Annotated in this window: 103 protein-coding genes (2 of these 103 cut by a window edge); 52 read left to right on the top strand and 51 right to left on the bottom strand. The window is 60.3% G+C overall.

All coding sequences use genetic code 11. The features are described 5' to 3' along the window. On the bottom strand, nt 1-415 hold the 5' portion of the coding sequence (locus CLU80_RS09980) for a cysteine hydrolase family protein (protein WP_099757304.1). 140 nt of this gene lie to the left of the window's left edge; the window shows 415 of its 555 coding nt (coding positions 1-415); it begins with the start codon at nt 413-415; its stop codon lies off the left edge, out of view. 101 nt (nt 416-516) lie between these two features. Here CLU80_RS09980 and CLU80_RS09975 point away from each other — a divergent pair, with 101 nt between their 5' ends. The 3 genes from CLU80_RS09975 to CLU80_RS09965 all read left to right on the top strand — a co-directional run bounded on the left by CLU80_RS09975 (nt 517) and on the right by CLU80_RS09965 (nt 3,656). Further along, the gene (locus CLU80_RS09975; RefSeq protein ID WP_099757303.1) at nt 517-1,518 is read left to right on the top strand and encodes a GlxA family transcriptional regulator; all 1,002 of its coding nucleotides are present in this window, start codon (nt 517-519) and stop codon (nt 1,516-1,518) included. A gap of 280 nt (nt 1,519-1,798) precedes the next feature. Further along, nucleotides 1,799-2,908 (top strand): DUF3182 family protein, encoded by a 1,110-nt coding sequence (locus CLU80_RS09970; RefSeq protein WP_099757302.1) that lies wholly within the window; start codon nt 1,799-1,801, stop codon nt 2,906-2,908. Next, nucleotides 2,898-3,656 carry an alpha/beta hydrolase family protein gene (locus CLU80_RS09965; protein ID WP_093434434.1) on the top strand — a complete coding sequence of 253 codons (759 nt, stop codon included), beginning with the start codon at nt 2,898-2,900 and terminating at the stop codon, nt 3,654-3,656. The genes CLU80_RS09970 and CLU80_RS09965 overlap by 11 nt, the downstream gene beginning before the upstream one ends. A gap of 115 nt (nt 3,657-3,771) precedes the next feature. On the opposite strand, the gene CLU80_RS09960 is transcribed toward CLU80_RS09965, so the two are convergent. The 4 genes from CLU80_RS09960 to CLU80_RS09945 are packed head-to-tail and all read right to left on the bottom strand — an operon-like array spanning nt 3,772 to nt 7,746. Then, on the bottom strand, nt 3,772-4,758 hold the full coding sequence (locus tag CLU80_RS09960) for a lysylphosphatidylglycerol synthase domain-containing protein (protein ID WP_093434437.1): 987 nt from the start codon (nt 4,756-4,758) through the stop codon (nt 3,772-3,774). Further along, complete coding sequence (gene clsB, locus CLU80_RS09955) at nt 4,755-6,029, bottom strand: cardiolipin synthase ClsB (protein WP_099757301.1); 1,275 nt, start codon at nt 6,027-6,029, stop codon at nt 4,755-4,757. The genes CLU80_RS09960 and clsB overlap by 4 nt, the downstream gene beginning before the upstream one ends. Beyond that, nucleotides 6,026-6,823 carry an endonuclease/exonuclease/phosphatase family protein gene (locus CLU80_RS09950; RefSeq protein WP_095048826.1) on the bottom strand — a complete coding sequence of 266 codons (798 nt, stop codon included), beginning with the start codon at nt 6,821-6,823 and terminating at the stop codon, nt 6,026-6,028. The genes clsB and CLU80_RS09950 overlap by 4 nt, the downstream gene beginning before the upstream one ends. After that, a complete protein-coding gene (locus CLU80_RS09945; RefSeq protein WP_099757300.1) occupies nt 6,820-7,746 on the bottom strand; it encodes a DUF72 domain-containing protein in 927 nt (308 codons plus the stop codon). The genes CLU80_RS09950 and CLU80_RS09945 overlap by 4 nt, the downstream gene beginning before the upstream one ends. A 413-nt stretch (nt 7,747-8,159) precedes the next feature. Between CLU80_RS09945 and CLU80_RS09940 the strand changes: the two genes are divergently transcribed. Then, a complete protein-coding gene (locus tag CLU80_RS09940; RefSeq protein ID WP_099757299.1) occupies nt 8,160-10,253 on the top strand; it encodes a mechanosensitive ion channel family protein in 2,094 nt (697 codons plus the stop codon). A 114-nt stretch (nt 10,254-10,367) separates the two neighbouring features. On the opposite strand, the gene CLU80_RS09935 is transcribed toward CLU80_RS09940, so the two are convergent. Continuing rightward, the gene (locus tag CLU80_RS09935; protein ID WP_099757298.1) at nt 10,368-14,654 is read right to left on the bottom strand and encodes a DEAD/DEAH box helicase; all 4,287 of its coding nucleotides are present in this window, start codon (nt 14,652-14,654) and stop codon (nt 10,368-10,370) included. A 307-nt stretch (nt 14,655-14,961) separates the two neighbouring features. On the opposite strand from CLU80_RS09935, the gene CLU80_RS09930 reads away from it, so the two are divergent. Both CLU80_RS09930 and pgnE read left to right on the top strand, forming a co-directional pair. Then, the gene (locus CLU80_RS09930; protein WP_049802170.1) at nt 14,962-15,846 is read left to right on the top strand and encodes a sugar nucleotide-binding protein; all 885 of its coding nucleotides are present in this window, start codon (nt 14,962-14,964) and stop codon (nt 15,844-15,846) included. Further along, nucleotides 15,839-16,771, top strand: coding sequence for a UDP-N-acetylglucosamine epimerase PgnE (gene pgnE, locus CLU80_RS09925; protein WP_095048821.1), 933 nt, complete (start codon nt 15,839-15,841; stop codon nt 16,769-16,771). The genes CLU80_RS09930 and pgnE overlap by 8 nt, the downstream gene beginning before the upstream one ends. Before the next feature lie 379 nt (nt 16,772-17,150). Here the strand turns inward: pgnE and CLU80_RS09920 are convergent, their stop codons facing one another. From CLU80_RS09920 to CLU80_RS09900, 5 genes are all read right to left on the bottom strand, one after another. After that, entirely contained in the window at nt 17,151-17,849 is a 699-nt protein-coding gene (locus tag CLU80_RS09920; RefSeq protein ID WP_007910962.1) for an OmpW/AlkL family protein, read from the bottom strand. Between the two features lie 248 nt (nt 17,850-18,097). After that, nucleotides 18,098-18,616, bottom strand: a complete 519-nt coding sequence (locus CLU80_RS09915; protein ID WP_093434953.1) for a DUF3299 domain-containing protein — start codon at nt 18,614-18,616, stop codon at nt 18,098-18,100. Nucleotides 18,617-18,627: 11 nt separating this feature from the next. Then, nucleotides 18,628-19,893, bottom strand: a complete 1,266-nt coding sequence (locus CLU80_RS09910; RefSeq protein ID WP_093434459.1) for an ABC transporter permease — start codon at nt 19,891-19,893, stop codon at nt 18,628-18,630. A gap of 1 nt (nt 19,894) precedes the next feature. Next, complete coding sequence (locus CLU80_RS09905; RefSeq protein ID WP_016984101.1) at nt 19,895-20,605, bottom strand: ABC transporter ATP-binding protein; 711 nt, start codon at nt 20,603-20,605, stop codon at nt 19,895-19,897. A gap of 138 nt (nt 20,606-20,743) precedes the next feature. Further along, a complete protein-coding gene (locus CLU80_RS09900) occupies nt 20,744-21,337 on the bottom strand; it encodes a DUF2796 domain-containing protein (RefSeq protein ID WP_093434462.1) in 594 nt (197 codons plus the stop codon). A 135-nt stretch (nt 21,338-21,472) separates the two neighbouring features. Here CLU80_RS09900 and CLU80_RS09895 point away from each other — a divergent pair, with 135 nt between their 5' ends. Further along, complete coding sequence (locus CLU80_RS09895; protein ID WP_099757297.1) at nt 21,473-21,832, top strand: hypothetical protein; 360 nt, start codon at nt 21,473-21,475, stop codon at nt 21,830-21,832. Nucleotides 21,833-21,920: 88 nt separating this feature from the next. On the opposite strand, the gene trxA is transcribed toward CLU80_RS09895, so the two are convergent. The 3 genes from trxA to CLU80_RS09880 form a co-directional block, all read right to left on the bottom strand. Further along, nucleotides 21,921-22,793: a thioredoxin gene (gene trxA / locus CLU80_RS09890; protein WP_093434468.1), complete on the bottom strand. Its 873-nt coding sequence runs from the start codon at nt 22,791-22,793 to the stop codon at nt 21,921-21,923. Between the two features lie 162 nt (nt 22,794-22,955). Continuing rightward, nucleotides 22,956-23,609, bottom strand: coding sequence for a class I SAM-dependent methyltransferase (locus CLU80_RS09885; protein ID WP_099757296.1), 654 nt, complete (start codon nt 23,607-23,609; stop codon nt 22,956-22,958). After that, nucleotides 23,606-24,070: a YbaY family lipoprotein gene (locus tag CLU80_RS09880; protein ID WP_053124259.1), complete on the bottom strand. Its 465-nt coding sequence runs from the start codon at nt 24,068-24,070 to the stop codon at nt 23,606-23,608. The genes CLU80_RS09885 and CLU80_RS09880 overlap by 4 nt, the downstream gene beginning before the upstream one ends. 128 nt (nt 24,071-24,198) lie before the next feature. Here CLU80_RS09880 and nrdR point away from each other — a divergent pair, with 128 nt between their 5' ends. The 12 genes from nrdR (at nt 24,199) to CLU80_RS09820 (ending at nt 33,013) form a co-directional block, all read left to right on the top strand. Continuing rightward, nucleotides 24,199-24,663, top strand: a complete 465-nt coding sequence (gene nrdR / locus CLU80_RS09875) for a transcriptional regulator NrdR (RefSeq protein WP_007910946.1) — start codon at nt 24,199-24,201, stop codon at nt 24,661-24,663. Beyond that, nucleotides 24,660-25,793 carry a bifunctional diaminohydroxyphosphoribosylaminopyrimidine deaminase/5-amino-6-(5-phosphoribosylamino)uracil reductase RibD gene (gene ribD, locus CLU80_RS09870; protein WP_099757295.1) on the top strand — a complete coding sequence of 378 codons (1,134 nt, stop codon included), beginning with the start codon at nt 24,660-24,662 and terminating at the stop codon, nt 25,791-25,793. Before nrdR ends, ribD begins: the two co-directional genes overlap by 4 nt. A 47-nt stretch (nt 25,794-25,840) precedes the next feature. After that, on the top strand, nt 25,841-26,503 hold the full coding sequence (locus tag CLU80_RS09865) for a riboflavin synthase (protein ID WP_093434480.1): 663 nt from the start codon (nt 25,841-25,843) through the stop codon (nt 26,501-26,503). 16 nt (nt 26,504-26,519) lie between these two features. Next, nucleotides 26,520-27,611, top strand: a complete 1,092-nt coding sequence (gene ribBA, locus CLU80_RS09860; protein ID WP_039761895.1) for a bifunctional 3,4-dihydroxy-2-butanone-4-phosphate synthase/GTP cyclohydrolase II — start codon at nt 26,520-26,522, stop codon at nt 27,609-27,611. Nucleotides 27,612-27,702: 91 nt separating this feature from the next. Beyond that, nucleotides 27,703-28,179, top strand: a complete 477-nt coding sequence (ribH, locus tag CLU80_RS09855; protein ID WP_003228649.1) for a 6,7-dimethyl-8-ribityllumazine synthase — start codon at nt 27,703-27,705, stop codon at nt 28,177-28,179. Continuing rightward, on the top strand, nt 28,176-28,676 hold the full coding sequence (gene nusB / locus CLU80_RS09850; protein ID WP_034153728.1) for a transcription antitermination factor NusB: 501 nt from the start codon (nt 28,176-28,178) through the stop codon (nt 28,674-28,676). The genes ribH and nusB overlap by 4 nt, the downstream gene beginning before the upstream one ends. Before the next feature lie 27 nt (nt 28,677-28,703). After that, nucleotides 28,704-29,669, top strand: a complete 966-nt coding sequence (thiL, locus tag CLU80_RS09845; RefSeq protein WP_099757294.1) for a thiamine-phosphate kinase — start codon at nt 28,704-28,706, stop codon at nt 29,667-29,669. Then, nucleotides 29,666-30,169 (top strand): phosphatidylglycerophosphatase A family protein, encoded by a 504-nt coding sequence (locus tag CLU80_RS09840; RefSeq protein WP_007910933.1) that lies wholly within the window; start codon nt 29,666-29,668, stop codon nt 30,167-30,169. The genes thiL and CLU80_RS09840 overlap by 4 nt, the downstream gene beginning before the upstream one ends. A gap of 37 nt (nt 30,170-30,206) precedes the next feature. Next, on the top strand, nt 30,207-30,944 hold the full coding sequence (locus tag CLU80_RS09835) for a substrate-binding periplasmic protein (RefSeq protein WP_099757293.1): 738 nt from the start codon (nt 30,207-30,209) through the stop codon (nt 30,942-30,944). Between the two features lie 235 nt (nt 30,945-31,179). Continuing rightward, a complete protein-coding gene (gene ribA, locus CLU80_RS09830; protein WP_016984117.1) occupies nt 31,180-31,797 on the top strand; it encodes a GTP cyclohydrolase II in 618 nt (205 codons plus the stop codon). Then, nucleotides 31,794-32,213, top strand: a complete 420-nt coding sequence (locus tag CLU80_RS09825; RefSeq protein WP_016984118.1) for a hypothetical protein — start codon at nt 31,794-31,796, stop codon at nt 32,211-32,213. The genes ribA and CLU80_RS09825 overlap by 4 nt, the downstream gene beginning before the upstream one ends. Next, nucleotides 32,213-33,013 (top strand): cobalamin-binding protein, encoded by an 801-nt coding sequence (locus tag CLU80_RS09820; protein ID WP_099757292.1) that lies wholly within the window; start codon nt 32,213-32,215, stop codon nt 33,011-33,013. Before CLU80_RS09825 ends, CLU80_RS09820 begins: the two co-directional genes overlap by 1 nt. Before the next feature lie 110 nt (nt 33,014-33,123). Here the strand turns inward: CLU80_RS09820 and CLU80_RS09815 are convergent, their stop codons facing one another. From CLU80_RS09815 to CLU80_RS09800, 4 genes are all read right to left on the bottom strand, one after another. Beyond that, entirely contained in the window at nt 33,124-35,007 is a 1,884-nt protein-coding gene (locus CLU80_RS09815; protein WP_099757291.1) for a TonB-dependent receptor domain-containing protein, read from the bottom strand. Between the two features lie 163 nt (nt 35,008-35,170). After that, nucleotides 35,171-37,069 (bottom strand): 1-deoxy-D-xylulose-5-phosphate synthase, encoded by a 1,899-nt coding sequence (gene dxs / locus CLU80_RS09810; RefSeq protein ID WP_099757290.1) that lies wholly within the window; start codon nt 37,067-37,069, stop codon nt 35,171-35,173. Between the two features lie 91 nt (nt 37,070-37,160). After that, entirely contained in the window at nt 37,161-38,048 is an 888-nt protein-coding gene (ispA, locus tag CLU80_RS09805) for a (2E,6E)-farnesyl diphosphate synthase (protein ID WP_099757289.1), read from the bottom strand. Continuing rightward, nucleotides 38,045-38,287 carry an exodeoxyribonuclease VII small subunit gene (locus CLU80_RS09800; RefSeq protein WP_003228627.1) on the bottom strand — a complete coding sequence of 81 codons (243 nt, stop codon included), beginning with the start codon at nt 38,285-38,287 and terminating at the stop codon, nt 38,045-38,047. The genes ispA and CLU80_RS09800 overlap by 4 nt, the downstream gene beginning before the upstream one ends. Before the next feature lie 355 nt (nt 38,288-38,642). Between CLU80_RS09800 and CLU80_RS09795 the strand changes: the two genes are divergently transcribed. The 6 genes from CLU80_RS09795 to CLU80_RS09770 are packed head-to-tail and all read left to right on the top strand — an operon-like array spanning nt 38,643 to nt 48,838. Then, entirely contained in the window at nt 38,643-39,434 is a 792-nt protein-coding gene (locus CLU80_RS09795) for a YfaP family protein (protein WP_093434504.1), read from the top strand. Nucleotides 39,435-39,482: 48 nt separating this feature from the next. Further along, on the top strand, nt 39,483-41,195 hold the full coding sequence (locus CLU80_RS09790) for a DUF2138 domain-containing protein (protein ID WP_099757288.1): 1,713 nt from the start codon (nt 39,483-39,485) through the stop codon (nt 41,193-41,195). Continuing rightward, nucleotides 41,180-41,830 (top strand): DUF1175 domain-containing protein, encoded by a 651-nt coding sequence (locus CLU80_RS09785; protein ID WP_095122135.1) that lies wholly within the window; start codon nt 41,180-41,182, stop codon nt 41,828-41,830. The genes CLU80_RS09790 and CLU80_RS09785 overlap by 16 nt, the downstream gene beginning before the upstream one ends. Beyond that, nucleotides 41,827-46,401, top strand: a complete 4,575-nt coding sequence (locus tag CLU80_RS09780) for an alpha-2-macroglobulin family protein (protein WP_099757287.1) — start codon at nt 41,827-41,829, stop codon at nt 46,399-46,401. Before CLU80_RS09785 ends, CLU80_RS09780 begins: the two co-directional genes overlap by 4 nt. Nucleotide 46,402: 1 nt before the next feature. Next, complete coding sequence (locus tag CLU80_RS09775) at nt 46,403-48,022, top strand: DUF2300 domain-containing protein (protein WP_099757286.1); 1,620 nt, start codon at nt 46,403-46,405, stop codon at nt 48,020-48,022. Between the two features lie 3 nt (nt 48,023-48,025). Next, nucleotides 48,026-48,838, top strand: a complete 813-nt coding sequence (locus tag CLU80_RS09770) for a YfaP family protein (protein WP_099757285.1) — start codon at nt 48,026-48,028, stop codon at nt 48,836-48,838. Between the two features lie 54 nt (nt 48,839-48,892). Here the strand turns inward: CLU80_RS09770 and CLU80_RS09765 are convergent, their stop codons facing one another. The 11 genes from CLU80_RS09765 to exaC all read right to left on the bottom strand — a co-directional run bounded on the left by CLU80_RS09765 (nt 48,893) and on the right by exaC (nt 59,320). Next, entirely contained in the window at nt 48,893-49,189 is a 297-nt protein-coding gene (locus CLU80_RS09765) for a type II toxin-antitoxin system RelE family toxin (RefSeq protein ID WP_016984129.1), read from the bottom strand. Next, nucleotides 49,179-49,418 carry a type II toxin-antitoxin system RelB/DinJ family antitoxin gene (locus CLU80_RS09760; RefSeq protein WP_016984130.1) on the bottom strand — a complete coding sequence of 80 codons (240 nt, stop codon included), beginning with the start codon at nt 49,416-49,418 and terminating at the stop codon, nt 49,179-49,181. Before CLU80_RS09760 ends, CLU80_RS09765 begins: the two co-directional genes overlap by 11 nt. Before the next feature lie 430 nt (nt 49,419-49,848). Beyond that, nucleotides 49,849-50,595: a S24 family peptidase gene (locus tag CLU80_RS09755; protein WP_093434520.1), complete on the bottom strand. Its 747-nt coding sequence runs from the start codon at nt 50,593-50,595 to the stop codon at nt 49,849-49,851. Between the two features lie 223 nt (nt 50,596-50,818). Continuing rightward, the gene (gene ppa, locus CLU80_RS09750) at nt 50,819-51,346 is read right to left on the bottom strand and encodes an inorganic diphosphatase (protein WP_003205933.1); all 528 of its coding nucleotides are present in this window, start codon (nt 51,344-51,346) and stop codon (nt 50,819-50,821) included. A 112-nt stretch (nt 51,347-51,458) separates the two neighbouring features. Beyond that, nucleotides 51,459-52,271, bottom strand: coding sequence for a M90 family metallopeptidase (locus tag CLU80_RS09745; RefSeq protein WP_099757284.1), 813 nt, complete (start codon nt 52,269-52,271; stop codon nt 51,459-51,461). A 4-nt stretch (nt 52,272-52,275) separates the two neighbouring features. Next, the gene (locus CLU80_RS09740) at nt 52,276-52,926 is read right to left on the bottom strand and encodes a DedA family protein (RefSeq protein WP_064118832.1); all 651 of its coding nucleotides are present in this window, start codon (nt 52,924-52,926) and stop codon (nt 52,276-52,278) included. Between the two features lie 230 nt (nt 52,927-53,156). Then, the gene (locus tag CLU80_RS09735; RefSeq protein ID WP_007910890.1) at nt 53,157-53,618 is read right to left on the bottom strand and encodes a GNAT family N-acetyltransferase; all 462 of its coding nucleotides are present in this window, start codon (nt 53,616-53,618) and stop codon (nt 53,157-53,159) included. Nucleotides 53,619-53,733: 115 nt separating this feature from the next. Then, on the bottom strand, nt 53,734-54,567 hold the full coding sequence (gene eutC, locus CLU80_RS09730; protein WP_414925485.1) for an ethanolamine ammonia-lyase subunit EutC: 834 nt from the start codon (nt 54,565-54,567) through the stop codon (nt 53,734-53,736). Then, nucleotides 54,564-55,958: an ethanolamine ammonia-lyase subunit EutB gene (locus CLU80_RS09725; RefSeq protein ID WP_099757283.1), complete on the bottom strand. Its 1,395-nt coding sequence runs from the start codon at nt 55,956-55,958 to the stop codon at nt 54,564-54,566. Before CLU80_RS09725 ends, eutC begins: the two co-directional genes overlap by 4 nt. A 190-nt stretch (nt 55,959-56,148) precedes the next feature. Continuing rightward, on the bottom strand, nt 56,149-57,519 hold the full coding sequence (gene eat / locus CLU80_RS09715; RefSeq protein WP_099757281.1) for an ethanolamine permease: 1,371 nt from the start codon (nt 57,517-57,519) through the stop codon (nt 56,149-56,151). A 280-nt stretch (nt 57,520-57,799) separates the two neighbouring features. Beyond that, the gene (exaC, locus tag CLU80_RS09710) at nt 57,800-59,320 is read right to left on the bottom strand and encodes an acetaldehyde dehydrogenase ExaC (protein ID WP_016984137.1); all 1,521 of its coding nucleotides are present in this window, start codon (nt 59,318-59,320) and stop codon (nt 57,800-57,802) included. Nucleotides 59,321-59,621: 301 nt separating this feature from the next. Here exaC and CLU80_RS09705 point away from each other — a divergent pair, with 301 nt between their 5' ends. The 4 genes from CLU80_RS09705 (at nt 59,622) to CLU80_RS09690 (ending at nt 64,586) form a co-directional block, all read left to right on the top strand. Beyond that, nucleotides 59,622-61,535 carry a sigma-54-dependent Fis family transcriptional regulator gene (locus CLU80_RS09705; protein ID WP_099757280.1) on the top strand — a complete coding sequence of 638 codons (1,914 nt, stop codon included), beginning with the start codon at nt 59,622-59,624 and terminating at the stop codon, nt 61,533-61,535. A gap of 780 nt (nt 61,536-62,315) precedes the next feature. Next, entirely contained in the window at nt 62,316-63,665 is a 1,350-nt protein-coding gene (gene mpl, locus CLU80_RS09700; RefSeq protein ID WP_099757279.1) for a UDP-N-acetylmuramate:L-alanyl-gamma-D-glutamyl-meso-diaminopimelate ligase, read from the top strand. Then, entirely contained in the window at nt 63,662-64,309 is a 648-nt protein-coding gene (ubiX, locus tag CLU80_RS09695) for a flavin prenyltransferase UbiX (protein ID WP_007909567.1), read from the top strand. The genes mpl and ubiX overlap by 4 nt, the downstream gene beginning before the upstream one ends. Continuing rightward, complete coding sequence (locus CLU80_RS09690) at nt 64,302-64,586, top strand: YceK/YidQ family lipoprotein (RefSeq protein ID WP_099757278.1); 285 nt, start codon at nt 64,302-64,304, stop codon at nt 64,584-64,586. The genes ubiX and CLU80_RS09690 overlap by 8 nt, the downstream gene beginning before the upstream one ends. Before the next feature lie 107 nt (nt 64,587-64,693). Here CLU80_RS09690 and CLU80_RS09685 read toward each other — a convergent pair whose 3' ends face one another. The 3 genes from CLU80_RS09685 to CLU80_RS09675 all read right to left on the bottom strand — a co-directional run bounded on the left by CLU80_RS09685 (nt 64,694) and on the right by CLU80_RS09675 (nt 67,658). After that, nucleotides 64,694-65,335 (bottom strand): oxidoreductase, encoded by a 642-nt coding sequence (locus CLU80_RS09685; protein ID WP_093434538.1) that lies wholly within the window; start codon nt 65,333-65,335, stop codon nt 64,694-64,696. Between the two features lie 27 nt (nt 65,336-65,362). Next, nucleotides 65,363-67,090, bottom strand: coding sequence for a C13 family peptidase (locus tag CLU80_RS09680; protein WP_099757277.1), 1,728 nt, complete (start codon nt 67,088-67,090; stop codon nt 65,363-65,365). A gap of 112 nt (nt 67,091-67,202) precedes the next feature. Further along, nucleotides 67,203-67,658 carry a MaoC family dehydratase gene (locus CLU80_RS09675; protein WP_007909575.1) on the bottom strand — a complete coding sequence of 152 codons (456 nt, stop codon included), beginning with the start codon at nt 67,656-67,658 and terminating at the stop codon, nt 67,203-67,205. Between the two features lie 193 nt (nt 67,659-67,851). Here CLU80_RS09675 and CLU80_RS09670 point away from each other — a divergent pair, with 193 nt between their 5' ends. From CLU80_RS09670 to CLU80_RS09650, 5 genes are all read left to right on the top strand, one after another. Then, the gene (locus tag CLU80_RS09670) at nt 67,852-68,214 is read left to right on the top strand and encodes a CidA/LrgA family protein (protein WP_093434544.1); all 363 of its coding nucleotides are present in this window, start codon (nt 67,852-67,854) and stop codon (nt 68,212-68,214) included. Beyond that, a complete protein-coding gene (locus CLU80_RS09665; protein WP_099757276.1) occupies nt 68,214-68,930 on the top strand; it encodes an LrgB family protein in 717 nt (238 codons plus the stop codon). The genes CLU80_RS09670 and CLU80_RS09665 overlap by 1 nt, the downstream gene beginning before the upstream one ends. Nucleotides 68,931-68,940: 10 nt before the next feature. After that, a complete protein-coding gene (locus CLU80_RS09660) occupies nt 68,941-69,531 on the top strand; it encodes an LON peptidase substrate-binding domain-containing protein (RefSeq protein WP_093434547.1) in 591 nt (196 codons plus the stop codon). A gap of 114 nt (nt 69,532-69,645) precedes the next feature. Further along, a complete protein-coding gene (locus tag CLU80_RS09655; protein ID WP_093434550.1) occupies nt 69,646-69,876 on the top strand; it encodes a hypothetical protein in 231 nt (76 codons plus the stop codon). 71 nt (nt 69,877-69,947) lie between these two features. Further along, on the top strand, nt 69,948-70,508 hold the full coding sequence (locus CLU80_RS09650; protein WP_099757275.1) for a hypothetical protein: 561 nt from the start codon (nt 69,948-69,950) through the stop codon (nt 70,506-70,508). Between the two features lie 59 nt (nt 70,509-70,567). Here CLU80_RS09650 and CLU80_RS09645 read toward each other — a convergent pair whose 3' ends face one another. From CLU80_RS09645 to CLU80_RS09625, 5 genes are all read right to left on the bottom strand, one after another. After that, nucleotides 70,568-72,295 (bottom strand): hypothetical protein, encoded by a 1,728-nt coding sequence (locus CLU80_RS09645; RefSeq protein ID WP_286079720.1) that lies wholly within the window; start codon nt 72,293-72,295, stop codon nt 70,568-70,570. Nucleotides 72,296-72,648: 353 nt separating this feature from the next. Further along, nucleotides 72,649-76,122, bottom strand: a complete 3,474-nt coding sequence (locus tag CLU80_RS09640) for a calcium-binding protein (protein WP_099757273.1) — start codon at nt 76,120-76,122, stop codon at nt 72,649-72,651. Nucleotides 76,123-76,171: 49 nt separating this feature from the next. Then, nucleotides 76,172-78,004 (bottom strand): hypothetical protein, encoded by a 1,833-nt coding sequence (locus CLU80_RS09635; protein WP_286079719.1) that lies wholly within the window; start codon nt 78,002-78,004, stop codon nt 76,172-76,174. Between the two features lie 549 nt (nt 78,005-78,553). Then, nucleotides 78,554-79,870 (bottom strand): bifunctional DedA family/phosphatase PAP2 family protein, encoded by a 1,317-nt coding sequence (locus CLU80_RS09630; RefSeq protein ID WP_093434568.1) that lies wholly within the window; start codon nt 79,868-79,870, stop codon nt 78,554-78,556. A gap of 71 nt (nt 79,871-79,941) precedes the next feature. Next, nucleotides 79,942-80,637: a DNA-3-methyladenine glycosylase gene (locus CLU80_RS09625; protein ID WP_099757271.1), complete on the bottom strand. Its 696-nt coding sequence runs from the start codon at nt 80,635-80,637 to the stop codon at nt 79,942-79,944. Nucleotides 80,638-80,814: 177 nt separating this feature from the next. On the opposite strand from CLU80_RS09625, the gene CLU80_RS09620 reads away from it, so the two are divergent. The 13 genes from CLU80_RS09620 to CLU80_RS09560 all read left to right on the top strand — a co-directional run bounded on the left by CLU80_RS09620 (nt 80,815) and on the right by CLU80_RS09560 (nt 93,403). Then, nucleotides 80,815-82,086 (top strand): glutamate-5-semialdehyde dehydrogenase, encoded by a 1,272-nt coding sequence (locus CLU80_RS09620; protein ID WP_099759364.1) that lies wholly within the window; start codon nt 80,815-80,817, stop codon nt 82,084-82,086. Beyond that, complete coding sequence (nadD, locus tag CLU80_RS09615; RefSeq protein WP_093434574.1) at nt 82,055-82,777, top strand: nicotinate-nucleotide adenylyltransferase; 723 nt, start codon at nt 82,055-82,057, stop codon at nt 82,775-82,777. Before CLU80_RS09620 ends, nadD begins: the two co-directional genes overlap by 32 nt. A 72-nt stretch (nt 82,778-82,849) precedes the next feature. Continuing rightward, the gene (rsfS, locus tag CLU80_RS09610) at nt 82,850-83,344 is read left to right on the top strand and encodes a ribosome silencing factor (RefSeq protein WP_016986117.1); all 495 of its coding nucleotides are present in this window, start codon (nt 82,850-82,852) and stop codon (nt 83,342-83,344) included. 9 nt (nt 83,345-83,353) lie between these two features. Continuing rightward, a complete protein-coding gene (rlmH, locus tag CLU80_RS09605) occupies nt 83,354-83,821 on the top strand; it encodes a 23S rRNA (pseudouridine(1915)-N(3))-methyltransferase RlmH (protein ID WP_003185785.1) in 468 nt (155 codons plus the stop codon). A gap of 10 nt (nt 83,822-83,831) precedes the next feature. Next, complete coding sequence (gene mrdA, locus CLU80_RS09600) at nt 83,832-85,727, top strand: penicillin-binding protein 2 (RefSeq protein WP_099757270.1); 1,896 nt, start codon at nt 83,832-83,834, stop codon at nt 85,725-85,727. A gap of 31 nt (nt 85,728-85,758) precedes the next feature. After that, nucleotides 85,759-86,862 (top strand): rod shape-determining protein RodA, encoded by a 1,104-nt coding sequence (gene rodA, locus CLU80_RS09595; protein WP_175559619.1) that lies wholly within the window; start codon nt 85,759-85,761, stop codon nt 86,860-86,862. Nucleotides 86,863-86,879: 17 nt separating this feature from the next. Beyond that, entirely contained in the window at nt 86,880-87,890 is a 1,011-nt protein-coding gene (gene mltB, locus CLU80_RS09590; RefSeq protein WP_093434581.1) for a lytic murein transglycosylase B, read from the top strand. Next, complete coding sequence (locus tag CLU80_RS09585; protein ID WP_093434584.1) at nt 87,890-88,900, top strand: septal ring lytic transglycosylase RlpA family protein; 1,011 nt, start codon at nt 87,890-87,892, stop codon at nt 88,898-88,900. Before mltB ends, CLU80_RS09585 begins: the two co-directional genes overlap by 1 nt. A 187-nt stretch (nt 88,901-89,087) precedes the next feature. Next, nucleotides 89,088-90,245, top strand: coding sequence for a D-alanyl-D-alanine carboxypeptidase family protein (locus CLU80_RS09580; RefSeq protein WP_038361911.1), 1,158 nt, complete (start codon nt 89,088-89,090; stop codon nt 90,243-90,245). A gap of 85 nt (nt 90,246-90,330) precedes the next feature. Beyond that, nucleotides 90,331-90,606 (top strand): DUF493 domain-containing protein, encoded by a 276-nt coding sequence (locus CLU80_RS09575; RefSeq protein ID WP_099757269.1) that lies wholly within the window; start codon nt 90,331-90,333, stop codon nt 90,604-90,606. After that, complete coding sequence (gene lipB, locus CLU80_RS09570) at nt 90,606-91,253, top strand: lipoyl(octanoyl) transferase LipB (protein ID WP_008087909.1); 648 nt, start codon at nt 90,606-90,608, stop codon at nt 91,251-91,253. The genes CLU80_RS09575 and lipB overlap by 1 nt, the downstream gene beginning before the upstream one ends. A gap of 25 nt (nt 91,254-91,278) precedes the next feature. Beyond that, on the top strand, nt 91,279-92,277 hold the full coding sequence (gene lipA / locus CLU80_RS09565; protein ID WP_167394918.1) for a lipoyl synthase: 999 nt from the start codon (nt 91,279-91,281) through the stop codon (nt 92,275-92,277). 175 nt (nt 92,278-92,452) lie between these two features. Next, nucleotides 92,453-93,403 (top strand): S66 peptidase family protein, encoded by a 951-nt coding sequence (locus CLU80_RS09560; protein WP_099757268.1) that lies wholly within the window; start codon nt 92,453-92,455, stop codon nt 93,401-93,403. A 126-nt stretch (nt 93,404-93,529) separates the two neighbouring features. Here CLU80_RS09560 and CLU80_RS09555 read toward each other — a convergent pair whose 3' ends face one another. Next, a complete protein-coding gene (locus CLU80_RS09555) occupies nt 93,530-94,852 on the bottom strand; it encodes a lytic murein transglycosylase (RefSeq protein WP_099757267.1) in 1,323 nt (440 codons plus the stop codon). Between the two features lie 256 nt (nt 94,853-95,108). On the opposite strand from CLU80_RS09555, the gene CLU80_RS09550 reads away from it, so the two are divergent. Then, nucleotides 95,109-96,041, top strand: a complete 933-nt coding sequence (locus CLU80_RS09550; protein WP_286079718.1) for a halovibrin HvnA — start codon at nt 95,109-95,111, stop codon at nt 96,039-96,041. A gap of 9 nt (nt 96,042-96,050) precedes the next feature. Here CLU80_RS09550 and arfA read toward each other — a convergent pair whose 3' ends face one another. The 4 genes from arfA to leuS all read right to left on the bottom strand — a co-directional run bounded on the left by arfA (nt 96,051) and on the right by leuS (nt 100,775). Continuing rightward, nucleotides 96,051-96,215, bottom strand: a complete 165-nt coding sequence (arfA, locus tag CLU80_RS09545; protein WP_016986126.1) for an alternative ribosome rescue factor ArfA — start codon at nt 96,213-96,215, stop codon at nt 96,051-96,053. 183 nt (nt 96,216-96,398) lie between these two features. Further along, the gene (gene holA, locus CLU80_RS09540) at nt 96,399-97,436 is read right to left on the bottom strand and encodes a DNA polymerase III subunit delta (protein WP_099757265.1); all 1,038 of its coding nucleotides are present in this window, start codon (nt 97,434-97,436) and stop codon (nt 96,399-96,401) included. 39 nt (nt 97,437-97,475) lie between these two features. After that, nucleotides 97,476-98,081 (bottom strand): LPS-assembly lipoprotein LptE, encoded by a 606-nt coding sequence (locus tag CLU80_RS09535; RefSeq protein WP_093434604.1) that lies wholly within the window; start codon nt 98,079-98,081, stop codon nt 97,476-97,478. Between the two features lie 87 nt (nt 98,082-98,168). Next, nucleotides 98,169-100,775, bottom strand: coding sequence for a leucine--tRNA ligase (gene leuS, locus CLU80_RS09530; RefSeq protein WP_099757264.1), 2,607 nt, complete (start codon nt 100,773-100,775; stop codon nt 98,169-98,171). A 255-nt stretch (nt 100,776-101,030) separates the two neighbouring features. On the opposite strand from leuS, the gene CLU80_RS09525 reads away from it, so the two are divergent. Together CLU80_RS09525 and CLU80_RS09520 are read left to right on the top strand one after the other, a co-directional pair. After that, a complete protein-coding gene (locus CLU80_RS09525) occupies nt 101,031-101,354 on the top strand; it encodes a hypothetical protein (protein ID WP_095048767.1) in 324 nt (107 codons plus the stop codon). Between the two features lie 104 nt (nt 101,355-101,458). Then, on the top strand, nt 101,459-102,220 hold the full coding sequence (locus CLU80_RS09520; RefSeq protein WP_095125492.1) for a YdcF family protein: 762 nt from the start codon (nt 101,459-101,461) through the stop codon (nt 102,218-102,220). An 83-nt stretch (nt 102,221-102,303) separates the two neighbouring features. On the opposite strand, the gene lnt is transcribed toward CLU80_RS09520, so the two are convergent. From lnt to miaB, 5 genes are all read right to left on the bottom strand, one after another. Then, nucleotides 102,304-103,827 (bottom strand): apolipoprotein N-acyltransferase, encoded by a 1,524-nt coding sequence (gene lnt, locus CLU80_RS09515; protein WP_099757263.1) that lies wholly within the window; start codon nt 103,825-103,827, stop codon nt 102,304-102,306. A 17-nt stretch (nt 103,828-103,844) separates the two neighbouring features. Beyond that, entirely contained in the window at nt 103,845-104,684 is an 840-nt protein-coding gene (locus tag CLU80_RS09510) for a CorC family transporter (RefSeq protein WP_099757262.1), read from the bottom strand. Between the two features lie 5 nt (nt 104,685-104,689). Next, on the bottom strand, nt 104,690-105,184 hold the full coding sequence (gene ybeY / locus CLU80_RS09505) for an rRNA maturation RNase YbeY (protein ID WP_095122053.1): 495 nt from the start codon (nt 105,182-105,184) through the stop codon (nt 104,690-104,692). After that, nucleotides 105,177-106,175 carry a PhoH family protein gene (locus CLU80_RS09500; protein WP_093434622.1) on the bottom strand — a complete coding sequence of 333 codons (999 nt, stop codon included), beginning with the start codon at nt 106,173-106,175 and terminating at the stop codon, nt 105,177-105,179. The genes ybeY and CLU80_RS09500 overlap by 8 nt, the downstream gene beginning before the upstream one ends. 193 nt (nt 106,176-106,368) lie before the next feature. Next, a complete protein-coding gene (gene miaB, locus CLU80_RS09495; RefSeq protein ID WP_093434625.1) occupies nt 106,369-107,697 on the bottom strand; it encodes a tRNA (N6-isopentenyl adenosine(37)-C2)-methylthiotransferase MiaB in 1,329 nt (442 codons plus the stop codon). A gap of 133 nt (nt 107,698-107,830) precedes the next feature. Between miaB and CLU80_RS09490 the strand changes: the two genes are divergently transcribed. Further along, nucleotides 107,831-108,160: a DUF1820 family protein gene (locus CLU80_RS09490; RefSeq protein WP_003185742.1), complete on the top strand. Its 330-nt coding sequence runs from the start codon at nt 107,831-107,833 to the stop codon at nt 108,158-108,160. Nucleotides 108,161-108,299: 139 nt separating this feature from the next. Here the strand turns inward: CLU80_RS09490 and CLU80_RS09485 are convergent, their stop codons facing one another. The 4 genes from CLU80_RS09485 to CLU80_RS09470 form a co-directional block, all read right to left on the bottom strand. After that, nucleotides 108,300-108,854 (bottom strand): tetratricopeptide repeat protein, encoded by a 555-nt coding sequence (locus CLU80_RS09485; protein ID WP_003228518.1) that lies wholly within the window; start codon nt 108,852-108,854, stop codon nt 108,300-108,302. A 225-nt stretch (nt 108,855-109,079) separates the two neighbouring features. Next, nucleotides 109,080-110,363 (bottom strand): glutamate-1-semialdehyde 2,1-aminomutase, encoded by a 1,284-nt coding sequence (gene hemL / locus CLU80_RS09480; RefSeq protein ID WP_099757261.1) that lies wholly within the window; start codon nt 110,361-110,363, stop codon nt 109,080-109,082. Nucleotides 110,364-110,378: 15 nt separating this feature from the next. Continuing rightward, on the bottom strand, nt 110,379-111,002 hold the full coding sequence (gene thiE, locus CLU80_RS09475; RefSeq protein ID WP_099757260.1) for a thiamine phosphate synthase: 624 nt from the start codon (nt 111,000-111,002) through the stop codon (nt 110,379-110,381). 18 nt (nt 111,003-111,020) lie between these two features. After that, nucleotides 111,021-111,818, bottom strand: coding sequence for a hydroxymethylpyrimidine/phosphomethylpyrimidine kinase (locus CLU80_RS09470; RefSeq protein WP_099759363.1), 798 nt, complete (start codon nt 111,816-111,818; stop codon nt 111,021-111,023). Between the two features lie 304 nt (nt 111,819-112,122). Here CLU80_RS09470 and CLU80_RS09465 point away from each other — a divergent pair, with 304 nt between their 5' ends. Next, nucleotides 112,123-113,961, top strand: the 5' portion of a protein-coding gene (locus tag CLU80_RS09465) for a hybrid sensor histidine kinase/response regulator (protein WP_099757259.1). The gene runs 516 nt beyond the window's last position; the window shows 1,839 of its 2,355 coding nt (coding positions 1-1,839); its start codon is at nt 112,123-112,125; its stop codon lies off the right edge, out of view.

Raw genomic sequence — 113,961 nt, 5'->3', positions numbered from 1 at the left:
CATGAATCACCGTGACGGCGTAACCCAGATCCGCCGCCGCACGGGTAATACCGTCAACGCACATGTGGCTCATGCTGCCGACCACCACCAGTTCCTTGATGCCTTGTTCGTCGAGGATCGCCTGCAGTTCGGTTTCGCGGAACGAGTTGACGAAGTGTTTGAGTACCACCGGCTCATCGGCGCGGTTGAGCACTTTCGGATGCAGCTTGGCGCCGTCCGAGCCCGGGGTGAAAAACGGCGCGTCGGCTGAGGTGAATTCGTGGCGAATGTGTATTACCGAATCGCCGGCCTCGCGGAACGCGGCGATCAGCCGGGCGGCGTTGTCGGCAGCGGCGTCGGCACCGGCCAGCGGCCACTTGCCTTGGGGGAAGTAGTCGTTCTGGATATCGACTACGATGAGCGCTTGCTTGGCCATGGGTGTGTCCTCGATGTGTTGGCTGGAAGTGGCTTCAGTATTGGCCCTGGCCAGCGCTTCGAGGATTGGCCGCACCGACAATAGACAGGGGAAAACTGACAATGGGCGCAGAAAGTGCCGCCATCGCTGAATTGGGTGTGCTGATCTATCCTGGCGCGCAAATGGCGGCGGTGCATGGTCTGACCGATCTGTTTGCGGTGGCCAACCGGATTGCCGCCGAACATCAGGCCGCGCAGTTGCCTGTGCTGCGGGTCAGTCACTGGCAGGTCGAAGGTGATCAGCCGCCAACGCGCACTTACGCCAGTCATGCGGGTGACGACAGCACTTTGCTGGCGGTACTGATTCCGCCATCGATCGGCGGGTTCTCGGCGGCGCAAGCGCCGGCCAGCCTGATGCAATGGTTACGGGATCAACATGCCCACGGTGCGACGCTGGGCGGGGTTTGCGTAGGCTCGGTGATGTTGGCTGAAAGCGGTCTGCTCGACGGCCGCAGCGCCACCACCCATTGGACCTCGGCCAAGGCCTTCGCCGAGCGTTACCCGAAGATCAAGCTCAAGGCTGATACCCCGATTGTCGACGACGGCGACTTGATCACCACGGCCGGATTGATGGCTTGGTCGGAACTGGGATTACGCCTGGTCGACAGGTTGCTCGGGCCGAGCATTGCCACCGGCACCGCGCGATTTCTGGTGATAGAGCACAGTGACAGCGCCAGTGAGTGCGGCAGTAATTTCGCGCCGATTCTCGGGCATGGCGATGCGGCGATTCTCAAGGTTCAGCATTGGCTGCAAAGCACCGGCGCGACGGATGTTTCGCTGACGGCGATGGCCGAGCGGGCAGGCCTGGAGGAGCGCACGTTTCTGCGCCGGTTCCGTGCGGCAACCGGGTTGAAACCGACCGAGTACTGCCAGCATCTGCGGGTGGGCAAGGCACGGGAAATGCTCGAATTCAGTAATGGCACGATTGATCACATTGCGTGGACGGTGGGTTATCAGGATCCGGGGGCGTTTCGCGCGATCTTCAAGAAGATTACCGGGCTGGCGCCGAGTGATTACCGGACGCGGTTTGGTGTGTCCCCAAACCCGAAGCCGACGAATATCTAATGTGGGAGCGAGCCTGCTCGCGAAAGCGGTGGATCTGCGAAACTGTTGTTCGCTGACACTATGCCTTCGCGAGCAGGCTCGCTCCCACATTGAACTCCACCGGGCCATAGATCGTGCAATTTGCCGGGGATCGGCGCGCGGTCGTGCAGATTGAAACAGGCGCGGTGCCAGTACGATTCTGGCAAGTTTCTGATTAGGCTAGGATTTTTGTGGAGCAGCCGTTGGCCTGATCTCTGCACCTCTCACCGCCACAGTCATCGAACCGATGGAAGGGGGACGCATGACCCCGACACCCAGCAGGAAAATCGTGGTTGCCCACTCGGTGCGCCCTGACGCGCCGCAGCACGAAGTGCAAACCAATAAAGCCTTGGCGCGCTGGCTGGCGCAGATTCTCGGATGCAAATTCGGCGGCAGGTACGATCCGGACAAACATCGCGGTCGTGAGCTGTATCTACTGCCGACGCAAACCATTGTCGGCACGGCCAGCGCTCAGCAACTCGGCATCAAAGGTCCGGAAGATCTGTGGGGCGGTTTCGTCGAGCACGACTTCATCTGCACCAAAGCCATCAGCCACGGCCTGCGCAGTCATCTGGCCCACGCGCCGCAGGGCTGGTCGCCATTGTTTTCCGAGCGCGTGCGCAACGTGGTGCTCGACGGCCTCAGCGTGTTTGCCTTGGAAGATGCACGACCCGCCGCCGAACATCTGCTGTACAGCGGCCCGATACGCATGAAGCCGGTTCACGCCTGCGCCGGTCGAGGCCAGGAAGTGATCAAGAGCCTCGATGCCTTCGACGAAATCCTGTCCCGACCCGACATTGCAAAGCAGTTCAGCGAAGGCGTGGTGCTGGAGCAGGACTTGAGCGACGTTGTCACCCACAGCGTCGGTCAGTCGTTCATCGGCGATAAAGTGCTGAGTTACTGCGGTGATCAATACTTGACCAAGGATGCTCACGGCGAAGACGTCTACGGTGGCTCGAACTTGCTGGTGGTGCAGGGTGGTTACGAGGAACTGCTGGCGCTGGAGTTGCCTGACGATGTGCGCCTGGCCATCGAGCAGGCACAGGTATTCGACAGTGCGGCGGATGAAGCCTATCCGCGTTTTTACGCTTCGCGGCGCAACTACGACATCGCCCAAGGTCTGGACAGCAACGGCAAAAACCGCAGCGGTGTGCTCGAACAATCGTGGCGCATGGGCGGTGCCAGCAGTGCTGAAGTTGCCGCGTTGCAAAGCTTCGTCAACGATCCGGGGATGCGCGCGATCCGTGTGTCTTCGGTAGAAACCTACATCGATCAGCCGTTGCCGGCGGATGCCATCGAGGTCTATCGCGGCCCGGCTGAGAACAGCGAATTTCTCCTCAAATACGTTACGGTCAAATCCTATGACGGCTAGAAGCGAAAGCATTCAAATCGACATTGATGATGAACAGATGAGCGGGACCTTTCTCAGTCCCAAATCGAAAGTGCCTGGCGTGTTGTTTGTCCACGGTTGGGGCGGTAGTCAGGAGCGTGATCTGGAGCGGGCCAAAGGCATCGCCGGTCTCGGGTGTGTGTGCCTGACGTTCGACTTGCGCGGACATACCGGCGGTACCGGGATCCCGCTGACCCGCGTGACTCGCGAAGATAACCTGCGTGATTTGCTCGCGGCGTACGATCGTCTGCTCGCGCATCCGGCGCTCGACACTTCGGCTATCGCCGTAGTCGGCACCAGTTATGGTGGGTATCTGGCGGCCATCCTTACCTCATTGCGCCCGGTACGCTGGCTGGCACTGCGCGTACCGGCGCTGTATCGCGACGAGCAATGGCACACACCCAAGCGCGATCTGGACAAGGCGGATTTGCGTGATTATCGAAGCACGCTGGTGCGCGCGGACACTAACCGCGCGCTGCATGCCTGTTCACAATTCACCGGGGATGTGTTGCTGGTGGAGTCGGAAACCGATGATTACGTGCCCCATGCGGCGATCATGAGTTACCGCGCGGCGTGTCAGCAGACCCATTCACTGACGCACAGGATTATCGATGGCGCCGATCATGCGTTGAGCGAACCGGTGTCGCAGCAGGCCTACACCTCGATTCTGGTGGACTGGATTACCGAGATGGTTGTGGGCGAGCGGTTGAGCATTATTCAATCAGCATGATTTTTTAGTGTTCTTTCGAACGCTATCGCGAGCAGGCTCACTCCTACATTTTGGAATGCGTTCACTTGTAGGAGTGAGCCTGCTCGCGATAGCGATTTCGAATTCAAAAACTAACTCAAGAGGGGTTTTTCTCGATCCGAAGCGCCTTGGCCTTGGCCTCAACCACCAGATACATCACCACCGTAATCAACAACGGCAACAGAAAATAAATCGCCCGATACGCCAGCAACCCCGCCACCAGACTGCCGCGCGAAGCCTCGTGTTGCAGCAGCGCCACAAACACCGCCTCCAGCACCCCAAGCCCCGCCGGAATGTGGGTGATGACCCCGGCAATCGCGCTGATCAGCAACACACCCAGCACCAACGGATAATCCAGTTTGCTCGGCAGCAACGTGAAGATCACCGCCGCCATCAGCGACCAGTTCAGCGCGCCCAGCAGCAATTGCAACACCGCCATGCGCAAGGAGGGCAGATTGATTTCCACCCCGCGAATCGACCATTCGCGACGCTTGGAAAACTGGCACGCCGCGAGATAGCCGGCGCTGATCAGTAATAACAAAACACCAATGCCTTGCAACGCATCACTGCTGACTTTCCAGCCCGGCGGCATGCGCACCAGTCCACTGCTGAACACCACGCCGGCAATGGTCATGTAGCCAAACCAGTTGGTCGCCAGGCTCAGCCCGAGAATCTTGGCGATGTTGCCTTTGCTCACCCCCAGTCGCGAATACAGGCGATAACGCATGGCAATGCCGCCGACCCAGGCACTGAGATTGAGGTTGAACGCATAGCTGATGATCCCCACCGGCAGGATCTGTTTCCAGGTCAGGTCCTGACGAATGTAGGTGCGGCCGATCAGGTCAAAACTGGCGTAGACCAGAAAACTCAGCAGGGTCAGGCCGGCGGCGATGATCAGCGTGCGCAGCTTGAAGTCGGCAAGGGTTTGCAGCACTTCGGCCCATTCGATACGCGTGGCGAACAGCGTCAGCAAGACGATCAGTGCGAGGAAAAACAGCAGGCTCAACGGGCGTTTCCAGCGACTCCATTTCGAGTGCGTCGCTGGTGCCGAATGACCGCTCGAATGCGCTTCGGAATGGCTCATGGCGTGTTTCCTCGAAATGGCTTGAGCCGTGGTTTGTGCGCCGGCAGCCAACCGGCCATCGCCGGAAAATGCCGCAAGAAATGGAACACCAGAAAACCCACGGTCATGTGCCAGATCCGACCACGCGGGGACTTGCTCGGGTCCATGGCTTTGCAGTGGTTCTGGCTGAGGTCTTCAAGACGCTCGAACAGATGCTGATTGAACGCGCGGTCGCGGATCAGCACGTTGGCTTCCAGGTTCAGCGACAGACTCAGCGGATCGAGATTGCTCGAGCCGACGGTGCTCCATTCTTCATCGACCAGCGCGACTTTGCCGTGCAGCGGGCGCTGGCAATATTCGTGGATCTGCACCCCGGCCTTGAGCAAGTAGTCGTAGGTCATGCGCGCCGCCAGTTTGGCCACCAGCATGTCCGGTTGCCCCTGCAGAATCAGGCGCACCTCGACTCCACGGCGTGCCGCATTGCGGATTTCCCGCAACAGGCGATAACCGGGGAAGAAGTAGGCGTTGGCGATCACGACCCGGCGTTTGGCGCGGCGCAGCACCTGCAGATACACGTCTTCGATGTCGGAGTTGTGCTGGTCGTTATCGCGGAATACCAGGCGTACTTGACCGTCGTGATCGTTGAACGCCATTTCCGCGCGGCGCTGGCGCCGGCGTTGCCACCAGAAGCGTGCGCGTCCGGGGCGACCGCTTTGCAGCAGGGCAAAGTGGTGGATGTCAGCGACCACCGGCCCCTGGACTTGCACCGAGTAATCCTGCTTGGCTTCGGGGCCAAAATCGGCCAGGTGATCGCCAGAAAAGTTGATCCCGCCAATAAACGCGACCAGGCCGTCGACCACCACGATCTTGCGGTGCAAGCGGCGGAACCAGTTGGTGCGAATGCCCAGGCGTTTCGGTGCTGGATCGAAAATTTGCAGATGCACGCCGGCCTCACTCAGCGCGGTGAGATAACCGGTGCTCAATTCGCCGCAACCGAAGCCGTCGAAGCTCACGGTGGTGCGCACACCGCGCCGGGCGGCGTCGATCAGAATCTCCTGCAACTCGGCGCCGACCTTGTCTTCGAAAACGATAAACGTCTCAAGGAGGATTTCACTCTTCGCCGCGCGCATCGCGTCGAACACTCGCGGGAAATACTCCTCGCCGTTCTCCAGCAACTCAACGCGATTGTTGCCCTGCCAGCTGTACTCGACATCAACATGGCCGGGCTCGCGTATCGGCGGGTTGATGGCGATCGGTTCCACGGCGGATTTCTCCAGCGGCGCACTGCTCATAGTTCGATCTCTACCGATAAAGGGACGTGGTCGGAAAGGTGCGACCAGGGCCGGTTCGCCAGGACTTTCGGCTGGCTGGCCTTGAGGTTGCGCACGTAAATACGATCAAGCCGAAGTGCTGGCAGGCGCGCGGGAAAGCTGCGCGCCGGTTTGCCCTGGTGCTCGGCGAATACTTCGCGCAGGCCGCAGGGTTTGAGCTGCGCATCGGCGCGCTGGCGCCAGTCGTTGAAATCGCCAGCGACGATCACTGGTGCGTCGTCGGGCAACTCCGCCAAGCGTTGCATGAGCAAGTCCAGCTGGGCGTTGCGATGACTCTCGCGCAGGCCCAGATGCACGCAGATCGCATGCACTTCGGTGCCGTCACCGGGCAGGCGCAGCACGCAATGCAGCAGGCCACGGTTCTCATGGCCGCTGATCGATACGTCGAGGTTGTCGTGGCGAATGATCTGGAATTTCGACAGCAGCGCGTTGCCGTGATCGCCCTCCGGGTACACCGCGTTGCGCCCATACGCGAACTGCGGCCAGAGGCTGTCGGCGAGGAATTCGTATTGCGGCATCGTCGGCCAATTGTTGTAGCGCTTGGGGTGCTGTTCGTGGGTGCCATGGACTTCCTGCAGAAACACCACGTCGGCGGCGACGCTGCGCACCGCTTCGCGCAACTCCGGCAGGATGAAACGCCGGTTGAGGGCGGTGAAACCCTTGTGGGTATTGACCGTCAGCACGGTGAACGTGCGTACCGATGGCGCGACTACCGAGCCTTCGTCTGTAAAACCGACCGGTTCCGGAATGCTCATGCCAACACTCCTTCGCCAGCGGGTTCGCCGGGGGTGGTGGCGAGGTCTTTATCCAGTTCGAAACGGTGCAGCAACTCGCGAGCGTCATACGGTGCGCGGACTTTGATGTCGTTATCGAAATAGCAGAATACCTCTCGGGATTTGCGTGCGCGTGGCTTCAAGCGTGGCGCGATCAGATGAGCATCTTTGGGTTGCTCGCCGTGGTGCCAGGCGTCGATGCGCTCGGCCCAGCGCTTGAGTGCCGGTGCGGTGTAGCCACTGGCATAAAGTTCTTCGGCGCCGTGCAGGCGCAGGTAGACAAAGTCGCTGGTGAGGTCTTCGCGGTACGGCCATTTATCGGCAGTGTCGGCGATCACCAGTGCGGTGTTGTGGCGTTTCAACAAGCGCACAAAGTCGGGATCAAGGAAGCTATCGTTGCGGATTTCCACGGCATGGCGCAGTGGCTTTTTGCGCCAGGCTTTCATGCTGGCGTGGCCATGCAGGTGGGAGTCGTGTTGATGGGCGAGGGTGGCGGCGGCTTCGGTATCGTGGGGCAGGAGCGCGAGGAAATGTTCAAAGCGCTCAGGCTCGAATTTGAAGTTCGGCGGGAACTGCCAAAGGATCGGTCCGAGCTTTTCCTTGAGCTCCAGCACCCCCGAGGCGAAGAAATTGGCCAGAGGCTTTTCGATCTCGCGCAAGCGGCGGATGTGGGTGATGAAGCGCGGCGCCTTGACGCTGAAAACGAAGTCGTCCGGCGTTTCGGCGTACCACTGCGAATAGCGTTCGGGCCGTTGCAGGGCGTAGAACGATCCATTGATTTCGATGCTGTTGACCGCCCGCGAAGCGAACTGCAATTCGCGTTTCTGCGCCAGTCCCTTGGGGTAGAAGTCCCCGCGCCACGGTGCGTAGCGCCAGCCGGAAATACCGATGTGGATCGTTGCCATGCCGCCCTCCCGTTGAAAGCCCTCGTGTTGCCGCTGTCTTTTGATGACTGCGGGCGGTTCGGGAAAGTTTCGACGGTGTTACGGACGGTCACGTCCAAGGCGAAGATCAAAAGCGTTCCCCCTCACCCCAACCCTCTCCCCCAGAGGGGGCGAGGGGGAAGGGAGCTGATCTTCAGGGTTCTCAGGATTTGAGTTCGCCTCACAAGGGGTAAGGGAGCTGGTCTTTATGGTTTCCAGAACTTGAATTCGACTCCGGACTTTCAGGTCGATGTAATTCTTGTATTCAACTCGGTCGGCTCCCTCTCCCTATGGGCGGTCCGACGTTTCGGGAGGGCTGGGGTGAGGGTGCTCTTGAACTTGCTGTGCAATTACCGATCAGTTCCTTACAGGTTCAGCCAAGGGAGATCGGAGTTTTGGGCAAGTTCAGGATCGCCATTCTGCTGGGAGCACTGTTGTTTCTCGGCGCCAGTGAAATCGACGCCGCCGCGTTGCCGGGCATCCCGGCCGCCGCCGAAGAGCCGGCCAAACCCGAGCCAATAGTGCAGGGCGGTCTGCTCGGTGCGATCAGTTCGAGCATCGATGATGTGCAGGACAAACTCGATCTCAACGAACACCTGGTCGACGCCTGGCGCCTGCGCGCCGATCGCGCCGCCGATGAAGTCGACAAACTGGTCAACCAACCCTCGAACCGCTCGGGCTGGAGCGTCGCCGGGGACTTCCTCACGCTGTCGGGCGTCTGGCTTGGCAGTTTCGCGTTGTTGACCGTGCTCGGCAGTTTGATGGCCAAGCGTCTGCGCGAGGGCCGCTGGTTGCACACCCGCCAGCGCAGTCAGGATCTGATTGGTTACTTGCTGCCGTACACCGTGCCGGCGCTGATCTGCCTGCCGCTGACGCTGTACGTCAGCCATTTTCTGCAAGCTTCGGTCGGACGCGCGTTGGCGCTGTGTCTGGCCTACGCCACCAGCAGCGGCATCTTTTCCACCTCGATGTTGTTGTGCGTGGTGGTGATGTTCAACGTCGGTCATAAACGTCCGGCGGCGCTGATCATCCGCAACTACTGTCCACGACCGCTGTTCCTGATCGGTTTCCTCGCGGCTCTCAGCGACGCGCTGACCAGCCCGCAGATCGCCCGACAACTGGGCGGCAATATTACCAGCAGCGTCGCGGTGTTCACCGGGCTGATCGCCTCGATCATTTTCGGCTTGCTGGTGATTCGACTGCGCCGCCCGGTGGCGCATTTGATCCGCAATCGTTCGCTGAGCCAGCGCCTGAAACAACCGTCGTTGCAGGAGTCGCTGCGGATTTTCTCGGGGCTGTGGTACTGGCCAATCGTGCTGATGGTGCTGGTCTCGGCGGTCAATCTGATCGGCATCGGCGAGGACAATCAGAAAGCCCTGCGTTGCGCGTTGTTCACCACGGTTTTGTTAATCGGCACGGTATTCCTCAGCACGATCCTGCAGCACTTGTTCAAGTCACGAAAAGCCGAAGCGATCCAGCGCAGCAGCGCCTACAAGGAACGTTTTCTCAGCCTCTTGCATGCCTTGCTGCGGATCGTCATCGCTATCGCCTTCATCGATATTCTCGGGCGGATCTGGGGCGTTTCGTTGCTCGATTTCGCTCAGAGCAGCACGGTTGGACGAGCCATCAGTAACGCGCTGAGCAGCATTGGCCTGATCTTCCTGGTCACGTGGTTGCTGTGGGTGGTGCTCGACACAGCTATTCAGGAAGCGCTGAAACCGCCACTCAGCAAACGCGCGGCGCGCCAGCCGAGTACGCGAGTGAAAACCATCCTGCCGCTGCTGCGCAACGCGATCAAAATCATCCTCGTGGTGATCTGCGCAATCACCACTATGGCCAATCTGGGGATCAACGTTGCACCACTGCTGGCCGGTGCCGGAGTGGTCGGTCTGGCCATCGGTTTCGGTTCGCAGCAACTGGTGCAGGACGTGATCACCGGGCTGTTCATCATCATTGAAGACACCCTGTCGATTGGCGATTGGGTGGTGCTCGATTCGGGCCATGCCGGCACCGTCGAAGGGCTGACCATTCGCACCCTGCGTCTGCGTGACGGCAAGGGCTTTGTGCACTCGGTGCCGTTCGGCCAGATCAAAGCGGTGACCAATCAATCGCGGCAGTTTGCCTTTGCGTTTTTCTCGGTGCAGTTCACTTACGACACGGATGTGGATAAAGCCATCGAGCTGATTCGCGAAACCGGCGATTCGATCCGCGAAGACCCGTTCCTCAAGTACAACCTGCAAGGGCCGCTGGATGTGTTTGGTGTCGACAAGATGGATTTGAACGGCGTGGTGCTGACGGCGCAGTTCCGCACGGTATCCGGTGGGCAGTATGCGGTGAGCCGGGCGTTCAATCAGCGCTTGAAGAAGCTTGTGGATAACAGCCCGGTGGTGCATTTCGCGCAGACTTATCCACAGCAGGTTTTGTTGCCGAAGCGGCAGCAGGAAGGGGCGGTGGTGGTGAGCGAGGTGCCGCAGGAATCGCGGACTTAACGCAAGATTATGTGGGGCAGTGCCGGCCTCTTCGCGAGCAAGCTCGCTCCCACAGGGGAATGCGGTCACAATGTGGGAGCGAGCTTGCTCGCGAAGACGTCAGCCCAAACACCCTTAATGCCGGATCAATTTGCCGCGCACCTGCTCCATATCGATCTGATCCAGCTCCAGCCAAAACTGCTGCTTTCCGGCAATCTCCGCCGCCGCTGGAATCCCATCCCGATAGACCAACCGATTACTCACCAGCGCCGGCACTTTCGTCCCTGGCAACAACGTCCCGGCCAGGTTCAATGGATCGACCCCGCACACCGCGACCAGACTGCCGTCATGCGGTCGCCGACGTACTTCGCGCAATAATGGAATCGCCTCGGGCAAGGCAAACTGTTCCCCCGCCAAACCACTGACAAACCGCCCGCCGCGAATCTCGCCGCGCGCTTCCAGCCGATGAAACGTGCGCAGCAATTCGCGCCAGCTCGGCAGCCAGTCCGCCTCACGCTCCAGCAAGCGCCAGAACACCACGCCATAACGGCGCAACAATGTCATCGCGACATGTTCCAGGGTTTCGCTGTTATCCACAGCCGTTCCGCGCCGCAGCAACGCCCAGCGCCCGGCATCATCCATCCCACCGATAAACGCCCCGCGCCCACGCCGACTGCTGCGCTGCTGGCGCTTGCTCGCCGGGGTGATCAGCGCGCGTAGGCCGGCGAAGCTGTCGGCGTTCACCAGGCCGGCGCCGACCAGTTCCTGCAAGGCGATTTCCAGCTCGGTGCGCAACAGGTGCGCTTCATGAATCAGCTCATCGAAAAATAGCGCGCCGTGCTGGCTCAAGGCTTCAAAGACCTTCTGGGTTTTCGGCGAAAGTTCGCTCACCGGCGTCTGTTCGGCCAGCGCACTCCACAGGCCGACCTGACTGCGCGGCAGCAGCACGATAGGCGTGCTGCGCAACGCCGTACCGCTGATTTTTTGCCGGGCACTGAGGCGCGTCCACACCAGTTTGCCGTTGCGGCACAGCTCATCCAGCCAACTTGGCGAATAGTCTTTTAATCGCGCCGGGAGGATATCGCTGTCCCACGCCGAAGCCGCCGCCGCGTAGCCTTCGAACTGGCCGATAATCGCCGGCAACACGGCTCTACCCTGACCGCGAGTAGAAGGCGAGAGATGCTGCCAGTCGAACAGAAACCGCATGAAATCCTGCAGCGCTACCGGTTCGATTTCCCGGCGCAGGCGCTTGACCGTGTAGCGATGAATGCGCGCGAGCAGATGCCGTTCGCACCATTCTTCTACTTCCAATCCCGGCGTGAATTGGCCGCGCAGCACGTAACCTTCGCGCTCCAGTTGGGCGAAGGCTTGATGGACTTCAGTGGCCTGCAACGCGAGCGGTTCGGCAATCGCGGATAATGGCAGCGGTCCGAAGGCACCGAGGCGCGCGCGGATCACTTCGACCAGCGCTTCATCGAACGTCCACGCCTCATCGAATCCCGGCAACGCCTCCAGTTCGGCTTGCAATTTGGCCTGTGGATAAAGCGCTTGCAGACACGTTAGGCGTTCGCGGGCCAGCCACAAGCCATGCTCGGCATCGATCTGTAGACGGCAGGCGCGACCACTGCTGGCCAGATTTTCCAGCCATGCACGCCAGCCTTCGTTCGTTTGCACTTCCTCATCGCTGATGCACGCCAGGCTCATCAGCGCCTCATGCATTTCATCCACAGCGTTCGGCGTCGGCCAGGCTTCTGCGCGCACAGCGTTTATGGCGTCCGCATCCAGCGCGCCGAGATCATCGGTCGATTGCGGATCGCTCCAGCGCCGGTTGATCACTGCTTGGGTGCGACGTTCTTCCAGCGGTGCATCGTCGAGAAAGGTGTACGGCCGCGCACTGAGAATTTCTGCGGCGAGCGGCGAGGGCGCCGGCAAGTCGCGGCTGATCAAGCGCACGTCGCCACGCTCCATGCGCCGTAGCAGATTGAGCCAGCCCTCGCTGTCCATCGCCTCGTGCAGGCAATCGTCGAGGGTTTGCTCAATCAGGGGATGTTCGGGAATCTCGCGCTCGCCAGCAAGGTTTTCCAGGCAGGCGATCTGATCGGGAAACACGCTGGCAATCAGGTCTTCGCTTTTCATCCGCTGCAACTGCGGCGCAACTTTGCGCCCGCCGGTAAAGCGCGGCAATGCCAGTGCCACACCGGCATTCCAGCGCCAGCGCACGCCGAACAGCGGCGCATCGAGTACGGCTTGAATAAGGATGTGCTCGGCGCTGTTGCTGTGCAGGTAACGCCAGACGTCATCGAGTTCAAAGCTGTGGCTGGTGGACAGCGACAGGACGATCGCGTCTTCGCTGGCGGCGGCCTGCAATTCGAAGTTGAAGGTGCGGCAGAAACGCTTGCGCAGGGCCAGGCCCCAGGCGCGGTTGATGCGGCTGCCGAACGGCGAGTGAATGATCAGTTGGGTGCCACCGGATTCGTCGAAAAAGCGCTCCATCAGCAGCGTGTCTTGCGAGGGCAGGGCGCCGAGGGTCTGCCGGGCGCGGGCGAGGTATTCGACCAATTGTTCGGCGCTGGCGCGGTTGAGGCCGAGGGTCTGAGTCAGCCAGTCGAGTGCCGGTTGCAGATTGCCGGGGCTGGCGCTGAGCAGTTCATCGAGCTGTGCTTGCAGACGTGCGACAGCCGATGACAATTCATCGCTGCGCCCCGGCGCTTCGCCGAGCCAGAACGGAATGGTCGGCGGCTGGCCGTGGGCATCCTCAACGCGGACCTTGCCGGTTTCCACGCGCAGGATGCGATAGGAGGTGTTGCCGAGCTGGAACACGTCGCCGGCAATACTTTCCACTGCGAAGTCTTCGTTGACGCTGCCGATGTTCAGGCCTTGCGGCTCGAGCATGACGCTGTAGTCGGCGTTATCGGGAATGGTGCCGCCGCTGGTCACGGCGGTCAGTTGTGAACCGCGACGGCCACGCAAGGTGCGGCTGACGGCGTCGCGGTGCAGGTAGGCGCTGCGGATGCCCTGGCGACCGTTGTAGCCTTCGGCGAGCATGCTCAGCAGGGCCTGATAGTGTCTTTCGTCGAGATCGCGGTAGGGCGAGGCGCGGCGGAACATCGCCAGCAAGGCGTCCTCCGGCCATTCCTGACAACTGACTTCGGCGATGATCTGCTGCGCCAAAACATCCAGCGGCGCGACCGGGATGTGCAGGGTGTCGAGTTCGCCTCGGCGCACGCAGTCGAGCAGGGCGGTGCATTCGATCAAGTCGTCGCGGGTGGTGGCGAACAAACGGCCCTTGGGTGTGCCGCCCACCTGGTGCCCGGAGCGGCCAACACGTTGCAGAAAACCGGCGATAGAGCGCGGTGAGGCAATCTGGCAGACCAGATCGACTTCGCCGATATCGATGCCCAGTTCCAGCGAGGCGGTGGCGATCAACACCTCTAGCTCGCCGCGTTTGAGCCGTTGTTCGGCGTCGAGGCGAAACTCCTTGGCCAGGCTGCCGTGGTGCGCGGCTACGGCGTGTTTGCCCAGGCGTTCGCTGAGGTGCCGGCTCAGGCGTTCGGCCAGGCGCCGGGTGTTGACGAAAATCAGCGTGGTGCGGTGCTCGCGCGCAAGTTCGGCGAGGCGGTCGTAGACCCGTTCCCAGACATCGTTGGCCATCACTCCCGACAACGGCACGGGCGGCACTTCGATGCCCAGATCCCGTGGCCGCGCATGGCCGATGTCGATGATTTCGCAGGGGCGCTCATGGCCGACGAGAAATTGCGCCACGGCTTCCACCGGTTTCTGCGTGGCCGAAAGGCCGATGCGGGTCAGCGGTTCGCCGCACAGCGCCTGCAGTCGCTCAAGACTGAGGGCCAGATGACTGCCGCGTTTGCCTGCGGCTATCGCGTGGATTTCATCGATGATCACCGTGCGCGTGGTGCCGAGCATTTTTCGTCCCGATTCCGAACCGAGCAGCACGTAGAGCGATTCCGGGGTGGTCACCAGAATGTGCGGCGCGGTCTTGCGCATGGCCGCGCGTTCTTTTTGCGGGGTGTCACCAGTGCGCACGGCGGTGGTGATTGCCAGCCCAGGCAGACTCATCTGCCGCAGGTGTTCGGTGATCCCCGCCAATGGGTTTTGCAGGTTGATGCGAATGTCGTTGGAAAGCGCCTTCAGTGGCGAGACGTAGACCACCAGGGTTTCGTCGGGCAGGCCGTCGGGATCTTCAAGGCCTCGGTGGACGAGGTCGTCGAGCACGGCCAGAAACGCAGTGAGGGTTTTGCCGGAGCCGGTGGGCGCAGCGATCAGCGTCGAACGGCGCTGGCGGATCAACGGCCATGCGCGGGCCTGGGCGGCGGTGACCGTCGCGAATGTGTTGCTGAACCAGGCACTGACGGCGGGGTGAAAGCCTGCCAGGGCCGCGTCCGTGGGGATGGGCAGACTCATGGCTTAAGTTATGCGGGCGCGGGTGTGAAGATGCAAGTACCGCTGGGATCTTCAGCGTCTGGCCGGACCTCTTCGCGAGCAAGCTCGCTCCCACAGTGGATTTGTGTGCGCCGTAAATCCCTTGTGGGAGCGAGCTTGCTCGCGAAGGGGCCAGTGGCCACGACACAAATCCCGGCGATCTACACTTTACGGATGACGGTTGCGCACTAAACCCGCAAAATGCAACGATTCCGGCAATTATCGACGACGGTTTCACAAGAGCCGTCGCTAAAGCCATCGTTCCAATCAGACTGGGCCTGCTGACTCTATGCGAATGCGCCTTATGTTACTGGGCGGCGGAAATGCCCTTGGGCAGGCGCTGATTCGCCTCGGTGCAGAGGAAGACATCGGTTTCCTCGCCCCCCGCCCGCCCGAAAACGGCTGGGATGCCGCGAGCCTGACCCAATTGCTCGACGACACCCGTCCCGATGCATTGATCAATCTCGCCTACTATTTCGACTGGTTCCAGGCCGAAACCGTCAGCGAAAGCCGCATGGCCGGGCAGGAACGTGCGATCGAACGTCTGGCCGAACTGTGCCAGCACCACAACATCGTCCTCGTCCAGCCTTCCAGTTATCGGGTGTTCGACGGTTCGCGTGCCACGGCGTACAGCGAAAAAGACGAACCGGTGCCACTGGGTTTGCGCGGTCAGGCGTTGTGGCGAATTGAACAAAGTGTGCGCGCCACTTGCCCGCAACACGTTTTGCTACGATTTGGCTGGTTGCTCGATGACAGCCCGGACGGCACTCTGGGGCGCTTCCTCGCCCGCGCCGAACAACCGGAAGAGTTGCTGCTGGCCGATGACCGCCGTGGCAATCCGACCCCGGTCGACGATGCCGCGCGAGTGATCATTTCGGTGCTCAAACAACTCGATTGCGCCGCGCCGCTGTGGGGCACTTACCACTACGCCGGCCACGAAGCGACCACACCGCTGGCGCTGGGCCAGGCGATTCTGACCGAAGCGCGCAGCCTGCACGCCCTAGCGATCGAAGCACCAACCGCCCAGGCTCACGCCGCGCGACCGGACGCTGCCGAAGAGCCGCAACACGCGGTGCTGGCCTGCAAGAAAATTCTGCACACTTTCGGGATCAAACCGCGCGCCTGGCGCGCCGCACTCCCGGGCTTACTGGATAGGTTCTACCGTCATGGCTGAAGGGACTGTTTTAATCACCGGCGGAGCCGGATTCATTGGCTCGCACCTGACCGACGCCTTGCTTGCCAAGGGGCATTCGGTGCGCATTCTCGACGATCTGTCGACCGGCAAGCGCAGCAACCTGCCGCTGGATAATCCGCAGGTTGAGCTGATTGTCGGCGATGTCGCCGATGCGACGCTGGTGGCCAGAGCCATGCAAGGCTGCAGCGCAGTCGCTCACCTGGCGGCCGTGGCGTCGGTGCAGGCCTCGGTGGACGATCCGGTGAAAACTCACCAGAGCAACTTCATCGGCACGCTGAATGTCTGCGAAGCCATGCGTCTGGCCGGGGTCAAGCGCGTGTTGTACGCCTCCAGCGCGGCGGTGTACGGCAACAATGGCGAGGGCGAGTCGATTGATGAAGAGACGCCCAAAGCCCCATTGACGCCTTACGCTTCGGACAAGCTGGCGGGCGAACATTATTTCGATTTCTATCGCCGCCAGCATGGCCTGGAGCCGGTGATTTTCCGCTTCTTCAATATCTTCGGCCCACGTCAGGATCCGTCCTCGCCGTACTCCGGGGTGATCAGCATCTTCAGTGAGCGCGCACAGAAAGGCTTGCCGATTACCGTGTTCGGCGATGGTGAGCAGACGCGTGATTTCCTCTATGTCGAAGATCTGGTTGATTTGCTGGTACAGGGCATCGAAAAACCTGAGGTGGAAGTCGGTGCGGTGAATGTTGGATGGAATCAGGCGATGAGCCTCAAGCAAATGCTTGAAGCCCTGCAAGCGGTGGTCGGTGAGCTGCCGCCGATCAGCTATGGCCCGGCGCGTTCCGGTGATATCCGTCATTCCCGGGCGAATAACGCTCGTCTGCTGGAACGCTTCAAGCTGCCGCAGCAGACGCCGATGAGCGTGGGGTTGGCGCGGTTGTTGGGACGAGCCTGAAAAGAGCCCCTCATCGGAACGCCGCCCGCCTAACCCTCTCCCAGAGGGAGAGGGGACTGACCGTAGCGTTTGTGAGAAATGCGCCGACGTGAAATACCGAGTCGAACTTGGATTTGAAAAGCACCCAAATCGGCTCCCTTTCCCCCTCTCCCTGAGGGAGAGGGCTGGGGTGAGGGGGGAGACTCAAACTCACCACGCATGCCAGGCAGACATGAAAAAGGCGCCCTTTGACAGGCGCCTTTTTCACGGCCGGAATATGTCGCTACTCCTGTGGCAAGGGGATGTTATCCCCCGATCAACTGCGTACGGTCGCCGTCAGTTCTATGCCTGCTCACCACCAAGCCTCATTCACCACCACGTGAACGTTCGGTCAATCGACTTAGAACTTATAGCCCAAACCGACCATGTAGATGAACGGATCCACATCCACATTCACCCGTGCGCGAGTGCCCGGCGCAACGGCGTTGTTTTCGACGGTGGCGCGGGTGTCGATGTCGATGTAACGCACTTGGGCGTTGAGCATGATGTTGTCGGTCAGCATGTAGTCGGCACCGACCTGCCAGGCCAGACCCCAGGAGTTTTTCGCCTTGAAGTTGCTGAAACCGTTAGCACTGGCTTCGCTGCCGACGTGTTCGTCATAGATCCAGGTGTAGTTGATACCGCCACCGACATACGGCTGGAACGGCGACTTCGAATCCAGCGGGTAGTAGACGACGCTGAGGGTCGGCGGCAGGTGTTTCAGGGTGCCGAGCTTGCCGTTGGCCGCTGGCAGGGCAGTACCCTTGAGTTTGACGTCATGCTCGAACGGCGTGGCCGCGAGCAACTCGAGGCCGACGTGATCGGTAAGCATGTAAGCGAAGTTCAGACCCAATTGAGTGTCGCTGCTCATGGTCGCTTTGCCGCCCAGATTGGTGCCGCTCAACGGACCCTGATCGACCTTGACGCTGGAGCTGTCGGCTTTCGGGTTGACGGTGATCGCACCGGCGCGGATGAGGATGTCACCGGCTTCGTGGGCGTGGGCGAGCGGGGCTGCGAGCGCGAGGGCAAACAGCGAAGCGCTGAGCAAGGACTTGTTCATGGGGGCTCCGAAAGGACGTTAAAAATGTTCGATGTCCTATGGTACGAAGCCAACTGATACGGTCTTTTGACTCAGCTCAATGAAACAGTGAAGGGGCGGGTTTCCGTGGAAACTTTGAAGGCCCCTTCGCGAGCAAGCTCGCTCCCACATTGATCGAGTCGACCACAAAATTTATGGTCACCACCGAAACCTGTGGGAGCGAGCTTGCTCGCCAAGGGGTCATTACAACAGCACAAAATTACCGGGAATTACTCCGGCAGTTCATACACATAAATCTTGTCCGCATCCATCTGATACCCGGCATCCGCCAGTTCGCTGCTCGACGCCTTGACCTGCAACGGTCCCTCGACCCAGTACGGCTGATACAGCTCATCAAGCTTCACGCCCAACTCGCTTTTCACATGCACAATCTGGTTCGACGGCGGTGGCGGCACGTGGATGCAGGCGCCGAAATACGGCACCAGCAAAAAGTCCGTGGTGCGTCCTTCTTCATTGACTTCCAGCGGCACGATATAACCCGGCAAACGAATGTTCTGACCGTCGAGGGACTTCACCACCGGCGCGTTCGGCAGGTCCTGCTTGGCCGCTGGCGCGGACTCGGCGGACAGCGCATCACTCATCTTCGACATGTCGTGCAGCGGGGTCATGTTCGGCACTTCCGGCGCGGCGTCCGGTGGAATCATTTCCGACCACGTCAGGTCTTTCGGCGCCGCTGCCCACACGGGCAGGGCGATCAACAACAGCAGCGCGAGTGCAGCGCGGGGCATGGTGAACATCCTCATAAACGGATCGACAGGCCATCGGCCAAGGATTGGCGATAAGCGCGCCAGGCCGGCACGCTGCCCATCAGCAGCGCGGCCGCCAGAATGCCACCGAGCAGCGTCCATTCATACTCGCTCGGCCACGCCAGCGGCAGATACAAACCGTAATTGGCCTGTACATAACCCTGCGCGGCGGCGATGCCGATGTACAACAACGCCACCCCGGCAATCACCCCGGTCAGCGCCAGTGCAAACGCCTCGAGCACCAGCAGACTCGCGATATGCCAAGGGCGCGCACCGACCGAACGAAGGATCGCCATCTCGCGACGCCGTTCGTTAAGGCTGGTGAGAATCGCCGTGAGCATGCCGATCAACCCGGTCAACACCACAAACAACGAGACCACGAACAGCGCTTTTTCAGCGGTGCTCATCAGGCTCCACAACTCCTGCAAGGCTACACCCGGCAGAATCGCCAGCATCGGCTCGCCACGGAATTCGTTGATCTCGCGTTGCAGGGCGAAGGTGGAAATCTTGCTGTTGAGGCCGAGCATGAATGCGGTGATCGCTTGCGGCGTCAGGTCCATGTTGCGCGCCTGATCCGCTGTGATCCGCCCATTGCCACGCGCCGGAACACCGTTGTGCCAGTCGATGTGAATCGCCTCCATGCCGCCGAGGCTGATGTGCAATGTGCGATCGACCGGGGTGCCGGTGCGCTTGAGAATGCCGACCACGGTGAACGGTTTGTCGTCGTGCTTGACCAGACTGATCGCGGCCACGCCGTGGGCCAGCACCAGTTTGTCACCGAGCTTGTAATGCAGCGCATCGGCCACTTCCGCACCGAGCACCACTTCAAAAGGATCGGTGGCAAACGCACGACCGTCCGCCAGTTGCAGATGCTGCTGGCGACCGTACTGGTAATGCTCGAAGTAGGCTTCGGTAGTGCCCATCACCCGGTAGCCACGATGGGAGTCGCCGAGGGACATCGGGATCGCCCACTTCACTTTCGGGTTGCTGGCGAAGTGTTCGAAGCTGTCCCAGCGGATGTTGTTGGTGGCGTTGCCGATGCGGAACACCGAGTACAGCAACAGGTTCACCGAGCCGGAACGGGCACCAACGATGAGGTCGGTGCCGCTGATAGTACTGGCGAAACTGGCTTTGGCCTCGGTGCGCACCCGCTCAACGGCGAGCAACAGACACACCGAGAGGGCGATGGCAAAAGCCGTGAGCAAAGCGGTGAAGCGGCGGTTGGCCAGGCTGGCCATGGCCAGACGAAACAGATACATCTCAGACCTCGGCAGACGTGGCGGCGCGATTGAGTTCGGCCAGGGACAGGTGACGGTCGAACAGCGGCGCCAGGCTCTGGTCGTGGCTGACGAACAGCAGACTCGATCCGGCCTCGCGGCATTCGGCGAACAGCAGGCGGATGAAGTTTTCCCGGGCGTCGTAATCCAGCGCCGAGGTCGGTTCGTCGGCGATCACCAGCTCAGGCTGACCGATCAAGGCACGCGCGGCAGCGACCCGCTGCTGTTGGCCGATCGACAGCGAATCGGCGCGACGGCTGAGGATGCTTTCATCCTTTAAACCGAGGTGGGCGAGCAGGGTGGCGGCGGCTTGATCGACGCTGCCGTGGCGCTGTTTCGCCCGTTGCGCGCGCAGCTTGGAAAAGTGACACGGCAGCTCGACGTTTTCGCGTACCGAGAGAAACGGCAGCAGGTTGAATTGCTGGAAGATGTAGCCGGTGTGGTCGACACGGAAGGTATCGCGAGCGCCGGCGGAGAGTTCGGTGAGTTCCTGGCCGAGCAGGCGAATGCTGCCGCGACCGGGTTTCTGCACGCCGCCGAGCAGACCGAGCAGGGTGGTCTTGCCGCTGCCGCTGGGGCCTTTGAGGAACAGGGTTTCGCCGGCCTCCAGACGAAACGCCGGAATGTCCAGCAGCGGCGGATGACCGGGCCAGTTGAAGCCCAGGTCGGACAGTTCGATGAGTGCTTGGGTCATTTGAAACCGGATATGGAGTTGAGTGGCCCCTTTGTAGGAGTGAGCCTGCTCGCGATAGCGGTGTACCAGTCAGCACTGAATCAACTGACAGTCTGCTATCGCGAGCAGGCTCACTCCTACAAGGAATCTTCACAGATTTCAGAATTTCAGGGCAGCAGCCTTGGCCGTCACTTCGGTACCTTGCTGGCCGCTGGCGCTGATCAGTTGTACCTGAATTTTCTGCGTCGCCGGGAAGGTATTGAAGACATTAGTCAGGTCCAGCGTCTTCAACGCACCCGGTGTGGCGCAGTTGAATTGGTAATGCGCGTGGATTTCGCTGTGGTCGTGGTGATGCTCGTGACCGTCCTTGTCCGCTTCATCGTCGTCATGGTCATCGGCATCCGGCTTGTCGCCGAACAACGGACTTTCCAGTTCCTGACTGACCACTTTGCAACCGGCAGCAGTGGGCAGGCTGAACAGGGTCAGCGGCTTTTCCAGTTGCGCACGGGCGGCAGCGACTTTGGCCTTGTCGGCGTCCGTGGTCGCAACGTGTTCGAAACCAACGAGGTTCATCGCCGGGCTTTCCAGCTCCAGCTCAAGGGTCTGGCCATCGAGCGCGGCATTCAGACGGCCAACACCATGTTCATGCGCACCGAGGCTGCCGTGTTCATGGTCGTGATCGTGCTCATCGGCAGCATGGGCGATGGCCAGCGGCAACAGGGCAAACGGCAAAGCGAGCAGCAGACGACGCATGACGGTCTCCGGGAAGTAAAGTGAAGAGTTTGTTATGTAATCTTATAACGAAAGTGCGCAGAGTTTGCCCGTGCGCTTGGCGTTGCACAAGTCCCGTGGGAGCATGCACGTCAGAAAAGTGCGGGAGCGAACTCAATGTTGCGGATACGCGGAACCGTCGGCGATGTGCCGGTGGATTTGACGGTGGAGCTGGATGACGGCGATTGGGCGAAGCTCGGTTCGGCACTGAATGGGCAGGCGCCGGTTGCTCAATCTGAGGCGGTCGCGTCCGCCCCGGCGGCGAAACCGCTGAATCAGGACGATGCCTTGTGGCAGTTGGCCAAGGATCTGTTGCGCAAGGCCGGGCAGCTCAGCGGTCCGGATCTGCTTGATCAACTGGAAGGGCTGACCGGCAGCGCGGTGGCGGGCAAACGCTTGTTGGTGCGCCTGCGCCACAGTGCGGACGTGAAAGTGGTGAGCGGCGGGGATACGCCGCTCTACAGCTGGATCGAGTGAACCGCAAAAGATCGCAGCCAGCGGCATCTCCTACAAGGGTGTACACGATCCCAATGTAGGAGCTGCCGCAGGCTGCGATCTTTTGATCTTAATAAAGCGCAGCAAACATTTTGCGGCGGTACATCGTCACCAACGGATGATCATTGCCCAGCAGCTCGAACACCTGCAGCAAGGTCTTGTGCGGCAGGCCTTCGGCATAGTTGCGGTTGCGGACGAACAGCTTGAGCAAAGCATCCAGTGCCGCTTCGTACTGCTGACGCGCCAGTTGCTGGATCGCCAGTTGATACACCGCTTCATCGTCCTGCGGATCTTTCGCCAGTCGCGCTTTCAGGTCGGCAGCATCCGGCAAGTCACGCGCCAGACCGAGGAACTTGATCTGCGCCTTGGCCCCGGCCAGTGCAGCCTTGTGCTCGTCGCTCTTGACCGCGTCGAGCACAGTTTGCGCTTCATCCAGTTCGCCGCGTTCAGTCAGGCAGCGCGCGTAGAGGATCAGTGCCTTGGCGTTTGTGTTGTCCTCAGTGAGCATCACCACCAGCGCTGCCTCGGCATCGGCGTAACGGCCGTCATCAAACAACGCCTGAGCCTGCTCGAACGGATCGGCTGCGGCCGGTGGCGGCATCTGCACGTGCGGCTCAAGCAGGGCGCGCACGGCGGATTCCGGTTGTGCACCGGCAAAGCCGTCGACCGGCTGACCGTCCTTGAACAGCACCACGGTCGGCAGGCTGCGAATACCGAAGCGGGCGACGATGTCCTGCTCGATGTCGCAGTTGACCTTGGCCAGCAGCAACTCGCCCTGATAGCTCTCGGCAATGCCTTGCAGCATCGGCATCAACGCTTTGCACGGCGCACACCATTCGGCCCAGAAATCCACCAGCACCGGTTTGTTGAAGGAAGCCTCGATCACCGACTGGTCGAAATCGGCCGTCGTGGCGTCGAAGATGTACGGCGTTTGCTCACTCATGGGGGATCTCGTAGAAGCGTGAATGGGGCAACTATACGGCTTGGCGGGGGGTGGCCGGAAGGCAGAGATGTGTTGTCTGGCAGGACGCCTTCGCGAGCAGGCTCGCTCCCACAGGGAAACGCATTCCAAATGTGGGAGCGAGCCTGCTCGCGAAGCTTTTAGCTAGCGCCGCGCATGGTAGAGGCTGACATGTCTGAATTCTTCCGGCTCCGCCAGATCGGGCAAGGTCATCGCCTCAAGCATTTCAATGTGCTCATACAATGGATGCCTAAAATCCCGAACCCGCGAATCCGCCACCAGCGCTTCACGGCCACGACTTAAAAACGCATCGAGCAACGGCAGATTCGCCCGGTCGTACAACACGTCCGCCACCAGAATCAGATCAAACCGATCCGCTTCGGCAAAGAAATCCGTCGAATAACTCATCTGTACATCATTCAGCTCGGCATTCGCCCGACACGCGGAAATCGCCAGCGGATCGAGATCGCACGCCACCACCTCCAGCGCCCCGGCCTTCACCGCCGCGATCCCGGCAATCCCGGAACCAGCGCCGAAATCCAGCACACGCTTGCCGCGCACCCACTCGGGAAATTCCGCCAGATAACGCGCCACCGCCAGACCGCTGGCCCAGCAGAAACCCCAATACGGTGGCTCATGCAGGATTCGCTGAATTTCTTCCTGGCTGAATTCGCGACCCATGTTGTCGCCATCGATCAGCCATAGCTGTAAATCAGTGTCCGGCAACGCACAGACCTTGAGTCTGGCGTCGCCGAGCAATTCACCTAACGCCTGTTGCAGGTCGAGCGGTGCATTCATGGTGCTTTGACAAATTGCAGTTGGCCCAGCGCCTGGGTGGTCGGCTGGCTGATGGTTTGCGACGGCAGATGCAGAATCAACTGACCGGACTGGCTGGCGCGCCCGCGCAGCTCAACCCGCGCGCCGGCCGGGAATGCGTCCGGGTTGAAGCGCAGGCGGAACGGCAGGATCTGGTTGTTGCCGATCAGGCTGGAACTGGCGAGCAATTGTTGCGGGCGATCCTTTTCGTCGATCACCAGCAGCGCCAGTTCGACTTCGGCACCGGCCGGCACGCCTTGCAGGGTGCCGCTCAATTCCCTTTGATAAGCCGGCAGCGGGCCAAGTTCGGCAGCCTCTTTGGCTTTTTTCTGCGCTTGCTGCGGGGCAGGTCCCGGTGTTGGCGGCTGGGGCTTGGGTGCATCGCTGCCACAGGCCACCAGCAGGCTGAAAAGACTGAGCAAAACGAGCGGACGTAACGGCATTGGATGCTCCAGCAAAATGAAATCCATGGATCAAACGATCATGCCGTTCTGTATACCGCAAAGCCTATGGCTTGTCTTGCCACCGGGATGCGCTACCATGGCCCTCCCTTTTTTTGTTGCCAGCCACCATGCACTGTCCCTTCTGCGGTGCCAACGACACCAAGGTCATCGACTCGCGTCTGGTCGCCGAGGGCGAACAGGTGCGCCGCCGGCGTGAATGCCTGGCCTGCGGCGAGCGTTTCACGACGTTCGAGACGGCCGAACTGGTGTTGCCGCGCCTGATCAAAACCGACGGCAGCCGCCAACCGTTCGACGAAGAAAAACTCCGCGCCGGGATGCAGCGCGCCCTGGAGAAACGTCCGGTGAGCGTCGAGCGCCTCGAATCCTCCCTGGTTCACATCAAGCACAAGCTGCGCGCCACCGGCGAGCGCGAGGTCAAATCCCTCGTGGTCGGCGAACTGGTGATGGCTGAGTTGCAAAAGCTTGATGAAGTCGCCTACATCCGCTTCGCCTCGGTGTACAAACGCTTCCAGGACCTTAACGAGTTCCGTGAAGAAATCGACCGCCTCGCCCGCGAACCGGTGAAAGAATGACCAGCGCCGGCGAGCAGGCCATCCTCGACGCTCACTTCATGGCTCGCGCGCTGGAACTGGCGCGCAAAGGTCATTACACCACCCATCCCAATCCTCGGGTCGGCTGCGTGGTGGTGCGTGATGGGCAGATCGTCGGCGAAGGCTGGCATGAGCGCGCCGGCGAACCGCACGCCGAAGTCCACGCCCTGCGCGCCGCCGGTGAATTGGCCCGGGGCGCGACCGCTTATGTGACGCTGGAACCGTGCAGCCACCATGGCCGCACGCCGCCGTGTGCCGAAGCGCTGGTGAATGCCGGGGTTGCCCGGGTGGTGGCAGCGATGCGCGATCCGAACCCGCAAGTCGCCGGACGTGGTCTGCAGCGCCTGGCCGATGCCGGCATTGCTACCGAAAGCGGCGTGCTCGAAGCCGAGGCGCGCCAGCTCAATCAAGGTTTTCTGAAACGCATGGAGCACGGCTTGCCGTACGTGCGGGTCAAGTTGGCTATGAGTCTCGATGGTCGGACAGCCATGGAAAGCGGCGAGAGCCAGTGGATCACCGGCCCGGCCGCACGTTCGGCCGTTCAGCGTTTGCGCGCTCAGGCCGCCGTGGTGCTGACCGGCGCCGACACCGTGCTGGCCGATGGCGCGCGTTTGACCGTGCGTGCCGACGAGTTGGGTCTGGATGCCGAGCAAACCGCGCTGGCCATGAGCCGACCACCGCTGCGCGTGCTGATCGACGGTCGCCTGCGGGTGCCGCTGGATGCGCCGTTCTTCAAGGCTGGCCCGGCATTGGTTGCCACCTGTGTCGCGATCGAAGAGCAATACGCGCATGGCCCCGAGTGCCTGATCGTGCCGGGTGATGACGGTCAGGTCGATCTGCATCAATTGCTGATCGAACTGGCCAAGCGAGGCACCAACGAAGTGCTGGTCGAGGCTGGCCCACGCTTGGCCGGTGCCTTTGCTCAGCTCGGTCTGGTCGACGAATTCGTGATCTTCATCGCCGGCAAGTTCCTCGGTTCTTCGGCGCGTCCGCTGCTGGACTGGCCGCTGGCTTATATGAAGGATGCGCCGGAGCTGAAAATCACTGAAATTCGCGCGGTGGGCGATGACTGGCGAGTCACTGCCATCCCTGTCCTTTCGGCGAGCGTATAATTCCCGGCCATCGCGTTAGCGCTGGCCCAGTTCTCAAGGAGAACCCCATGTTTACCGGCATCATCGAATCCATCGGCAGTATCCGCGCATTGACCCCAAAGGGCGGTGATGTGCGGGTCCACGTCGCCACCGGCAAGCTCGACCTGAGCGACGTCAAACTCGGCGACAGCATCGCGGTCAACGGCGTCTGCCTGACCGCTGTTGAGCTGCCGGGCGACGGCTTTGCCGCCGACGTCAGCCGTGAAACCCTCGACTGCACCGCCATGAACGACCTGAAAAGCGGCAGCCCGGTCAATCTGGAAAAAGCCCTGACCCCGACCACCCGTCTCGGCGGGCACCTGGTCAGCGGCCACGTCGACGGTGTCGGCGAAATCGTCTCGCGCAGCGACAATGCCCGCGCCGTGGAATTTCGCATTCGCGCGCCGAAGGAACTGGCCAAGTACATCGCCCATAAAGGCTCGATCACTGTCGACGGCACCAGCCTGACCGTGAACGCCGTCGATGGCGCCGAGTTCATGCTGACGATCATTCCGCACACCCTGAGTGAAACCATCATGGCGTCGTACAAGCCAGGTCGCCGGGTGAATCTGGAAGTTGACTTGCTGGCACGGTATCTGGAGCGTCTGCTCCTCGGCGACAAGGCCGCAGAGCCGAGCGCTGGTGGCATCACCGAAAGCTTTCTGGCCGCCAACGGCTACCTCAAATCCTGACTGAAGGGGGTGCCTTGTGGCGCTCAATAGCATCGAAGAACTGGTTGAAGACATCCGCCAAGGCAAGATGGTCATCCTCATGGATGACGAAGACCGCGAGAACGAAGGCGACCTGATCATGGCCGCCGAATGCTGCCAGGCCGAGCACATCAACTTCATGGCCAAACACGCCCGTGGTTTGATCTGCATGCCGATGAGCCGCGAGCGCTGCGAACTGTTGAAGCTGCCGCTGATGGCGCCGCGCAACGGTTCCGGTTTCGGCACCAAGTTCACCGTGTCGATCGAAGCCGCCGAAGGCGTAACCACTGGCATTTCCGCCGCCGACCGTGCGCGCACCGTGCAAGCGGCGGCCGCCAAAGACGCCAAGGCTGAAGACATCGTCAGCCCGGGCCACATTTTCCCGCTGATGGCCCAGGCCGGCGGCACCCTCGCTCGTGCCGGCCACACCGAAGCGGCTTGCGACCTCGCGCGCATGGCCGGTTTCGAGCCAAGTGGTGTGATCTGCGAAGTGATGAACGACGACGGCACCATGTCCCGTCGCGCTGAACTGGAAGCGTTCGCTGCTGAGCACAACATCAAGATCGGCACCATCGCCGACCTGATTCACTACCGGATGATCCACGAACGTACCGTTCAGCGGATTGCCGAGCAGCCACTGGACAGCGAACTGGGTCAATTCAACCTGGTGACCTATCGTGATTCGGTGGAAGGCGATGTGCACATGGCCCTTACGCTGGGCACTGTTTGCGCCGAAGAGCCGACCCTGGTTCGGGTGCACAACATGGATCCGCTGCGCGACCTGCTGATGGTCAAACAACCGGGCCGCTGGAGCCTGCGCGCCGCCATGGCTGCGGTCGCCGAGGCGGGCAGCGGTGTCGTGTTGTTGCTTGGTCACCCGCTCGATGGCGATGTGCTGCTGGCACATATCCGTGAAACGGGTGAGCAGGCAGCGCCGAAAAAACCGACCACTTACAGCATCGTCGGTGCCGGTTCGCAGATTCTGCGTGACCTCGGTGTGCGCAAAATGCGTTTGATGTCTGCGCCAATGAAATTTAATGCGATATCCGGTTTCGATCTGGAAGTTGTAGAATACGTGCCCTCCGAATAATGACCGGTTGTTTCCGGTCTCCGATTCGCGGCAAATAAATCACTGAGGGACGCGTAGCAGACGCGTCCCGGCTCTTTAAGAGAACTGACGAATGACCCTGAAGACCATCGAAGGTACCTTCATCGCCCCTAAAGGCCGCTACGCTTTGGTAGTGGGCCGCTTCAACAGCTTCGTCGTTGAAAGCCTGGTCAGCGGTGCAGTTGATGCCCTGGTTCGCCACGGCGTGAGCGAAAGCGACATCACCATCATCCGCGCACCTGGCGCCTTCGAAATCCCGCTGGTTGCGCAGAAAGTCGCCCAGAAAGGTGAATTCGCAGCCATCATCGCCCTCGGCGCGGTCATTCGTGGCGGTACTCCGCACTTCGAATACGTGGCAGGCGAGTGCACCAAGGGCCTGGCCCAGGTGTCCATGGAGTTCGGCGTGCCGGTTGCCTTCGGCGTCCTGACCGTTGATTCCATCGAGCAAGCCATCGAACGTTCCGGCACCAAGGCCGGTAACAAAGGTGCCGAAGCTGCCCTGTCCGCTCTGGAAATGGTCAGCCTGCTGGCGCAGTTGGAGGCCAAGTGATTAGCGACGAAAGCGATCGTTTCAACCCGCGCGAGCCGCGTCCAACCGACGCCGGCAAGCCTTCGAAAAGTGAAAAGCGCCGCGCTGCCCGTCAGTTGGCGACTCAAGCGTTGTACCAGCGCCACATGGCCAGTACTTCGCTGAACGAAATCGAAGCGCAGTTCCGCGTCGATAACGATTTCACCTTCGCCGATGCCAGCTACTTTCACGACATCCTGCACGGTGTTCCGGCCAGTCTGACCGAGATCGACACTGCGCTGGCGCCGTGCCTGGACCTGACCATCGAAGAGCTCGACCCGGTTGAACTGTGCGTACTGCGCCTGTCGACCTGGGAACTGCTCAAGCGCGTCGACGTGCCGTACCGCGTGGTGATCAACGAAGGGATCGAACTGGCGAAAGTCTACGGTTCGACCGACGGCCACAAGTTCGTCAACGGCGTGCTCGACAAGCTGGCCCCGCGCCTGCGTGAAGCTGAAGTGAAGGCGTTCAAGCGCTGATCGGCGCTTGAACACTTTGTCTCAGCCATGGGCGAGTTTGAGCTGATCCGCAATTTCTTCGCCGCCGCGCCTTGTGCGCAGGGCGGCGAAGGCGTTGCGCTGGGGATCGGCGATGACTGCGCCTTGCTCGCTGTTCCTTCCGGGGAGCAGTTGGCGATTTCTACCGATACGCTGGTGGCCGGTGTGCATTTCGCCGACCCCTGCGATCCGTTTCTGCTCGGTCAGCGCTCGCTGGCCGTTGCGGTCAGCGATCTGGCCGCCATGGGCGCCACGCCCGTTGCCTTTACCCTTGCCCTGACTGTGCCGACGGTGACTGCTGATTGGCTGCAAGCCTATGCCCACGGTTTGAACCGTATGGCGCAGAGCTGCGGCGTCGCGCTGGTCGGCGGCGATACCACGCGCGGGCCGTTGAGCCTGACGGTGACCGTGTTTGGTCGCGTGCCTGCCGGTCAGGCGTTGACCCGCAGTGGCGCGCAACCGGGCGACTTGCTCTGTGTCGGTGGCGAACTTGGTAATGCGGCCGGCGCCTTGCCGCTGGTGCTCGGTCAGCGTGACGCCGAAGCGAACGTCGCCCAACCGCTGCTCGATCATTACTGGTCACCACAACCGCAACTCGCCCTCGGCCAGGCCCTGCGTGGCAAAGCCACCTCGGCGCTGGACATCTCCGATGGCCTGCTCGCCGACTGCGGCCATATCGCGCTGGCGTCGAAGGTGAGACTTGAGATTGAACGCGAGCGCGTACCGCTGTCGGATGCATTAGTGGCGTTTCTCGGTCAGCGCGGCGCCGAGCGCGCTGCGCTGAGCGGTGGCGATGATTACGTGCTGGCGTTCACCCTGCCGTCCGTCGAATTGCCGGCGCTGCTGGCCAACGGCTGGCCGATCCATGTAATCGGTCGCGTGGCAGAAGGTCAGGGCGTGGTCCTGCTGGATCGCGAAGGGCACGACATCACCCCGCAAATCCGGGGCTATCAACATTTTCAGGAGACACCGTGACAGATCACCCGAAACAGGTTCCGGCCGAATTCGTTCCGCCGTCGGTCTGGCGCAATCCCTGGCATTTCCTCGCGTTCGGCTTCGGTTCCGGCACCTTGCCCAAGGCGCCGGGAACGTGGGGCTCGCTGGTTGCGCTACCCTTTATCCCGTTGTGGCAGATGTTGCCCGACTGGGGTTACTGGCTGATGCTCGGGATCACCATGCTGTTCGGCTTCTGGCTGTGCGGCAAAGTCGCTGACGATCTGCGGGTACACGACCACGAAGGCATCGTCTGGGACGAAATGGTCGGGATGTGGATCACCCTGTGGCTGGTGCCGGAAGGCTGGTACTGGTTGCTCGCGGGTTTCCTCGTATTCCGTTTCTTCGACATTCTCAAGCCATGGCCGATCCGCTGGATCGACCGGCACGTGCATGGCGGCGTCGGCATCATGCTCGACGACGTGTTGGCCGGCGTGTTCGCCTGGCTGGCGATGCAGGGACTGGTTTGGATTTTCGCCTGAGTCCAAGGGATATCAGGGTCAAGTGAGGGGACTAGGGATGGCTCGACGCTGGTTGGCGCTAGTGGTTTTGGCTTTACTGAGCACCGTGGCCGGTGCGCAGGAAGCTGCGCCGACGACGGCAGTCATCCATCTGGCCAGCGAAGACTGGGAAGACTACACCGCCGCTGACGGCCATGGCCTGGGCTGGGACGTGCTGCGCAAAGTGTTCGAACCGGCCGGGGTCAAGCTGGACATTCGCAGCGTGCCTTACACCCGCTCGGTCGGGCTGGTGCAATTGAAGGAAGTCGACGCGCTGGTCGGTTCCTACCGCGACGAAGCCGAACAGGTCCTGTACCCGCACTGGAATTTCGATTCCGACCACATTTACGCATTAGGCCTGGCGAGTAATCCGGCGCCTACCGAAGCGACGCTGGGCAAGTATCGCCTGGCTTGGGTGCGCGGTTATCGCTACGAAAACTTCTTGCCGAATATCAAGCGCTACAACCAGATCGAGCGGCGTAGCGGGATCCTGTCGATGCTCAAGCAGGGGCGGGCGGATTACTACATCGATGCGCTGACCGAGATTGAAGCCGTGGTGAAAACCGCAGCCGATCCGGCGCAGTATCGCTATTCACACCTGGCCGAGCTGCCGCTGTTTCTCGGCTTTGCCGACACGCCACAGGCGCGAGCGCTGATGGCGCTGTATGACCAGCGTATGGAGCAGTTGGTGAAGAGCGGCGAGTTGAAGCCGATCTTCGAGAAGTGGAAGCAGCCGTATCCGTTCAACTCGAACTGACCACTTACCCCTGTGGGAGCGAGCCAGCTCGCGAAAGCGGTGGTTCAGCCAGCATTGGGGCGATGGACACGACGCCTTCGCGAGCAGGCTCGCTCCCACAGGGGATCGAGGCAACTCAGTTGTTATCAAACTTTTTGATCGTTATGCCCGATAATTCAGCCTAAGCGCCGGTAGGAACCTGCTGTTACAATGCCGGCCTGCGAATTTTCAGACTCTTTAGATCAGGAGCACACCGGTGCCTGTCGTCTTTGTCGCCGCTTCCAAGCTGCCAACGCCTTTTGCGCAATTCACCATGCACGGTTTTCTCGATGAAGCCACCGGCCGCGAGCACGTCGTGCTGAGCCTGGGTGAAATTGCCGACGGTGCCCCGGTACTCGGCCGGTTGCACTCCGAATGCCTGACCGGCGATGCCTTGTTCAGCCAGCGTTGCGACTGCGGTTCGCAACTGGAAGGCGCGCTTAAAGCCATCGCCCGTGAAGGTCGTGGTGTGTTGCTGTACCTGCGTCAGGAAGGTCGTGGCATCGGCTTGTTGAACAAGATCCGTGCCTACGAATTACAGGATGGCGGCGCCGACACCGTTGAAGCCAACGAGCGTCTGGGCTTTGCCGCTGATCAGCGTGACTACGCCATGTGCCTGCCGATGCTCGAGCATCTGGGCGTGAAATCCCTGCGCCTGATGACCAACAACCCGCGCAAGGTTAAAGCCTTGACCGATATGGGCATTACTGTCGCCGAGCGCGTGCCGCTACACACCGGTCACAACCCCCACAACAAACTGTATCTGGCGACCAAGGCCAGCAAGCTCGACCACATGATGGGCAACGAGCATCAGGGCGAGGTCGATCGCGCGTGACGCGGGGTCAGGTGCGGCGCCGGTTATCGGTCGATTGGTGGAAATACCTCGCACTGGCGTTGGTGCCGCTGTTCGTACTCAACGCGTTGTTCGGTCAGGGCGAAGGCATTCTTCCTGTGCTGGCGATGCCGTTCTTTATTGCCGGCGTGGCATCGATGTTTGTCAGCCTGAAATTTTTTGGCCGTTATAAACATGCGCTGATCGCCACGCAAAAAGCCCTCGATACCCCGGATGAACCGGCCGCGTGGATTGCGCTTGCAGCTCGTCGTCGTGCGGCTTTTCTCGTGGCAGCCTTGCCGGCGTGGATCGGCGCACTGGCGGTGTTTGTCGGTCTTGAAGCCGTACCGTTGATGCTGTTGGCGTTGTCCACGGCGGTGCTGTTTTATCTCTACCGTATCCCGCGTCAACTCGGCTGATGCGCCGCCTCTGGCTGGCGGTTCTGCTGCTGGTCGTCTCGACTCCGGTGCTGGCGGGCCTGCGGGTGGTCAGCCTCGCGCCGTCCCTTTCTGAAATTGTCGTTGAGCTGGATTCGGCAGATCTGTTGGTCGGTGTGCTTGATGCCGGTGAGCGGCCAGCGGCGATTGCCAGCATTCCTTCTGTCGGCCGCTATGGTCAGCTCGATATGGAGCAGTTGCTGAGCCTCAAACCTGACTTGTTGTTGCTGTGGCCCGGCAGTGTCGGCCCGGCGCAGCGTGATCAACTGAAGCGCCTGGGCATCCCGACCTTCGTCGCCGAACCGCATTCTTTAGAACAACTCACCACCCAGATTGAAGCCATTGCCGTGCAATTGGGGCGACCGGAGCGTGGGGTGAAACGGGCGGCGGCGTTGCGCCAACGACTCGTGGAGTTGCGCCAGCGCTATCGCCGGGAAGTGCCGTTGCGGGTCTTCTATCAGGTCTGGGACAAACCGCTGTACACCGTCGGTGGCGGGCAGATTATCAGCGATGCGCTTGAGGTGTGCGGGGCGCGCAATGTGTTCGCCGACCTGAGTCTGCCGGCGCCGCAGGTGAGTATTGAGGCAGTGTTGCAGCGCGACCCTGAAGTGATTCTGGCGAGTGATCAGGCGCAACTGAATGCGTGGAAAGCCTGGCCAAAGGTGGCGGCGGTGAAGCAGGAAAAATTACTGTTGGTCACCGACAAAGGTCTCGAACGCCCAAGTGGCCAAATGATCAACGCTACCGCCAAACTCTGCCAATTGATCGCGCCTGACCGCTGAAATTGCGGTGACTTCTTCGCGAGCAGGCTCGCTCCCACAGGAGGATTGCATTCCAAATGTGGGAGCGAGCCTGCTCGCGAAGGGGTCAGTCAAATCACCGAAGATTCAAATCAAAGCTGGGGAGTCCAAGTCACCCCAAACATCCACACCCGACCTTCCTCGCGATAACCGTACTGGCTGCCGTCATAGCTGTAATTCGCCCGGCTGTAACCTTTGTCGAAAACATTATCGACCTTCAGATCCAGCTTGATCTCGCGGTTCAACGCCCAACTGCTGCGCAAGCCGAACAACGCATAACCACCCAGCGGGTTTTCATTTTTCAGGTCGTCATAACTGCTGCTGACCGCCTGCCAACTGGCACCGAGGCTGACTTGATCAAATTGTCGATCCAGATCCCAACTCAACGTGCGCCGCGCACGCCGGGCCAGGGTGTGGCCAGTATCACGGTCGCGCGGATCAATGATCGATACGCCAAGGTTGCTCTGCCAGTCGAACAGTTCCTGTTTCAGTGCCGCTTCAAAACCGTTGATCCGCGCCGACGCGACGTTCTCCGGGCGTGAATTGCTGCCGAAGATGATCGCGTCTTCCAGGTCCGTACGGTAAATCGACGCCTCGAGACGGCTGCTGTCGCTCAACTGGCTGCGCCACTGCAACTCATAGCTTTTCGAGGTTTCCGGTTTCAAATCCGGGTTGCTGAAGTCGGGGTAGTACAGATCGTTGAAAGTCGGCGCACGAAAGCCTTCGCTATAGCTCAGCAACAGGTCGTTGTCCGGGTTCAGCGGCAATGTGAACGTGCCGCTCCAGGTGTTCTGGCTGCCGAATTGCTGGTTGTCGTCGTGACGCAGACCCAGTTCCGTGGAGAAGCTGTCGGCCTGATAGCGATGCTGGATGAATGCGGCGCGGTTCCAGCGGCTGTCTTCGTCGAATGCGGTGCTGCTGTTGACCCGGTCTTCGTACCAGTCGCCGCCGAGAATCAGGCTGTTGCGTGCGTCCAGCGTCAGATCGTTCTGCCAGTTCACCGAGTCGCGGTAGGTGTTGAACACCGTGCGTTCGTCGCTGAGCTTGTCGAGGCTCTTCTCGCGGTTCTCGGTATGGCCGAATTCGATCCGGGTTTTCCAGGTTTCGTTGACCCGAGCATCGACGTAACTGCTGACACTGCTGACGTTGAAATCGCTGTAGGGCTGCTGTTGGACCGATTCGAAGGTGTTCATGTCGAAGCGGCCGAACGGGTTGTCGAACTCGTTCTTGCCGCGGTTATCCAGCAGATTGGCGCCGACTTCGATGTCATCGCTCAGCGCATGGCTGAGGCTCAGGCTAACGGACTCATTGCGGTAGGCGTCGTGATCGGCATCGCTTGGGTACGACTGGTGAGTACGGTCACCTCCGTCGGTTTCATCAAGGCTGGCACCGAGATTGAAGCGGGTTTTCTCGTCGCCCCCGGACAAGCCGAGGCTGCGCTCCCAGGTCTGGTTGCTGCCGAAACCGACGTGCATCCGTGGCTGCAAACCTTGCTCAGTGCCGCGCCGGGTGAAGATCTGAATCACCCCGCCAATCGCATCGCTGCCGTAAATCACCGAACGCGAACCGCGCAGCACTTCCACCCGCTCGATCTGCTCGATGTTCAGATGCTGCAGGTTGCTGTCGCCGGAAGTGGAGCTGCCAATGCGCTGGCCGTCGACCAGCACCAGACTCTGCGCCGACTGCGTGCCGCGAATGTAAATGCCCGGCAGACTGCCACGTCCGCCGGCTTGCGCCACTTGCACACCAGGGACGCGACGCAGCAGGTCCGGCACGTCACTCGGCTGCAGGCGGTCGATGTCTTCGCGGGTGAACACCGTGTTGGCGGCGCTGCTGTCGTTGCGGGCTTCGACCTGGCGGTTGGCGGAGATCAGCATGTCGGGCAGCTTCAGGGCTTGCTCACGTTCGAAGGTGTCGGCGAGGGCGTTGGCGGCTGGCAGCAGGAGGAAGGGCAGGGCGAGGCGCGAGAGGTTCATCGGTGGTCCGTTGACGCGTAGGGCGAATTCAATTTTGAAAGTTCATAAACCACTGTGGGAGCGAGCTTGCTCGCGAATGCGGTGGGTCAGTCATGAGTGAGTCGACTGACAGTCCGCATTCGCGAGCAAGCTCGCTCCCACAGGGTTTGCACAGGTATTGCGATTACTTGTTGAGCAATTCCAGACGCTCACGAATCGACGCTTCGATCCCTGCCTCATCCAGCCCGCACTCGGCCAGCATCTGCGCAGGCTTGGCGTGTTCGACGTAGACGTCCGGCAAGCCCAGATGCAGCATCGACTTGAGGATGTTCTCCCGCGCGAGGAATTCACTGACCGCGCCACCGGCGCCGCCCATGATCGCGTTCTCTTCGATCGTCACCAGCAACTCATGACTGCCGGCAATCTCGCGCACCAGCGCTTCATCCAGCGGTTTGACGAAACGCATGTCGACCACGGTGGCATCGAGTTTTTCAGCCACCTTCAGCGCCTCGGCCAGTTGCACGCCGAACACCAGCAAAGCGACTTTGCTGCCCTGACGACGGACGATGCCTTTGCCGATTTCAATCGGCTCGAGGTCTTTGTCGATCGTCGCGTTCGGGCCGGTGCCGCGTGGATAGCGCACAGCTGCCGGGCCGTTGTACAAGTGGCCGGTGGTGAGCATTTTGCGCAGTTCGTTTTCATCACTCGGGGTCATGATGACCATGCCCGGGATGCAACGCAGGTAGGACAGATCGAAGCTGCCAGCGTGGGTCGGGCCGTCTTCGCCCACCAGGCCGGCGCGGTCGATGGCGAACAGCACGTCGAGGTTCTGCACCGCGACGTCATGCACCAACTGGTCGTAACCACGCTGCAGGAACGTCGAGTAGATCGCCACTACCGGTTTTGCGCCTTCGCAGGCCATGCCGGCCGCGAATGTCACCGCGTGTTGCTCGGCAATCGCCACGTCGAAATAGCGCAGCGGGAAACGTTCACTGAACGCCACCAGATCCGAGCCTTCCTTCATCGCCGGGGTAATCCCGACGAGACGCGGATCAGTAGCCGCCATGTCGCACAGCCACTCGCCGAACACGGCCGAATACTTCGGCCCGCCGGCCTTCTTCGGCGCAGCGGCCGGAGCGTCCAGTGGTTCCAGTTTGGTGATGGCGTGGTAACCGATCGGGTCGACTTCCGCCGGGGCGAAACCCTTGCCTTTCTTGGTGACGATGTGCAGGAACTGCGGGCCTTTCAGATCGCGCATGTTGCGCAGGGTGGCGATCAGGGTTGGCAGGTCGTGGCCGTCGATCGGGCCGATGTAGTTCCAGCCCAGCTCTTCGAACAGGGTGCCGGGGACCAGCATGCCTTTGGCGTATTCTTCAGTGCGACGGGCGATTTCCCAGGCGCCGGGCAGGCGCGACAGGACTTTCTTGCTGCCCTCACGCATGCTCGCGTAGGTGCGGCTGGAAAGGATCTTCGCCAGATAGTTCGACAGGCCACCGACATTGCGCGAGATCGACATGTCGTTGTCGTTGAGGATCACCAGCATGTTGGCGTTGACTTCCGGCGCGTGGTTCAGCGCCTCGAAAGCCATGCCGGCGGTCAACGCGCCGTCACCAATCACCGCGATTGCCTTGCGATCGCTGTTCTGCAGGCGGGCGGCGATGGCCATGCCCAGTGCAGCGCTGATCGAAGTGCTGGAGTGGCCGACGCCAAAGGTGTCGTACTCGCTCTCGGCGCGACGCGGGAACGCGGCAATGCCGTCCTTCTGGCGCAGGGTGCCCATGCGCTCGCGGCGACCGGTGAGGATCTTGTGCGGATACGCCTGGTGCCCGACGTCCCACAGCAGACGGTCGTCCGGTGTGTCGAAGACGTAATGCAACGCGATGGTCAGCTCGATCACGCCCAGGCCGGCACCGAAATGCCCACCGGTCTGACCGACCGTGTAGAGCAATTCCAGGCGCAACTCATCGGCCAGGGTTTCCAGCTCGGCTTCGCCTAACCGGCGCAGGCCGTCCGGCGTGTTCGCGCGGTCGAGCAGGGGCGTGGTCGGGCGCTTGCGGGGAATCTCATGAAACGTCGTGGGCATCAGGCGAATCGTTATAGGTATAGAAGATGCGGCAGTTTACCTGATGCATCGCCCCCTGCCCACGCGTTGGTCTTTTTTGGCGGATACGCCGTCAGTTGCGCCGCTCGACGATATACCGGGCCAGCTCGCGCAAGGGCTCGGCGGCCGCGTCAAACGGTCGCAGGGCGTGCAGAGCCTGATCACGCAGTTCCAGCGCATAAGCCTTGGCGGCGTCGAGGCCGAGCAGCGCCGGGTAGGTCGGCTTGTCGCGGGCGATGTCGGCGCCTTGGCGTTTACCGAGGGTTTCGGTATCGCTTTCGACGTCGAGGATGTCGTCCTGCACCTGAAAGGCCAGACCGATGGCCTGTGCATAAGTCTGCAGGGCACGGAGTTCATCCTGCTCGGCACGGCCGCTGGCCAGAGCGCCGAGTTTGACGCTGACTTCGATCAGCGCGCCGGTCTTGTGCCGGTGCATCTGTTCAAGGGCTTTCTGATCGAGTTTGAGGCCGACCGAACCGAGGTCGATGGCTTGACCGCCGACCATGCCTGCCGGGCCTGCGGCATTAGCCAGCGCGGTGACCATTTGCAGGCGGATGTCACTGCTGCAATCGCTCAGGCGCGGGTCGAGCAGGGCACTGAAAGCCAGGCTCTGCAAGCCGTCACCGGCGAGAATCGCGCAGGCTTCGTCGAATTTCTTGTGGGTGGTCGGCTGGCCGCGACGCAGATCGTCGTCGTCCATCGCCGGCAAATCATCGTGAACCAGCGAATAAGCGTGGATCAGCTCAACCGCGCAGGCCGCACCGTTGGCTTGTTCAGCCTTGCCACCGAGCGCTTCGCAAGCCGCGTAGGCGAGCAGCGGGCGCACGCGTTTGCCGCCATTCATCACGCTGTAGCGCATGGCTTCGTAAAGCCGCGCCAACTCCGGTAACGGCGCGTTGAACAGGGTTTCCAGAGCCGCGTTAACCCGAGTCTGGCTGCTCGCCGTATACGCCGCAATCATTCTGGCTGTTCCGCGTCGAAGGGTTCCTCGGCGAGTTCGCCATCGCGCTCCAGCAGCACCTGCACCTTCTGCTCGGCTTGCGCCAGCGCTGCCTGGCAATCACGGGTCAGACCGATGCCCTGCTCGAAAGCGGTCAGCGAGTCTTCCAGCGACAATTCACCGTTCTCCAGACGCTCGACCAATGTTTGCAGGTCGGCGAGGGACTGTTCGAAATCCAGTGCAGCTTTTTTGCGGGCCATGGCGGCGATTTCCGGTTGACGTTAAACCGGCGCGACACTAGCAGATAGGGGGTTTATGGGCAAATGAGCGGGGTGCGACCGGCCCTTTTTCCTGAGGCGATTCGGGATGGCTGAAACCTATTCGGCTCATTTTGTGAGCCGAATAATCTCTCTATTCGGCTCACGCCCCTTGAAAAGCAGGTTTCCTACAGCGATTGCACATGTATCCGATTGTTAAAAAACCGCCGAATCGCTAATCTTCGCGCCTTCTACGACCCCATAGTCACGGGTCTTTCAGACGAAACGCAGTTTTCACCGCTGTGAAGTACCGAGGATCGGGTGCAAGGTTTCGTTCAGGCATGGCAGGAGGCATTACATGCGTTCATTTCTTTGGCTACTGATCGGCCTGGCCTGCGCGCCCGCGCTGTCGGCCGCGCCGAGCGCTGAACTGTCGGAACCGGTGGGCGGCTGGCGCTATCACGGCTTGCTCGATCGCACGGAAAACCCGCAAGTCGCCTATCCCACGCCGCCGATTGATCGCGGCATTCAGCGCAATCGCACGATGATCCAGGGCCAGCTCAAGGCCATCGGCCATATGCGCCCGCCGCACAGCCTCGCCGTGAATGGCAATCCATTGAATCTGTACACCGACGACCAGGGCCGTTTCGCCCGGCCCTACGCGTTCGGCGCCGGCTCCAACAGCGTCGAAGTGATCAGCGCCGAAGGCCAGTCGCTCAAGCGCGTGCAATTTTATGAAGCAAACAATTTGCGCACGCCGGCGCGAATTCGTCTTGTCTTGGGCTGGGACGATCCAAAAGCCGAGCTCGATCTGCACATTGTCACGCCCGACGGTCAGCATGCGTTCTGGGCGCAGCCGGCGCTGAGTAATGGCGGCGGTCTCGACCCGGATGGCGTCGACGGCCCCGGCCCGGAAATGTTCACCATGACTGCGCCGCTGCACGGCACTTATCTGGTTTACGTCAACTATTGGGGCAACTTCGGCAACGGCGGCTATAACTTCGAGGAGACCAGCAACCAGAACGAGGTGATCACCTCGCAAATCACGCTGGTGCTCAACGAAAACACCGTCGACGAAAAACGCGAAACGTTCATCGTGCCCCTGCGGGCGATCGGTGATCTGCTGCTGGTCAAGACTTTCAACTATTAAGCATTCCGCCACGGATGAAATCCTGAGCTTTGGGAAATGAGCGAAAAGATGAGCGATAACACTGTTACTTCGGCTGCCGACACACCAGCGGCCAAACCTTCGCGGCGCTGGCCCTTGCTGCTGGCCGGGTTGTGCCTGGTGGCCGGTGTAGCGGGTGGTTTTGGCTGGCTGCTGCTCAAGCCCAAGGCGCCGCCGGCGGAATTGGCCAGTGACAAGCTCGGCCTCAGCCGCCCGGATGCGTTGCTGGAAACCCGCTCGCTGAGTCAGTTGCCCAAGGACTTGCTGACGGTGCCGTTCCTCAAGGCCACGCTCACCGAAGATTTCGTCTTTTATTACGAAACCCACGCCGACCGCCTGGGGCTGATTGGCAGTCTGCGCCGGATCATTTACGAGCATGATCTGAAGTTGCAGGACAGCCTGATCGAGCAGCTTTTCGATCAACCGGCCGACGTTGCGTTGTGGCGTGGCGCGGATGGGCGCTTGAAGGATTTCCTTTTGGTGATGGATCGTGGTGGGCTGGCGAAACTGCTCGAGCCATTGGCAAAGGTTGCGCTGGATGACACGCAGCTCAGTCAGATGAGCGAACTCAAGGTCGGCGGCGACACTGTGCCGCTGTATCAACTGACCTATAACGCCAGCAAAGCCCTGTTGTTCGCCTCCCACGGCGACAAACTGGTGGTGCTGTCCAACCCGGCCAAGTATTACGACCCGGAAAGCGGCGCCTCCGAGGAATCCGGCCATGTCTCGCCACAAGCGCTGGCGGCGCTGCTCAATGGCGAAAAACTCTTCCCCGAAGCGTTCGGCCTGCCGGCGAAAACTCCGGAAACCAAGCAACGCCTGTCGGTCAACTCCAGCGTTCTGGCCATGGGTTATCAACGTTTCATCCCGAACTTCGCCGGGCTGCGCTTCGACATGGATGACAAGGGCTGGCACAGCTACCTCGCCATGGACGAACTGGACAACCAGCCCGACTTCGATTTCAAACCGGTCTGGCAAGCAATGCCGCTGGGCGCCAGTGCCTGCGTGACCCTTCCGGTCGCGGCCGAACCGCAAAAACCATTGCTGGTGAAACTCGGCGCTGAAGAAACCGTGGCGCAAACTCTCACCGAACACGTGGCCGGCGCGGCAGGCCTGTGCTGGTACGCCGATTCGCGGTTGTACACGCCATTGCTGGTGGCCAGTCTGAAAGACGAGGACAGCAGCAAACTCGACGGTGATCTTGGCAAACTGTTCGGTTCGATGGTCGGTGCATTCGAAGCCAACGTTGAAGTAAACGTGTTCCCGGTAGTCGAGAAGCAGGAAGGCCAGAACCACGTCTGGCAGCGTCAGGTCAGCTCCAACTTCGGCCCGTATGCGGCGAAAACTGCGGAGAACCCGGACGCGATTTCCGGCAAGGCTTTCATGAAGGTCAGCCTAGCTCGCCACGGTTCGACGCTGCTGTTTTCCCTCGACGACAAACTCGTCGACAAGGCCCTCGGCACCCTCGACAAACGCTTCCCGCCGATGGCCGACGTGTTGCCCAAAGACGTGCTGATGCCGATCTATTTCGGCCCGGATTCGATGGCGCAGCTGATGCAGCAAGAAACCCTCGATAGCCTGCCGCAGGACATGGAGCCGGTGTTCTACAACGCCGCGCAAACCTATCTGATTCCGAAGCTGCGCACCCTCGGCGGCTACGGCAAGTACGCGCTGACGCTGCCGGAAGGCAGCGAGCCTGACGGCCACTGGCAATGGTTGCCGCTGGAATGGAAAGCGCTGTGACGACACTGATCCGCAGCCTCGGCCTGCTCGCGCTGTTGCTCAGTGCGGGCGCCCGCGCCGTTGAAGCACCCGCACTCGATCCGGCGCAATCCCAGGTGTTTCGCGCCTGGTTCGTGCGCATCGCTCAAGAGCAGTTGAGCCAAGGCCCAAGTCCGCGCTGGTATCAGCAGGACTGTGCCGGGCTGGTGCGTTTTGCCGCCAACGAAGCGCTGAAAGTCCACGACGACAAATGGCTGCGCAGCAACGGCCTGTCCAATCGTTATCTGCCGCCGGAGCTGTCGCTCAGCGATGAGCAACGCAAGCTCGCCCAGCAATGGCAGCAGGGCGGCGGCAAGGTCGGGCCTTACGTCAACGCGATCAAACTGATTCAGTTCAATAGTCATCTGGTCAGCCGTGACGTCTCGCAGGCACGGCCCGGTGATTTGATGTTTTTCGATCAGGGCGACGACCAGCACCTGATGATCTGGATGGGCCGCTACATCGCCTATCACACCGGCACCACCACCCCCACTGACAACGGCATGCGTTCGGCAAGCCTGCAGCAACTCATGACATGGAAGGACACCCGATGGATACCCGACGCAGCCAACCCCAACTTCATCGGCGTCTATCGACTGAACTTTCTCTCCCAATGACCGGTGCCCGCATGTTGCGACTCTGCTCCCGAATTACTTTGCTGCTGGCGCTGTTGCTGCCAGTGGCTACCGTCAGCGCCGAAGATTCGGTCGAGCCGAGCGGCTACACGCCGGTCTCGGGCGAAAGCTTTTTCCTGCTGGCTGATAGCAGCTTTGCTGCTGATGAACAGGCGATGGTGCGCCTCGAAGCGCCGGGCCGTGATTACCGTCGCTTCCGCATGGAACCGTACGGCGGCGCCGACATTCGTGTGTACCGGATCGACAAACCGCTGGATTTCCTCAAGCGCCAGAAGAACCTGCACCGCGTGGTCAGCGACGGCCAGTTCAAGGGTGAAGGCCTGTCCAACACCCTCGCGTACCTGTGGGACAACTGGTACCGCAAATCCCGTCGGGTAATGCAGCGCGCGTTCTCCTATGAATCGAGAAAACAAGTCACCGAGGAAGTGCCGGAACTGAAGATGGGCAACGCCATCGCAGCGCCGACGCCGTACGACGCGCAGCCGCAATTTGCGCTGATTCCGGGTCTACCGGTGGTCAGCCAGTTCCGTTATCCGTTGTGGCAGGCCAAGCCGATTCAGCCGCCGGAAGGGGTCAATCTGGCCGGGTCTTCGAGCGATTTCGTCAGCGTCGCGCCGGGTAACGTTTATATCCCGTTGGGCAATCTGAAGCCGGGTCTGTACCTGGTCGAAGCGCTGATCGGCAAGTACCGCGCAACCACCATGGTGTTCGTCTCCAACACCGTCGCGGTGAGCAAGATTGCCGGTGATGAATTGCTGGTCTGGGCCGCGCGCAAACACGAAGGCAGTTCGGTACCCAAGGTCAATGTGCTGTGGACCGACGGCCTCGGCGTGATGAGCAGCGGTGCCACCGATACTGACGGTTTGCTGCGCCTGAAACACGTCAGCCCGGAGCGTTCGTTCGTCATCGGCGAGGACGAAGAGGGCGGGGTGTTCGTCTCCGAGAACTTCTATTACGACAGCGAAATCTACGACACCAAACTCTACGCGTTCACCGACCGGCCGCTGTATCGCCCAGGTGATTGGGTGTCGCTGAAAATCGTTGGTCGTGAGTTCAAGAATGCGCGGGACTCGGTGTTGCCGGGTGCTGCAGATGTCACGGTCAGCGTGCTTGACGCCACAGGCACTGAGTTGCAACACCTCGACCTGAAGCTCGATTCGAAGGCCGGCACTCAGGGCCGCTTCCAGTTGCCGGACAACGCTGTGGCCGGTGGTTACGAGATCCGTTTCAACTATAAGGACCAGGCTTACAGCAGCGCTTTCCGCGTGGCCGAGTACATCAAGCCGCACTTCGAGATTTCGCTGAATCTGGCCAAGCAGGATTACCGCACTGGCGAGCCGGTCAAAGGCAGTCTGCTGTTGCTGTACCCGGACGGCAAACCGGTGGCTAACGCCAAGTTGACCCTGAGCCTGCGCGCCCAGCAACTGTCGATGGTCGACAACGAGCTGCAATACCTCGGGCAATTCCCGGTGGAGCTGACCAGCACCGAACTGACCACCGACAGCAAAGGCAATGCGAGCCTCGACCTGCCGGCCGCCGACAAGCCGAGCCGCTACATGCTCACCGTGTTCGCCAGCGATGGCGCGGCGTATCGGGTCAAGACCACCAAGGAAATCCTTATCGACCGTGGCGCGGCGAGCTTCCGTCTGAGTGCGCCGCAACGCTTCAGCGCGGTCGGCGACAAAGTCGCATTCAGCTACGCCAACGAGGGCGGCACCGAGCAAAGCAAAGCGGTGACGCCGAGCACCTATGGCTGGGTACGTCTGGAAGACCAGAGCACCGGTGAAGGCAAGCTCGCGGCGACTGACAAGGGCTTCAGCATGGCCTTCGAACGCCCGGGCACTTACAACCTGACCTTGAAAGATCAACACGGTCGCGTCCTCGGTGCCACGGGGCATTCGGTCACTGGCGACGGCGTCAAAGCGGTACCGGGCACTGTGGAAATCGTCCTCGACAAGCCTGAGTACAAGGCCGGCGATGAAGCGCTGGCGCTGATCACTTTCCCGGAGCCGGTCAGTGATGCGTTGCTCTCGCTGGAACGCGACAAGGTCGAAGCCACCGCGCTGCTGGCCAAGGGCGGCGACTGGTTGAAACTGGAAAAACTCAGCGACACCCAATACCGCGCGCGCATTCCGGTGAAGGACAACTTTGCACCGAACCTGACCTTCTCCGTGCTCTACACCAAGGGCGGTCAGTACAGCTTCCAGAACGCCGGGATCAAAGTGGTTGCGCCGCAAATCGACGTGGCGATCAGCACCGACAAAGCGATGTACCTGCCGGGCGACACGGTCACGGTTGATCTGACCACCCAGTTCGCCGGCAAAGCGGTTCCGGCGCATCTGACCGTCAGTGTTGTCGACGAAATGGTCTACGCACTGCAACCGGAAGTCGCGCCGACCATCGACCAGTTCTTCTATCACCCGCGCCGTAACAACGTGCGCACCAGTGCCAGCCTGTCGTTCATCAGTTACGACGTCGCGTTGCCGGGCAGCCCCGGCGCACCGGGCAAAGCCAACCGCAGCGAGCGCGGGGTGAAAGTGCTGGAGCGGCCGCGTCGTGAGGACGTCGATACCGCTGCGTGGCAGCCAGAGTTGTTGACCGGGGCCGACGGCAAAACCCGTTTCACCTTCAAGATGCCGGACTCGCTGACCCGCTGGCGCATCACCGCGCGGGCAATTGCCGATGATGGTCAGGTCGGGCAGAAGAAGCAGTTCGTGCGTTCGGAAAAACCGCTGTACCTGAAGTGGAGCGGGCCGAGCAAATTCCGCAAGGGTGATCAGCCGCAACTTGGCGTGTTTGCGTTCAGTCAGGCCGAGAAACCGGTCAAGGCTGAACTGGTGACTCACTATGCGGGCGCCGAACAGCGTCTGCCTGTGACCCTGAACAACGGCATCAATTATCTGCCGCTGCCGGCGTTCTCATTGGCTTCCGGCGAATGGACGGCGGAGTTGGTGCAGGACGGCAAGACCGCCGACTCTCTCGCCGTGCGCCTGAGTGCGACCGGTGACGGCTGGCAAGTCACTCAGACTCAAAGCCTCGACGTGGCCAGCGGTGACACACCGTTGAGTCTGCCGGCCGACGCCACCGATATTCGCCTGCGTCTGGATGACAGCCCGCAAGCGTTGTTCCGCTCGGCACTCGATGATCTGCTCAGCTATCCGTACGGCGGCGTTGAGCAGACTGCCAGCCGTTTGCTGCCGTTGAGCATTGCCTATCCATCGCTGGCATCGAATCCGCAGATTCGTGATCGCTTGCGCCTGATCATGCAGAACAGCCGTCTGCGTCTGGTGCAAATGGCCGGGCCGTCGGCGAGCTTCACCTGGTGGGGCTACGACGGTGAGCCGGATGCGTTCCTCACGGCTTACGCTTACTACGCCGACTGGAACGCTAGCCAGGTGCTGGAATTGACCTTGCCGCCGGAGCATTGGCAGCGAGTGCTGGAGGTCTACGCCAAGCAAGCGCCGAACACACCGTTGCTGCAGCGCGCGCTGATTCTGTCGTTCGCCAAGCAGATGCATTTGCCGGTGAACACCTTGCTCAGCGGCTTGATGGAGGATCTGGCCAAGGCCGGTGAAGGCAACGCCGAAACCCTGATGGACGACGGCGAAGACAGTCTGGTGATGAGCGATCCGGATTCGGCGCTCGGTCTGGCGGCGGCGCGGGTGTTGACCGCTGCGTTGGCCACGCAGTCGAAGGTTGCCTTGCCGGAAACGTTCAATCGTCAGGTAGGGGCTGCGCAACAGCGTCTGGCGGTCAGTTCGCAGCCGTTCGCCGAGGCGCTGAACCTGTCGCTGCAAGCGTTCGATCAGGCGCGTGCTACGGCGTTGTTGCAACGTTTGCTGCCGCAGCAATCGACCCTCGAACGTGCGCTGGCGCTGACCTGGCTGCAGCGCAGCATCGCCCAGGCGTCGCCGACCATTGCACTGACGCCGGGTGAAGGCTGGAAGAAGAACTACGGAGCCAGCGGCGAGATGTACTGGACGTGGCAGGGCGCGACGCCAGTGCCGAGCGTGTTGTCGGTGTCCGGTACGCAGGAGCGTCCGCTGCGCGCGGCGTTGAGTTTCCAGACCCAGCAAGCGGCAGTCGATCCGATGGCCGTGACCATCACCCGTCGCCTGTCGCGACTGGTGCCGGGCGACGAAGCGTTCACCTTCAAACTGGAGCCGATCGGCAGCAAGCCGCTGTCCAGCGACAGCCTGTATCTGGACGAAGTGATCCTCACCAGCAAAGCGTCGAAACCGCTGCGCTACGGCATGCTCGAAGTGCCGCTACCACCGGGCGCCGATGTCGAGCGCACCACTTGGGGCATCAAGTTGCAGGGCAAGGACGGCACCGAGCCGACCGCGCTGGAGAAGGCGCGCTTCGAACCGGGTCAACTGGCGTACGCGGTGCCGGTCGATGCGCTGAGCGGCGAATTGCGCTTGCGCCATCTGGTGCGCTTCTCGCAAAAGGGCCAGTTCAACCTGCCGCCGGTGCGTTTCAAACAGGTCTACGCGCCGCAGCATCAGGCCCAGGAAGCGAAAGCCGCCCTTGGTCAGGTCACGGTCAACTGACATGAGCCGGCCGCTGCTGTGGCTGCTGATGTGTGTGATACCTGCGCTGGCGACGGCGCAGGATGAGCCGTTGCGCGTGGCCTATAAGGGCGAGTTGTTGTCGTTGAGTCAGACGCAATTGATCGCCCGCGAGCCCTTGCCGCCGACGCTCGATACCCCGTTGGGCAGTCTGTGGAAATTGTTCGTATACGCATGGCTGGTCGATAGCGGTGCGCGTGAGCCTGCTTATGAATGTCGCGGACAGTCGAAGGAAGAGGTTTATTGCTGCTCGGCGGGCGGCAGGATCGAGCGTGATCAGGCGTTGGTGAAATCCTGCGGGTTGTACTTTGAGCCTGCGCGATTGGGGCTTTCTTCTGCCGATTGGCGCACGTATTGGCAGGCGCGGCGGGCGCCATCGTGGCTGCTGGATTTGCCGTCGGTACAGCCGGCTCAACGGGTTTCCGTGATTGAGTTGTTGAAGGTCTTGGCTGCTTTGCCGGCGCAGGATCAAGCGCGTCGAGTGCTGCTCGATGTGGTGCTGAATGCGGCGGACGGTAATGTCGTCGGCGAACTGGGCGGGCGTTTGCGGGTGAAAACCTGGAGCTGGCTTGGCGATCAGGATCCGCAGTCGCGCCAGGGTGGTTTCGCCGGTTGGACCGCGGACGGATCTCCGCTCTGGGCGGGTGGGCGTGGTACCAGTCAGATGGTTTTGCGCCATTACGGGCAGGCACTGGCGACGGTGTTGCCCGCCGCATGGCCGGCAGAAGCCGGGCGCTGTGTTGAAGTCGGGTTGTTCTCGCGCTATCCGCTCACGCGGGTTTTGGCTGGTGAGCGGGTGGTGACGTCCGGCCCGTTGCAGGGCGATTACCGCGTCGAATTCGCCAATGGCAACGCGCTGGATATCCACAGTGACGGCGAACTGTTTCTGCTCAACGACAAACTGGTCGCCAGGCTTGATCGCGAAGAATATGTAGCTCGCGTCCTTGAGCGCGAAGCCAAACCCGAACCCGCCGAAGCGGCCAAAGCGCTGGCCGTGGCAATCCGCACCTATCTGCTGCAAAACGCCACGCGCAACGGCGATTGCCTGAACATCGACGACAGCAGCAATCGCCAACGCGTCGCCCCGCGTCCAGCCTCGGCCGAGTCACGCAACATCGCGGCGTGGACGGCGGATCTGGTACTGGCCGGTAGCACCGTCACCTATCACTCCGATCAACCCGGCCCGGACAAACTCGCCTGGCAACAAGCCGTCGAGCAGGCCAACGCCGGTCAGCGCTACGACGCGATCCTCCTGCACGCCTATCCGCGCGCCAGCCTCAGTCGCTGGGACAATCCGGTCGCCTCCTGCGAGGCACTGCCCGCCGCGCAAGACTGGCTGCAGAAACAGCGACGCGGCTGGCGCCCGAAGCTGGAAAGCGAAACCGGCTACAACGAAGTCAGCACATTCGCCGTGTGCAAACTGGCGTTCGGCAGGCCCTTCGTCGACCGCGAACGCCAACGTATCTACGTGCGTGGCGTACTGACCCTGCAGGATCGCCTCGACCTGACCCACGAATATCTGCACCTGGCCTTTGAAGCACACCCCAACGGCCAGGATGAAACCTACATCGAAGGGCTCGCCCGTCACCTTTTGCTGGAATAGACCATGACACTCCGTTATCCACAGGTCTTGCTGCTGCTCTGCACCTTGACTGCGCTCTCGCCAGCCATCGCTGCCGACGGCGTCAAACTCGACACCCCGATCGGCGGCTGGCGCAGCGGCGCCCCCGAAGGCGAGGGTGAAAGCTTCCGCCAGACCGTCAATTACCCGGCCTCATCGGTCAACACCCCGGTCGGCCAGGCCAACACTGCCCGCATCAGCGGCGAGATCAAAGCTGCGCGGAAGGACAACGAACCCGGCCGCCTGATCGTCAACGGCGTGAGCATGCCGCTGAAAATCGACGACAGCGGCCGCTTCGACCGCCCGTTCTCCTTCCCCAACGGTAGCAACAGCGTCGAAGTACGCAGTCCCGACGGCCAGCAACGCCACCGCACGCAATTCCTCAATACCAGCGGCGGCGCCACCCCGGCAAAACTGCGCGTACTGCTGGCGTGGGACAGCGACGGCACCGACCTCGACCTGCACCTGATCACCCCTGACGGCGCGCACATTTGGTACGGCAACCGCAGCGCCGCCAACGGCGCCGCACTCGACGTTGACGTCACCACCGGTTATGGCCCGGAAATCTTCGCCATGCCGGCGCCGATCAAGGGGCAGTATCTGGTGTATGTGAATTATTACGGCGGTGGGTATCGCGGGGATGACGAGGGCGGGGATGAAGCGGTACAGGCACTGACCACGGCGCAGGTGACGGTGATTACTGAAGAGGGTACGCCGAGCGAGAAGATGGAGACGTTTCTGATCCCGATGCGGGCGGTGGGGGAGTTGACGTTGGTTAAGGCGTTCAGTTATCCGTGAGGGAATTGGGCTGCGGGTTGCTGCCCAATTTCAGGTCGCAGACATTGGACCGACTCAGGGCAGGAGCGAAAGACGGTCCTGCGCAACCTCGTAAGCAGCTTCTCTCTCTCGCTTCCCGATTGCGATTACAAACACCACAATCTCTTGATCAAGGACCTGATAGATCAGGCGATAGCCAGCGCTTTTCAGCTTCACTTTGTAGCAATCCGGGAGCTCGCGAAGTCGATTGGCTTCTATTCGAGGATTCTCCAATACCTCTGTGAGCTTCTTCTTGAACTGGTGGCGAACCGTATCGCCGAGTTTGTTCCACTCCTTTAAAGCACGACGATCAAATTCAAGGTTATAGGTCATCCAGACTTACCTTTACTCGTTGAGGTGCCGCGAGGCGTTCGGTGACTACGGCTATGAGTACTTCATCTTCCTCGCTGAGCAATGCTGCTTTGAAGGGTAGCTTGCCTCGCTCGGCGACGTATTGGAGTGTCTGACGCAAAAGCTCTGAGGGAGTTACTCCCAGCTTTTCCAGTTCGGCGAAGGAGCGCTGCTTCAGATCATCGTCGATGCGAATGTTGATGGAGGCCATGATGAAATACCTGTAATGACGTTTGTCGTTACGGTACCAAGAGGCTCTTCTGTTCGACAAGCGCGAATTTATGTTTCAGACGGTAGGCCGGGTTTATTTCAGGCATTAAAAAGCCGGCTTGTGGCCGGCTTCTCGGGGACTGGCTTGGTTTATTTTTGGTAAACCGCGCCAGCCTTCAAAACGTACATCCGGATCTGCGTCCGGCTGTGGGACTTGGTCAGACGTTGGTCTGCCGCGTCGGGCGCTGTCTGAGCCGCGGGGCGGGTCGATGCGCAAATGTGGGGCGCAGGATACTGAGTTTTGTTGTGGATTCCCAGCCTGAAGTGCGGTTTAGAGCAACCGCAGTCGAACAAATTCGAGATTTGTACCGATTATCAGGTCCTCATCGCGAGCAGGCTCACTCCTACAGGAGGCTTTGCAGGCCGTGAGATCATAGAAACGGCACCACCGGCCGCCGCTTGCTCACGGTCGACCACCAGAACACCCAGCCCAGTATGTGAATCCTTTGCTCCTCGATCTGTGCCGGGCGGAACACTTCGTCCGGGTATTCGGCGTTGTTGTGGCTGCGCAGGCGCAGGCCGTTGCCGGGCATGCGGTGCAGGTATTTGATGCGCAGCATGCCGTCGTGTTCGATGGCGTAGATCTCACCGTCGACGACCTGGGTCAGGCTGCGGTCGATAGCGACGATGGAGCCGTCTTCGATGCGTTCGGCCATGCTGTTGCCGATCATGTGCGCGCAGATGGCGTCGGCGTGGCGGATTTCCAGTTGATCCAGTGGTGCACGCAGCAGGCGGATGGACAGGTCAGGGTCCTGGATGACGTGGGTTTTGTCGGAGCCGTTGGTCAGGGGTGTTTCTTTGAAGAAGGCCAGTTCGATGTCGTTGGGATGGATGAATCGATAGGACCCCTGGGGATCCTGAGCGTCGAAGCTGTCGCCATTGCTGGCTGGCGGAGTCAGGCTTGGCAGCTCTTTTGTGCCTTGGCCGGTTTTCAGCCATTCGCTGTTGACGGACAGCAGGCGTGAGACTTCTTCCATGCGATACGCCGGGACGCCCCGGGTGTACCAGTTGTGGACATTTTGGGCTTCCGTGCCCCAGAACTTTGCGAAACCCGTCGTCGAGATGTTCGCAGCTTCCAGGAGTGCCTTGAATCTTGGACCGCTAGTGTTCTTTCTCATAAACACGGAGTCTACGGCCGTGCCAGAGCGGTTTGAATAAACCGGGCGTTCAAAAACGGGCTGAATTTTGCGACGGGATGTAAGACGTTCTTGTGGGAAATTACACAAGATAAAACTTTTCTGTAGTCCGTCATAAACACTCTGTTTAAGGCGGCTTTTCCCGAGCACAAAAAACCCCGGATCAACCGGGGTTTTCTTCAAGCCTCACGCGTAGCGCAACTGCTTAGCCTTTGTAGGCGGCAACCGACTTGGTGATCGCTTCGCGGGCGGCGTCTGCACCGGCCCAGCCTTCGATCTTGACCCATTTGCCTTTTTCGAGATCTTTGTAGTTCGCGAAGAAGTGCTCGATCTGCTGGATCAGCAGTGGCGGCAGGTCGGTGTATTCCTTCACATCGACGTACAGCTGGGATAGCTTGTCGTGTGGTACTGCGATGACTTTGGCATCGCCGCCGCCGTCGTCGGTCATGTTCAGGATGCCGACTGGACGCGCGCGGATTACCGAACCTGGGGCAACCGGGTAAGGGGTCACAACCAGTACGTCGAGCGGATCACCGTCGTCAGCCAGGGTGTTCGGGATGTAACCGTAGTTGGCCGGGTAGAACATTGGGGTGGCCATGAAACGGTCAACGAACAGGCAATCGCTGTCTTTGTCGATTTCGTATTTGATCGGCGCGTGGTTGGCCGGGATCTCGATCGCGACGTAGATGTCGTTCGGCAGGTCTTTGCCAGCCGGAATCTTGCTGTAGCTCATTGGGCGTTGCCCCCGTAGTTGACCAAAAACACTTGGCCGGATTGACCAAAAAGTGGCGGCGATTATAGGCATATTCTGCCGTCGACGCCATGTACCGAAAGTCGTGCAGACCTTAGTCGTGCGCCTGATAGACCGGGTCTGTGGCCTGAAGTTGCCGCAACCTGCCCAGCGGGTCCTGCCGGTAGAAAAGCTGCAACTGCGCATAGACCTGTGGATAAGCCTCGTGCAGCAGATCCGGGGCGCTGAAGAAGTACTCGCTGGTGACCGCAAAGAACTCGGCGGGGTTTTCGGCGGCGTAGGGATCAATGGCGGTTTCGGCGTCAGGATCATGGTCGAGCTGACGGTTGAGGTCGTCGTAAGCCTTTTGCATGACGTCGGCCCAGTCGCTGACACGCATGTCGGCATGCAGCGGCGGCAGACCATTGGCGTCGCCGTTGAGCATGTCGAGTTTGTGCGCCAGTTCGTGGATCACCAGGTTGTAGCCTTCCCAGCCACCACTGGCCATCACACCCGGCCAGGCAAGAATGATCGGCCCTTGCTGCCAGGCTTCGCCGCTGTGTTCGCCGTCCCACTCATGCTCGACACCGCTGGCGTCACGATGACGTTGCGGGCTGAGGAAATCGTCCGGGTAGAGGACGATCTCGTGGAAGCCCTGATACCAGTTCAGATCGCCGAGATTGAGCAGCGGCAGCTGCGCCTGGGCGGCGAGCAACAGGCGTTGTTCCTGGTGCAGTTCGACGCCGGGCAGGGCGCTCAGGTGTTTGTCTGCAAGGAACAGCACGCAGGCTTCGCGCAGCCACTGGTCTTCGGCTGCGCTGATGCCGTCAAGGAAGCTCAGGTGATGGCGCACCCGTTGCCACATGTCGTCGGCAATCGGGTGCTTTGCCAGAGTGCGCCGGCGACGCCAGGCGCTCAGCGACCACATCGGCTTAGTGCGATTGGGCTTTGGTGCCGCCGAAGCGGCTGCGAACCACACCGATAATCATCGGTACCAGCGACAGTAGAATGATGCCGACGACCAGCAACGACAGGTTTTTCTTGATGAACGGCACGTTGCCGAAGAAGTAGCCCAATGTCACCAGACCGCCAACCCACAACACCGTACCGAACACGCTGAAACCGAAAAAACGCGGGTAGGGCATCTTCGCTACACCAGCGACGAAGGGTGCAAAGGTGCGGATGATCGGCAGAAAACGCGCCAGGGTCACGGTTTTGCCACCGTGCTTGTCGTAGAAGTCGTGAGTTTGTTGCAGGTAATCGCGACGGAATATTTTCGAGTTCGGGTTGCTGAACAACTTCTCGCCCGCCGTTCGTCCGATCACGTAGTTGGTACTGTCGCCCAGTATGGCCGCGAGCATCAGCAGGCCGCCCAGCAGCACCGGATCCATGCCACCGCCAGCGGCCACGGCACCGGCAATGAACAGCAACGAATCACCCGGCAGGAATGGCATCACCACCAGACCTGTTTCACAGAAAATCACCAGAAACAGGATGGCGTAGATCCATGGACCATAGTTGTTCACCAGCAAATCGAGGTACACATCGAGATGCAGGATAAGGTCGAGCGGGTTGAAATCCATGGGGGCACCTGTATGACGGCCTGACTCTGCAGGCCTGTGCGGATGATTCGGGTGTAAGCCTACAGCGGGGTGTAGTTTTTCTTACAAGCCGGAAAGCTCGGGATTATACGGTCTGAAAGATGAAAAGCGCGTTGGTTTTGTCGCGGGGGATGTCGGGGTGTGAACAATTGTCAGGATGTATTTAACGTGGCTGAGGGAGCAGGCTCCCTCATCACAGGCTGCATGCGCGGTCAAAGCTCTTCGCTGATCGGCAACACGTAGTTCTTGAACTCGGTGTCTTCCTTGAACCCGATGGACTCGTAGGTTTTCTGCGCGACTTCATTGTTGCTGCTGGTGGAGACACGCATGCGCACGGCTTGGGTTTCCTTGGCCATTTTCTTCGCAGTGCGGATCAGGTTGTCAGCGACCAGTTGCCGGCGCGCGTCTTCGGCGACATAGATGTCGTTGAGGATCCACACGCGTTTGAGCGACAACGAGGAGAAGCTCGGATAGAGCTGACAAAAGCCCATCAGCTTCTTGTCGTCATCGTCGGCCAGGGCCAGGTAGATCACCGATTCCTTGCGGCGCAGACGCTTTTCAAGGAACGCACGGGAGGAATCCGGGTAAGGTAGGGAACCGTAGAACTCGCGATATTTGACGAACAACGGAGTCAACAAATCCAGATGTTCGAGGGTCGCTTGAATAATCCGCATGATAGGTCTCGTCTTCAAGTGGCTGTCTTCAACTGCTCTGACGGCGATGGGAAACCCGTGCGGCCGTGCATCGATCCTGCCTGAAACCGGCGCAGAAACGCAATGCGGAAACGGTTCAGGTTGTGGGCGGATCGAGTAGGAAATTACCTTTCATGTCTACACCGGCGTCCGATTCCAGCGTCTGAACCTGTGCTTCGTCCTTCAGGTTGACCCCTGACAGCTGCCGCCGACAGGCTTCGCGCATCAAATAGAGCAAGCGATGCGCCGCCATGCCGTAGCTCAAGCCTTCGAGCCGCACATTGGAGATGCAGTTGCGGTAGGCGTCGGTCAGGCCGATTTTTGGATTGTAGGTGAAATATAAACCGAGACTGTCCGGTGAGCTGAGGCCCGGGCGCTCGCCAATCAGCATCACCAGCATTTTTGCACCGAGCAATTGGCCGATTTCATCACCGACGGCAACGCGACCCTGTTCCATCAGGATAACGGGCGCCATCGACCAGCCGTCAGCGCTCATGTGCTCCTCCAGTCGGGTCAGAAACGGCAGGGTATGCCGATGAACCGCCAGTGCCGACAGGCCGTCGGCCACGACAATCGCCAGATCGACACCACCCGGATGCGCCGCAGCGTATTCACGCAGGGCCTGCGCCGATTCATCGCTGAGCTTGCGTCCCAGATCCGGGCGTTGCAGATAACTGTTTCTATCCGTAGCGGCGCTGTGCAGCAGCAGGCTTTCGCGTCCGCGTTCAGTCAATTGCGCACTGAGTCCGGCATGATCAAATGACAGATGCACGGCATCACGTGCCTGGGCATGGGCAAACTGAAAATCCAGTTGCGCGTTGGTCGGCAGACTGGTGCCAGTGCGGCCAAGGGCGATCCGTGCCGGGGTCAGGCGGCGCAGTTCCAGCCAAGGGTTTTGCGGGTCCACGGGCGGTTTTTCCATGTGACTCATCCCAGTTGCGCCAGCGCCTGGCGGAAGGCCGGCGGCAAGTTGTTACCGAAGCGAACCTTGCCGTCCGCTTGGGTGAAGATGCCCATGTTCGCCAGCCACTGCTCAAACTCCGGCGCCGGTTTCAGGCCCAGGGTCTGGCGGGCGTAGAGGGCGTCGTGGAACGAGGTGGTCTGGTAGTTGAGCATGATGTCGTCGGAGCCGGGGATGCCCATGATGAAGTTGATCCCCGCGACACCCAAGAGGGTCAGCAGGGTGTCCATGTCGTCCTGATCGGCTTCGGCGTGGTTGGTGTAGCAGATATCGCAACCCATCGGCACGCCGAGCAACTTGCCGCAGAAATGGTCTTCGAGGCCGGCGCGGATGATCTGTTTGCCGTTGTACAGGTACTCCGGGCCGATAAATCCTACGACGGTGTTCACCAGAAACGGCTTGAAATGTCGCGCCACGGCGTAGGCCCGGGTTTCGCAGGTCTGTTGGTCGACACCGTGGTGGGCGTTGGCCGACAGGGCGCTGCCCTGACCGGTTTCGAAATACATCAGGTTTTGCCCGAGGGTGCCGCGATTCAGGCTCAGGCCGGCGTCGTAGCCTTCCTGCAAGACATTCAGGTTGATGCCGAAACTGGCGTTGGCCGCTTCGGTGCCGGCAATCGACTGGAACACGAGGTCCAGCGGCACGCCGCGGTTGATCGCCTCGATGGAGGTGGTGACGTGGGTCAGTACACAGGCCTGGGTCGGGATGTCGTAGCGCTGGATGATCGCGTCGAGCATTTCCAGCATGGCGCAGATCGAGGCGATGCTGTCGGTGGCCGGGTTGATGCCGATCATCGCGTCGCCGTTGCCGTAGAGCAGACCGTCGAGAATGCTCGCGGCGATGCCGGACGGTTCGTCGGTCGGATGATTGGGTTGCAGGCGCGTCGACAAACGTCCGCGCAGGCCGAGGGTGCCGCGAAATTTGGTGACGACACGAATCTTTTGCGCCACCAGCACCAGATCCTGCACGCGCATGATCTTCGACACGGCGGCGACCATTTCCGGGGTCAGGCCCGGGGCGAGGTTACGCAGACTGGTTTCGTCGGCGGCGTCGCTGAGCAGCCAGTCGCGGAAACCACCGACGGTAAGGTGGCTGACGACCGCGAAGGCCTGCTTGTCGTGGGTGTCGATGATCAGTCGGGTGACTTCATCGGACTCATAAGGAATCAGCGCCTCTTGCAGGAAATGCCTGAGCGGGATGTCGGCCAGCGCCATTTGCGCAGCCACCCGCTCGCCGTCGTTAAGTGCGGCGACGCCGGCAAGAAAGTCCCCGGAACGCGCCGGGCTAGCCTTGGCCATGACGTCCTTGAGGCTGTCGAAGCGATAGGTCTGGGCGCCGACGGAATGGGCGAATGCGGCCATGGGGCGGTGTCCTCCTGATTCTGTGGATAACTCAGTCCCCTGTGGGAGCGAGCTTGCTCGCGAAAGCGGACCGACATTCAAAACAATTGTCGACTGATACTCCGCTTTCGCGAGCAGGCTCGTTACCACATTGGATTTTCATGCACTTCTATATAGCGGGCACCGGGCGAAAGGCCCGGTGCCGGTGCAACTAGATACCTTCGAGCATAGCGTCTGCCGGCGCTTCGGAGCGCTGCTTGGCGGTCAGCTGGAAATACAGGTAACCGGCGGCCATGAAACCGAGGAACACACAACCGATCAGCGTGTTGAACCACGCCATCGCGATCAGGCACACCACCGCCAGAAACAGCGCAATCGCCGGTACCACCGGATAGCCCGGGGCGCGGAAGGTGCGCTCCAGATTCGGTTCGGTCTTACGCAGTCTGAACAGGCTGAGCATGCTGATGATGTACATCACGATCGCTCCGAACACCGACATGGTGATCATCGCCGCCGTCAGGGTCATGCCTTGCAGATTGACCAGGCCGTCGCTGTAAATCGCCGCGATGCCGATCACGCCACCGGCCAGAATCGCCCGATGCGGCGTCTGGAAGCGCGATAGCTTGGCCAGGCCTTTAGGCAGATAACCGGCGCGGGCGAGGGCGAAGAACTGCCGCGAGTAGCCGAGGATGATCCCGTGGAAACTCGCCACCAGCCCGAACAGACCGATCCACACCAGCATATGCATCCACGACGAGTTATTACCGACCACGGCTTTCATCGCTTGCGGCAGCGGATCGTTGATGTTCGACAACTGACGCCAGTCGCCGACACCGCCAGCCATGACCATCACACCGATGGCGAGGAACACCAGGGTCAGAATGCCGCTGACATAGGCCTTGGGAATCGTGCGTTTCGGGTCTTTCGCCTCTTCGGCCGCCATGGCTGCACCTTCGATGGCGAGGAAGAACCAGATCGCAAAGGGTATCGCCGCAAAGATCCCCGGAATCGAGCCTAGGGTGAATTCGTTGGCGCCCGACCAGCCATTCAGCACGAAGTTACTGAAGCTGAAGCCCGGCGCGACCACGCCCATGAACACCAGCAACTCGGCGACGGCGAGCACGGTGACTACCAGCTCAAAGGTCGCCGCGATGCTGACACCAAGGATGTTCAGGGTCATGAACACGAAATACGCGCCGACGGCGGCGATCTTCGGATCAAGTTCAGGATATTGCACATTCAGGTAAGCGCCGATGGCCATGGCAATCGCCGGTGGCGCGAAGACGAACTCGATCAGCGTGGCGATGCCTGCGATCAATCCGCCTTTTTCGCCGAACGCCCGACGGCTGTAGGCAAACGGCCCCCCGGCGTGCGGGATGGCGGTGGTCAATTCGGTAAAGCTGAAGATGAAGCAGGTGTACATGGTCGCGACCATCAGCGCCGTGACCAGAAATCCGAGGGTGCCCGCGGTGCCCCAGCCGTAACTCCAGCCGAAGTATTCGCCGGAAATCACCAGGCCGACGGCAATGCCCCACAGATGCAGGGTGCCGAGTGTGGGTTTGAGCTGTGTGGTGGAAGTCATAAGTCCTCTCTGTTTTTTTATTGTTCGATCTGTTGGACTTTCGGGTGCAGTAGTTGGGTGGATGAGTGCTGTTCACGCAGCGGCAGTTTTAGTGCGAAACCTGAATGACGGGTACGCAAGGGCCGTGCCAGAGCGGCCAGGCCTTGTGTTGTGTCATTGAGGACGCCAATCGCGAGCAGGCTCACTCCTACAGGAGGAATACGGTGCAATTGTAGGAGTGAGCCTGCTCGCGATAGCGGTCGATAGGGCAACACTGAAACATCAGTGTTGCCCCGGGTTTTTAGAAGAAGCCCAACGGATTGATGTCGTAGCTCACCAGCAGGTTTTTCGTCTGCTGATAGTGATCGAGCATCATCTTGTGGGTTTCACGGCCGACGCCGGACTTCTTGTACCCGCCGAACGCGGCGTGTGCCGGGTACAGGTGGTAGCAGTTGGTCCATACGCGGCCGGCCTTGATCGCCCGGCCCATACGGTAGGCGCGGTTGATGTCGCGAGTCCACAGACCGGCGCCGAGGCCGAACTCGGTGTCGTTGGCGATCGCCAAGGCTTCGGCTTCGTCCTTGAACGTGGTGATGCTCACCACCGGGCCGAAGATTTCTTCCTGGAACACGCGCATTTTGTTGGTGCCCTTGAGCAGGGTCGGCTGGATGTAATAGCCGGTCGACAGATTGCCTTCGAGTTTTTCCACCTTGCCGCCAGTCAGCAACTCGGCGCCTTCGCCCTTGGCGATTTCAAGGTACGAAAGGATTTTGTCGAATTGCTGCTCGGACGCCTGCGCGCCGACCATGGTGTCGGTGTCCAGCGGATCACCGCGTTTGATTTGCAGGACTTTCTTCATCACGACAGCCATGAACTCGTCGTAGATCGATTCCTGTACCAGCGCGCGCGATGGGCAGGTGCAGACCTCGCCCTGGTTGAAGAACGCCAGCACCAGACCTTCAGCGGCTTTCTCAATGAAGGTCGGCTCGGCCTGCATGATGTCTTCGAAGAAGATGTTCGGCGACTTGCCGCCCAGTTCCACGGTCGACGGAATGATGTTTTCGGCGGCGCACTTCATGATGTGCGAGCCGACCGGGGTCGAGCCGGTGAAGGCGATCTTGGCGATGCGTTTGCTGGTGGCCAGCGCTTCGCCGGCTTCTTTGCCATAGCCTTGAACAATGTTCAGCACGCCCGGCGGCAGCAGATCACCGATCAGTTCCAGCAACACGGTAATGCCCAGCGGGGTTTGCTCGGCCGGTTTGAGCACCACGCAGTTGCCAGCGGCCAACGCTGGCGCGAGTTTCCACGCGGCCATCAGGATCGGGAAGTTCCACGGGATGATCTGGCCGACCACGCCCAGCGGTTCGTGAATGTGATAGGCCACGGTGTTGCCGTCGATTTCGGCAGCGCTGCCTTCCTGGGCGCGCAGGCAGCCAGCGAAGTAGCGGAAATGGTCAGCGGCCAGCGGGATGTCGGCGTTGAGGGTTTCGCGAATGGCTTTGCCGTTGTCCCAGGTTTCGGTGATCGCCAGCAGTTCGAGATTCTGTTCGATGCGGTCGGCGATTTTCAGCAGGATCAGCGAGCGCGCCTGCACGGAGGTCGCGCCCCACGCGTCGGCAGCGGCGTGGGCGGCGTCCAGTGCCTTGTCGATGTCTTCGGCAGTGGAACGGGGAAATTCGGCAATCGGTTGGCCATTGACTGGCGAGGTGTTGGTGAAGTACTGACCTTTGACAGGCGCGACGAACTCGCCGCCGATGTAGTTACCGTACTTGGCTTTGAACGAGACTTTGGCGCCTTCAGTACCGGGGTGAGCGTAACGCATGATGATGTTCTCCTTGGCTTTGTACTTATTAGAGAAACGCGCAAGTGCGCTTGCTATAAGCGTAGAGCAAAGGTCGGGCCACTGCCGTGCAGGGCAGGTAAATCAAGGGTTTGGCAGGTTTTTGTCGGACGGGCGGATGGCACCTGTGACGGTTTCGGTACAGCGGGGGTGACAGCTTGTACCGCTTTTGGCACAGCCAGTGACCGGACAGTCTTGCCAGCATTGCAATGCGTCGATGGCTGGAGGATGCTGGGCATCACCTCAGCATTGGGCCGTCGAGCCTCGGGGAGAACAATAAGAAATGCACGACAATCATTTGAGTCGCCATGCCCAACAGGTTCTCACCGTGACCCAGGGCAAACCGCACCTGCACGGGCCCGGCGCCGATCCGTCGATTGCCCGTTCATGGCTGCGCTGTCTTGAGGACTATCACCTCGACCCGGCGCTAAGCATGGCGCCGACCGTGCTTGAACACGGACGCGTACTGGAAAGCCGCGAACGCCTGCAACAAGTGCTGCAGATCGCCGGCAATGAAATGAGCAGCCTGCATCAACAACTCTCCGGCGCTGGCCACGCGGTGCTGCTGACCGACGCGCGCGGGGTGATCCTCAACTGCGTCACCGCGCCGGCCGAACGCAAGATCTTCGAACGCGCCGGGCTGTGGCTTGGTGCTGACTGGAGCGAGGCCTGCGAAGGCACCAACGGCATCGGCACCTGCCTGGTCGAGCGTCAGGCCCTGACCATCCATCAGGACGAACACTTCCGCGGCCGTCACACCGGCCTGACCTGTTCGGCGAGCCCGGTGTTCGACCCGCACGGTGAACTGTTGGCGGTGCTCGACGTGTCTTCAGCGCGTCACGATGTCTCGCGGCAGAGCCAGTTTCATACCATGGCGCTGGTCAACCTCTCGGCGAAGATGATCGAGAGTTGCTACTTCCTGCGTTGTTTCGATAACCAATGGTTGTTGCGTTTTCATCTGCAGGCCGAATCGGTCGGGTTGTTCAGCGAAGGCTTGTTGGCGTTTGACGGGGAAGGGCGGATCAGCGCGGTGAATCAGAGTGCACTGAATTTGCTCGGGCATATTCGCGGTGGTTTGCTGGGTAAACCGGTGGAGGCGTTTTTCGATTGTTCACTGGATGAATTGCTTGGCCGCGCGAGTGCCAATGCCAGTGCCAGTTGGCCACTGCGCACCTGTGACGGGCGACATTTGTTTGCTGTGTTGCGCGGGGAATCGCGCAAACCTGTACCGATGCTATCGACGCCGGTAGTGGCTGGGGCGCCGCGCTTGTCGGGTATCTGTCTCGGTGATGAGGCGTTGCAGGCTGACTTCCGAAAAGCCTTGCGCGTCTTCGAGCGCGACGTACCACTGTTGATCAACGGCGAAACCGGCTCCGGCAAAGAAGCCTTCGCCAAGGCCGTGCATCAGGCCAGTCAACGCTCGAGCAAAGCTTTCGTTGCCCTTAATTGCGCGGCCATTCCCGAGAGCCTGATCGAGAGCGAACTGTTCGGCTATCGCGGGGGCAGCTTCACCGGTGCGCGCAAGGACGGCATGCGTGGCAAGTTGCAACAGGCCGACGGCGGCACGTTGTTCCTCGATGAAATCGGCGATATGCCACTGGCCTTGCAGACTCGGTTGTTGCGGGTGCTGGAGGATCGGCAGGTGGTGCCGATTGGCGGCGAACCGGAAGCGGTCAACGTGCGGATCATCAGCGCCACCCACCGCCATCTGCTGGATCGGGTTGCGGACGGCAGCTTCCGCGAGGATTTGTATTATCGGCTCAACGGCCTGGAAGTGGCGTTGCCGGCTTTGCGCGAGCGCAGTGATAAATCGCAGTTGCTGGATTTTCTGCTGGCTGAAGAGGCGGGCGCTGAAGCGATCCTGATCGAAGAGCCGGCGCGACAGGCTTTGCTGGCCTTCAAGTGGCCGGGGAATGTGCGGCAGTTGCGCAATGTGCTGCGTACGCTGGCGGCGTTGTGTGATGAAGGGCGGATCGGGGTTGAGGATTTACCGGTGATGATTCGGCAGGGGAGTCCGGCAGTATTAGCGGTTAAGGAGTCCGATCATCCGCTGGAAGACGCCGAACGGTTGGCTCTGCTCAATACGCTGGAGCAAACCCGCTGGCACATGACCCAAACGGCTCAGCAACTGGGTGTCAGCCGCAACACTCTTTACAGGAAGCTGCGTAAGCATGGGATTGAGCGGCGGGTCAGTTAGAAGGCCCTCACCCTAGCCCTCTCCCGGAGGGAGAGGGGACTGAACGAGTCGGTCTACTGATCTACGCCGACCTGAAATATTGAGCCGAACTCAGGATTTGAAGGCAACCAAGATCGGCTCCCTCTCCCGAGGGGAAAGGTGACTGATCGAGGTGTTTTGGCGATTTACGCCGACCTGAAATATTGAGCCGAACTCAGGATTTGAAAGCGACCGAGATCGGCTCCCTCTCCCTGGGGAAAGGTGACTGATCGAGGTGTTTTGGCGATTTACGCCGACCTGAAATATTGAGCCGGACTCAGGATTTGAAAGCGACCGAGATCGGCTCCCTCTCCCTGGGGTAAAGGTGACTGATCGAGGTGTTTTGGCGATTTACGCCGACCTGACATATCGAGCCGAACTCAGGATTTGAAGGCAACCAAGATCGGCTCCCTCTCCCGAGGGGAAAGGTGACTGATCGAGGTGTTTTGGCGATTTACGCCGACCTGAAATATTGAGCCGAACTCAGGATTTGAAAGCAACCGAGATTGGCTCTTTCTACTTGGGGGAAAGGGGGCTGATCGAGGTGTTCTGGCGATTTACGCCGATCTGAAATATTGAGCCGAACTCAAGATTTGAAAGCGACCGAGATCGGCTCCCGCTCCCTCGGGAGAGGGCTGGGGTGAGGGGCGACAATCAGCAGCCGAACCGAGATACTGCGGCCAACCAGTCCCGCCCCTCACCTAAAGAGTGCGATTTCCCCCTCCCTACGCTAACCTGCGGCCATGTTTTACGAGGTCGACTATGCACATTCATATTCTGGGTATCTGCGGGACTTTCATGGGCTCGATGGCGGTCTTGGCCAAAGAGCTGGGCCATCACGTGACCGGCTCCGACGCCAACGTCTATCCGCCGATGAGCACGCAGCTGGAAGCCCAAGGCATTCAACTGACGCAGGGCTACGATCCGGCGCAACTTGATCCGGCACCGGATCTGGTGGTAATCGGCAACGCCATGTCCCGCGGCAATCCGGCGGTGGAATATGTGCTGAACAAAGGTCTGCCGTACGTGTCCGGCCCGCAATGGCTGGCTGACCATGTGCTGCAAGGTCGCTGGGTATTGGCGGTTGCCGGTACGCATGGCAAAACCACCACCAGCAGCATGCTCGCCTGGGTCCTGGAACACGCCGGCATGAGCCCGGGCTTCCTGATCGGTGGCGTGCCGCAGAACTTCTCGGTGTCGGCGCGTTTAGGCGGTACGCCGTTCTTTGTGATCGAGGCCGACGAGTACGACAGCGCCTTCTTCGACAAGCGCTCGAAATTCGTCCACTACCGTCCGCGCACAGCGATACTCAATAACCTTGAGTTCGATCACGCTGACATCTTCCCGGATCTGCCAGCGATCGAGCGGCAATTCCACCACTTGGTGCGGACCATCCCGAGCGAAGGCCTGGTCATCCATCCGACCACCGAGCCGGCCTTGCAACGGGTGATCGAAATGGGCTGCTGGACCCCGGTGCAGACCACCGGTGCCGGCGGCCAATGGCAGGTCAAACTGCTCAGCGAAGACGGCTCGGCGTTCGAAGTGATGTTCGAAGGCGTGTCGCAAGGCACCGTCGAGTGGGAGCTGAGCGGTCAGCACAACGTCGCCAACGCCTTGGCTGCTTTGGCGGCTGCGCGTCATGTGGGCGTGGTGCCGTCGATGGGCATCGCTGGCCTGAGCGCGTTCAAGAACGTCAAACGCCGCATGGAGAAGGTCGCTGAAGTACGCGGCATTACCATCTATGACGACTTCGCCCACCACCCGACTGCCATTGCCACCACCCTCGACGGCCTGCGCAAACGCATCGGCGACGCGCCTCTTATCGCGATCATCGAACCGCGCTCCAACTCGATGAAACTCGGCGCGCACCGTGATGGTTTGCCGGACAGCGTGGTCGATGCCGATCAGGTGATCTGGTACGCTCCGGCCAACCTCGGCTGGGACCTGGCCGGCACTGCCGCGTTGTGCACCGTGCCGTCGATCGTCAGCGACTCGCTGGAAGGCATCATCGAGCGCGTGAAGAGCCAGGCGCAGCCGGGTACGCATGTGGTGATCATGAGTAACGGCGGCTTCGGCGGCCTGCACGGCAAACTCGCCGAGGCGCTGCAATGAACACTCGTTTTGAGAGCAATGGCCCCGAACGCATCACGCTGGCGATGACCGGCGCGTCCGGTGCTCAATACGGTTTACGCCTGCTTGATTGCCTGGTGCGTGAAGATCGCGAGGTGCACTTCCTGATCTCCAAGGCTGCGCAACTGGTGATGGCCACCGAGACCGATGTGACGCTGCCGCCCAAGCCGCAAATGATGCAGGCCTTCCTGACCGAATACACCGGAGCTGCCGCCGGGCAGATCCGCGTGTACGGCAAGGAAGACTGGATGTCGCCGGTGGCTTCGGGCTCCGGCGCACCGGCAGCGATGGTCGTGGTGCCATGTTCCACCGGGACGTTGTCGGCGATTGCCACCGGCGCCTGCAACAACCTGATCGAACGCGCCGCCGACGTTACTTTGAAAGAGCGTCGCCAATTGATTCTGGTGCCGCGCGAAGCGCCCTATTCGAGTATTCATCTGGAGCACATGCTCAAGCTGTCGAACATGGGTGTGACGATTCTGCCGGCCTCACCGGGTTTCTATCATCAGCCGCAGACCATCGATGACCTGATCGATTTCGTTGTGGCGCGGATTCTCAATCTGCTCGGCATTCCCCAGGACATGCTGCCGCGTTGGGGTGAGCATCATCTGAGCAGCGATGAATAAGCTGCTGGCGATTTTGCTGGCGCTGCAACTGACCGGTTGCGCCACTGCGCGCACTCTCGACGCCGCCAAACCGGGCGCGCCGGTGGTGTATTCCGGGACGCGGCTGGAGTTGTATGCATTGAATGGCGGGTGTTGCGCGATGGATCGGTTCGGGGCTGAAGCGCCGAGCTATCCGGGGGTGGATCTGCCAGCGAGTGCATTACTCGATACATTGTTGTTGCCGTTGTCACTGCTCACGGTGATTGGCGTGAGTTTTCAGGCGACTGGTGGATTGTAGGGGAGTGCTGCGCACTCTATTCGCGAGCAGGCTCGCTCCCACAGGGGGACGCGGTGCAATTGTGGGAGCGAGCCTGCTCGCGAAAGCTTTCTTCCTGACGCTATGGATTATTTGCCCAGCTTGCGCAGCTCATCCGACTCGATCACCCGCACCCCATCCTGCTCTTCCAGCGCCAACCGCCACATCGCCCGCGCCAATTGGCACGCTTCGATGCCCCGGTATTTACCCGGAATCAGCTTTGACAACGGCGCGGCCAGTTGCTCGGCCAGACGTGGTTCGGTCCGTTCACCCAACAACAGCGAAGGCCGGCAAATGGTCAATTGCGGCCAGTCCTGCGCACGCAAGGCCTGCTCCATTTCGCCTTTGACCCGATTGTAGAAAACCGACGATTTCGGATCGGCGCCTATCGCACTGATCACGATCAGATGCCGCGCGCCCATCTCCCGCGCGCGTTTGGCGAACGCCACCACCATGTCCAGATCCACCGCGCGAAACGCTGCTTCAGAGCCGGCCTGTTTGATGGTGGTGCCGAGGCAGCAATAGGCGATGTCGACGCGGCCACTGAGTTGCGGCAGAAACACCTGCGGATCGCCCACCGGGTTTTCAAGATGCGGATGTTCGGCCAAGGGGCGACGGGAAGGGGCGAGCACGCGAGAAATCGTCGGCTCGTTGAGCAAACGGTCGAGAAGATGTTCACCGGTCAAACCGGTGGCTCCGGCAAGCAATACGTGCTGAGGCGTCAAGTACATAGTGTCTCTCCCTTGATACTGTTCAGCTTAGTTGCTCTTTGTCGCTCCGTCGTTCAATGCAGCACTCTGCAATGCTTTTCTGGCTTGCTGTTTGCGCAGCAGTTGCCAGTGCGACAGCACGGTTTTCGGCGCCCAGATCTGCGGCTCCGACGCTTCGAAATTATCCGCCAGTTCACGCTCGGCGACGGTGGCCTTGGCCAGTTTGAAGGCTTGCTCCAGATCATCGGTCTGGTTCAGCGCCTGGGCGAACAGTGCATCGCCGAAGTAGGTGAAGTTGGCTTCTTCCGAGCAGCCGAAGGACACCCGATCCGCGCGCGAGGCGGTCATGATCAGCGTGCGTTCGTCTTTCAGCGCCGGGATAAAGCCGCCGGAGTAGCACGACGAAATCACGATGATCTTGTCGCGATTTTTCAGCGGCGCCAGTACAGCGGCGAGTTCATCGGCGGGCAGGTCGGCCAGTTCCATGCGTGGCTGGTCGAGCACCAGCTCATGTTCGGCGGTGCCGTGGCTGGTCAGGTAGATGAACAGCAGGTCTTCCGGGCCGCTGCGTTCGGCCAGCGTTTGCGCGGCACGACGCAGGTTCTCGCGGGTGGCCATCGGCCGGTCGCCGAGGTGGTCACGGTGGTTGACCAGACGGACCTGGCCATAAGCGCCGAAGCGCGTGTTGAGCATGTTGGCGACGTAGTCGGATTCGCGCAGGAATACGCTTTGTTTGCCGTCGCCGCCGAGGGTCAACGTGTACAACTCGACCGCCGGGGTCGACGCGGGAATGGCGGCCAACGCGTCATCAAGCAGGCGGCCCTGAGCGAGCAAGCCGAGTTCGAGCGTATCGGGCAATAACTTGCCGTCGGCGTCGCGCACGCGCTGGCCATTGACCCAGGTGCCGCTCATCACACTGCCATCGGTGAGCACCAGGGTGCCGCGTCCGGAGTAACTGTCGTTGTCGAAGCCGCCGATGTAAAAGCTGCCATCGGACAGGTTCAAGCGGCCCTGACCGCTGAAGCGCCAGTCGCTGAACGTGCCGATGTAATGGCTACCGTCGGCGCCGATCAGTTCGCCCTTGCCGGTCAGCGCGCCTTCCTTGAACTGGCCGAGCCAGACATCGCCGTCGGCGTTTTCGTAGCGACCTTTGCCGTGCAGTTGATTGTTCTTGAAGCCGCCGACGTAGATATCGCCGTCCGCGCTGTTGAAGGTGCCTTTGCCTTCCAGCTGACCGTTGACGAAATGCCCGCTGAACGAGTTACCGCTGGCATCGCCGCGCTGGCCCTCGCCGTTGGGCTTGCCGTGGGCGAACTGGCCTTGATAGGAGCTGCCGTCGTCCATTTCCAGACGGCCGAGCCCGGAGTATTGGTCAGCCTTGAACTCGCCACGGTAGGTCATGGCGTTTTCTTTCAGGGTGCCTTCGCCCTCGCGGCGTCCCTGTTTGAAGCCGCCGGTGTAACTGCTGGCGTTGGTGGTCAGGCTGCCTTGGCCGTCGAACAGGCCTTGCTGAAACTGCCCGCGATAGACCTCGCCGTTGCTGCCATGCCATTCGCCCTGACCGTGCCACTGACCCTTATCGAACTGCCCGGCATACCAGCTGCCGTTGGGGTAGTCGACGCGGCCTTGACCTTGCAGCAAGCCATCGACCAGTTCACCACGATAGCGTCCACCGTCGGGCAGGCGCGCATCCGGGGGCAGCAGCGATTCGCCGTCGCCGCACGCGGTGAGCATCAGGGTCAAGGCAAGGGGTGCAAGACGAGCGAGTGAGCGCATAGCGGGATCCGGGCAATTAGGCGACCGAGTATGCCGCAGCTATGTGACCTAATGCAGCCGGTAAAAACAGTGTTGACGCGAAACAGCGTGCGCTGCTTCGCATCCAGAACCATCAGACGAAGCAGAGCGACAGTGGTTCGGCGATATAGGCCGGTTTGTCCGAGCCTTCTATCTCCAGTGTCGCGGTGGCCTTGAGCAGCCACTGGCCCGGTTTTTTCTCGGTCACTTCGCCCAGATCGACCTTGAGGCGGACCTTGGAATTGACCTTCACTGGCTGGATGAAACGCACGCTGTCCAGCCCGTAATTGACCACCATCTTCACGCCTTGCGGCAGAATCAGGATGTCTTCCATCAATTTCGGGATCAGCGACAACGACAGGAAACCGTGGGCAATGGTGCTGCCAAATGGCGTTTGCGCGGCTTTGACCGGGTCGACGTGAATGAACTGATAATCACCGGTGGCTTCGGCGAACAGGTTGATGCGTTCCTGATCGATGGTGAGCCATTCGGAACGTCCGAGTTCCTTGCCGACATAATCTTTGAGCTCTGCAACGGGAACATAGGGCATTGAGACTCTCCTTGGGTTCATCGGTTTTATAGTTTTTCAGGTGGGGGATTTGACCGCCCTGCGAACCACTGTAGATCATCATGGCGATTTGCTCCGGTCAACCGACCATGCTTTTGGCGAATGCCGATCCATAGCGCAGGCGTGCTTATAATGCCGAGCCCCTGCTGGGTGAAAAGTAAGACGGAGATGTCGGATGTTGCTACGTGGCCTGACCCTGCTGGTGCTGTTCCAATTGCTCGGCACGGCGCTCAATCATTTGCTCTTGCCAGTGCTGCCGGGGCCGATCATCGGTCTGCTGCTGTTGCTGGTCTTCCTGATCGTTCGCGGTGAAGTGGGGGAGCCGCTGAACCTCGCTGCTGGCAGCCTGCTGCGCTATCTGCCATTGCTGCTGGTGCCCCCGGCCGTGGGCGTGATGGTTTATGCGAGCGACATTGCCGCGGATTTCTGGGCGATTGTCGGTGCGTTGGTGCTGTCGTTGATCCTGTCGATGGCCTTCGCCGGGGTGCTGATGCAACGCCTGGTCAAACGGCACGCCCCCACGTCGGAGGAGTCCTGATGCTCTTTGACTGGCAGGGCGCCTGGGCCTCCGTTATCCATCATCCGCTGTTCGGCATCGGCATCACCCTCGGCGCCTATCAACTGGTGCTGGCGGCTTTCGAGAAAACCCGCTGGATCTTTCTGCAACCGGTGCTGGTCTCCATGCTGTTGGTGATCGGTGTGCTGGTCGGCTGTGGCCTGACCTATGCCGAATATCGCAAGAGCACCGAGATCCTCAGCATTCTGCTTGGCCCGGCGACCGTGGCACTGGCGGTGCCGCTGTATCTCAACCTGCGGCGTATTCGCCAATTGTTCTGGCCGATTTTTACTACGCTGATGATAGGCGGGGTGGTCGCGACGGGCATGGGCGTGTTGCTGGGCTGGTGGTTCGGTGCCGAGCACATGATTCTGATGACCATGGCGCCGAAGTCGGTGACCTCACCGATCGCAATGCTGGTGGCTGAGCAGATTGGTGGCGTTGCGGCGCTGGCGGCGGTATTCGTGTTGATCACCGGGGTGATCGGTGCGATCTTCGGCCCGGCGCTACTGACTCGCCTCGGCGTGCACAGTCCCGAGGCACGTGGCATGGCGCTGGGCATGACCGCGCATGCGGTCGGCACGTCGGTGGCGTTGCAGGAAAGTGATGAGTGCGGCGCGTTTGCGGCGCTGGCGATGAGTCTGATGGGCGTGGCCACGGCAGTCTTCCTGCCGCTGGCGGTGTCGATGGTGGTGTAAGGAAATGTCTATGAGTCTGCCGCTTTTCCCGCTGAACACCGTGTTGTTTCCCGGCTGCAACCTCGATTTGCAGATATTCGAGGCGCGCTATCTCGACATGATCGGCCGCTGCATGAAGCAGGGTGGCGGTTTCGGTGTGGTGTGCATCCTTGATGGAGAAGAAGTCGGCGTCGCGCCAGAAGGTTTGGCTCGGGTCGGCTGCGAAGCGCGCATCACCGACTTTCAGCAGCAGGACAACGGCTTGCTCGGCATTCGTGTGCAGGGCGGGCGGCGGTTCGCGGTGTTGCGTACCGAGGTGCAGCGCGATCAGTTGATCCTCGCCGATGTCGACTGGCTGGATGACGAACCCGAGCAACCGTTACAGGACGAGGATGCTGATCTGGTGGCGCTGCTCAAGGCACTGGCCGAGCACCCGATGGTGGAAGCGCTGGACATGGGCACTGAAGCGCTGGGTCAGCAATCGCTGGCCAATCAGTTGGCCTATTTGCTGCCGTTCGCCGAAGAAGACAAGATCGATCTGTTACAACTCGATGATCCCCAGCAGCGGCTGGATGCAATTCAGGCGCTGCTCGACGAACTACAAGGTGAATTGTTCGCCTAGTTGCACTTTGAATTAACTGATGGCGCCTGCCAGCATTGTTTTGCTTTTGTCTTTGTCTTAATTTCAAGTTGTCCGCAGGAAGCGGATAACTTGAATAAAAATAAGGATGAAAGCATGACTGTCTATGAAGATGAATGGGCGTTTTGGGATGATATTGCCGGCAAGTATATTTTGAAACATGCCGAGACGGATCATAACGTTAGCCACGTGATTGAGGCGGCATCCACTTATGCGGACCGGATGGTAATAGCCCGGCGTAAACGAAAATCTGAAAAAGTTCCTGGCGGCGAAGTGCCACGGATGTCGGCGTCCGCCACCAGCGTAGTGACTGCGACTGCGGTTTGATTATTTCCTTTTTCAGCATTGCCTGTCGTCGTGGCTAATTGACGGCGGGGTGTTTACAGGTGGGCAATCCCATGGCTTTAGCAAAAACAAATAACCAGACATTCACTGCGCATCTTTATCTTGATGGCCGGCCAGTGGTACTTAATCAACTACGTCTGCAACAGGCTTTGCGTGACCTTCGCATAACCAAGGCAGAAAAACTGGATGCCGAAGTGGGGTTGGCGGATTCGCGCGTGTCCAGCTTCATAACGCTGGCTGACCATGATGACGACACACCACTGTTGTTGAAGTTCGTCCCAAAGGGTGACGAATATGCCATCAGCCTTGTGCTCGCGGGAATATTCGATGGTGCGCGGTTATTCATAGAGGACAAGACTCATAATCTGTTGGCCAGTATCCGTGCGCCAGAGCAATACTTTTCAATCAGCAAGTCTGGTGCTTCAAAGGCCTCCTTCAGTCATATCGAGTCCGGTCCTGCCTATCTAGAGTTGATCCACGAACCTGATGACAAGCCCTTGTATCGCCATATAAGCAGCGGAATGAGCACATTCCTCGACGTCGATCCTAACAGGACGGGGCATAACGCCTTCAATCACAAACCGGCAATATTTGTGATCAAGGTTATCAAATAGAGCCCAGCCGCTACTCCATAAAAAGGCGCCATTCATGTCTGGGTGAATGGCGCCTTTTTTCAGGTTCGGTAATGCTCGGGCACAGGCCAGACGATGTCGTCGGCGAACGTCTTGTCGCCTTTGGGCAGATCCAGTATCACGCCGCCAGAACCGGCGATTTCATCGATAAGGCTGTCATAGGCGTTGGCGCCAAAATACCCGGCAGCTCGACTGTCGGTTCCCGCCCAGGTGGCCTGCTCGATGGCCACGACCCGGTCACCCGCCTGTGTCAGCACATCCTTGACCCGGGCGGCTTGCGTCAGGTCGGAACGCACCAGCCAGATCCGCTCGGCACTGATGCCGCGTGTGGGCGTGGAGATATGCCCTTCCAGGTCGTCGAAGAGGAATGTGCCGTTAGCGGGGTTGAATGCCTTGTTTTCTGCCCCCGGCACCACTTCCAGGCCTCGGGTATCAATGGCGTAGACGAATGACGTGGTTTGCTGGCGGCGCGTGGATACATAATCTTTCGAATCATCGAAAACGAACGAGCTGTCAGAGTCGGTCTCGTCGCCGGTTCGTTTACCCTCCGACACCGAACTGCTGCCCGAGTCGGAGGATTCGCCGGTTCGTGTTTTCGAGCTTTGAGGATTCACCCCGGGAAAACGATTGGCCTGCGAGTTGTAATGCAACTCGTGATAGAAGCCGCCCTTGGTCGCCGCGTAAGCGGTGGCGTCATGCAGTCCGAACGTTGCACTCAATGCGCGCTTGTTCGTGGTGCCCTTGGGATTGCCTTTACTGTGCATCATTCGATCATCCCGCGCCAACTCGAAGGGTAATCGGGTTTCGCCGCGGAACATCGCCGGAATGTCGGTGCGATACAACATGCCGTGGCGGGTTCGCTGGTAGCCGAGGTGGGTCGCGTAGTCGGCCAAAAAGGCGTCGCTGTAGCGGGTGGCGGGCCAATGGTGGGCGAGGGCCAGCCCTTGACTCCGTAATTCCTCAACGTAGTTTTCCAGCTCTTCGCCGATCAGCTTGAAGCGCTGCTCATTGGTCGCATCGAGCGTCAGGCGTTTGTGCTGTTCAGCCCATTGCGGTATCTGGCCGTCGCCCGACTCTGTGCGCAGCCGACACAGTTGCTCCTGGGTCAGGTTATAGCTGCGCTGCAATTGCAGGCGCTGGGCAAGGGTCATGTGTGGATGCAGCCACTTCAAAGAATCAGCGACAAACAGATGGTCTTCGGTGTTCTGCGCGCGAAGTGCCCAGTCCGGTGGCTTACCGGCCGCTTGTGCTTCTGCGCGGAAGGCGGCAATCCGGGTGTCATCCAGAATGTACATGCGCTGGATGTCCTGATCCGACCATTGCGCAAGTGGCGCATCGGCCATCCTGTTGCGTTTTGCCTGCGCAGGATCGATGGCAATCCAGTGATGCTCCGGATCCTTGATGGCATAGCCGAGGATGGCGTCATCGCCGCTCGTTCCGAGAGCGCGAAAGGTGTAGTAACCGTCAGCATTCGGTGTCGCGGAAAACGTGTAGTCATCGACGTTGAGGAGGGTGAGGTGCCGATCCAGGCTCCACAGATGGCCTTGCGTGGTCCGGTAAATGGGTGGGCCTGGTGCCAGGCGCCAGGAGGACATCGCCCGATAGGCCCTGAGGTCGGCATCGTATTGAACACAAACGTGGTGTCGGCCTTCTGAGCCTGGCAGTCGCACGTCCACCCAGTCCTTGGCGAGATAACGCCGGATGCCGGATTCATTCGGCCCTGGCAGATCGCCGAAATACGGATGGGCGAAATCTTCCAGCGACGTCATCGAAAAGTCCGGCCTGTCTGTGGCGGATCTCGATGTGACGCTCACTTCGATGGGTGAGATTTTTGCTTGGGACGTCCCGGGTTCCTCCAGACGAGGTCGTTTGGGTGAGGAGGGCGCCTCGACGGGTATAGGCCCCGGAATGTTTTCAGGGTTTGCAACTATCGCTCTGCTCGGCGAATGATCTGCGGAGGCCAGTGTAGAGGTGACGGGCGTTTCGACTAAAGGTGATTTAGGCCGTAGCCCGGGTTTTTGGCGCATGAATAAACTCCGTTTTTGGCGAGTCAGCCTGTCCGTAGGCTGAGGTGAACGGGTGCCCGTGTGGACGTCTGATCCAGACGGGCACGTGGTGAGGGTCAGGTCTTGTCGTTGGAAAAGACCAGGTCTTGCTGGTTGATTCGCACCTGTGGATCGCTGGCCAGCGCCCAGTGTTTCCTTACTGCGTTGTAAACCACCGTACCGATCGTTCCTGCGTCGATTCCGACGTGGGTTACATGAACCCTTGCTGCCAGTTCGTTTCGCTGTTGATGGGCATTGACCTCGGCCAACAGAGCTTCGACATCGGCGTAGCCACGTGCATCAATGACGTAAAGCTGCAGCACTTCAAACAACAGCGACACTTCATAAATATGGCCGGCCGAAGTGGCCACGCTGATGGATTCCACCGGGATGTCGTCTTCGATATCGGGCAATTCGACGGTGACGCTGGCGATGTGCAGACGATTGCCGTCCAGCTGGATGTCGTCGCGGGTGACCGTTTCTTCCATTTTGTCGGTGTACAGCGTCCAGGTCGATGCATCGGCGGTTTTCGCTGCAGCGCCTGGCGTCGAAAGGCGAATGATGGTGTTGCTGGCCAGATGGACATCGTACGTCGAACTCTGGCCATCGAGTACATAGATGCCGGTGTGCGAACCGGTGTCGATGGTGATGCGACTGGGTTCTGCCGTTATCAGCGGTTTCACGCTGGCCAATGGTCTGACAAAGCGATAGTTGCCATTGCGTTGCTTGAGGCAACTTCGCGTGCTGCGTACGCGGGTGCCGGGGTTTTTTACATCGTCTTCATAATCCAGTGCGGGAACTTGCAGGCGGTAGGAAACCTGGTCCTGCAGCACCAGCACAACATCCTGCTGCAGGCGTGGAGTGGTGACTTTCAGGCTGTTTCTGCCGCTGTAACCGGTGGCCGCCGCGATGGGCTGGACCACACCTTTGAACATAACCAATTTCGACGGCAGGGAGACCGTCAGGGTGAAGTCTGTGTAGTACAAGTGGGTCGTGCCAGAGACGCCTTTGCGCACCTGCACTTCATAACTGACCTGCACATCGATGATTTCAGCGTTGTCGAATTCCAGATAAACAGTGCGGGACGTTTCGGCGGTATTGCGCTGGGCAACGAATTCCACCGGACGCTCGGTGCGAGCAACAAAGTGCTGCTTCAAGCCCTGTTCGGCGATCTCGATCATGCCGCCGTTAACGATTTGCGGTGCAGCGGCGGGTTGGCCGATGACGACAACGACGGGGCTTATATCCTGCTGCAGCACCTCACCTGGCTGCTGGGGTAGCTGGACCAGCAGCTCATAGCCATCCTCGGTCTTGAAACGGAAACGGTCATTGTTCAACAGGCGTTTGCCATCGACCCACTGGTAGACATTTTCGAGTGTCAGTACATGTTTCGGGTCGTTACCATCCTTGCCGCGTAATGAGCTGATCACCAGCGCAGTGCCGACGATCTGCCAACGCTGGATGACCTCCGCCGGCCAGCCGAACTCGATCAGACTCGACGCTTCAGCGTCCTCGTTGATGGTCGTGCGGGCGTTGCTGCTGGCGATGTAAAAACGATCTGCGCCGCTGCCGCCCTCAACTCGACAGTCCACTCCGTAGACGGCAATCGTGTCATCGCCGGCGCCGGCGCTGACGCGGTCGTAGCCATTGGCGGAAATCCGGTTGGCCGCGTCGTTTCCGCTGACGCGGCTGGTGCCTCTGCGCAGGGTCGAGACGTTTTCGATCGACGTGAGCTGCGCGACGTCAACGGCATTTTCCTCAGGATCAAGACCGCGCAGCGCCACCCTGCCACTGTGCAGGTTGATGTCGTGACCGATATGGCGGGTGTCGCTGAGCGGGCGGCTGCCTTCGAAGGCCAGGGTGTCGGCACCTGCGCCGCCGTCCAGCACATTGAGGTGGGCCGGTTTGCTGGTGAGGTTCAATTGCTGCTCGGTAATGTCCTGATAGAACGCATCGTCCCTGTCGCCTCCGGTCAAAGCCTTGTGATCCGCGCGATAGGTGAACAGATTGGGCTTGTCCCGGACCCCGATAACCCGGTCATTGCCGTCACCCAAGCGCCAGAAAATGCCTTTGTCATCACCGGCACTGCCCGACACTTTGCCTTTGAGGTTGGCGGGCAGGCCTTTGCCGGCATCGATCACGTCATCGCCGTCGACAACCACGGCCTGGTTGTCGAGCTTGAACGGTTGTTGGCCAGCGCTTTCGTCCCACTGGTAGCGCCAGATTTCAACGGGCTTCAATTCAACCTGAAAGGCACCGTTGATCACGTGTTCGATGGTGTGTTTGTAGGCGTTCTCCAGCATGTCCTTGGCCGACAACTGCAGTTGTCGCTGGTGGTCCCGATAGCCCTTGGCGAGCTTGAAGCGATCCAGTACGTCCTGGTCCAATTCCTTGTTGGTGAAGGCGAACCAGCCCGAGCGCATGCGTTCTTCAAACGTCAGTTCGATGTAGTCATCGATGTCGTCCACCACTCGGGCGGCCTGGTAGATCATCGAGGCGGCGATAAGCAGTCCGGCGGCGACCAGCCCGACCGGCCCGGCGACGCTGCCAAACCCGGCCAGTGCGGCGACGCCCAGCACCAGGCTGATACCCGCCCCGGCGACGCTAAGACCGCCGCTGACGTAATGATCCTGGGCCTCTTTGCCCTGCGCCGCGGCGGCGGCATTGAACGACTTGATGGCATCGACAATGTCGAAGGGCAAGGTGATGGCGCTGGCGAACATCCCGGCACCGCGGCTCATGTATTTGCCCACCGAGGTCAGCGGGAAATACTTCAGCGCGTTGCCGCCGTTTCTGAGCATGGCCTCACCGGTCTTGGTCAGCCCGCGTTCGATGATCAGTGAGCCGAACTCGGCGGCGATCGAGCCACCCTGGAAAACCGCTTCCAGCGTGTCTCCGTGCTTGATCGCATCAATCATCGCCTTGTAGCCGCTGTAGATGCCGAACGCCTGCATGCCGACCCCGGCGCCGCTCATCAAATAGCTTTTGTTTTTGCTGATCCAGCCCGGGGCATTTTCCAGTGCGTCGGCGCGATGAATATCCAGCTTTTGCGCAGCCTTGCCCAACTGGTTCAGGCGGTCCACCGCGCTGCCGGTGGCAATGGTTATATCGGCGACGAACAGCGGCCCGGCATCGACCGAGCGCTTGCAGGCGATTTCATAAAACAGCATCGCCGCTACATTGCTGTCCGGATTGTCGACGGACAACAGACGCGCCTGCACCCGGTCTGCATCGAAATTGAGTCCGTCGAGAAAGTGTTGATCCACGCGCTGCATGCCGGCATTCGCCGGGCTGATGACTTGGCCGTGCACGGTCGCGCCCAAGGCCAGGAGTTCGACGCGGCTGGTGAGTATTTCGCCGATGCGCAAGGGGCCGAAATGTTTGTCGAGGGATTTGAGTGTGCGTCGATAAGGGGCGTCAGCGTCGTCTGGCAACACTGCGTTGAGCGTGCCCGCCGGCGGCGCATGGGGGTTGGCCGAGGCGCTGGCGGGATTGACCTGAACGGCGCTGCTATTGGCGATTTGAAGTGGCGGAGCGATAAGTTTTGACATGTCATTAATCCTTTAATGAAAACGCCTGAGCGGTGTCCCTACCGGTGTGTCACTGATGTCGAGCCGCCGGTGTTGTCGACTCGGGCCAGTGGATGGCGTAGGCGAATTCGTCGCCGTTACCCGACAGACTGAGCACAGGTTTGCCGGCTGCTTCGGCGTTGTCGATCAACTGGTCGTAGGCGAATTTGTTCTCGTGTCCGGCATGGGTGGCGGCTTCGATGCGCTCGGCGTTCGCGCCTGCCTGTTCCTTGAGGTCATCGACCCTCACGGCTTTGCTCAGGTGCGAATTCAGCAGCCAGATACGCTCGGCATCCAGTCCTCTGCGGCTGACTGATATCAGCCCTTCGAAGTCATCGGAGGGAAACCAGGTGGGGGGTGTGTCGCGGGCCGCTGAATTGAAACTCATGTTTTCTTCATGAGGCACCACTTCCAGTTCGCGGGTGTCGAGCACATACAGAAACATTTCCCGCTGACGTGTGCGTGTTGATTCATAGCGGCGATCACGATCCCACGGCACCGGGCTTGTGGCGTCGGACCATTCGGACGATGAGCTGCTCTCGGTATCACTGATATCGCTGCCCGAGGCGCTATCGTCAGCATCCCGCCCCGGGTATTTGCTCGTCTGGCTGTTGAACCGCAAGTACTCGGGGTCAGGCTCCCTTGCGTACACCAGGCCTTCTTTGAGGCTGAAGGTTGCGCTCATCGGCTTATGCGTGGTGGCGCCCGGTTTATGCTGGTATCGCGGAAGCATGAAGCCGTCATTGGCGAGTTCGAACGGTGTGCGTTCATCGCCACGGAACAGCGCCGGCACGTCGGTGCGGTACAGACAATTGTTCTTGTTGCGCAGATAGCCGAGTTTGCCCAGCAGCGCTTCGCGCACCGGCGCGGTCATGCTGGATTCCGGGCTATACCAGTCATGCCGGGCATCACGCTTGAGGTTAAGTTCCTCGACAGCCTCGCGGCTCAGTTGCTCGAGGTGCTGCGGATGGTCGAGAGCGTCGATCAGGTGTTTGTGTGCCTGCGCCCATTGCGGCATTTTCAGTTCGGTCTTCAGGTCCTGTTGCAAGCGGGCCAGTTGGCTGGGCAGCAGATTGTATGACTGCAGAAATGCTTCGCGCTGTGCAGGATTCATGCTTGGGTGCAGCCAGCGCAGGGTGTCGCGTAGCAAGTCGCGGTGCGGGTTCGTGTCTTCGGGAATCGCCCATTGCGGACTCTTGCCGCTGGCTTGGGCTTCGGTGCGAAAACGCACGAGATCCTGGCCATGGATGTTGTACACCTGCCAGATCTCATGGTCTGTCCAATGCTTCAAGTGCGTGGGCTGGGCACCGAATCCACCTGCGGGCGGATCGACCGGGATCCAGTGACCAAAAGCGTCCATAAAGGCAAATTGCGTGATCGCGTTGTTGGCCCCGAATGCGGGGGCCAGTTCGTAATAGCCTTGGGCATCCGGTGAGCGCAGCGATGCCTTGTACAGATTCGAATCGAGGTGGGCAGGTCGAGGCCGTTTCGCGCCGGGGACGATCCCGGGTTGATCGCCCGGTAGCGGCGCAGGTCGTTTTGTCGAGGCCATGGCGGGTGCCGGATGCTCCGTCAGGCGCCAGGTCAACCGGCCTTCATTCCGGTACAGCGCCGGTCCGGACGCGGACCGCTCGGTGACCATCTTGCAGCGATAGACCCCGTCGGCATCCTGGCCGACATGGGTGGTGCGCAAGTCGCCTTCATATTCGACGTCGACAAACTGTCGTCCGACGATCCAGCGAAAACCGTCATCCTCCGCCGGTTTCATTCCACGCAGGAAGTCGTCACGCAGCCAGTAAGTGTCGGGGGAATTATCGTTTGCGAGGCGGGCAGGGTTCGTCGCCTGCATCGGTTGGATGACCACGGCAGGCGGGGTTCCATCCGCGACCGGCCGGCCGCCAGCGGTGTCAACGGGATTCTGGCCACTCGGCAAACCCGGTAACCGGAAAATCGAAGGGCCACCTGGAGTGAACGGTGTCTCGGTACGCAGGGGCGGGAATGTGCTCGCTTCAGGTTGTTGCGTTGAGGTCTGGGGTGGTTTGCGCGGTGTCTTTGGACTCATGGCGTACTCGAAATCAGTTGATGTATTGAAACCCTCGCTTCGTCAGTTGAATTGATTGTTGGGCAGGCAAGTGCAGGCGGTCTCACTTTAATGGGTGAGAATGTGCCGAAGGGTTTCAAATATGTGGATTTAATCTAACCGGTTTTTCAAGTTATGGAAGGCGCTGGCGTGAGGGTTCGTAATTGATATGTAACTTCGGTTGTTTTTAGTTTGAAGTGTGCGAAGTTGCGGTTTGGTAAATAAGGATTCTTACCGTGGGCGAGTAAGTTTGAATAAGAGAACAGCGCTGCTCTTGTCGGAGAATTCCTAAAAGAGCAGCGCAGAAGGATTAAGGCTTGTGTATCGCCAGATTCAATAGGCGTAACGCAACAAGGTATGAGGCAAGTGCCGCAGGACGAAAAATCCGAACAGCGCCAACATTGCCGGCAGGATCAACCACCAGATCTTGAACGGCATGGGATTGAGTGGGGTTTTACGCTGGCTCAGCCACAGGGCGGCAGCGCAGACACAGGCGGCAAGCATGGCGCCGGCCAGCACGTCGGTTGGCCAATGAGCGCCCAGATAGACCCGCGACAGGGCGATGGAGAGGGCCGGAATACAGGCGATCAGCAACCAGGTCAGGCGCATGCGTGGCGGCTGGCCACGGCCGGCGAGTACCGCCAGGGTCAGAAACAGTGCAAACGAACCTGAGGCATGACCACTGGGCATGCTGTAAGTGGTCAGTGGGTCGGTCAGCACTTCCGGACGCACCCGGGCGAAGAAGTATTTGGTCCCGGTGTTGGCCAATGCGGTCACCAGCAGCGTACCGCCAACGAAGATCGCATGACGCCATTGCCGGCACACCAGCAACAGGCCGGTCAGCAGGACGCTGAACAGCAGCATGTTGCGGAACTCACCGATCAGGGTCAGTGTGACCGCAATTTCATCCAGCATTGGCTGGCGATGTTCCTGCACCAGTGTCATCACCCCTTGATCGAGCGCTGTCAGGTACGGATAGCCGATGAACAGACCAATCAGAATCAACAGGCTCATGCTGCTGATCCAGATGGTCGCGCGACGGTGGCGACGCAGGCTGCTGTTCACGCTGAGACCGACCATTGCGGCGATGCTGCCAGCGACAATGCCGGCCTCCAGCCAGAACCCTTCAGGCAATGGCAGGCGGAAGGCCGCGCCGGTGGCCCAGCCCGGCAGCAGATAGGCGAGACTCCAGCCGGCGGCCGCCAGCAGGCTGACAGCGGCGAAACGCGGGAAAGGCATGTCGCACATGCCGGCGACCATGGGCAGCATCGGTCGCAATGGCCCGATGAAACGACCGACCAGCAGACTGGCGATGCCGTAGCGCTGGAAATACGACTCGGCACTGGCCATCCATTCCGGATGATGCCGTAGCCCCGGCAGGCGCCGAATGTTCTGGTGGAAATGGCGACCGAGGAAGTACGAAACGGCATCGCCGAGAATCCCGCCAAGGAAGCCCAGCAACAAGGTCTCGCTCAATGACAGGGCGCCGCTGCCGGCCAGCACGGCGACGGCAAACAGCAGCACGGTGCCCGGCACGATCAAACCGGCAATCGCCAGGCATTCCACAAAGGCCACAATGAAAACTGCAGCAGCCAGCCATTGTGGATTGGCTGCCAGCCACCCGGTAATGCTATCGAGCCATGGGCCCATACAGAAAAACTCCAAATCATTAATGGCCTCCTGTAGGAGCAGCCTTCGGCAGCTCCTACAGGAGTGTGTGGTTACAGCAGAAAATAATCCCGTCCTTCGACCTGACCCCGTCGCAACGGGTTCCGCGTGCACCAATGCGCATAGTTGGCGTCGACAAAGCGGTACATCAGGTGCTCGTCACGGCCATGGGGAATGCCCAGGCGGGTGGTTTGAATGATGTGCGAAGGTGCCGGCCCGATGTCTTCTACCAGAAGGACTTCATGATCAAAACGCTTGGCATCCCACACCGGCACCTTCAGACCCAGCGCTTTGCACAGCAGGGTTTGCCCGGCGCAGAGCTTTTGCGAAGGCCGCGCACGTCCCTGCGCGTCGGGATTGTTCAGCAGCATCTGCGCCAGACTCGCCGGCCCGCTGATTTCATCGACCCACGGATAGGCGGATTTGATCAGTACCGCATTGCCCGGCCCCTGCGCACTGAAATTCAGCGAATCACCGCCACGGGCGTAATACATATAGATGTGGCCGCCATCCAGAAACAAAGCCTTACGCTTTTCTGTGTAGCCCAACGAGGCGTGGCTGCCTTTTTCTGCGCAGTAATAGGCTTCGGTTTCGATGATTCGCGCGCTCAGCCACAGATCGCCGACCCGGTGACGAATGACTTTGCCGAGCAGATCCTGCGCCAGCACTTGCGCATCACGGTCGAAAAAGGCGTCCGGCAGCCCTAGCGGCAGGCGTTCGGCGCGGTTGCGAACGGTCAGGTTGGACATGGCAGGCAATGTTTATCCAGGCTCAGGAGGTCGTGATGATAACAACGCGCGGCTTAATTGGGCCTGAACGCCGGCGAATCCGCGTTCATTTCGACCATCCGCCCGTCACCGCTGTTAGTCCCGGGACGCGGCAGCTATAATCTGCCGCTTTCCTCTTTGCCAAGACCCCAGCAGACCATGACTGAGTCCGTTCTTGACTACATGACCCGATTGGGTCGCGCCGCCCGCGAAGCCTCCCGGGTCATCGGCCGTGCCAGCACCGCGCAGAAAAACCGCGCCTTGCAGGCTGCTGCCAATGCCTTGGACGCCGCGCGCGCCGAGCTTGCCGCCGCCAATGAGCAGGATCTGGCTGCCGGTCGCGCCAATGGTCTGGAACCGGCACTGCTGGAGCGTCTGGAACTGACCCCGGCGCGCATCGACGGCATGATCGTCGGTTTGCGGCAGGTCGCTGCACTGCCGGATCCGGTCGGTGCGATCCGTGATATGAGCTTCCGTCCGTCGGGCATTCAGGTCGGCAAGATGCGCGTGCCGCTGGGCGTGATCGGAATCATCTACGAATCCCGACCCAACGTGACCATCGATGCTGCCAGCCTGTGCCTGAAGTCCGGCAACGCGACCATCCTGCGCGGTGGCTCTGAAGCGATTCATTCCAACCGGGCGATTGCCGCCTGCATTCAGCGCGGTCTGGCCGAGGCCGAATTGCCGGCTGCCGTGGTGCAAGTGGTTGAAACCACAGACCGTGCCGCCGTTGGCGCGATGATCACCATGCCCGAGTACGTCGACGTGATCGTGCCGCGCGGTGGCCGTGGCCTGATCGAGCGCATCAGCCGCGACGCGCGCGTGCCGGTGATCAAGCACCTGGACGGTATCTGCCACGTTTACGTCAGTGCCCACGCCGATCTGCCGAAAGCTCAACGCATTGCTTTCAACGCCAAGACTTATCGCTACGGCATCTGCGGTGCGATGGAAACCTTGCTGGTCGATCAAACTGTTGCCAAGGATTTCCTGCCGTCGATGGCCGCCCAGTTCCGCGAAAAAGGCGTCGAACTGCGCGGCTGCGAGCGCACCCGGGCGATCATCGAAGCCGTTGCCGCCAGCGAAGACGACTGGAACACCGAGTACCTGGCGCCGATTCTGTCGATTCGCGTCGTCGACGGTCTGGATCAGGCTATCGAACACATCAACCATTACGGCTCCCATCACACCGATTCGATTGTCAGCGAAAACCTCGCCGATACCCGCCGCTTTGTGGCGGAAGTCGACTCGGCCTCGGTGATGATCAACACGCCGACGTGCTTTGCCGATGGATTTGAATACGGATTGGGTGCCGAGATCGGCATTTCTACTGATAAGCTGCACGCCCGCGGCCCGGTGGGTCTCGAAGGACTGACCTGCGAGAAGTACGTTGTGGTCGGTGATGGCCAGTTGCGCGGCCAGGCGACGGTTTGACTTGACCGGCCTCGACCTGACAGCGCCGCAAACCGGCAACGAGTCCCGCCCCCGGCGCATTGGCGTCCTGGGCGGCACGTTCGACCCGGTGCACATCGGCCATTTGCGCGGTGGGCTGGAAGTCGCCGAAGCGCTGGCGCTCGATGAGTTGCGCCTGATGCCGAACGCGCGGCCGCCTCATCGCGGTACGCCGCAGGTCTCGGCGCAGGATCGGCTGGCGATGGTCGAATGTGCGGTGGCCGGATTGCCGCCGCTGGTGGTGGACGCCCGCGAATTGCAGCGGGACAAACCGTCCTGGACCATTGATACCCTGGAGTCGATGCGCGCTGAAATGCCCGCCGAGACCCAGGTTTTTCTGCTTTTGGGCTGGGACGCATTTTGCGGCCTGCCCACTTGGCACCGCTGGGAAGAGTTGCTCCAGCATTGCCATATCCTGGTGCTACAGCGCCCGGACGCCGACAGCGAACCGCCGGATGCCTTGCGCAACCTGCTGGCAGCGCGTTCGGTGAGCGACCCGCTGGCCCTGAAAGGGCCGAGCGGACAGATTGCATTCGTCTGGCAGACACCGCTCGCGGTTTCCGCCACCCAGATCCGTCAACTGCTGGCCAGCGGTAAGTCGGTACGTTTCCTGGTGCCCGACGCGGTCCTGGCCTACATCGATGCGCACGGTCTGTACCGTGCGTCGAACTGAACAAGGCGTGCTTCACTGATACGAATCCACGTGTCGCCAAGCCGCCGAATATACGAGCAAAACGAGTTTTATATGACTGACAAAGACCAAACCAAAGTAAAGCGCAAAGGCACATTCAAGAGCGCCCCGCTGCCAGAACCGGTCAACACCAATGAGCCGCTGAAAGGCGACGAACTGGTCAAGCTGGCCGTGGCTGCCCTGGAAGACGTCAAGGCACAAGACATCCAGATCATCGATGTTCGCGACAAGCAGAGCATCACTGACTACATGATCATCGCCACCGGTACTTCCAACCGCCAGATCAACGCGATGCTCGACAAGGTTCGCGAAGAAGTCAAAAAGCAGGGCGCCAAGCCGCTGGGCGAAGAAGGCAAGGGCGACAGTGACTGGGTGCTGCTCGACCTGGACCTGGTGATCGTGCACATGATGACCGCCTCGGCACGTCAGTTCTACGACCTGGAACGCCTGTGGGCCGGTGCCGAGCAAAGCCGCGCGGCCGACGCCAAGCATCACAGCCCGGAAAACACCCACGAGCATTTCACCAAGCTCAACAAAGACCAGCTGTAAGGGATTGCTGTGCGACTGCGCCTGATCGCCGTCGGTTCACGCATGCCCAAGTGGGTGGAAGAAGGCTGGCATGAATATGCCAAGCGTCTTCCGTCCGAGCTGGCGCTGGAACTGGTGGAAATACCGCTCAATACCCGTGGCAAGAATGCCGACGTGGCCCGATTCATCCGCCAGGAAGGCGAAGCCATGCTGGCCAAGGTCGGGCCGAACGAGCGGATCGTCACGCTGGAAGTCCACGGCAAACCCTGGAGCACCGAGCAGTTGGCGGTCGAACTCGACCGTTGGCGGCTGGATTCGCGCACGGTCAATTTCATGGTCGGTGGCCCGGAAGGGCTGGCGCCTGAAGTCTGCGCCCGTGCCGATCAGCGCTGGTCGTTGTCGCCGCTGACGTTGCCGCACCCGTTGGTGCGGATCCTGATCGGCGAACAGTTGTATCGTGCCTGGACCGTGTTGTCCGGTCACCCTTACCACAAGTAATCCAGCCCACATGTCTCAGCCGATCCGCATCAAGGACCACGAAAAGGACGCACGCCTGGTGCGTAGCCGCGTCGTGTTCGGGGCCATTGCGATCATGTTGCTGATCGGCGTGTTGATCGCGCGGCTGTATTACTTGCAGGTGATCCAGTACGAGTACCACTCGACGCTCTCGGAAAACAACCGTGTCCATGTGCAGCCAATTCCACCGACCCGTGGGTTGATTTTCGACCGCAACGGCGTGGTGGTGGCGGACAACCGTCCAAGCTTCAGCCTGAGCATGACCCGCGAGCGCTCCGGCGACTGGCAGCAAGTGCTCGACGTCATCGTCGAAGTGCTGGAGCTGACGCCTGAGGACCGGGTGATCTTCGAGAAACGCATGCGTCAGGGGCGCCGACCGTTCGAGCCGGTGCCGATCCTGTTCGAGCTGACCGAGGAGCAGATCGCCCGGATTGCGGTGAACCAGTTCCGGCTGCCCGGCGTAGAAGTGGTGGCGCAGCTGGTTCGTCACTATCCGCAGGGCGCGCACTTTGCGCACTCGGTCGGCTACATGGGGCGGATCAACGAGAAAGAGCTGAAGACCCTCGATCCGGTCAACTACAGCGGCACCCACCACATTGGCAAGACCGGCATCGAGCGTTTCTACGAGCCGGAATTGCACGGTCAGGTCGGTTACGAAGAAGTCGAAACCAACGCCCGCGGCCGCGTCTTGCGCGTGCTCAAGCGCACTGATCCGATTCCCGGCAAGGACATTGTTCTGAGCCTGGACATCAAGTTGCAGGAAGCCGCGGAGGCTGCGCTCGGTGGACGTCGTGGTGCGGTAGTTGCGCTCGATCCGAAGACCGGCGAAGTGCTGGCGATGGTCAGTCAGCCGAGTTTCGACCCGAACCTGTTCGTCACCGGGATCAGCTTCAAGGCCTATGCCGAGTTGCGTGATTCCATCGACCGGCCGCTCTTCAACCGCGTGTTGCGCGGTCTGTACCCGCCGGGCTCGACGATCAAACCGGCGGTGGCAATTGCTGGCCTTGATTCCGGTGTGGTCACTGCGTCGAGCCGGGTATTCGACCCTGGCTACTACATGCTGCCCAACTATGACCACAAGTACCGTAACTGGAACCGTACCGGTGACGGTTTCGTCGACCTCGACACGGCGATCATGCGGTCCAACGACACCTACTTCTATGACCTGGCCCACAAGCTCGGCATCGATCGGCTGTCGGCTTACATGAACAAGTTCGGCATCGGCCAGAAGGTCTCGCTGGACATGTTCGAAGAATCCCCAGGTCTGATGCCGTCCCGCGAGTGGAAGCGGGCGACGCGCAAGCAGGCGTGGTTCCCCGGCGAAACCCTGATCCTCGGGATCGGCCAGGGCTACATGCAATCGACTCCGCTGCAGTTGGCACAAGCCACAGCGCTGGTGGCCAACAAAGGCGTGTGGAACCGTCCGCACCTGGCCAAATCCCTCGAAGGGGTGAAGCCGGTGGATGAAAACCCGATGCCGGACATTGTCCTGCGTGATCCGTCGGACTGGACCAAGGTCAACCACGGCATGCAGCAGGTCATGCACGGTGCCCGTGGTACCGCGCGCAAAGCGGCGATCGGCGCGCAATACCGCATCGCCGGCAAGTCGGGTACCGCGCAGGTCGTGGCGATCAAACAGGGCGAGAAATACGACCGCTCCAAGGTTCAGGAGCGCCACCGCGACCACGCCTTGTTCGTCGGTTTTGCCCCGGCCGATGACCCAAAAATCGTCGTTTCGGTGATGGTCGAGAACGGTGAGTCCGGTTCCGGCGTTGCCGCGCCGGTGGTGCGCCAGGTCATGGATGCCTGGCTGCTCGATCAGGACGGACGTTTGAAGGCCGAATACGCCAGCCCAATCAGTGCGGAGGCTACGGCCCGTGATGAATAACTTTGATCGCATGCTCTCCAGTGAGGATGTGATGCGTCGCCGCGCGACGCTGCTGCAAAGACTGCATATCGATGGCCCGTTGTTGATCCTGCTGCTGATCCTCGCCGCCGGCAGCCTGTTCGTGCTGTATTCGGCCAGTGGCAAAAGCTGGGATCTGCTGGCCAAACAGGCCACTTCGTTCGGTATCGGTCTGGTGTCGATGATCGTCATCGCCCAGTTCGAACCGCGTTTCATGGCCCGTTGGGTACCGCTCGGTTATGTGATCGGCGTGGTGCTGCTGATGGTGGTGGACATCATGGGCCACAACGCCATGGGCGCGACTCGCTGGATCAATATCCCCGGGGTGATCCGCTTCCAGCCTTCGGAGTTCATGAAGATCCTGATGCCGGCGACCATCGCCTGGTATCTGTCCAAGCGCACGTTGCCGCCGCAACTCAAGCATGTCGGCATCAGCCTGATGCTGATCGGTGTGCCGTTCATCCTGATCGTCCGTCAGCCTGACCTCGGCACTTCGCTGCTGATTCTCGCCGGTGGTGCGTTCGTGCTGTTCATGGGCGGGTTGCGCTGGCGCTGGATTCTCAGCGTGCTGGCGGCGGCGATCCCGGTGTCGGTGGCGATGTGGTTTTTCATCATGCACGACTACCAGAAGCAGCGAATCCTGACCTTCCTCGACCCGGAAAGCGATCCGCTCGGCACCGGCTGGAACATCATTCAGTCGAAAGCCGCGATCGGTTCCGGCGGCGTGTTCGGCAAGGGCTGGCTGCTCGGCACCCAGTCGCACCTGGACTTCCTGCCGGAAAGCCACACCGACTTCATCATTGCCGTACTCGGCGAAGAGTTCGGTCTGGTCGGTATCTGCGCGCTGTTGCTGATCTATCTGTTGCTGATTGGCCGGGGGCTGGTGATTACCGCTCAAGCCCAGACGCTGTTCGGCAAATTGCTCGCCGGCGCGTTGACCATGACGTTTTTTGTTTACGTTTTCGTCAACATCGGTATGGTCAGTGGCCTGTTGCCGGTTGTAGGGGTGCCGTTGCCGTTCATTAGCTACGGAGGAACTTCGCTGGTGACGCTGCTGTCAGCGTTTGGGGTTTTGATGTCGATCCATACCCATCGCAAGTGGATCGCACAGGTTTGAATAAGGTGAAGAGTTCAATGCAAGTTATGCGTGGCTGGGCGACTCGATGCGCGCCATTGGTAGGCCTGATGGGCCTGCTGGGTAGCGTGCAGGAAGCGCTGGCCGGCGAATACGAAGGCTCGCCGCAGGTGGCCGAGTTCGTCGGTGAAATGACCCGCGACTACGGTTTTGCTGGTGAGCAGCTGATGGCGGTGTTCCGCGAAGCTCAGCGCAAGCAGGCGATTCTCGACGCCATTTCCAGGCCTGCCGAGCGGGTCAAGCAGTGGAAAGAATACCGTCCGATGTTCATCACCGACGCGCGTATCGCCCGTGGTGTGGACTTCTGGCGTCAGCACGAGGCCACCCTGGCCCGGGCCGAGCAGGAATACGGCGTGCCGGCACAAGTCATCGTGTCGATCATCGGCGTTGAAACCTTTTTCGGACGTAATACCGGTAATTACCGGGTGATCGATGCCTTGTCGACGCTCGGTTTCGACTATCCTCCCCGTGCCGAATTTTTCCGCAAGGAACTGCGTGAGTTCCTGCTGCTGGCGCGTGAAGAGCAGGTCGATCCATTGACCCTCAAAGGCTCGTACGCCGGGGCCATGGGCCTGCCGCAGTTCATGCCGAGCAGCTTTCGCGCTTACGCGGTGGATTTCGACGGTGACGGCCACATCAATATCTGGAACAACCCGGATGATGCGATCGGCAGCGTCGCGAGTTATTTCAAGCGTCACGGCTGGGTCGCCGGTGAGCCGGTGGTCAGCCGTGCCGATGTCCGCGGCGAGCAGGTCGATGAAGGCCTGACCACCGGCATTGAGCCGACGAAAACCGTTGGAGAGTTGCGGGCGCTGGGCTGGTCAAGTCATGATGCGCTGCGCGATGATATGCCGGTTACTGCATTTCGCCTCGAAGGCGACAACGGCCCTGAATACTGGATGGGCCTGAAGAATTTCTACGCGATCACGCGTTATAACCGCAGCGTGATGTACGCCATGGCCGTACATCAACTGTCTGAACAGCTGGTACAAGCACGGGGCGTCAAGTAATGCGGGCATTGCCTAACAATAAACCCCTGAAGCTGGTGGCATTCGCTGCGTTGGCGGTGCTGGTCGCCAGTTGCTCGACCAGCCGTTCGCCGACTCAGAAAACCACCACGACCGCTGTGCGTGCCCAGCCGGGCCTGGACATCAACCGTGCGCATAAAGATGGCGCGCCGTGGTGGGACGTCGATGTGTCGCGCATCCCGGACGCCACGCCGACCCTGCACACCGGTCCGTACAAGGCCAACCCGTACACGGTGCTGGGCAAGACCTACTTCCCGCTGCAGGAATCGAAGACCTACGTGGCTTCGGGCACGGCGTCCTGGTACGGCACCAAGTTTCACGGTCAGAACACGGCCAACGGCGAGGTCTACGACCTTTACGGCATGAGTGCCGCCCACAAGACATTGCCACTGCCAAGTTACGTTCGGGTGACCAACCTGGACAACAACAAGAGCGTGATCCTGCGGGTCAACGACCGTGGGCCGTTCTATTCCGACCGTATCATCGACCTGTCCTATGCTGCGGCGAAGAAGCTCGGTTATGCCGAAATCGGCACCGCGCGGGTCAAGGTCGAAGGCATCGATCCTCAGCAATGGTGGGCCGCCAAGGGCCGTCCGGCGCCTTTGATGCTCAACGAGCCGCAAGTCGCGCAGAATAGCGCCCCGGTGATCACGGCCTCGGCCGGCACCGTCGAGCAATGGACGCCACCACCGCAGCAACATGCCTCCGACACCGTCCCTGTGCCGATGAGTGCAAAAAAAAACGCTTCTGCACCAGCGTCTGGCCAGTATCTGCAGGTGGGCGCGTTCGCCAACCCGGACGCTGCAGAACTGCTGAGGTCGAAGCTCAGCGGGATGGTGAGCGCTCCGGTGTTCATCAGCTCGATCGTGCGCAATCAACAGACCCTGCACCGGGTTCGCCTGGGGCCGATCGGCTCGCCGGGTGAAATTGCCCAGGTGCAGAACAGCGTGCGCCTGGCCAACCTTGGTTCGCCAAGTGTGGTCACCGAGTAATACGTAGAACTTGATTGACGGTTCACTTGCGGTATCGGGGGGTGAACCAGGTTGTTGGCTCGTCGAAGAACAAAAGCCCGGCAAGGGTGACTGGAGTGAGCAACTGAACACGCGATGACTCGTTAGAAAGTCATCTGATTAAATTTTGTCCGCAAGGACAGTTTCCATTAGCGATTTCGAGAGACGGATGAACATCACCACCTTTGCCAAACGCCTGTGTCTGCTAGTCCCGCTGCTCCTCTCGCCAGCCGCCTTCGCGGCCGAGATGATGCCGTCGCCACCGCAACTGGCTGCCAAAGCCTACGTTCTGATGGATGCCAGCAGCGGCAACGTACTGGTCGAGAACAATGGCGACCAGCGTCTGCCACCGGCCAGCCTGACCAAGCTGATGACCGCTTACATCGCGACCCTGGAAATCCGTCGCGGCCAGATCGGTGAAAACGATCCGGTGACCGTCAGCGAAAACGCCTGGCGCACCGGCGGTTCGCGGATGTTCATCAAAGTCGGCTCGCAGGTGACTGTCAGCGACCTGCTGCACGGCATCATCATCCAGTCCGGCAACGACGCCAGCGTGGCGCTGTCCGAGCACATCGCCGGCAGCGAAGACGCGTTCGCCGACCTGATGAACAAGACTGTGACTGATCTGGGCATGACCAATTCCCACTTCATGAACCCGACCGGTCTGCCAAACCCGGAGCACTACTCGTCGGCTCACGACATGGCGATCCTGGCCCGTGCGATCATCCACGAAGACCCGGCTCACTACGCGATCTACTCGCAGAAAGAGTTCTTCTGGAACGGCATCAAGCAGCCTAACCGCAACCTGCTGCTGTGGCGCGACAAGACCGTTGACGGTCTGAAAACCGGTCACACCGACGAAGCCGGCTACTGCATGGTGTCCTCGGCTGTACGTGACGGCCAGCGTCTGATCGCCGTGGTGTTCGGCACCAACAGCGAAGTGGCACGCGCCGCTGAGACCCAGAAGCTGCTGACTTACGGTTTCCGCTTCTTCGAAACCCAGACCTTCTATCAGAAGGGCACCGAACTGGCTCAGGCCCCGGTGTGGAAAGGCACCACCAATCAAGTCAAGGCCGGCCTGGCTGAAGACCTGACCATGACCCTGCCAAAAGGCCAGCTGAAAAAGCTTGCTGCGAGCATGACCATGAACCCGCAACTGACCGCGCCAATCGCCAAGGGCGACGTGATCGGTAAAGTCGAAGTCAAACTGGAAGACAAGGTCGTGCACAGCGCTGACCTGATCGCTCTGGATGGCGTCGAGGAGGGTGGTATCTTCCGCCGCATGTGGGATAGCATCCGTCTATTCTTCTACGGCTTGTTCAACTGATTTGTGTTGACCTGCATGGCCCCGCCCCGACCTGGTGCGGGGCCATGCGCGTTATCACGGCTTGCGCTCAAGAGGCCGTTACGCCATGACCGATACCGAAGTAAAGGCGCCAAAGATCGAATTCCCTGTCACGGATTATCCCGTTAAGGTGATCAGCGATACCGGTGTGGGCAACAAAGACAAGATCATCGACATCGTCAAGAAACACGCGACCATCAATGATGAGCGCATCGACGAGCGTCAAAGCAGCAACGGCAAATACACCACCATTCAGTTGCACATCGTTGCCAAAACCCAGGAACAGCTGTACGACATCAACAGCGAACTGCGGGCGACCGGCTTCGTGCACATGGTGTTGTGATGCCGGGCACGCTGGGCTTTCGTGAGCTCGGCCAGATGGCGTACGAGCCGGTCTGGCATGCCATGCAGCGCTTCACCAACGAACGCGGCAGCGATGCCGCCGACGAAATCTGGCTCGTCGAGCACCCACCGGTGTTCACTCAAGGCCAGGCCGGCAAGGCCGAACACTTGTTGCTTCCGGGAGATATTCCGGTGGTGCAGGTCGATCGCGGCGGGCAGGTGACTTATCATGGCCCCGGCCAGTTAGTGGCCTATCTGCTGCTGGATGTACGCAAGCTGGGTTTCGGCGTGCGCGATCTGGTCAGCCGCATGGAGCTTTGCCTGATTGAACTGCTGGCCAGCTACGGCGTAACCGCTGCCGCCAAGCCAGATGCTCCCGGCGTCTATGTCGACGGAGCGAAAATCGCTTCTCTGGGTTTGCGGATTCGCCACGGTTGTTCCTTTCATGGCCTGGCCCTGAACGTGGATATGAACCTGGAACCGTTTCGACGGATTAATCCCTGCGGCTATGCCGGGCTGGCGATGACCCAGCTGAGCGACCACGCAGGATCGATTGAATTTGCCGAGGTAAGTGCCCGGCTGCGCGCGCAGCTCGTCAAACACCTCGACTATGCTGAGCAGACGACCCTGACGGGCGGAATCGACTGATATGACTACTGATGCAGTGCAAACCATGATCCCGACGCTCGACGTGACCGAGCGCCCGGCCCCGCGTCCCAAGGTAGAAGCCGGCGTCAAGCTGCGCGGCGCCGAGAAGGTTGCACGCATCCCGGTAAAGATCATTCCGACCACCGAACTGCCGAAGAAACCTGACTGGATTCGCGTGCGCATCCCGGTTTCGCCGGAAGTCGACCGGATCAAGAGCCTGCTGCGCAAACACAAGCTGCACAGCGTCTGCGAAGAAGCGTCTTGCCCGAACCTCGGCGAGTGCTTCTCCGGCGGCACCGCGACCTTCATGATCATGGGTGACATCTGCACCCGTCGTTGCCCGTTCTGCGACGTCGGCCACGGTCGTCCGAAGCCACTGGACGTCAACGAGCCGCAAAGCCTGGCCATCGCCATTGCCGACCTCAAGCTCAAGTACGTGGTGATCACCTCGGTTGACCGCGACGACCTGCGTGACGGCGGTGCCCAGCACTTTGCCGACTGCATCCGCGAAATCCGCAAACTGTCGCCGAACGTGCAGCTGGAAACCCTGGTTCCGGACTACCGTGGCCGCATGGACGTCGCGCTGGAAATCACCGCGGCCGAGCCGCCGGATGTGTTCAACCACAACCTGGAAACCGTGCCGCGCCTCTACAAGGCAGCGCGTCCGGGTTCGGATTACCAGTGGTCGCTGACCTTGCTGCAACGCTTCAAGCAGATGATGCCGCATATTCCGACCAAATCCGGCTTGATGCTGGGTCTGGGTGAGACCGACGAGGAAGTCATCGAGGTCATGAAGCGCATGCGCGAACATGACATCGACATGCTGACCCTCGGCCAGTACCTGCAACCGTCCCGTAGTCACTTGCCGGTGCAGCGCTTTGTGCACCCGGACACCTTCGCCTGGTTCGCCGAGGAAGGTTACAAGATGGGCTTCAAGAACGTTGCATCGGGTCCGCTGGTACGTTCTTCGTACCACGCCGACGAGCAGGCGAAGCTGGTCAAGGCTGAGCTGCTGGGTTCCTGATCCGGCGCTGAATCAAAAAATGCCCGCCGAGGCTTTAACGCCCGGCGGGCATTTTTTTGCCTGTCTTACATTCGCTGCTGATTTTTCCTGCAACCTGCGGCGTGGCCGAGCCTCTTCTGTTTAGCGCCGTTCCTGACTACTGTGTGAACATGATTTTACGCACGGAGATCCATGGATGACTGTTCGACCGACCCACACACTCTGTCCACACAGAGCGGTACCCGCGTTGCCCTCCGAGGGCACGATCGGCGTCATTGCGCCTGCCGGCCCCGGAGCACTGGACACCGATAAAGCGGTGCAATGGATGCGCGCGCGTGGCTATGGGCTGAAGGTGTTTCCAGGTGTCTATGAAAAGGATGGCTATCTGGCCGGCAGCGACGATGTGCGGCTCAACGATCTGCATGCAGCGTTTGCCGACTCCGAGGTGGACGCGATCATCTGCCTGCGCGGTGGTTACGGTACCCCGCGTCTGCTGGACCGCATCGACTATGACCTGCTCAGTCGCCACGCCAAACCATTTGTCGGTTATAGCGATATCACCGCGCTGCACCTGGCCATCAGTCGTTATGCCGGGTTCGTGACCTTTCACGGGCCGCTGCTCAATGCCGATCTGCTGGGCGACAAGGAGCCACCGACCGTCACCTCATTCTTCGCCATGCTGCGCGGGCAAGTGAAAGCGGGGAGCGTGCTGGGCCATCCGGTGGCTTATCCGTTGACCACCGTAGAGCCAGGCATCGCCCACGGGCGTTTGCTTGGCGGCAATCTGGCGATGATTGCATCGACGTTGGGGACGCCATACGAAATCGATGTTGAAGGGGTAATTCTGCTGATCGAAGACATCAACGAGCCGCTGTATCGCATCGACCGGTTGCTGACGCAGATGCGTCTGGCCGGCAAGTTGGCCAAATTGCGTGGCGTGTTGGTGGGGGACATCGCAGGCGTGGATGTCGCGGCATTGAACCGCTTGCTCAAGCAGACGTTCGAGCCGTTACGGATTCCGGTGCTTTCGGGGTGGCGCAGCGGGCATTGTGATCCGAACCTGACATTGCCGATGGGCGCGTTGGTGCGGCTGGATGCCGGGAAGAAGGAATTGATGCTGGAGCAGGATGTGGTGATCAAGGCTTAAAGGCTAGTCGCCTGATAGTCAGTCTTCGCGAGCAAGCTCGCTCCCACACTGGATCTCTGTCGTTCACAGAACCCATGTGGGAGCGAGCTTGCTCGCGAAGGCGCCATCAGCCATACAACCTACCCATTATTGGTTACGCAGGCTTTCCAGCAACTTGTGCGTCGGATAACCATCCGCCGGCCAGCCAAGCGACTGCTGCGCACTGCGAATCGCCTTACGGGTATTGGCGCCGATAATCCCGTCCGCGGTGCCAGCGTCGTAATTGCGCGCACTCAGCAGCGTCTGCAATTCCATGCGCTCGGTACGGCTCAGCGGCAGGTCATCTTTGGGCCAACTGCCGTTGATCAAACCGCCGCCGTTGAAACGCTCGGACAAAAGGCTGACCGCCAAGGCATACGACGAGGAGTTGTTGTACTTGAGGATCGCCCGGAAGTTGTCGAGGATCAGGAACGCCGGGCCACGATAGCCCGCCGGAAGCAGCAGGGCGGCAGACAGCTGTTCAGAGCCTGCTGGCACCTGACCGCCATTCGGCAGAGTCACGCCCAACTGACGCCATTCGGCGACACTCTTGCGAATCGCGCCATCAGCCAGGGTGTAGTTGAAGCTGCTCGGCAGCTGCACTTCAAACCCCCACGGCTGGCCACGTTGCCAGCCAGAGCTTTGCAGGTAATGCGCGGTGGATGCCAGCGCGTCCGCTGGGCTGCCCCAGATATCGCGGCGGCCATCGCCGTCAAAGTCCACAGCGTGGGTGTTGTAGGTAGTCGGAATGAACTGGGTCTGGCCCATCGCGCCAGCCCAGGAACCGAGCATCTTCTCCGGTGTGATATCACCCTGTTGCAGGATCTGCAGGGCGGCGATCAGCTGAGCGTGGGCAAAGCCCGGGCGGCGGCCTTCGTAGGCGAGGGTGGCCAGCGAGTTGATCACCGACTTGCTGCCCTGAAACTGGCCGAAGTTGCTTTCCATGCCCCACACCGATACGAGTGCCTGACGGTCAACACCATAACGCTGCTCAATGCTTTGCAGAATGTCGGCGTACTGACTGATCAGTGCCTGACCTTTACGTACGCGCAGTGGCGAGAGGGCGCCATCGAGATATTCCCACACTGGCCGGGAGAACTCCGGTTGACTGCGGTCGGCCCGAATCACACTGGCGTCGAAACTGACATTGGCGAACGCGCGATCGAACAGATCCGCGCGAATTCCGGCGGCCAGGGCATCCTTGCGGAAACCGGCCTGCCATTCAGCGAAGGTTTGAGTCGGTTGCAGATCGAGAGGGTCGGCGGACGGCACTACCGGCGGGATGATCGCTGGGGCCGTGGCGACAGGCGCGGCTTGAAGGGGTTGCGCATCGGCGGCGGTAGGTTTTTCCGCACAGGCAACAAGCAGGATGAAACTTGTGGCAGCAACCAATTGGCGAACAGGCCAACGATGGTAAAGACAAAAGGGCATGCACAGGTCCAGAGGAATACGAATCAGGTGCAGACCTTAACATGCCTGCGGAATGAAGCGGTTATCGCTCAGGCATTTGGACGAGGTCTATTCAGCCGGCTAATCACCATATGCCCTGAATTAACGCGGCGCAACTGTCATTTCTATCAGCTATTCAGCAGTGTTTTTCCTCGATTCAATAGCGATGCCGGCAGGATTGTGGTGGTTTGAATTTCTCGATCGCTGCCTCTTGAAGCAAATTTTCGAGGAATTTTATATGAAAGGCAAAGCGCTTTTAATGCTGTTTCTTTTGCTGGCTGGGTGCTCTGTAAATGACCCTTCGCAGGAGCCTGTTCAAACTCAGTTGGGCATACAGACTGCTGCGGCGTTAGCCACCAGCGGCCCGGAAGTAGCCAACGAATTGTCGGCGCGTTACAGGGATACCACCACTCTTCGATGTGATGGGTTGGACTCCAGACCTGCCTTTCTTTGCAGTGGAATTTTGCTGCGTGGAACGGCTACTGCGGCCGGCTTCGATGTCTGGGATCCGAGCCCCACCGCTGAAAGGGTGGGAGGCACCTCATTTTCGTTTGTCCGTTCAGACTACAAAATGAAAAGACTGGCCATGGGGTACACGAAAGGACTGATTTTCTATCCTGTTCTGAAAACACCGTCAGGGAAGCTCAAGATTGAAGTTCTGTGCTTTTTTCCAGTGGACGGGGATTCTGATCATCGTAGTGATCGTGGTTGTGGCGGGATTTCCGGCTATCCCTCAACCGTTGCCTGCGCTGCCCAAGGCATCAATACTCCTGAAAAATGGGCAGAGAATTACAACAAGCATGCTGCTTCTAATCACAATAGGGCAGGTGTATGCAGTTTTGATGTCAGAGATTCGGCTAATACGCTCGGGGGCCCCAATTTTGTAAAGGGAATGCAGGCAGGACGTCTGGTGACGCCAAGAGCTTTTGACATACCCAATGACGTGAAAATGGCGACATGGACAAAGGGCCAAGCGAAAGTCTTGCCAATTGAGGCGTTCTTTTATGTGATTGTCGGAAATACATCGGGCTTGGCGGAAGTCCGGAGGGATCAGCTCCGATTCAAAGAGCTCACTGGTGAAACGCGGCCTATTATCAAAGTAACAATGCCGACAACGCTGGCCGATAAAGTGACGTTTGCGTTTCAGGCGCAGGATCAGGCGGTGAATTGATCATCCGTTTCAGGCAGCCAGAAAGTAAGAAGCCTCCCAGCTGTCAGACTGGAAGGCTTCGCGGCGGTAGCTGCCTTTACCCTTGGTTGGTCGTTCCTGACGACTGCGGAACAGGGGCTGGGCGACGATGGATTTGGCCTTGTTGGGGCCATGTTTCGATGGCTTTTTGCTCATGAGGATTCTCTCGAGTGAGTGGGTTTTGCGGGTGAAATAATCTGCCGATGTCAGGCGTCTGTCCAGTCCCTGATAGGTAGGAATATTCTGACGTTTTCGCGAGCAGGCTCGCTCCCACATTTGCAATGCATTTCAATGTGGGAGCGAGCTTGCTCGCGAATGGCCGTTATGCGGTAGAGCAGGTTATTCGGCGGGGAGTGTCAGACGCTGGCCAGACATCAATAACGCCAAGCGGCTCAGGCTCATCCACGGCGAACCGGCCGCCTGACCTTTGATCTGCGCATCGATACGCTGAGCTTCGAGCAACAACTGCGCCCAGCGTTGCGCCGAGTAGCGTTGCAGGGCTTTGCTCATCAGCGGTTTGCGCTTGTCCCAGACTGGCGGTCTGGCCTGACTGAAACACTTGTCCAGCGGCGTGCCTTGGCTGTACTGCAACGAGATGTTGGCCAGCAGACGCAACTCCCGCGCCAGCGCCCAGAGAATCACCGGTGGCTCGACACCCTCGCCACGCAAGCCTTCCAGCATGCGCAAGGCATGGGCCGGCTCGCCGTTGAGCACGGCGTCAGTCAAGCCGAACACGTCAAAACGCGCACTGTCGGCCACAGCGGCCTGCACGGTTTCGACAGTGATCTGGCCACCTTCGGCCATCAGCTTGAGCTTCTCGATTTCCTGCGCGGCGGCGAGCAGGTTGCCCTCGACACGCGCAGCAATCAATTCGACGGCGTCCTGATTCGCCGATAGCCCGGCCTGGGAGAGACGCTGACGAATCCAGCTCGGCAATTGATTAGCGTCCACCGGCCAGATCTGAATGAACTGGGTTTGCTGGCCTTCGACCAACGCCTTGCCCCACTTGGTTTTCTGCGCGCTGCCATCCATCTTGGGCAAGCTGATCAGCAGTACGGTGTCTTCAGCGGGACGCGAGCAATATTCGATGAATGCAGCGGCACCTTTGTCACCGGGCTTGCCCGAAGGCAGGCGCAGTTCCAACAGACGTTTTTCGGCAAACAGCGACATGCTGGCGCCGGCCTGCAACAACGTGCCCCAATCGAAATTGGCGTCGGCGGCGAAGACCTGGCGTTCATCAAAACCTTGCTGACGCGCAGCGCTGCGGATGGCGTCGGCGGCTTCCTGGCACAGCAGCGGGTCATCGCCGCTGATGATGTAGACAGGCGCCAAAGCACCTTGCAGGTGTTTACCGAGTTGGGCGGGAGCGAGCTTCATAAGAAATGCCGAACGGGGCGCCTGAGCGCCCCGAACGTCTTACTGCTGCGGTATTTCGAGCGGCGACTGGCGCGGGGTTTCCGCTTCAGCCTTTTGTGCCGCTTGCAGCGCATCGGCTTCTGCCTTGGCGCGGTCATTGGCGGCTTGCTGCAGCTGCTGCAGTTGACCCGGGGTCAGTTGCTGCAGACGCAACATCATGCGTTGGACCAGTTCGCGAGTGGTTTCGCGACGGGCGTCGTTGGCTTCCTGATCGGAGCCCACGAGGTTGTTACCGTCGTGAATAAACACTTTCTGAACTTCAAGTTTGTCGCTGAGCAGTTGCAGGTTCTTGTCGCCACGGATCTCGTAGTTCAGAACAGTACTGACTTGATACTCGCCCGTACGACCGGCACCGGCGTAGCTGAGGATGCGCTGGCTCTCTTGCTGGTCAGCCAGGAACAGCTTGTACGGAGCACCGCTGTAAACCTTGACGCCGCTCGACTCCAGCACCTGGCGCAGTTGCGTGACCGTCTCGCCGTAGGCGTTACGGGCGCTCAGGTCGAGTTCCTTGATCGACAGTTCGTTGGTGCCGGTACCGCGCAGCTGGAAACCGCAGGCGCTCAACAGAACGGCGAGGCCCATCACCAGCAGATTGCGTTTGATCATTGTGTTGCTCCCCTTGAAACCACGTGGGCCGACTGTACGGCCCGAAAGGTTTTACTTGGCGCCAGGCGAGCCTGACGCCCGATCCAATTAGCTGGCGACGATGTTGACCAGTTTCCCCGGCACAACGATCACTTTACGAATAGTCAGGCCGTCGACGAAACGCAGTACGTTTTCGTTGGCGCGGGCTGCTGCTTCAACTTCTTCGCGGGTCGCGCTGGCCGGCATTTCGATCTGGCCGCGCAGTTTGCCGTTGACCTGGATGACCAGGGTCAGGCTGTCCTGCACCAAAGCGCTTTCATCCACTGCCGGCCAGCCGGCGTCGATGACTGCATCGGCGTGACCCAGCTGGTTCCACAGTTCGTGGCTGATGTGCGGCGTGATTGGTGCCAGCAACAGCGTCACGGCTTCCAGACCCTCGTGAATCAGCGCGCGATCCTGCTCGGTGCTTTGTGCGGCTTTTTCCAGCACGTTCATCAGCGTCATTACCTGGGCGATGGCGGTGTTGAATTTGTGGTTCTGGCCGACGTCGTGGCTGGCCTGCTTGATGGCCACGTGAATGGCGCGGCGCACGGCCTTCTGTTCGTCATTCAGGCTGGCGATGTCCAGCTTGCCCGGCAAGCCCTGAGTGACGTGGGCTTGCGCCAGACGCCAGACGCGCTTGAGGAAACGGTGCGAACCTTCGACGCCGGAGTCGGACCATTCGGCGCTCATGTCAGGTGGCGAAGCGAACATCATGAACAGGCGGCAGGTGTCGGCGCCGAACTGATCGATCATCGACTGTGGGTCAACGCCGTTGTTCTTCGACTTGGCCATCTTCTCGGTGCCGCCGATTTCTACCGGCAGACCGTCGGATTTCAGCTTGGCACGGATGACCTTGGCTTTGCTGTCGCGCTCGAGTTCTACGTCCGCCGGGTTGAACCAGGTGTAAGCACCATTGGCTTCGCGACGGTAGTAGGTTTCGGCGATCACCATGCCTTGGGTCAGCAGGTTCTTGAACGGCTCGTTGGAGCTGACCAGGCCTTCGTCACGCATCAGCTTGTGGAAGAAGCGCGCGTAAAGCAGGTGCAGAATGGCGTGTTCGATACCACCGATGTACTGATCGACTGGCAACCAGTGGTCGGCTGCGGATTTTTCGACCAGGCCACCTTCAAAGTGCGGCGAGGCGTAACGGGCGTAGTACCACGACGACTCGACGAACGTATCCATGGTGTCGGTTTCACGCTTGGCAGGCTGGCCGCATTTCGGGCAGCTGCACTCGTAAAACTCAGGCATGCGCGCCAGCGGCGAACCGGCGCCGTCCGGCACCACGTCTTCCGGCAGGACCACAGGCAGTTGATCTTCCGGCACCGGCACGTCACCGCATGCATCGCAGTGGATGATCGGGATCGGGCAGCCCCAGTAGCGCTGGCGGCTGATGCCCCAGTCGCGCAGGCGGAACTGGGTGCGCGAGGCGCCCAGTTCTTTCTTGATCAGGGCCACTTCAATGGCGTCGAACGCGCCAGCGAAGTCGAGGCCGTCGAATTCGCCAGAGTTGATCAGCGTACCGTGCTCGCCATAGGCGTCTTGCCACGGGGCCGGGTTACTGTCGCCAGAGCTGGTACGCACTACCGATTTCACCGGCAGGTTGTACTTGTGAGCGAATTCGAAATCGCGCTCGTCGTGCGCCGGTACAGCCATGACTGCGCCGTCGCCGTAGTGCATCAGCACGTAGTTGGCGACCCAGACCGGGAGTTTTTCACCGGTCAGCGGGTGCTCGACGAACAGGCCGGTCGGCAGGCCTTTCTTCTCTTGCGTGGCGACGTCGGCTTCGGCGACGCTGCCGCCCTTGCATTCAGCGATGAACGCTTGCAGCTCAGGGTTGTTCTGCGCTGCCTGGGTCGCCAGTGGATGCTCGGCAGCCACGGCGACATAGGTCGCGCCCATCAGGGTGTCCGGACGGGTAGTGAAGACTTTCAGGGTGCCGGCTTCGCCAATCGAGTCGACGTTGTACGGGAACTGCACTTCCATGCCGCGGGATTTGCCGATCCAGTTGCGCTGCATGGTCTTGACCTGTTCAGGCCAGCCAGTCAGTTCGTCGAGGCTCTCCAGCAGCTCATCCGCGTAGGCGGTGATCTTGAAGTAGTACATCGGGATTTCGCGCTTTTCGATCAGCGCGCCGGAACGCCAGCCGCGACCGTCGATCACCTGTTCGTTAGCGAGAACGGTCTGGTCGATCGGGTCCCAGTTCACGGTGCCGTTTTTACGGTAGATCACGCCTTTTTCGAACAGGCGAGTGAACAGCCATTGTTCCCAGCGGTAGTAATCCGGTTTGCAGGTGGTGACTTCGCGCGACCAGTCGACCGCCAGACCCAGGCTGCGCAGCTGGGTTTTCATGTAGGCGATGTTTTCGTAGGTCCACTTGGCCGGCGCGACGTTGTTCTTCATCGCGGCGTTTTCTGCCGGCATGCCGAACGCGTCCCAACCCATAGGTTGCAGAACGTTCTTGCCGAGCATGCGCTGGTAGCGGGAGATCACGTCGCCGATGGTGTAGTTGCGCACGTGCCCCATGTGTAGCTTGCCGCTGGGGTAAGGGAACATCGACAGGCAGTAGTAGGTTTCCTTGCCTGGCTGTTCACTGACTTCAAAGGACTTTTGCTCGTCCCAGAACGACTGGGCGGCGGCTTCGATTTCACGGGGCTGATATTGTTCGTGCATGGCTACTTTTGTACTGGATAGGGGTGGCCTAATCCTCTTCAACGCAGGTGCCGGGGTTGGCCCGGACGAGCTGGAAGTGGAATTACAGGAAGCGCCGTAGCATACATGACCGCGCTCGGCCTAGGGAAACCCTGATTACAGCTGTTTGTCCCGGCAAATCCGTGGCGAGGGCCGTTGGTCGCGGCGTGCAGCCGGTTTGTGCAGCGAAGCTAAGCTCTAACTGGGGAGTGAGTCTTATCTTCAATGAGGTGAGGGATGGTGGAGCAACGGCAAAAAAACGTGACGAAACCCGAGTTGTACGAAAGATTGATCGATCGTCTTGGTATGGCCCTGGACGCATTAAAAACCGCTGACCGGCTGCGCGACGAGCGCCCCCTGGAACTGGAATTGCGTGGCTTGAGCCCCGCCGAGTTCAAACTGGTCAAGGCCTATCTGGATCGCAGTGAACGTGAAACGCACGGATGCTTGTCACAGGCAGTGAAGCAGCTCGATGCAGCACATTCGGCCAAGGTCATCTGGCTCAAGGACAAGGCGCCCGGCAGAGACACCGTCAAGGTTCGCTCTGTACAGGCCAAGTAAGCGCATGGCAGGTCAAGAACCGGATCTTTTTCAACGGGATCCCACCTATTGGTTGTAACGCTTTATTAACACTCTTAGGCTTCGGGCATCTGTGGAGATGCTCGATGCCTTTTCGTTATTTCATCAAACAACTTTTGTTACCACCCGGCATTCTTTTGCTGCTGTTGCTGGCCGCTTGGTGGCTGCGCCGCTCACGGCCGCGCCTGGCTGGATTGTGTTTTGCCATTGGCTTTGGCGGAATGTGGCTGATGAGCCTGCCGGTGGTCGTGCAGTGGGGCGCGAAAGCTCTGGAACGCGAGCCACCATTGGCCCGTGAAGAGTGGGCGACGTTGGCGCAGCGCGCTGACGCGATTGTGGTGCTGGGTTCCGGCCGCGAGCGCGGTGATCTGGCCTGGGGAGAGGATCAGCCGACCGGCGTGGGCCTTGAGCGTCAGCGGTATGCGGCTCGACTGGCGAAGGCATCCGGGTTGCCGATTCTGACCACGGGTGGCCTGCATTACGGTACGCCGCCGACCGAGGCGAAGTTGATGGCGGATTCATTGCGCGACGATTTTGGCGTGACCGTGCGCTGGCAGGAAGGCGAGAGCCGCACTACGTGGGAAAATGCGAAGTTCACGGCCGATATCTTGTTGCCGCAGGGGATCAAGCGCGTGGTCGTGGTGACGCAGGCCTGGCACATGCCGCGATCGGTATGGAGTTTTCAACAGGCGGGTTTTGAAGTGGTGCCGGCCCCGGTCGGATTTCTCGGAACCGATAACGCGAGACCGTTTGGTGGCTGGCTGCCGGAGTTCAAGTCGATCTGGCAGAGCGGGCAGTTGTTGAATGAAGCGGTAGGGCAGGTGGGGTATTCGCTGTTTTACCGCTGAAGATCAAAAGATCGCAGCCTGCGGCGGCTCCTTGGGAAAATACAAATCCCGTGTAGGAGCTGCCGCAGGCTGCGATCTTTGCTTTAAAGCGTTTTCGACATCCGGCTGGCCATCAGTGCCCAGCCAAACAGCAGAACGCACAGGATGATCAATGGCCACGAGCGCCATTGCAGATACGGCGTCAGGTTGTGCATCGGCACCACTTCGCCGTAGAGGATGCCCTGTTCAAACTGCGGAATCTGCTCGGTGATCTGCCCGAACGGGTTGATCAGTCCGGTCACACCGTTGTTGGTTGCACGAATCATCCAGCGCCCAGCCTCAAGCGCACGCATCTGCGCCATCTGCAAATGCTGCAGCGGGCCAATCGAGGTGCCGAACCAGGTGTCGTTGCTGATCGTCAGCAGCAAATCACTGCGCGCCGACAGGCTGGCGGCGAATTCCGGATAGACCACCTCGTAGCAGATGAACGGTGCGATCTGATAACCCTTGGCCTGCAACAACGCCTGATCGGCCGGGCCACGGGCAAAGTCGGACATTGGCAGGTCGAAGAAGGCGATCAGCCCGCGCAATACATCCTGCAGTGGCACGTATTCGCCGAAGGGCACCAGTTTCTGCTTCAGGTAGGTGCCATCGCCTTCGCCCACCACGGTGATGCCATTGAAGAAGCGTTTTTCGTGACGAACGGTTTCGCGGATCGGTACGCCAGTGATCAGCGCCGATTTACGCTCGGCGGCGAAGGTACCCATCATGGTCAGGTAGCCCTCGGCGGACTCCTTCAATACCGGCACGGCGGTTTCCGGCCAGATCAGCAGGTCCACCGGTTTCGAGCGGAAGCTCAAATCGCGATACAAAGCCAACTGCGCGTTGAGCTCGGCCGGATCCCATTTCATGCTTTGCGCGACGTTGCCCTGAATCGCGGCAACACTCAGCGGCGCGCCGGAGGGGCTGGTCCAGGCATGGCCCTTGAGCGCAATGCCGGCCACCCAAGGGCCAACCAGCAGCACCAAACCTGCGGCAACAAAACCTTTGCGGCCGGTTTGCAGCAGGCGTGGGGCGTTGTAGATCAGTGCTGCGGTCAGTGCCAGAACAAACGACACCAGCCACATGCCACCCACTGGAGCGAGTCCGGCCAATGGGCCATCGAGCTGGCTGTAACCCGAGTACAACCACGGGAAACCAGTGAGGAACCAGCCGCGAAACGCTTCCTGGCCGACCCACAAGGCAGCGAACGCCAAGGCATCAGCCACAGGTGCTTCGTTACGGCGCAACCAGCGCGCCCACAGCCAGGCCGGCAGGGCAAAGAACCAGGCGATCGCCGCGGTAAACAGCAGCATCAGGAACCCGGCCAGCAGCACCGAAGCGCCGCCGAAATGGTGAATACTGTAATAGATCCAGCTGGTACCGGCGCCGAACAGGCCGAAACCGAAACACCAGCCGCGGCCCAGTGCCTGACGCGGACTCAGCTCGCGCAAACCGGCATAGAACAAGCCGACCGCCAGCAAAGCCAGCGGCCAGATATTGAACGGTGCCAGAGCGAAAGTGGTGATTGCACCGGCCGCCACGGCCAGCAGGTTACCGGGCCAGCCGGGGCGGGTTGTCCAGCGCATTTCAGTCCTTAGATTTCTTACCGGGCGATAGGGGTCAGTCGCAGCAAATGAATCCGACGGCTGTCGGCGTTCAGGATGCGGAAACGATAGGCGCCGATTTCAGTGATTTCGTTGCGTTTTGGCAAGTGCCCGAACGCGCTCATCACCAGGCCGCCGACAGTGTCGAACTCGTCATCGGAGAACTCGCTGTCGAAGAACTCGTTGAAGTTCTCGATTGGGGTCAGGGCCTTGATCAGGAAGTCACCGCTGGGCAGCGGCTTGATGTAGCTGTCTTCTTCGACGTCGTGTTCGTCTTCGATGTCGCCGACGATCTGTTCCAGCACGTCTTCAATCGTTACCAGGCCGGCCACGCCGCCGTATTCGTCGATGACGATGGCCATGTGGTTGTGGTTGGCGCGGAATTCTCGCAGCAACACGTTCAGGCGCTTGGACTCCGGCACGAAGGTGGCCGGGCGCAGCAGATCCTTGATGTTGAAGCTGTCGCCGTTCTCCTTGAGGATCAGCGGCAGCAGATCCTTGGCCAGCAGTACGCCCATCACGTCGTCATGGCTTTCGCCGATCACCGGATAGCGCGAGTGGGCCGATTCGACCACGGCCGGGAGGAATTCACGGGGTGTCTGGGTCGCCTTGATGCTGATCATCTGCGAACGCGGCACCATGATGTCGCGTACTTGCAGGTCAGCCACCTGAATGGCGCCTTCGACGATGGCCAGCGCTTCGCTGTCCAGCAGTTTGTTCTGATGTGCATCACGCAGCAGCTCGAGGAGCTCCTGACGGTTCTTCGGCTCGTGGGCAAAAGCCTGGGTCAGTTTACCCAGCCATGACTTCTGCCCGTTGCTCGATCGATCTTCGCTCATAGCGATTACTCTGAATCCTTTGTTGTAACGATAGGGGATGTTTCGGGTTCGTCGTCCGCGTACGGATCGGGATAGCCCAGTTCAGCAAGCAACTCGCGTTCCAGTGCTTCCATTTCTTCGGCTTCTTCGTCATCTATATGGTCGTAACCAAGCAGATGCAAGCAGCCGTGAATGACCAGATGTGCCCAGTGGGCCTTTAGTTCCTTGCCTTGTTCGGCGGCTTCGCGCTCGACCACGGCCACGCAGATCACCAGATCGCCGAGCAGCGGGATGTCGAGAAACTCGTCAGGCACTTCAGCCGGGAACGACAGGACGTTGGTCGCGTAATCCTTGTGGCGCCAGGTGTGATTGAGCTCGCGGCCTTCTTCCTCGTCGACCAGACGAATGGTCATTTCCGAGTCGGCGGTGCGTTGGCGCAGGGCCAGTTCGCACCACAGGCGGAAGTCGGCCTCACTCGGCGCGTTCGCGTCAGTCGCGATTTGCAGGTCTAGCTCAAGCATTTCGCGAGGTGTCCTTGGGGGCATCGTCACGGTTTTCGAAGCGCTCGTAGGCTTCGACGATCCGCTGTACCAAAGGATGGCGCACGACGTCTTTAGGCTGGAAGTGCGTGAAGCTGATGCCCGGCACGTCTTTGAGCACTTCGATCACATGATGCAGGCCGGACTTGGTGCCACGCGGCAGGTCGACCTGGGTGATATCACCGGTGATGACTGCGGTGGAGCCAAAGCCGATCCGGGTCAGGAACATCTTCATCTGTTCGACGGTGGTGTTCTGGCTTTCGTCGAGAATGATGAAGCTGTTATTCAGCGTGCGACCGCGCATGTAGGCCAGCGGCGCAACTTCAATCACCTGACGCTCGATCAGCTTGGCCACGTATTCAAAGCCGAGCATCTCGTAGAGTGCGTCGTAGAGCGGACGCAGGTACGGGTCGATCTTCTGCGACAGGTCGCCGGGCAGGAAGCCGAGTTTTTCACCCGCTTCAACCGCCGGACGCACCAGCAGGATGCGACGGATCTGCTCGCGCTCCAGGGCATCGACAGCGCAGGCCACGGCCAGATAGGTCTTGCCGGTACCGGCCGGACCGATGCCGAAGTTGATGTCGTTACCGAGGATTTCCTTCACGTAGCGCAGTTGATTCAAGCCGCGTGGGCGAATCATGCCTTTCTTGGTGCGCAGGGCGACAGAGGCTTCGGCGGGGGCGTGATTGTCCAGCTCGACCACGGCCGATTCCTGGAGGAACAGGTGCACGAGGTCTGGCGACAGCTCGGTACCTTTGGTTTCCCGGTACAGGCGGCGCAGCAGGTTTTCCGCAGACGTGGTGTGCTTGGGGTCGCCGATCAACTCGAACTGGTTTCCGCGGTTGCGGATCTCGATGGTCAGGCGCTGTTCGATCAAGCGCAAATGCTCGTCGAATTGCCCGCACAGATTGGCGAAGCGGCGAGCCTCAAAAGGCTCGAGGATAAAACGATGTGGTTCTATGGGTGCGTTCAAGGTCGTATTTAGCCGCCCTGGGGCAATTAAGATGAAATCAAGGATAACGCCAGAGGCCTGGGTGCGAAAGCTCTTAAATCACCACGGTTCATGTGGGAGCGAGCCTGCTCGCGAAGGCGGTCTGTCAGACACATGAATGTTTAATGTGTCGCAGCCTTCGCGAGCAGGCTCGCTCCCACAGGGAAATGCAGTGTTACTGGACCAGCGAGCCGCGCAGCGAGTGCGGTTGCGCCGCGTCGATGTGCACATCGGCGAACTGGCCGATCAGGGTCGGATTGTCGCAGCGGAAGTTGACGATTCGATTATTCTCGGTGCGCCCTTGCAGCTCGCCCGGGTCTTTCTTCGAATAGTCGGTGACCAGAATGCGCTGGATCGAGCCGACCATTTGTCGGCTGATCTCAAAGCCTTGCTGATTCAGGCGATGTTGCAGGGCGTTCAGGCGTTCCTTTTTCAACTCTTCCGGGGTCTCGTCGGCCAGATCGGCCGCCGGGGTACCTGGGCGCTGGCTGTAAACGAACGAGTAGGAGAAGTCGAAACCGACATCGGCAATCAGCTTCATCGTCTGTTCGAAGTCTTTCTCGGTCTCGCCGGGGAAGCCGACGATGAAGTCCGAACTGATACAGATGCCCGGCACCGCCGCACGCAGTTTGCGCAGCTTGGATTTGTACTCCAGCGCCGTGTGGTTGCGCTTCATCGCCGCGAGAATCCGGTCGGAACCCGACTGCACCGGCAAATGCAGATGCTTGACCAGTTCCGGGACGTCGGCGTGGGCCTGGATCAGGCTGTCGGAGAATTCCAGCGGGTGCGAAGTGGTGTAGCGAATGCGGTCGATGCCGTCGATGGCGGCGACGACGCGGATCAGCTCGGCGAGATCAGCCAGACGACCGTCATGGGTCGTACCGCGATAGCCGTTGACGTTCTGCCCCAGCAGCGTCACTTCACGCACGCCGTTTTCGGCGAGGTGAATGACTTCGGCGACCACGTCATCGAACGGCCGGCTGACTTCTTCGCCACGGGTGTAAGGCACCACGCAGAACGTGCAGTACTTGCTGCAACCTTCCATCACCGACACGTAAGCGCTCGGGCCATCGATGCGCGGTTCGGGCAAATGGTCGAATTTTTCGATTTCCGGGAACGACACGTCGACTTGCGGCAGTTTGGTGATGCGCGCGGCGTCGATCATTTCTGGCAGGCGGTGCAGGGTCTGCGGGCCGAAGACCACGTCGACGTACGGCGCGCGATCACGAATCGCCGCGCCTTCCTGACTGGCCACACAACCGCCAACGGCGATCACCATCTCCGGGTTGGCCAGTTTCAGTTCGCGCCAGCGGCCGAGCTGCGAATACACGCGATCCTGAGCGCGCTCGCGGATCGAGCAGGTGTTGAGCAGAATTACGTCGGCATCTTCGGCACGCGCGGTGACTTCCAGGGCCTGATGTTCACCCAGCAGATCGACCATGCGCGAGCTGTCGTACTCGTTCATCTGGCAACCGTGGGTTTCGATGTAAAGCTTCTTGGCCATGGATTAGGGTCATCACGTGATTCAAAGAACCCCGCATTATAGGGAACAAGCCTTCAGGTTCCTACCGCTGCGCGTCCGGTGGCTATGCTATAGTTTGCGCCCTCATTTTTATCCCCGATGTTATCCCCCCGCCATGACCAAACGCGAAGCTCCAATCTATAAGGTGATTTTCCTCAACCAGGGCCAGGTGTTCGAAATGTACGCCAAGCAGATCTATCAAAGTGATCTGTGGGGCTTTCTGGAAGTGGAAGAGTTCGTCTTTGGCGAGCGCACGCAAGTGGTCGTCGATCCGAGCGAAGAAAAGCTCAAGGCGCAGTTCGAAGGCGTGGTGCGCAGCTTTGTGCCGATGCATTCGATTGTGCGCATCGATGAAGTGGAACGTCTGGGCACCCCGAAAATCAGCGAAGCCCGCGGCGCGGTCGGCAATGTGATGCCGTTTCCGATGCCGATGCCTGAGAAGTAAAACACAAGACCGCGTCGCCCTCATTCGCGAGCAAGTCGAATCGTCGCACCGTCGCTCCCACAGGGGATCTTCTGAACACTGGAGATCTACTGTGGGAGCGAGCTTGCTCGCGAAGGGGCCGGAAAGGTCGGCGCAAAAATCAGGGAAGAGGCGAGAACGGCGTACGCCCATCGGCGCTCTGCAGTTCCATCAGGTATTTACGGAAAATTTGCCCGAGCACCTGGGTCGCGGTTTCGAGGTCTTCGCGAGACATTTTTTCGGAGACTTCGTCGGCCGTGTCCAGCGCGTCTTCAGCGCCGTTGACCGCGGCCATCTTCAGCACGATGTACGCCTGAATATTGTTGGCCTGCACGCCTTCACCGTGGAAGAACATGGTGCCGAGCTTGAACTGAGCCTGAGCGTGGCCTTGCAGCGAGGCTTTTTCGAAATAGCTCAAGGCTTGATTGAGGTCGCGCGGGGCATTCTTGCCGTCGTAGTAGAACTCACCCAACTCGTATTGCGCTTGCGCATCCCCTTCGTCTGCCGCTTTCTGGCAGGCGGCCAGTGCCTGCGTGACGTCTTGCGGCTGAGTATTGAGGGTGCAACGACCCATCGCCGGGATCAACAACGAGTTGCCGCCTGCTTGTGCATGCGCGAGCAGGGGCTGAAGGAGCAACAGGCAGCCCAAGGCAAGGGTGCGGCCGGTGCGGTTCATGGGAATCGACTTACCTCTGAAGGGCACGCGGACCCATCGAGGGATCCAATAAGCGCGCATTATGAAATAAGCAGGGCCAACCTTACAAAGTCTTTACTCGTTTTTCTGCTGCGCGGGGAATATATCGCCCACTTTAGGGGAGATTTTTAGCAGGAGCATCGGAAAAACAGCGTCGATGTAGGTGAGTGCTGACGCTGGCGATAGCCAACGTCAGCGGTACGGCGGTTATTTCAGTGCGGCGAAGGCGCGCTCGGCAGCGTCCAGTGTCAGTTTCAACTCGGCTTCGCCGTGGGCGATCGAGGTAAACCCGGCTTCGAAGGCGCTCGGCGCCAGGTACACGCCACCTTCCAGCATCAGGTGGAAGAAGCGACCGAACAGGGCAGCGTCGCTGGCCATCACATCTTCAAAGGTGACGATGTCGTCGGCACCGCTGAAGTACAGACCGAACATGCCGCCAGCCTGAGTGGTCACAAACGGAATGCCAGCAGCATCGGCGCGTTGTTGCAGGCCATCGAGCAGGCGCGTGGTGTAGTCGGTCAGCTCGGCGTGGAAACCCGGACGGCTGATCAAACGCAGCGTGGTCAAGCCGGCGGCCATGGCCAACGGGTTACCCGACAGCGTGCCAGCCTGATACACCGGGCCCAGCGGCGCAATACGCTCCATGATTTCACGCTTGCCGCCGAAGCAGCCGACCGGCATGCCGCCACCGATGATCTTGCCGAAGGTGGTCAGGTCTGGATTGACCCCGTAATACGCCTGAGCACCGCCGAGGGCAACGCGGAAACCGGTCATCACTTCGTCGAAAATCAGCACCACGCCATGCTTGTCGCACAGCGTGCGCAGGCCTTCTAGGAAGCCCGGCGCTGGTGGTACGCAGTTCATGTTGCCGGCCACTGGCTCAACGATGATGCAGGCCACTTCCTGGCCGACTTCAGTGAGCATCTTCTCAACCGCGTCGATGTCGTTGAACGGCAGGGTCAGGGTGTGTTTGGCGAAAGCCGCCGGCACACCGGCGGAGCTCGGTACGCCCTGAGTCAGTGCGCCGGAACCGGCCTTGACCAGCAGGCTGTCGGAGTGGCCGTGATAGCAGCCCTCGAACTTGATGATGCTGTCACGGCCGGTGTAACCACGGGCCAGACGGATCGCGCTCATGGTCGCTTCGGTGCCGGAGCTGACCATGCGCACCATGTCCATCGATGGCACCAGCGAGCAGACCAGATCGGCCATCTCGGTTTCCATCGCGGTCGGCGCACCGTACGACAAGCCGTGTTGCAGCTGATTGCGCACTGCGTCCAGCACGTCCGGGTGGCTGTGGCCGAGGATCATCGGACCCCACGAACCAACGTAATCGACATAACGCTTGTCGTCTTCGTCGGTAACGTAAGCACCTTCAGCGTGCTTGAAGAACAGCGGTGTGCCGCCCACGCTTTTGAACGCGCGAACCGGCGAATTCACGCCTCCGGGAATGTGTTTCTGGGCATTGGCAAACAGGGTTTCGGAACGAGACATGATCGGGCTCTCAAATCAGACTTTCAGTAATTCATTGAACGCGCGGGCGCGGCGGGTCACTTCGGCGGTGCTCTCGGCACCAAACAGACCGTGGACCACGGCGAGCAGGTCGACCCCATGGGCCACCAGCGGCGCGGCGTTGTCGAGGGTGATGCCGCCAATCGCGCAGATTGGCAGGTGCAGTGTGCGCTTGGCATCGTTTAGTAGATCGAGGCTGCAGGTCGGCGCGCCGGGCTTGGTTTTGGAGTTGAAGAAGCGACCGAAGGCGACATAACTCGCACCTTCTTTGGCCGCTTGTTCGGCCAGCGCGATTTGCGCGTGGCAGGTCGAACCGATGATCGCTTTCGAGCCGAGCAGGGCGCGGGTCGGCGACAGCGGGCCGTCGGTCTGGCCGAGGTGCACGCCAACGTTGAGGCGCGCCGCCAGCTCAGCGTCATCGTTGATGATCAGCTGCGTCTTGTAGCGCTCGCACAGATCGCGCAGCGCTTCGGCCTCGCGCAGACGGCGGGCCTCATCGTTGCTCTTGTCGCGGTATTGCAGCAGGGTGACGCCGCCTTCCAGCGCCGCCTCCACGTAAGACAGAAACTTGCCGGCCAGCAACTGGCTGTCGGTAATGGCATACAGGCCACGTAGTTTCATCAGGCAGACCTCACGACGTTACGAGCAGAAATCCAGCGGCAGGCGACGCGGGACGAACTGGCCTTTGCCCAGTTGTTCGGCATCGCGCAGGGTGCGCCAGGTGTAATCCAGTGCACTGCGTACGGCGCTGGCCAGGTGTTCGCCTTGGGCCAGTCGGCCGGCGAGGGCGCTGGCCAAGGTGCAGCCGGAGCCGTGATAGCTGCCGGGCAGACGCTGACAGATAAAGGTTTCACGCAGACCGTCGCGGCTATACACGCGGTTGTGGATTTCAGTTTCGTCGCCATGACCGCCGGTGATCAGCAGGTTTTTGACGAACGGCAGGAGTTTTTCAGCGCACTGGTCGGCGGTGCCTTCAGGCAGTTCGGCGAGGATGCGCGCTTCGGGAAGATTAGGGGTGGCAATGATCGACAGCGGCAGCAGACGCTCACGCATCGCGTAACCCACCTCGTCCTTGCCCAGACGTCCGCCGCCGCCGGCGCGCAGCACCGGGTCGCAGACCACCGGCAAGTGCGGGTGCGCCGAGAGCAGTTCGACAACGGTGTCGACCATTTCCAGCGAACCGAGCATGCCCAGTTTGACTGCCGCGACTTCGGAGTCGTTGAGTACGGCATTGGCTTGAGCCAATACCCACTCACGGTCGAGGACGCGGAAGTCAGTGACGTTGACGGTGTCTTGCACGGTCAGGGCGGTGACGGCCGGAGCCGCATGGCAACCCTGCGCGAGCAGGGCTTCGATATCTGCCTGCAAGCCGGCGCCACCACTTGGGTCGTGGCCGGAGAGACAGAGGACAACGGGGCGGGAGCTGTAGATATTCATGGTGCGCGAGCTTACCACCAAACCTGATTTTCGGGTTCAGTGCCGTTGTCCCGGGCCACTAACCTGGCAGGAGAATCTGACCGCTCTGTCACAAGCTGACCATCTCAACAGCTCTAGCTCGCTGCTTTGCTCTGGAACGCCCGTTCTAGAGCCTTTGTAGGAAAAATTTCAATGGTGCTCAATGGCCATCAACGGCTATGCTAGTCTGGATCCAAACCAATAACAGGTAATACCGGTTTTACGTCTACTCAAAGGGAATGGGGGGGCTTCCTGACACAACCGGACGAGCCACGCTGGGGCTTCAATGCGCTATTTGCTGATGTTGTTGTTCTGCTTGCCCCTCATGGCGAGCGCCGTCGAATTCGACGAATTTACCCAGAGCCTCCCTCTGGGCCGGTCGCTGCAAGTGTTCGAAGACCCGAGCGGTCAGGCGAGCATTGCCGATGTTCGTGCGCAAGCTGCCGCCGGCAATTTCAAAGTTCACGATAAGGCCACGCTTAATGCCGGTTACTCGCGCTCGGCGTTCTGGCTGAAAATTGACCTGCAGTACCGTCCGAGCAATCCCGCCGCCCAGCGCACCTGGCTGCTGGAACTGGCTTATCCACCGCTTGACCATCTCGACCTCTATACGGCCGACGCCAATGGCGACTACCGCCTCGTCCGGCAAACCGGCGACGCCTGGCCGTTCGCCAGCCGCGAGATCCGCCAGAACAACTATTTGTTCGACCTCGCTTTCGCACCGGGTCAACAACAAACCGTGTACCTGCGACTGGCCAGTGAAGGCTCGATTCAGGCACCGGTGACGTTGTGGTCGAGCACCGCGTACCTCGAAGATCAGCCGGTGCGCCTGTATGTGCTGGGGATCATTTATGGCGTGCTGCTGGGGATGCTGGTCTACAACCTGTTCATCTATCTGAGTGTGCGCGACACCAGTTACCTCTATTACATCTTCTATATCGCCTCGTTCGGCCTTTATCAGTTGTCGGTGAACGGCGCGGCGGTGGAGTATTTCTGGCCGGACAATCCGTGGTGGGCCAACGCGGCCACGCCATTTTTCATCGGCTGTGCGGGGCTGTTCGGCAGTCAGTTCGCCCGCAGTTTCCTGCAGACCAAAAACCAAAGTCGTTGGCTTGATCGCCTGCTGATTGCACTGATCGCGTTCGGTGCGCTGGTGGTTGGTTTGTCGCTGATGACCAGTTACGCGTTGTCGCTGCGCCTGGCGACGATACTGGCGCTGACCTTCACTGTGGTGATTTTCGCCGCCGGGATTCTGGCCTGGTGGCGCGGCTTGCGGGTGGCGCGCTATTTCATCATCGCCTGGTCGGCGTTCCTGCTCGGCGGCATCGTCAACACGCTGATGGTGCTCGGCCTGCTGCCGAACGTATTCCTGACCATGTACGCCAGCCAGATCGGTTCGGCCATCGAAGTGGCGCTGCTGTCGCTGGCACTGGCCGACCGGATCAACGCGATGCGCGAGCAACAGGCGCAGACCTTGTATGACGCCGGGCAGAAACTCGAAGTGCTCAACCAGCAACTGGCCCACAGCAACAAACTCAAGGACGAATTCCTCGCAACCCTGACCCACGAATTGCGCACACCGATGAACGGCGTGATCGGTTCGCTGGAACTGATGCAGACCGTCGAGCTGGATCCGGAGCTTGAGCAATACCAGCAGACCGCCGCCGGTTCGGCGCGGGACATGATGCGCATGGTCAACGGCATCCTCACCCTTACGGAATTGCAGGCCGGCAAGCTCAAGGCTGTGCCGGGCAGTTTCAGCCTGCGCGCGGTGGTCGAAGCGCTGCGCGTGCAGTTCGACAGCAACGCGGCGAGCAAGTCGCTGGACTTCAAGGTCGAGGTGCTGCCGACCCTGCCGGATCGCCTGCACGGCGACAGCGCCAAACTCGCGCAATGCCTGGAATGCCTGCTGGACAACGCGATCAAGTTCACCCGCGTCGGCGGGCTGGCGCTGCGGGTGACCGGCAAACCATCGACGGACAATCGCCTGGCGTTGTCGTTTGCGGTGATCGACACCGGCATCGGTTTTACCGATCTGGGCGAGGCGACGATGTACCAGCGCTTCTTCCAGCTCGACGGTTCGATGACCCGCGAATACGGCGGACTGGGCGTGGGGCTGGCGATC

Origin of the sequence: Pseudomonas sp. 29, assembly GCF_002754355.1 — a bacterium.
In the GTDB taxonomy this organism is placed as follows: Bacteria; Pseudomonadota; Gammaproteobacteria; order Pseudomonadales; family Pseudomonadaceae; genus Aquipseudomonas; species Aquipseudomonas neuropathica.
The sequence above is the reverse complement of the archived record's forward strand: the minus strand, read 5'-3'. Positions and strand labels throughout refer to the sequence as shown.

Bases quoted from the DNA above. Each gene is read 5' to 3' on its own strand.
- ppa (WP_003205933.1), bottom strand. From the start codon at position 51,346: ATGAGCTACAGCAAGATTCCGGCTGGCAAAGACCTGCCGAACGACATC.
- CLU80_RS09660 (WP_093434547.1), top strand. From the start codon at position 68,941: ATGAGTCTGCCGCTTTTCCCGCTGAACACCGTGTTGTTTCCCGGCTGC.
- dxs (WP_099757290.1), bottom strand. From the start codon at position 37,069: ATGCCCACGACGTTTCATGAGATTCCCCGCAAGCGCCCGACCACGCCC.
- trxA (WP_093434468.1), bottom strand. From the start codon at position 22,793: ATGAGTGAGCAAACGCCGTACATCTTCGACGCCACGACGGCCGATTTC.
- CLU80_RS09895 (WP_099757297.1), top strand. From the start codon at position 21,473: ATGTTGCGGATACGCGGAACCGTCGGCGATGTGCCGGTGGATTTGACG.
- lnt (WP_099757263.1), bottom strand. From the start codon at position 103,827: ATGCGCTGGACAACCCGCCCCGGCTGGCCCGGTAACCTGCTGGCCGTG.
- CLU80_RS09900 (WP_093434462.1), bottom strand. From the start codon at position 21,337: ATGCGTCGTCTGCTGCTCGCTTTGCCGTTTGCCCTGTTGCCGCTGGCC.
- CLU80_RS09655 (WP_093434550.1), top strand. From the start codon at position 69,646: ATGACTGTCTATGAAGATGAATGGGCGTTTTGGGATGATATTGCCGGC.
- CLU80_RS09630 (WP_093434568.1), bottom strand. From the start codon at position 79,870: ATGGGCCCATGGCTCGATAGCATTACCGGGTGGCTGGCAGCCAATCCA.
- CLU80_RS09820 (WP_099757292.1), top strand. From the start codon at position 32,213: ATGCGCCGCCTCTGGCTGGCGGTTCTGCTGCTGGTCGTCTCGACTCCG.
- mpl (WP_099757279.1), top strand. From the start codon at position 62,316: ATGCACATTCATATTCTGGGTATCTGCGGGACTTTCATGGGCTCGATG.
- CLU80_RS09560 (WP_099757268.1), top strand. From the start codon at position 92,453: ATGACTGTTCGACCGACCCACACACTCTGTCCACACAGAGCGGTACCC.
- miaB (WP_093434625.1), bottom strand. From the start codon at position 107,697: ATGGCCAAGAAGCTTTACATCGAAACCCACGGTTGCCAGATGAACGAG.
- CLU80_RS09760 (WP_016984130.1), bottom strand. From the start codon at position 49,418: ATGGCCTCCATCAACATTCGCATCGACGATGATCTGAAGCAGCGCTCC.
- lipA (WP_167394918.1), top strand. From the start codon at position 91,279: ATGATCCCGACGCTCGACGTGACCGAGCGCCCGGCCCCGCGTCCCAAG.
- eutC (WP_414925485.1), bottom strand. From the start codon at position 54,567: ATGAGTCACATGGAAAAACCGCCCGTGGACCCGCAAAACCCTTGGCTG.
- lipB (WP_008087909.1), top strand. From the start codon at position 90,606: ATGCCGGGCACGCTGGGCTTTCGTGAGCTCGGCCAGATGGCGTACGAG.
- clsB (WP_099757301.1), bottom strand. From the start codon at position 6,029: ATGAGCAGTGCGCCGCTGGAGAAATCCGCCGTGGAACCGATCGCCATC.
- CLU80_RS09915 (WP_093434953.1), bottom strand. From the start codon at position 18,616: ATGCCCCGCGCTGCACTCGCGCTGCTGTTGTTGATCGCCCTGCCCGTG.
- CLU80_RS09910 (WP_093434459.1), bottom strand. From the start codon at position 19,893: ATGTATCTGTTTCGTCTGGCCATGGCCAGCCTGGCCAACCGCCGCTTC.
- CLU80_RS09950 (WP_095048826.1), bottom strand. From the start codon at position 6,823: ATGAGCATTCCGGAACCGGTCGGTTTTACAGACGAAGGCTCGGTAGTC.
- CLU80_RS09670 (WP_093434544.1), top strand. From the start codon at position 67,852: ATGTTGCTACGTGGCCTGACCCTGCTGGTGCTGTTCCAATTGCTCGGC.
- CLU80_RS09800 (WP_003228627.1), bottom strand. From the start codon at position 38,287: ATGGCCCGCAAAAAAGCTGCACTGGATTTCGAACAGTCCCTCGCCGAC.
- CLU80_RS09930 (WP_049802170.1), top strand. From the start codon at position 14,962: ATGCGAATGCGCCTTATGTTACTGGGCGGCGGAAATGCCCTTGGGCAG.
- CLU80_RS09815 (WP_099757291.1), bottom strand. From the start codon at position 35,007: ATGAACCTCTCGCGCCTCGCCCTGCCCTTCCTCCTGCTGCCAGCCGCC.
- CLU80_RS09705 (WP_099757280.1), top strand. From the start codon at position 59,622: ATGCACGACAATCATTTGAGTCGCCATGCCCAACAGGTTCTCACCGTG.
- CLU80_RS09945 (WP_099757300.1), bottom strand. From the start codon at position 7,746: ATGGCAACGATCCACATCGGTATTTCCGGCTGGCGCTACGCACCGTGG.
- nrdR (WP_007910946.1), top strand. From the start codon at position 24,199: ATGCACTGTCCCTTCTGCGGTGCCAACGACACCAAGGTCATCGACTCG.
- CLU80_RS09520 (WP_095125492.1), top strand. From the start codon at position 101,459: ATGCCTTTTCGTTATTTCATCAAACAACTTTTGTTACCACCCGGCATT.
- CLU80_RS09650 (WP_099757275.1), top strand. From the start codon at position 69,948: ATGGCTTTAGCAAAAACAAATAACCAGACATTCACTGCGCATCTTTAT.
- CLU80_RS09865 (WP_093434480.1), top strand. From the start codon at position 25,841: ATGTTTACCGGCATCATCGAATCCATCGGCAGTATCCGCGCATTGACC.
- CLU80_RS09665 (WP_099757276.1), top strand. From the start codon at position 68,214: ATGCTCTTTGACTGGCAGGGCGCCTGGGCCTCCGTTATCCATCATCCG.
- CLU80_RS09485 (WP_003228518.1), bottom strand. From the start codon at position 108,854: ATGAACCGCACCGGCCGCACCCTTGCCTTGGGCTGCCTGTTGCTCCTT.
- CLU80_RS09685 (WP_093434538.1), bottom strand. From the start codon at position 65,335: ATGTACTTGACGCCTCAGCACGTATTGCTTGCCGGAGCCACCGGTTTG.
- CLU80_RS09935 (WP_099757298.1), bottom strand. From the start codon at position 14,654: ATGAGTCTGCCCATCCCCACGGACGCGGCCCTGGCAGGCTTTCACCCC.
- CLU80_RS09965 (WP_093434434.1), top strand. From the start codon at position 2,898: ATGACGGCTAGAAGCGAAAGCATTCAAATCGACATTGATGATGAACAG.
- CLU80_RS09645 (WP_286079720.1), bottom strand. From the start codon at position 72,295: ATGACGTCGCTGGAAGATTTCGCCCATCCGTATTTCGGCGATCTGCCA.
- CLU80_RS09785 (WP_095122135.1), top strand. From the start codon at position 41,180: ATGGAAAGCGCTGTGACGACACTGATCCGCAGCCTCGGCCTGCTCGCG.
- CLU80_RS09790 (WP_099757288.1), top strand. From the start codon at position 39,483: ATGAGCGATAACACTGTTACTTCGGCTGCCGACACACCAGCGGCCAAA.
- exaC (WP_016984137.1), bottom strand. From the start codon at position 59,320: ATGCGTTACGCTCACCCCGGTACTGAAGGCGCCAAAGTCTCGTTCAAA.
- CLU80_RS09555 (WP_099757267.1), bottom strand. From the start codon at position 94,852: ATGCCCTTTTGTCTTTACCATCGTTGGCCTGTTCGCCAATTGGTTGCT.
- thiL (WP_099757294.1), top strand. From the start codon at position 28,704: ATGGGCGAGTTTGAGCTGATCCGCAATTTCTTCGCCGCCGCGCCTTGT.
- CLU80_RS09470 (WP_099759363.1), bottom strand. From the start codon at position 111,818: ATGAATATCTACAGCTCCCGCCCCGTTGTCCTCTGTCTCTCCGGCCAC.
- CLU80_RS09975 (WP_099757303.1), top strand. From the start codon at position 517: ATGGGCGCAGAAAGTGCCGCCATCGCTGAATTGGGTGTGCTGATCTAT.
- mrdA (WP_099757270.1), top strand. From the start codon at position 83,832: ATGTCTCAGCCGATCCGCATCAAGGACCACGAAAAGGACGCACGCCTG.
- CLU80_RS09675 (WP_007909575.1), bottom strand. From the start codon at position 67,658: ATGCCCTATGTTCCCGTTGCAGAGCTCAAAGATTATGTCGGCAAGGAA.
- CLU80_RS09905 (WP_016984101.1), bottom strand. From the start codon at position 20,605: ATGACCCAAGCACTCATCGAACTGTCCGACCTGGGCTTCAACTGGCCC.
- rodA (WP_175559619.1), top strand. From the start codon at position 85,759: ATGCGTCGCCGCGCGACGCTGCTGCAAAGACTGCATATCGATGGCCCG.
- nadD (WP_093434574.1), top strand. From the start codon at position 82,055: ATGGCCAGTTGCGCGGCCAGGCGACGGTTTGACTTGACCGGCCTCGAC.
- holA (WP_099757265.1), bottom strand. From the start codon at position 97,436: ATGAAGCTCGCTCCCGCCCAACTCGGTAAACACCTGCAAGGTGCTTTG.
- hemL (WP_099757261.1), bottom strand. From the start codon at position 110,363: ATGTCTCGTTCCGAAACCCTGTTTGCCAATGCCCAGAAACACATTCCC.
- CLU80_RS09755 (WP_093434520.1), bottom strand. From the start codon at position 50,595: ATGAGAAAGAACACTAGCGGTCCAAGATTCAAGGCACTCCTGGAAGCT.
- ribH (WP_003228649.1), top strand. From the start codon at position 27,703: ATGACCCTGAAGACCATCGAAGGTACCTTCATCGCCCCTAAAGGCCGC.
- CLU80_RS09885 (WP_099757296.1), bottom strand. From the start codon at position 23,609: ATGAATGCACCGCTCGACCTGCAACAGGCGTTAGGTGAATTGCTCGGC.
- CLU80_RS09970 (WP_099757302.1), top strand. From the start codon at position 1,799: ATGACCCCGACACCCAGCAGGAAAATCGTGGTTGCCCACTCGGTGCGC.
- CLU80_RS09795 (WP_093434504.1), top strand. From the start codon at position 38,643: ATGCGTTCATTTCTTTGGCTACTGATCGGCCTGGCCTGCGCGCCCGCG.
- CLU80_RS09770 (WP_099757285.1), top strand. From the start codon at position 48,026: ATGACACTCCGTTATCCACAGGTCTTGCTGCTGCTCTGCACCTTGACT.
- CLU80_RS09535 (WP_093434604.1), bottom strand. From the start codon at position 98,081: ATGATCAAACGCAATCTGCTGGTGATGGGCCTCGCCGTTCTGTTGAGC.
- CLU80_RS09640 (WP_099757273.1), bottom strand. From the start codon at position 76,122: ATGTCAAAACTTATCGCTCCGCCACTTCAAATCGCCAATAGCAGCGCC.
- CLU80_RS09690 (WP_099757278.1), top strand. From the start codon at position 64,302: ATGAATAAGCTGCTGGCGATTTTGCTGGCGCTGCAACTGACCGGTTGC.
- CLU80_RS09550 (WP_286079718.1), top strand. From the start codon at position 95,109: ATGAAAGGCAAAGCGCTTTTAATGCTGTTTCTTTTGCTGGCTGGGTGC.
- CLU80_RS09780 (WP_099757287.1), top strand. From the start codon at position 41,827: ATGACCGGTGCCCGCATGTTGCGACTCTGCTCCCGAATTACTTTGCTG.
- CLU80_RS09740 (WP_064118832.1), bottom strand. From the start codon at position 52,926: ATGGATTTCAACCCGCTCGACCTTATCCTGCATCTCGATGTGTACCTC.
- CLU80_RS09625 (WP_099757271.1), bottom strand. From the start codon at position 80,637: ATGTCCAACCTGACCGTTCGCAACCGCGCCGAACGCCTGCCGCTAGGG.
- CLU80_RS09775 (WP_099757286.1), top strand. From the start codon at position 46,403: ATGAGCCGGCCGCTGCTGTGGCTGCTGATGTGTGTGATACCTGCGCTG.
- CLU80_RS09575 (WP_099757269.1), top strand. From the start codon at position 90,331: ATGACCGATACCGAAGTAAAGGCGCCAAAGATCGAATTCCCTGTCACG.
- CLU80_RS09745 (WP_099757284.1), bottom strand. From the start codon at position 52,271: ATGTGGTCGCTGAGCGCCTGGCGTCGCCGGCGCACTCTGGCAAAGCAC.
- ybeY (WP_095122053.1), bottom strand. From the start codon at position 105,184: ATGCTTGAGCTAGACCTGCAAATCGCGACTGACGCGAACGCGCCGAGT.
- CLU80_RS09490 (WP_003185742.1), top strand. From the start codon at position 107,831: ATGACCAAACGCGAAGCTCCAATCTATAAGGTGATTTTCCTCAACCAG.
- CLU80_RS09680 (WP_099757277.1), bottom strand. From the start codon at position 67,090: ATGCGCTCACTCGCTCGTCTTGCACCCCTTGCCTTGACCCTGATGCTC.
- CLU80_RS09725 (WP_099757283.1), bottom strand. From the start codon at position 55,958: ATGGCCGCATTCGCCCATTCCGTCGGCGCCCAGACCTATCGCTTCGAC.
- CLU80_RS09880 (WP_053124259.1), bottom strand. From the start codon at position 24,070: ATGCCGTTACGTCCGCTCGTTTTGCTCAGTCTTTTCAGCCTGCTGGTG.
- CLU80_RS09620 (WP_099759364.1), top strand. From the start codon at position 80,815: ATGACTGAGTCCGTTCTTGACTACATGACCCGATTGGGTCGCGCCGCC.
- pgnE (WP_095048821.1), top strand. From the start codon at position 15,839: ATGGCTGAAGGGACTGTTTTAATCACCGGCGGAGCCGGATTCATTGGC.
- CLU80_RS09835 (WP_099757293.1), top strand. From the start codon at position 30,207: ATGGCTCGACGCTGGTTGGCGCTAGTGGTTTTGGCTTTACTGAGCACC.
- CLU80_RS09920 (WP_007910962.1), bottom strand. From the start codon at position 17,849: ATGAACAAGTCCTTGCTCAGCGCTTCGCTGTTTGCCCTCGCGCTCGCA.
- CLU80_RS09735 (WP_007910890.1), bottom strand. From the start codon at position 53,618: ATGCGGATTATTCAAGCGACCCTCGAACATCTGGATTTGTTGACTCCG.
- arfA (WP_016986126.1), bottom strand. From the start codon at position 96,215: ATGAGCAAAAAGCCATCGAAACATGGCCCCAACAAGGCCAAATCCATC.
- ispA (WP_099757289.1), bottom strand. From the start codon at position 38,048: ATGATTGCGGCGTATACGGCGAGCAGCCAGACTCGGGTTAACGCGGCT.
- CLU80_RS09510 (WP_099757262.1), bottom strand. From the start codon at position 104,684: ATGAGCGAAGATCGATCGAGCAACGGGCAGAAGTCATGGCTGGGTAAA.
- CLU80_RS09525 (WP_095048767.1), top strand. From the start codon at position 101,031: ATGGTGGAGCAACGGCAAAAAAACGTGACGAAACCCGAGTTGTACGAA.
- rsfS (WP_016986117.1), top strand. From the start codon at position 82,850: ATGACTGACAAAGACCAAACCAAAGTAAAGCGCAAAGGCACATTCAAG.
- eat (WP_099757281.1), bottom strand. From the start codon at position 57,519: ATGACTTCCACCACACAGCTCAAACCCACACTCGGCACCCTGCATCTG.
- mltB (WP_093434581.1), top strand. From the start codon at position 86,880: ATGCAAGTTATGCGTGGCTGGGCGACTCGATGCGCGCCATTGGTAGGC.
- leuS (WP_099757264.1), bottom strand. From the start codon at position 100,775: ATGCACGAACAATATCAGCCCCGTGAAATCGAAGCCGCCGCCCAGTCG.
- ubiX (WP_007909567.1), top strand. From the start codon at position 63,662: ATGAACACTCGTTTTGAGAGCAATGGCCCCGAACGCATCACGCTGGCG.
- CLU80_RS09765 (WP_016984129.1), bottom strand. From the start codon at position 49,189: ATGACCTATAACCTTGAATTTGATCGTCGTGCTTTAAAGGAGTGGAAC.
- ribD (WP_099757295.1), top strand. From the start codon at position 24,660: ATGACCAGCGCCGGCGAGCAGGCCATCCTCGACGCTCACTTCATGGCT.
- CLU80_RS09960 (WP_093434437.1), bottom strand. From the start codon at position 4,758: ATGAGCCATTCCGAAGCGCATTCGAGCGGTCATTCGGCACCAGCGACG.
- CLU80_RS09580 (WP_038361911.1), top strand. From the start codon at position 89,088: ATGAACATCACCACCTTTGCCAAACGCCTGTGTCTGCTAGTCCCGCTG.
- thiE (WP_099757260.1), bottom strand. From the start codon at position 111,002: ATGAAACTACGTGGCCTGTATGCCATTACCGACAGCCAGTTGCTGGCC.
- CLU80_RS09585 (WP_093434584.1), top strand. From the start codon at position 87,890: ATGCGGGCATTGCCTAACAATAAACCCCTGAAGCTGGTGGCATTCGCT.